Annotated in this window: 65 protein-coding genes and 1 pseudogene; 27 read left to right on the plus strand and 39 right to left on the minus strand. The window is 70.8% G+C overall.

Going from position 1 to position 85,032, the window contains the following annotated elements; genetic code table 11:
- Nucleotides 1-2,187, minus strand: a 2,187-nt coding sequence (locus PPSIR1_RS43150) for a PAS domain S-box protein (protein ID WP_006972767.1), incomplete at its 3' end; no start/stop codon positions are given.
- Between the two features lie 89 nt (nt 2,188-2,276).
- On the opposite strand from PPSIR1_RS43150, the gene PPSIR1_RS43155 reads away from it, so the two are divergent.
- From PPSIR1_RS43155 to PPSIR1_RS48020, 3 genes are all read left to right on the plus strand, one after another.
- On the plus strand, nt 2,277-4,322 hold the full coding sequence (locus PPSIR1_RS43155) for a response regulator (RefSeq protein WP_006972768.1): 2,046 nt from the start codon (nt 2,277-2,279) through the stop codon (nt 4,320-4,322).
- Between the two features lie 170 nt (nt 4,323-4,492).
- Nucleotides 4,493-10,312, plus strand: coding sequence for an AAA family ATPase (locus PPSIR1_RS19125; RefSeq protein ID WP_006972769.1), 5,820 nt, complete (start codon nt 4,493-4,495; stop codon nt 10,310-10,312).
- Between the two features lie 178 nt (nt 10,313-10,490).
- The gene (locus PPSIR1_RS48020) at nt 10,491-11,474 is read left to right on the plus strand and encodes a fibrinogen-like YCDxxxxGGGW domain-containing protein (protein WP_006972770.1); all 984 of its coding nucleotides are present in this window, start codon (nt 10,491-10,493) and stop codon (nt 11,472-11,474) included.
- A gap of 409 nt (nt 11,475-11,883) precedes the next feature.
- Here the strand turns inward: PPSIR1_RS48020 and PPSIR1_RS46300 are convergent, their stop codons facing one another.
- The 4 genes from PPSIR1_RS46300 to PPSIR1_RS19145 all read right to left on the minus strand — a co-directional run bounded on the left by PPSIR1_RS46300 (nt 11,884) and on the right by PPSIR1_RS19145 (nt 19,043).
- On the minus strand, nt 11,884-12,021 hold the full coding sequence (locus PPSIR1_RS46300) for a helix-turn-helix domain-containing protein (protein WP_006972771.1): 138 nt from the start codon (nt 12,019-12,021) through the stop codon (nt 11,884-11,886).
- 371 nt (nt 12,022-12,392) lie between these two features.
- The gene (locus tag PPSIR1_RS19135) at nt 12,393-13,007 is read right to left on the minus strand and encodes an RNA polymerase sigma factor (protein ID WP_006972772.1); all 615 of its coding nucleotides are present in this window, start codon (nt 13,005-13,007) and stop codon (nt 12,393-12,395) included.
- 71 nt (nt 13,008-13,078) lie between these two features.
- The gene (locus tag PPSIR1_RS19140; protein WP_006972773.1) at nt 13,079-15,934 is read right to left on the minus strand and encodes a serine/threonine-protein kinase; all 2,856 of its coding nucleotides are present in this window, start codon (nt 15,932-15,934) and stop codon (nt 13,079-13,081) included.
- A gap of 103 nt (nt 15,935-16,037) precedes the next feature.
- Entirely contained in the window at nt 16,038-19,043 is a 3,006-nt protein-coding gene (locus PPSIR1_RS19145; RefSeq protein WP_006972774.1) for a patatin-like phospholipase family protein, read from the minus strand.
- A gap of 116 nt (nt 19,044-19,159) precedes the next feature.
- Between PPSIR1_RS19145 and PPSIR1_RS48025 the strand changes: the two genes are divergently transcribed.
- The gene (locus PPSIR1_RS48025; protein WP_157595713.1) at nt 19,160-19,420 is read left to right on the plus strand and encodes a tyrosine-type recombinase/integrase; all 261 of its coding nucleotides are present in this window, start codon (nt 19,160-19,162) and stop codon (nt 19,418-19,420) included.
- Nucleotides 19,421-19,440: 20 nt separating this feature from the next.
- Complete coding sequence (locus tag PPSIR1_RS51280) at nt 19,441-19,707, plus strand: tyrosine-type recombinase/integrase (protein WP_006972776.1); 267 nt, start codon at nt 19,441-19,443, stop codon at nt 19,705-19,707.
- Nucleotides 19,708-19,742: 35 nt separating this feature from the next.
- Here the strand turns inward: PPSIR1_RS51280 and PPSIR1_RS43165 are convergent, their stop codons facing one another.
- The 4 genes from PPSIR1_RS43165 to nrfD form a co-directional block, all read right to left on the minus strand.
- Entirely contained in the window at nt 19,743-21,023 is a 1,281-nt protein-coding gene (locus PPSIR1_RS43165; protein ID WP_006972777.1) for a pentapeptide repeat-containing protein, read from the minus strand.
- 109 nt (nt 21,024-21,132) lie between these two features.
- Nucleotides 21,133-22,179 carry a molecular chaperone TorD family protein gene (locus PPSIR1_RS19165; RefSeq protein WP_006972778.1) on the minus strand — a complete coding sequence of 349 codons (1,047 nt, stop codon included), beginning with the start codon at nt 22,177-22,179 and terminating at the stop codon, nt 21,133-21,135.
- Nucleotides 22,176-25,241 carry a molybdopterin-dependent oxidoreductase gene (locus tag PPSIR1_RS19170; RefSeq protein WP_006972779.1) on the minus strand — a complete coding sequence of 1,022 codons (3,066 nt, stop codon included), beginning with the start codon at nt 25,239-25,241 and terminating at the stop codon, nt 22,176-22,178. Before PPSIR1_RS19170 ends, PPSIR1_RS19165 begins: the two co-directional genes overlap by 4 nt.
- Nucleotides 25,238-26,965 carry an NrfD/PsrC family molybdoenzyme membrane anchor subunit gene (gene nrfD, locus PPSIR1_RS19175; RefSeq protein WP_198154550.1) on the minus strand — a complete coding sequence of 576 codons (1,728 nt, stop codon included), beginning with the start codon at nt 26,963-26,965 and terminating at the stop codon, nt 25,238-25,240. The genes PPSIR1_RS19170 and nrfD overlap by 4 nt, the downstream gene beginning before the upstream one ends.
- A 226-nt stretch (nt 26,966-27,191) precedes the next feature.
- Here nrfD and PPSIR1_RS19180 point away from each other — a divergent pair, with 226 nt between their 5' ends.
- Complete coding sequence (locus tag PPSIR1_RS19180; protein WP_086001493.1) at nt 27,192-28,997, plus strand: SulP family inorganic anion transporter; 1,806 nt, start codon at nt 27,192-27,194, stop codon at nt 28,995-28,997.
- 70 nt (nt 28,998-29,067) lie between these two features.
- Nucleotides 29,068-29,514, plus strand: a complete 447-nt coding sequence (locus PPSIR1_RS19185) for an SRPBCC family protein (RefSeq protein ID WP_006972782.1) — start codon at nt 29,068-29,070, stop codon at nt 29,512-29,514.
- Here the strand turns inward: PPSIR1_RS19185 and PPSIR1_RS19190 are convergent.
- Together PPSIR1_RS19190 and PPSIR1_RS19195 are read right to left on the minus strand one after the other, a co-directional pair.
- The gene (locus PPSIR1_RS19190; protein WP_006972783.1) at nt 29,508-30,785 is read right to left on the minus strand and encodes a M35 family metallo-endopeptidase; all 1,278 of its coding nucleotides are present in this window, start codon (nt 30,783-30,785) and stop codon (nt 29,508-29,510) included. The two genes, PPSIR1_RS19185 and PPSIR1_RS19190, sit on opposite strands and share 7 nt — an antisense overlap.
- Before the next feature lie 79 nt (nt 30,786-30,864).
- A complete protein-coding gene (locus tag PPSIR1_RS19195) occupies nt 30,865-31,821 on the minus strand; it encodes a 2-hydroxyacid dehydrogenase (protein ID WP_006972784.1) in 957 nt (318 codons plus the stop codon).
- A 138-nt stretch (nt 31,822-31,959) separates the two neighbouring features.
- Here PPSIR1_RS19195 and PPSIR1_RS19200 point away from each other — a divergent pair, with 138 nt between their 5' ends.
- A complete protein-coding gene (locus tag PPSIR1_RS19200) occupies nt 31,960-33,600 on the plus strand; it encodes an acid sphingomyelinase family protein (RefSeq protein ID WP_006972785.1) in 1,641 nt (546 codons plus the stop codon).
- Here the strand turns inward: PPSIR1_RS19200 and PPSIR1_RS43170 are convergent.
- The 4 genes from PPSIR1_RS43170 to PPSIR1_RS19220 all read right to left on the minus strand — a co-directional run bounded on the left by PPSIR1_RS43170 (nt 33,516) and on the right by PPSIR1_RS19220 (nt 37,516).
- On the minus strand, nt 33,516-34,244 hold the full coding sequence (locus tag PPSIR1_RS43170) for a histidine phosphatase family protein (protein ID WP_086001495.1): 729 nt from the start codon (nt 34,242-34,244) through the stop codon (nt 33,516-33,518). The genes PPSIR1_RS19200 and PPSIR1_RS43170 overlap by 85 nt on opposite strands.
- Nucleotides 34,210-35,142, minus strand: a complete 933-nt coding sequence (gene ttcA, locus PPSIR1_RS19210) for a tRNA 2-thiocytidine(32) synthetase TtcA (protein ID WP_006972787.1) — start codon at nt 35,140-35,142, stop codon at nt 34,210-34,212. The genes PPSIR1_RS43170 and ttcA overlap by 35 nt, the downstream gene beginning before the upstream one ends.
- Nucleotides 35,139-35,900: a hypothetical protein gene (locus tag PPSIR1_RS19215; RefSeq protein ID WP_006972788.1), complete on the minus strand. Its 762-nt coding sequence runs from the start codon at nt 35,898-35,900 to the stop codon at nt 35,139-35,141. The genes ttcA and PPSIR1_RS19215 overlap by 4 nt, the downstream gene beginning before the upstream one ends.
- A gap of 146 nt (nt 35,901-36,046) precedes the next feature.
- Nucleotides 36,047-37,516, minus strand: a complete 1,470-nt coding sequence (locus tag PPSIR1_RS19220; protein WP_006972789.1) for a hypothetical protein — start codon at nt 37,514-37,516, stop codon at nt 36,047-36,049.
- Between the two features lie 189 nt (nt 37,517-37,705).
- On the opposite strand from PPSIR1_RS19220, the gene PPSIR1_RS19225 reads away from it, so the two are divergent.
- Nucleotides 37,706-39,409, plus strand: coding sequence for an ABC1 kinase family protein (locus tag PPSIR1_RS19225; protein ID WP_006972790.1), 1,704 nt, complete (start codon nt 37,706-37,708; stop codon nt 39,407-39,409).
- Nucleotides 39,410-39,428: 19 nt separating this feature from the next.
- On the opposite strand, the gene PPSIR1_RS19230 is transcribed toward PPSIR1_RS19225, so the two are convergent.
- The 3 genes from PPSIR1_RS19230 to PPSIR1_RS19240 form a co-directional block, all read right to left on the minus strand.
- Complete coding sequence (locus PPSIR1_RS19230; RefSeq protein ID WP_053335391.1) at nt 39,429-40,073, minus strand: HD domain-containing protein; 645 nt, start codon at nt 40,071-40,073, stop codon at nt 39,429-39,431.
- Entirely contained in the window at nt 40,064-40,936 is an 873-nt protein-coding gene (locus tag PPSIR1_RS19235; protein ID WP_232296509.1) for a nucleoside hydrolase, read from the minus strand. The genes PPSIR1_RS19230 and PPSIR1_RS19235 overlap by 10 nt, the downstream gene beginning before the upstream one ends.
- A gap of 131 nt (nt 40,937-41,067) precedes the next feature.
- Entirely contained in the window at nt 41,068-41,592 is a 525-nt protein-coding gene (locus PPSIR1_RS19240; protein WP_006972793.1) for a DUF309 domain-containing protein, read from the minus strand.
- 177 nt (nt 41,593-41,769) lie between these two features.
- Between PPSIR1_RS19240 and PPSIR1_RS19245 the strand changes: the two genes are divergently transcribed.
- Nucleotides 41,770-43,212 carry a monooxygenase gene (locus PPSIR1_RS19245; RefSeq protein WP_157595716.1) on the plus strand — a complete coding sequence of 481 codons (1,443 nt, stop codon included), beginning with the start codon at nt 41,770-41,772 and terminating at the stop codon, nt 43,210-43,212.
- A 24-nt stretch (nt 43,213-43,236) separates the two neighbouring features.
- Here PPSIR1_RS19245 and PPSIR1_RS19250 read toward each other — a convergent pair whose 3' ends face one another.
- The 3 genes from PPSIR1_RS19250 to PPSIR1_RS19265 are packed head-to-tail and all read right to left on the minus strand — an operon-like array spanning nt 43,237 to nt 46,495.
- On the minus strand, nt 43,237-43,473 hold the full coding sequence (locus PPSIR1_RS19250) for a hypothetical protein (RefSeq protein ID WP_006972795.1): 237 nt from the start codon (nt 43,471-43,473) through the stop codon (nt 43,237-43,239).
- Nucleotides 43,470-44,048: an RNA polymerase sigma factor gene (locus tag PPSIR1_RS43175; protein WP_006972796.1), complete on the minus strand. Its 579-nt coding sequence runs from the start codon at nt 44,046-44,048 to the stop codon at nt 43,470-43,472. The genes PPSIR1_RS19250 and PPSIR1_RS43175 overlap by 4 nt, the downstream gene beginning before the upstream one ends.
- Nucleotides 44,045-46,495, minus strand: coding sequence for a VIT and vWA domain-containing protein (locus PPSIR1_RS19265; protein WP_198154552.1), 2,451 nt, complete (start codon nt 46,493-46,495; stop codon nt 44,045-44,047). The genes PPSIR1_RS43175 and PPSIR1_RS19265 overlap by 4 nt, the downstream gene beginning before the upstream one ends.
- Before the next feature lie 280 nt (nt 46,496-46,775).
- On the opposite strand from PPSIR1_RS19265, the gene PPSIR1_RS43180 reads away from it, so the two are divergent.
- From PPSIR1_RS43180 to PPSIR1_RS19320, 11 genes are all read left to right on the plus strand, one after another.
- Nucleotides 46,776-47,294, plus strand: coding sequence for a hypothetical protein (locus PPSIR1_RS43180; protein WP_006972798.1), 519 nt, complete (start codon nt 46,776-46,778; stop codon nt 47,292-47,294).
- A gap of 33 nt (nt 47,295-47,327) precedes the next feature.
- Complete coding sequence (locus tag PPSIR1_RS19275) at nt 47,328-47,936, plus strand: hypothetical protein (protein ID WP_006972799.1); 609 nt, start codon at nt 47,328-47,330, stop codon at nt 47,934-47,936.
- Between the two features lie 17 nt (nt 47,937-47,953).
- Nucleotides 47,954-49,150 carry a cytochrome-c peroxidase gene (locus tag PPSIR1_RS19280; RefSeq protein ID WP_157595717.1) on the plus strand — a complete coding sequence of 399 codons (1,197 nt, stop codon included), beginning with the start codon at nt 47,954-47,956 and terminating at the stop codon, nt 49,148-49,150.
- A gap of 114 nt (nt 49,151-49,264) precedes the next feature.
- Nucleotides 49,265-49,771, plus strand: a complete 507-nt coding sequence (locus tag PPSIR1_RS19285; RefSeq protein WP_420813366.1) for an AAA family ATPase — start codon at nt 49,265-49,267, stop codon at nt 49,769-49,771.
- Nucleotides 49,768-50,592 (plus strand): tRNA(His) guanylyltransferase Thg1 family protein, encoded by an 825-nt coding sequence (locus PPSIR1_RS19290; RefSeq protein ID WP_006972802.1) that lies wholly within the window; start codon nt 49,768-49,770, stop codon nt 50,590-50,592. The genes PPSIR1_RS19285 and PPSIR1_RS19290 overlap by 4 nt, the downstream gene beginning before the upstream one ends.
- Before the next feature lie 199 nt (nt 50,593-50,791).
- Complete coding sequence (locus PPSIR1_RS19295) at nt 50,792-52,195, plus strand: SidA/IucD/PvdA family monooxygenase (protein WP_006972804.1); 1,404 nt, start codon at nt 50,792-50,794, stop codon at nt 52,193-52,195.
- On the plus strand, nt 52,176-53,555 hold the full coding sequence (gene allB, locus PPSIR1_RS19300) for an allantoinase AllB (protein WP_045116325.1): 1,380 nt from the start codon (nt 52,176-52,178) through the stop codon (nt 53,553-53,555). The genes PPSIR1_RS19295 and allB overlap by 20 nt, the downstream gene beginning before the upstream one ends.
- A gap of 59 nt (nt 53,556-53,614) precedes the next feature.
- Nucleotides 53,615-54,631, plus strand: coding sequence for an allantoicase (gene alc / locus PPSIR1_RS19305; protein ID WP_006972806.1), 1,017 nt, complete (start codon nt 53,615-53,617; stop codon nt 54,629-54,631).
- Complete coding sequence (gene uraD, locus PPSIR1_RS19310) at nt 54,628-55,152, plus strand: 2-oxo-4-hydroxy-4-carboxy-5-ureidoimidazoline decarboxylase (protein ID WP_006972807.1); 525 nt, start codon at nt 54,628-54,630, stop codon at nt 55,150-55,152. The genes alc and uraD overlap by 4 nt, the downstream gene beginning before the upstream one ends.
- Complete coding sequence (gene uraH, locus PPSIR1_RS19315; RefSeq protein ID WP_006972808.1) at nt 55,149-55,493, plus strand: hydroxyisourate hydrolase; 345 nt, start codon at nt 55,149-55,151, stop codon at nt 55,491-55,493. The genes uraD and uraH overlap by 4 nt, the downstream gene beginning before the upstream one ends.
- 3 nt (nt 55,494-55,496) lie before the next feature.
- On the plus strand, nt 55,497-56,813 hold the full coding sequence (locus PPSIR1_RS19320; RefSeq protein WP_006972809.1) for a DUF6986 family protein: 1,317 nt from the start codon (nt 55,497-55,499) through the stop codon (nt 56,811-56,813).
- Nucleotides 56,814-56,820: 7 nt separating this feature from the next.
- On the opposite strand, the gene PPSIR1_RS49420 is transcribed toward PPSIR1_RS19320, so the two are convergent.
- Nucleotides 56,821-57,522, minus strand: coding sequence for a hypothetical protein (locus PPSIR1_RS49420; protein ID WP_198154553.1), 702 nt, complete (start codon nt 57,520-57,522; stop codon nt 56,821-56,823).
- Nucleotides 57,523-57,601: 79 nt separating this feature from the next.
- Between PPSIR1_RS49420 and PPSIR1_RS19330 the strand changes: the two genes are divergently transcribed.
- The gene (locus PPSIR1_RS19330; RefSeq protein WP_157595719.1) at nt 57,602-58,549 is read left to right on the plus strand and encodes a hypothetical protein; all 948 of its coding nucleotides are present in this window, start codon (nt 57,602-57,604) and stop codon (nt 58,547-58,549) included.
- Between the two features lie 13 nt (nt 58,550-58,562).
- Here the strand turns inward: PPSIR1_RS19330 and PPSIR1_RS19335 are convergent, their stop codons facing one another.
- Entirely contained in the window at nt 58,563-59,231 is a 669-nt protein-coding gene (locus PPSIR1_RS19335) for a TetR/AcrR family transcriptional regulator (RefSeq protein ID WP_198154554.1), read from the minus strand.
- Nucleotides 59,232-59,331: 100 nt separating this feature from the next.
- On the opposite strand from PPSIR1_RS19335, the gene PPSIR1_RS19340 reads away from it, so the two are divergent.
- Nucleotides 59,332-60,240 (plus strand): metal-dependent hydrolase, encoded by a 909-nt coding sequence (locus tag PPSIR1_RS19340; RefSeq protein WP_006972813.1) that lies wholly within the window; start codon nt 59,332-59,334, stop codon nt 60,238-60,240.
- A gap of 7 nt (nt 60,241-60,247) precedes the next feature.
- Here PPSIR1_RS19340 and PPSIR1_RS19345 read toward each other — a convergent pair whose 3' ends face one another.
- From PPSIR1_RS19345 to PPSIR1_RS43190, 6 genes are all read right to left on the minus strand, one after another.
- Nucleotides 60,248-61,105 (minus strand): hypothetical protein, encoded by an 858-nt coding sequence (locus PPSIR1_RS19345; RefSeq protein ID WP_006972814.1) that lies wholly within the window; start codon nt 61,103-61,105, stop codon nt 60,248-60,250.
- A gap of 157 nt (nt 61,106-61,262) precedes the next feature.
- Nucleotides 61,263-61,634 (minus strand): hypothetical protein, encoded by a 372-nt coding sequence (locus PPSIR1_RS19350; RefSeq protein WP_006972815.1) that lies wholly within the window; start codon nt 61,632-61,634, stop codon nt 61,263-61,265.
- A 10-nt stretch (nt 61,635-61,644) separates the two neighbouring features.
- Entirely contained in the window at nt 61,645-62,607 is a 963-nt protein-coding gene (locus tag PPSIR1_RS19355) for a hypothetical protein (RefSeq protein WP_157595720.1), read from the minus strand.
- A gap of 24 nt (nt 62,608-62,631) precedes the next feature.
- The gene (locus PPSIR1_RS43185) at nt 62,632-64,368 is read right to left on the minus strand and encodes an eCIS core domain-containing protein (RefSeq protein ID WP_006972817.1); all 1,737 of its coding nucleotides are present in this window, start codon (nt 64,366-64,368) and stop codon (nt 62,632-62,634) included.
- Nucleotides 64,369-64,825: 457 nt separating this feature from the next.
- Nucleotides 64,826-66,658, minus strand: coding sequence for a penicillin-insensitive murein endopeptidase (locus PPSIR1_RS19365; RefSeq protein WP_006972818.1), 1,833 nt, complete (start codon nt 66,656-66,658; stop codon nt 64,826-64,828).
- 39 nt (nt 66,659-66,697) lie between these two features.
- Nucleotides 66,698-68,731, minus strand: coding sequence for a serine/threonine protein kinase (locus PPSIR1_RS43190; RefSeq protein ID WP_157595721.1), 2,034 nt, complete (start codon nt 68,729-68,731; stop codon nt 66,698-66,700).
- 187 nt (nt 68,732-68,918) lie between these two features.
- Here PPSIR1_RS43190 and PPSIR1_RS48035 point away from each other — a divergent pair, with 187 nt between their 5' ends.
- Nucleotides 68,919-69,470, plus strand: a complete 552-nt coding sequence (locus PPSIR1_RS48035) for an SRPBCC domain-containing protein (RefSeq protein WP_157595722.1) — start codon at nt 68,919-68,921, stop codon at nt 69,468-69,470.
- Here PPSIR1_RS48035 and tssC read toward each other — a convergent pair.
- The 8 genes from tssC to PPSIR1_RS50225 all read right to left on the minus strand — a co-directional run bounded on the left by tssC (nt 69,467) and on the right by PPSIR1_RS50225 (nt 80,748).
- On the minus strand, nt 69,467-70,921 hold the full coding sequence (gene tssC / locus PPSIR1_RS19380; protein ID WP_420813367.1) for a type VI secretion system contractile sheath large subunit: 1,455 nt from the start codon (nt 70,919-70,921) through the stop codon (nt 69,467-69,469). The genes PPSIR1_RS48035 and tssC overlap by 4 nt on opposite strands.
- A gap of 218 nt (nt 70,922-71,139) precedes the next feature.
- Complete coding sequence (tssB, locus tag PPSIR1_RS19385; protein ID WP_006972822.1) at nt 71,140-71,646, minus strand: type VI secretion system contractile sheath small subunit; 507 nt, start codon at nt 71,644-71,646, stop codon at nt 71,140-71,142.
- A gap of 47 nt (nt 71,647-71,693) precedes the next feature.
- The gene (gene tagF / locus PPSIR1_RS19390) at nt 71,694-72,638 is read right to left on the minus strand and encodes a type VI secretion system-associated protein TagF (RefSeq protein WP_006972823.1); all 945 of its coding nucleotides are present in this window, start codon (nt 72,636-72,638) and stop codon (nt 71,694-71,696) included.
- Nucleotides 72,635-76,273, minus strand: a complete 3,639-nt coding sequence (gene tssM / locus PPSIR1_RS19395; RefSeq protein ID WP_006972824.1) for a type VI secretion system membrane subunit TssM — start codon at nt 76,271-76,273, stop codon at nt 72,635-72,637. The genes tagF and tssM overlap by 4 nt, the downstream gene beginning before the upstream one ends.
- Before the next feature lie 27 nt (nt 76,274-76,300).
- The gene (locus PPSIR1_RS43200) at nt 76,301-77,086 is read right to left on the minus strand and encodes a DotU family type IV/VI secretion system protein (protein WP_006972825.1); all 786 of its coding nucleotides are present in this window, start codon (nt 77,084-77,086) and stop codon (nt 76,301-76,303) included.
- A gap of 32 nt (nt 77,087-77,118) precedes the next feature.
- The gene (gene tssK / locus PPSIR1_RS19405; protein ID WP_006972826.1) at nt 77,119-78,480 is read right to left on the minus strand and encodes a type VI secretion system baseplate subunit TssK; all 1,362 of its coding nucleotides are present in this window, start codon (nt 78,478-78,480) and stop codon (nt 77,119-77,121) included.
- A gap of 61 nt (nt 78,481-78,541) precedes the next feature.
- Nucleotides 78,542-79,225, minus strand: a complete 684-nt coding sequence (gene tssJ / locus PPSIR1_RS19410) for a type VI secretion system lipoprotein TssJ (RefSeq protein WP_006972827.1) — start codon at nt 79,223-79,225, stop codon at nt 78,542-78,544.
- A 68-nt stretch (nt 79,226-79,293) separates the two neighbouring features.
- Nucleotides 79,294-80,748: a Flp pilus assembly complex ATPase component TadA gene (locus PPSIR1_RS50225; protein WP_006972828.1), complete on the minus strand. Its 1,455-nt coding sequence runs from the start codon at nt 80,746-80,748 to the stop codon at nt 79,294-79,296.
- Here PPSIR1_RS50225 and PPSIR1_RS50230 point away from each other — a divergent pair.
- Nucleotides 80,687-81,424, plus strand: a complete 738-nt coding sequence (locus PPSIR1_RS50230; RefSeq protein ID WP_006972829.1) for a hypothetical protein — start codon at nt 80,687-80,689, stop codon at nt 81,422-81,424. The genes PPSIR1_RS50225 and PPSIR1_RS50230 overlap by 62 nt on opposite strands.
- Nucleotides 81,425-82,269: 845 nt before the next feature.
- Here PPSIR1_RS50230 and PPSIR1_RS51285 read toward each other — a convergent pair.
- Nucleotides 82,270-82,461, minus strand: a pseudogene (locus PPSIR1_RS51285) (FHA domain-containing protein); the annotation flags it as partial.
- 346 nt (nt 82,462-82,807) lie between these two features.
- Between PPSIR1_RS51285 and PPSIR1_RS19430 the strand changes: the two are divergent.
- Nucleotides 82,808-83,422, plus strand: coding sequence for a hypothetical protein (locus tag PPSIR1_RS19430; protein ID WP_157595724.1), 615 nt, complete (start codon nt 82,808-82,810; stop codon nt 83,420-83,422).
- Nucleotides 83,422-84,453, plus strand: coding sequence for a hypothetical protein (locus PPSIR1_RS19435; RefSeq protein WP_006972832.1), 1,032 nt, complete (start codon nt 83,422-83,424; stop codon nt 84,451-84,453). Before PPSIR1_RS19430 ends, PPSIR1_RS19435 begins: the two co-directional genes overlap by 1 nt.
- 89 nt (nt 84,454-84,542) lie before the next feature.
- On the opposite strand, the gene PPSIR1_RS19440 is transcribed toward PPSIR1_RS19435, so the two are convergent.
- A partial coding sequence (locus PPSIR1_RS19440; protein WP_006972833.1) for a type VI secretion system-associated FHA domain protein occupies nt 84,543-85,032 on the minus strand: 490 nt, incomplete at its 5' end.

Raw genomic sequence — 85,032 nt, forward strand, 5'->3', positions numbered from 1 at the left:
CCATCCGTTATCCACGCGCAGCTTGACGTAAAAGCGCGTGTACTCGCCGACGACGCTCTCGACCTCGAGCTCGCCGCGGTGCTCGGTGATGATGCCGTGGCTGACCGACAGGCCCAGGCCCGTGCCCTCGTCGCGCCCCTTGGTCGTGAAGAAGGGATCGAAGATGCGCTCGAGCACCGGCGCCGGGATGCCGCTGCCGTGGTCCTCGACCTCGGTGATCACCCAGGGCTCGCCCTCGATCTCGGCCACGCGCGCGCGCACCTGAATGACCTTGTTCTCGTCGTACTGGGGGTAGCGCTCGTTGAGCGCGTGCAGGGCGTTGCCGAACAGGTTCATGAACACCTGCTGGACCTGCTGGCTGCGGCACTTGATCTTGGGCAGGTCCGCGGGCACGTCGACCTCGAGGCTGACCTGCTGCCGACGCATCACGGCGCTCATCAGGGTCAGCGTGGACTCGACGATGTCGATCATCCGCGCGGGGCTGTGGTGCTCTTTCTCCTGGCGCGCGAAGGCCAGCAGGTTGCGGACGATGTTGGCCACCCGCTCGGTCTCGGCCACGATCTCCCCGGCGAAGTCGGCGATGTCGCTGTCGGGGTCCGAGCGGATCTGCATCAGATCCGCGTAGTTCATGATGCTCTGGATCGGGTTGTTGATCTCGTGCGCGACCCCGCTGGCCAGGGTCCCGATCGACTCGAGCTTTTGCTGCTGGCGCAGCTGGGCCTCGAGGTTCGAGCGCTCGTGCTCGGCCGCCTTGCGATCGGTGATGTCGGTGCCGATCAGCAGGTAGCCGAGCTCCTCGCCCTCGCCAAAGGACACGACCCGGTTCGACCACCAGGTCTGGAAGGGTCGACGACCGGCGAGCTCCTCCTCTGGCGGGCCGCCCACGGCCTGCTCGAAGCTCGAGGACTCGCCCGAGGACTTCGACTTGGTCATGGCCATGGCCAGCTCGCGGGCGCCGGCCTCCCCGAGCACCTCGAACATCGAGCGCCCGACCAGGGCCTCGACGGACTCGCCCTCGATGCCGCGGTTGGTGACCACGATGTTGGCCTCGCGGTCGAGCTCGGTGATCAGGTCGGGGACGTTCTCCCACAAAAAGCGCCACCGCGACTCGGAGTGGCGCAGGGCCTGCTCGGCGTCGCGGCGCTCGGTCACGTCGGTGAGGATCATGGTGATCGCGGCGACCTCTCGGCCGCGGATCACCGGCGCGGCCTGGACCTCGTACCAGCGCTCGCGGTTGTCCTCCCCGGCCGCGCGGACGGCCTCGACCTCGGCGTGGGTGTCGGGGTCGAGCTCGTCGGCGAGATCTTCGTCGAGGTCGTCCTCGAACCAGGCCCCCACGCTGGGGTCGGGGGTCTCCCCGCGGATGGTGAATTCGCGCGCCTCCTGGGTCGCCACGATCCCGGCGATCGCCTCGCGGATCGCCTCGCGCCCGGCCGCGTCGGTGAGCTCGAAGACGGCGCTGCCGATGAGCTCCCAGGGCTCGCGCAGATCGCCGGGCATGCGCCGGTTGACGAACAGGATCGTGCCCTCGAGATCCATCGTCACGATCACGTTGGGCGCGTGCTCGACCAGAGACAAAAAGCGCGCCTCGACGTGGCCGAGGGCGTCCTCGGTCCGCTTGCGCTCCGTGACCAGCTCGCCGCTCGCGTAGACCCGCCGACCGACGCCCTCGCCGACGCCCTCGAGGCGCTGGCGCACCCACATGATCGATCCGTCCCGGGAGTGAATGCGAAACTCGTGGACGGCCTGATCTCGGCCGCCCAGGCCCCGTCCGCGCAACACCGCGTCGATGGTCTGGTTGACCGGCTGGAGGTCTTCGGTGTGGATGATGCTGGCCGCGGCGAGGCGGCGGATGTGCTCGGCGTCGTAGCCCGTGGTGCGGGTGAAGCTGCGGGTCGTCCACGCGCGCTGCTCGACCACGGGGCGCGGCGCTTGGGCCTCCCCCTCGGCCTCGGTCTCCTCTGGGGGCGGGATGCTCACGACCTCCGCGAACCACCAGTACCCGGAGGTCAGCTGCGAGAACACGTCGAGGTCTTCGCGGGCACGCTCGAGCTCGGCGCGTGAGCGCGCGAGCTCCGTCTTCAGCGCAGCGATGCGCTCGCGGGCGGCATCGCCCCCGCGTCGTCCCCCGGCCCCATCGCCAGTCTCGGCACCCGTGGGCCGAGGGTCGTCATCACGATTCTCCATCGTGTCGGCGTTGCCCAGGCATGATATACCGGCTCTAGCCAGGCAAGAAAGCTGGCGACGCTGCACCCCGCGGCGGTCAATGCGAAATCATGGCACGGATCCTCGTCGTAGACGACGAACGCAGCTTGCGTCGCACCTTTGCCCTGTTCCTGCGCGACGATGGGCACCAGGTCGACACGGCCGAAGACGTCGATCAAGCCCTCGCTACCCTCGAAACGGACACCTTCGACGTCGTCGTCTCGGACATCATCCTGCCCCGGCGCAGCGGCGTGTCCCTGCTCGAGGCCGTGTCCGAGCGCTGGCCCGAGATCAAGGTGATCCTCGTGACCGGCGAGCCCACCGTCGAGACCGCAGCGAGCGCGGTGCGGTCTGGCGCCTACGACTACATCTCCAAGCCGGTCTCGAGCACCAAGCTGCGCAAGGTCGTCGCCTCGGCCGCGCGCGTCAAATCGCTCCTCGATGACAACCGGCGGCTGCAGGCCGAAAACGAGCGCCAGCGCGAGGAGCTCGCGCGCCTCGTCGAGGTGCGCACGGCGGAGGTCCGCGACACCAAAAAGGACCTCGCGGAGAGCGAAGCCCGCATCAGCCGGATCGCCTCGAACATCCCGGGCGTGATGATCCAGTTCGAGCGCGCCCCGGGCAGCGACTTCCAGTTCACCTTCATGGCCGAGAGCGCCCGCGAGACCTTCGGCCTCGAGCCCGACGAGGTCATCGCGGACATCCGCAGCTTCATCGATCGCGTCCACCACGAGCACCGCGACGACCTGCGCCGCTCCCTCGAGCAGTCCGCCGAGACCCTGAGCCTGTGGAGCTGGGAGGGCCGCTTCGTGCTCCCCGACGGCGACGTGCGCTGGTTCCAGGCCCAGTCCCGACCGATCAAGTCGGACAGCGGCACCATCGTGTGGGACGGCGTGATGCTCGACATGAGCGAGCGCAAGGACCTCCAGGCCCGGCTGATGCTCTCGGACCGCATGGCCTCGATCGGCACCCTGGCCGCGGGCGTGGCCCACGAGATCAACAACCCGCTGACCTACATCCTCGCCAACTTGCACATGCTGACCAAGCGGGCCGAGAAGGCCAGCGGCCCCGACGCGACGGACAAGGCCAAGGTCAAGCTGTGCGGCGAGGAGACCATCGAGCTGCTCAACGAGACCGCCGACGGGGCCCGGCGCGTGCGAGACATCGCCCGCGACCTCAAGACCTTCTCGCGCAGCTCCGACGAGACCCAGCCCGTCGACGTCCGCCAGGTCCTCGACTCCTCGGTGCGCATGGCGATCAACGAGATCCGCCACCGGGCCAAGCTCGAGCGCAGCTACATGGACGTCCCGCTGACCATGGCGAACTCCTCGCGCCTGGGCCAGGTCTTCCTCAACCTCATCGTCAACGCCGCCCAGGCCATCCCCGAGGGCAACGCCGACGAGAACCTCATCCACCTCGTGACCACCACCGGCGACGACGGCTGGGCCGAGGTCGTCGTCACCGACACGGGCACGGGCATCCCCCAGGAGCTGATCAAGCGGATCTTCGAGCCCTTCGTGACCATGAAGCCCGTCGGCATCGGCACGGGCCTGGGCCTCTACATCTGCCGCGACATCATCTACGGCATCGGCGGCGTCATCGAGGTCGACTCGGTGGTCAACCAGGGCACCAGCTTCAAGATCCGCCTGCCGCCCGCCCCCGAGGGCTCGGTCCTGCCGGGGCGCAAGCGCAGCAAGCAAGAGAAGAAGGAAAAGCCCATCGACCCGGCGCAGGTGCTCGTCATCGACGACGAGGTCAACATCGGCAAGGCGCTCGAGCGGGCCTTCCCCGAGCACAAGCTGACCGTGGTCACCAGCGGCCGAGACGGCATCAACCGCCTCGACGAGGGCAACCAATACGAGCTGATCTTCTGCGACATCATGATGCCCGAGCTGACCGGGCGCGACGTCTACGAGCACCTCGCCGAGCACCACCCCAAGATGATCGAGCGGATCATCTTCATGACCGGCGGGGCCTTCACCGAGCGGGCCAGCGACTTCATCGAGACCGTGACCGCGCGGATGATCTTCAAGCCCTTCGACCTCGCCGTGGTCCGCACGGTGATGCGCGAGGAGCTGGAGAAGCACCGCGCGAGGGACAAAGCGGGTCAGAGCTGAGCCCGCCGCGCCGCGGCGGCTGCCCTCAGTGACCCGACTCCCACATCGGAAGGGCTGAACACGCGCGAGAGAGCCCCCAGAGGCCTCTCGCGCGTCGTTTTAAGGGTGCGATATCGAGCCACGGAGTCCCTTCAACTCGTGGTCGCTCCGCTCTTACAATCGCAGGACTCGTGCTCACCCTTCCTGGCTACGAGGCCGGCTCCGTCATCCACGCGGGGCCGCGCTCGTCGATCCTTCACGCTCGGCGCTCGTCGGACGGAGCCCTCGTCGTACTCAAGACGGTCGCGGCGAACCGGGCGGGGCCCGAGGCCATCGCACGCTTGCGGCGCGAGTGGGAGCTCGGTCGGGAAATCGTGCACCCCAACGTGATCCGCACCCTCGGCTTCGAGACCCACGAGGGCGTCGCGGCGATCGTGATGGAGCACTTCCCTGGCAGCCCCCTGGCCACCCTGGTCACCCCCGGGGGCATGGAGCTCGAGGCCTTCCTCGACGTCGCCGTTCCCCTCGCCGAGGGCCTGGCGGCGATCCATGACGCGGGGGTCGTGCACAAGAACGTCGAGCCGCGCAACGTGCTGGTCAGCCCCGACGGGCGCCTGGGCTACATCGACTTCGACGTCGCGGTTCGGGCCAAACGAGACGAGGCGCTGACCGTCGCGTCCGACCGCCTCGAGGGCTCGCTGGCCTACGTCTCGCCCGAGCAGACCGGGCGCATGAGCCGGACCCTCGACCACCGCGCGGACCTCTACTCCCTCGGCGCGACGCTCTACGAGCTGCTTTGCGGCCGCCTGCCGTTCACGGCCACGGACCCCCTCGAGCTCGTCCACTGCCACCTCGCCAAGCTGCCCGAGCCGCCCCGCGCCCGCCGGCCGCGGCTGCCCGCGGTGATCTCGGACATCATCATGCGCCTGCTCGCCAAGGCGCCCGAGGAGCGCTACCAGAGCGCGGCCAGCCTCGCCCACGACCTGCGCGCGTGCCGAGAGGTCCTCGCCAGCCGCGGCGCCCTCGGCGATGACTTTCACCTCGACAGCTGGCACCGGGCTCCGGCCTTCCGCGTGCCCGCGCAGCTGTTCGGCCGCGCCCGCGCCCTCGAGACCCTCGAGCGCGCCTGGGAGCAGGCGACCCGCGGCGAGCCCTCGCTGGTCCTGGTCACCGGCAGCTCCGGGGTCGGCAAGTCGGCCGTGGTCGCCGAGCTCGAGCGGCGCCTGAGCGACCAGCCCGGGCTGTTCATCCGCGGCAAGTTCGTGCAGTCCGGCACCCGCGGGGCCTACCAGGGCTTCACCGACGCCTTCCGCAGCCTGGCCGGCACGGTGCTCGGCGCGAACCTCGAGGTGTTCGCCGAGTGGCGCGAGCACCTGGGCGCTGCGCTGGCGCTCAACGGGCGCATCCTCGTCGACCTCATCCCCGAGATGGAGCCGATCGTCGGCAAGCTCGAGGCCGTGCCCGCGCTCGGGCCCGAGGAGTCCCAGCACCGCTTCGACCGGGTGTTCAGCCGCTTCGTCCGGGCCTGCGCCCGGGCCGGCCACCCCCTCGCGCTCTTCCTCGACGATCTGCAGTGGGCCGACCCCGGCAGCCTGGCCCTGCTCGAGCGCCTCGCCGCCGACGCCGACCAGAGCCACCTGCTGCTCATCGCCTCGGTCCGCGACGACGAGGTCCCCGACGACCACCCGACCCGCGCGACCTTGCAGGCGGTCCGCGAGCACGCCCTGCGCCTGGTCGAGCTGCCCCTGCGCGAGCTCGACATCGACGAGGTCGAGGCGCTGATCCGGGCCTGCGTCCGCCTGCCCCTCGCCCGCAGCCGGCCCCTCGCCGAGCTCGTGCTCGAGCGGACCAACGGCAACCCGCTGTTCGTCAGAACCTTCCTGCAGTCAGCCTGGGACGAGGAGCTGCTGGCCCCGGACACGGCGGTCACGGCCGCCGAGGGTGAAGCGCCCCAAGGCGAGGCGCCCGGGCGGCCGGCGTGGCGCTGGGACGAGACCGCCCTGCGCCAGATGCAGGCCAGCGACTCCGTCGTCGAGCTGCTCGCCCGGCGCATCGAGCAGCTGCCCCAATCCACCCAGACCAGCCTGCGCACCGCCGCTTGCCTGGGCAGCTCCTTCGACCACGAGACCGTCGCGGCCATCGCCGAGCTGCCCGCCGACGACATCCACGCCGACCTCCACGAGGCCGCGAGCGCCGGCATGCTCATGCTCCGCGCGGACGGGCGCTGGGACTTCGTCCACGACCGCGTGCGCGAGGCGGCCCAGCGCCGCCTGCCCGCGGCCGAGCGGGCCGCCCTGCGCCTGCGCATCGGTCGAATGCTGCTCGCCAGCACCCCCGCCGATCGCCTCAGCGAGCGCATCTTCACCATCGTCGATCACCTCACCACGGGGCAGACCGGCATCGACGATCCCGCCGAGCTCACCGAGCTCGCGCGCCTGGCCAGCATCGCCGGGGAGCGGGCCCTGAGCGCGATGGTCTACGCGAGCGCGGCTCGATACCTGCGCGCGGGCCTCGACAGCCTGGCCCGCCTGGACGCCCCTTCCGCGCCGTCCGAGCCCGAGCTGCAGGCGGCGTGGCGCGACCACTACGCGCTGACCATGGACCTGCACCGGCGCCTCGCTCGGGCCGAGCTCCTGGCCGGCGAGCACGCCCGCTCGCGCCAGCGCCTCAACGCGGCCCTGGCCCACGCCCGCGGCCCGGTCGACCGCGCCGAGCTCCTCGACGCCCGGGTCTACGCCCTGACCATGACGGCCCGCTACGGCGAGGCCCTGGCCACCGGGCGCGAGGCCCTCGCGCTCCTCGACATCGCCCTGCCCGACGACGACTCGACCATCGACCAGGCCCTCGGGGCCGCGCTGACCGAGTACCGGCGCAAGCTCGGCAAGCGCGACATCGCCTCGCTCATCGAGCTGCCCGAGATGGACCGCCGGGACACCCGCGCCGCGGCCCGGCTGCTCTCGTCGATGATGAGCGCGGCCTCCTCGGCCCACTACACCCTGTTCCCGCTGCTGACCATCAAGCTGATCAACCTGACCCTGACCCACGGCACCGTGGCCGAGTCGGGCTACGGCTACGCCCACTACGGGGCCTTCGTCGGGGCCGTGCTCGGCAACCACGACCGCGCCCACGCCTGGGGCGAGCTCGCCCTCGCCCTCGCCCGCCGCTACAAGGACCTGGCCCAGGAGTGCCACGCCTGTGCCGTCGTCGCCGGGCGCCTGCTGCCCTGGCGCGCGCCCCTGGCCGCGGGCGAGGCCCTCAACGACCGCGGCCTGCGGGTCGGCCTCGAGTCGGGGCAGCTGCAGCTGGTCGGCACCATCCACTACCAGCGCCTGCTCTTGCGCCTGTTCGGGGGCGAGCCGCTGCACCACCTCGAGGCCCAGCTCGAGCGCCTGCGCGCCGAGCTCTCACAGCAGCTGCCCGGGCGCACCCACGGCTACGCGACCAACGTGGTCCGCGGCGTCCGCCTGGCCCTGCGCGGGCTGACCGGCGAGAGCCTGCACGACGGCGAGGCCGCGGCCCAGAGCGCCGCCTTCGCGGCCAGCTGCGCGGCGGATCAGAGCTACCTCGCGCTGAGCATGCACCACATCTACCGGGCGATCGTCGCCAACACCCTCGGCGATCACCAGGCCGCCGTCGAGGCCGTCAGCGCGAGCAAGCGCGAGCTGCCCTACGCCCTCGGCCACGTCGCGACCGCCGACCGCAACTTCCACCACTCCCTGGCCCTCGCCGCCGGCCTGGCCGAGCTGCCCGAGGACCGCCAGCACGTCACCCTCGCGACCATCGAGCACAACCAGCGCCAGATGGAGCAGTGGGCCAACAGCTGCCCGGAGAACTTCGCCCACAAGCACTGCCTGGTCTCGGCCGAGCTCGCGCGCTGCGACGGCGACGTGATCGCGGCCCTCGACCTCTACGAGCAGGCCATCACCGCCGCCGAGGAGCAGGGCTTCATCCACGACCAGGCCCTCGCCCACGAGCTCGCCGGGCGGATGTGGATGCGCCGCCACAACCCGCGCCTGGCCGAGCCCTACCTGCGCGCCGCCTTCTCCCTCTACGCGCGCTGGGGCGCCCGCCGCAAGGTCGCGCTGCTGTCCGCGGAGTTCCCCGCCTTCGACCCCGCCGAGGCCAGCGCGAGCGCGGCCAGCCGCAGCTGGGGGCCGCCCAGCGGCGGGAGCTCGCAGGCCCTCGATCTCGCCACGGTCACCCAGGCCTCCCAGGCCATCTCGAGCGAGATCAACCGCGACGAGCTGCTCGCCCGGCTGATGCGGATCATCCTGCTCAACGCCGGCGCCAACCGGGCCGTGCTCCTGCTCCACGACGGCGAGCCCGACGCGCTGCGCCCCGACGCGGTCCGGGTCGCAGCCGAGGCGTCCACCGACCACGAGACCCCGCACCTGCGCCCGCCCGGCCCCCCCGACCCGAGCAAGCTCGCCCTCCAGGTCGTCCGCCACGTGCTCGACACCGGCGCCAACGTGGTGCTCGAGGACGCCGCGCGCGAGGGCCCCTTCGTCGACGACCCCCACGTCCGCGCCCGCGCGCTCAAGTCGCTGCTGTGCATCCCGGTGCGTCGCCAAGATCGGCTGCTCGGCGCGCTCTACCTCGAGAACGAGCACGCCGCCGGGGCCTTCACCGAGGCGCGCATCGTGGTCCTCCAGACCCTGCTCTCGCAGGCCGCCATCTCCCTCGAGAACGCCCGCTACTACGACGAGATGCGCGTCCACGCCGAGGAGCTCGCCGCGTCCAAGGCCCAGCTCGAGCGCGAGATCCTCGAGCGCGAGCGGGCCGAGACCCAGCGCCGCGAGCTCGAGGCCCAGCTGCGCCAGTCCCAGAAGATGGAGGCCATCGGGCAGCTCGCCGGCGGGGTCGCCCACGACTTCAACAACCTGCTGACCTCGATCATCGGCTCGGCCGATCTGCTGTCGAGCCGCTGGCGTCGCCGCGCCAGGGAGCTGTCCAGCCGCGAGCCCGAGACCCGCGAACACCTCGAGCGCAGCCGCGAAGAGCTCGACGTGATCCGCGACGCCGCGGAGCGGGGCTCCGCCCTGACCCGGCAGCTGCTGGCCTTCTCCCGCCGCCAGGTGCTCCAGCCCGAGCGCAGCGACCTCAACCGCCTCGTCGACGGCAGCAGCAAGCTGCTCGAGCGCCTGCTCGGCCCGGACCACCCCCTGCAGGTCGCCCTCGCCCCCGAGCTCGACGCCATCCTCGTCGACCCCCAGCAGATCGAGCAGGTCATCCTCAACCTGGTCATCAACGCCCGCGACGCCAGCCCCGCCGGCGAACCCATCGCCGTGCGCACGCGGACCGAGGCCCTGACCGAGGCCCTCGCGTGCCAGCCCAAGCCCATCCCGCCGGGGGGCTACGTGGTCCTCGAGATCACCGACACCGGCGAGGGCATGGACGCCGACACCCTCGCCCACATCTTCGAGCCCTTCTTCACGACCAAGGGCGTCGGCGAGGGCACGGGCCTGGGCCTGTCCACGGTGCTCGGCATCGTCGAGCAGTCCAAGGCCTACCTCCAGGTCGAGAGCGCCGTCGGCATGGGCACGATGTTCGAGGTGTGGTTCCCCAGCGCGGGCCCCCTCGAGCGCCCCGCGAGCGAGGAGCAGGCCGCCGAGGCCGAGCTCGGCGAGGTCACGCCCGCCGCCGAGACCACCGAGACCATCCTCGTGGTCGAGGACGAGGCCCCCGTGCGTCGCACGGTGCAACAAATCCTGCAGCTCTACGGCTTCGAGGTCCTGTGCACCGAGGACGGCCTGGCCTGCCTCGAGCTGTGCGCCGAGTATGACGGGACCATCGACCTGGTGCTGACGGACTTCGTCATGCCCCGGCTCGGCGGCCTCGACCTCGCCAAGCAGCTGCGCGAGATCAGGCCCGACGCCAAGGTCCTGTTCATGAGCGGCTATACCGACGGTGAGCTCGATGAGAGCAAGATTCGCGAGCTGGGTGGGATCGAGCTGATCCAAAAGCCCTTCCGCGCGAAGAAGCTGATCGAGCGCGTCCGCGCCATGCTGTGACGCCCCACCTCCGCGGGCAGAGCCCTGGCGCGGTTGACACACGCACAGTCAGCCTTCACCATTGAGGAGCGTCAACGCTGGTGCTTCCCTCCTTGGGTCGGGGAAGAACCGACGAACCGCCGTGCCTTGCATTCGAGGCGCGGCGCCGCGGCGCAATTGAACACACCGGTAATTGGCCATGAAACGCAAATTTGAGCATCTAATCGCAATTTCTGTCCTCCTGGCTGCCACGGCATGTGGCGACTCGGGAGACGGTGAGACGGACGAAGCCGCGGATACGGAGACCGAAGAGTCGACCGAGGAATCGACGGACACCACGACCGAAACGACGACCGAGGAGTCGACGGAAGAGACCACCGAGACCACCGAAGAATCGACGGAGGAGACCGACACCACCGAGGAGACCACCGAGGAGGAGACCGACACCACCGAAGAGGAGACCACCGAGGAGGAGACCGACACCACCGAAGAGGAGACCACCGAGGAGGGCCCGGAGTGCATGGGCAACGACGGCCTGACCATGGAGACGGCCGGCGCCTCCTGCCTCGAGATCCTCGAGAACGGCTGCTCCACCGGCGACGGCACCTACTGGGTCAACCCCAACGACGTGCCCTTCGAGACCAACTGCGACATGACCACCGACGGCGGCGGGTGGACGCAGATCCAGCTCGGCAGCACCTGCAACGGCGACCTCGACTCGACCCTGACCGCGGTCGAGCCCGCCGTCGAGGAGGGCGTCGACGCCAGCTGCCGCCCCTTCACCTCCGACGGCGACGGCGACCACACCTACTACTGGGACATCACCTTCCTGCCGACCTTCGAGGCCTTCTACCTGTCCGACTACAGCATGCGGGCCAACGGCAACGACGCCAGCGGCATCGTCGGGGCGGTGTTCACCCAGACCAGCTGGGACGACGCCAACGGCAACTCGGTCCAGGGCGACGTGTCCTTCGGCTCGGGCGACGAGCCCGGCCCGACGACGAGCTTCGCCGTCGAGAACCCCAACGTGAACTGCACCAGCTGCGTCACGGACTTCGCCGCCAACGATACGCCCTTCACCCTCGCCGGGCCGACCTCGCTGTTCCGCATCGGCTGGGGCGAGGCCGGCAGCGAGGACGAGGGCTGGTTCCCGTGGTGGTCCGGCTCGGTCTACCTGCGCTGAACCATCCCACACACCAAAGCACCAAAGCCGCGAGCGGGGGCGAGTCCATCGTCCCCGCTCTTTGCTTGCTAACGAGCTGCTGAAATTCGCCGCGCGTCGTCAGGTGCGCCGCTGCGCGTCGAGGCCAAGGAACGAAACCGACGCTGTATCCGGCATACTGCAAGGTTTCGAGGTGGGCTGCGGAGAACCCGAACGATGTCGGGGTCTTGGCCCGCAACCCGCCGAGAAGACTGGCCTTTTCCCCGACCCCGAGACACAGACTCGCAGCACGACGACAGCACATGTGCTGCGGCACGAAGAAGCCGGCCTCGCTGATTCAGCGAGGCCGGCTTCTTGCAGCTCGTGAGGGTGCTCGAGCCTCAGCCCGTATCGGCGAGCCACTCGAGCACGGCGTCACGCCGGAAGCGGATCAGTCGCCCGACACGCAGCGCGCCCGGATCTCACCCCGCGCGACCGCTTCGTAGATCGTCTTGCGGCTGACTCGCAGCAGCGAGGCGAGCTCCTCGGCCTCGAGGTACTCGGGCAAGCTCGCGGATCGGGGGTTCATGGCTCGGAGCGATCTTGATGGATCTCGAAGATCTCCGAGAGTCGGCATGGGCCGACGGACCTACGCGGTCGCGGCGGTCTACAAGGGCGTGTGGCCCTACGGGGATCGGCCTGTGCTCGTGGCGACCCGTCGAGCCCTCGTCGGGGTCCAGCCGACCGTGCGGAGTAGCCGCCTTCGGCGACCCTGGACAAGCCCGCCTTGATGGCCGCCTCTGCCTTCTCGACCGCGTCGGCCTCGCTCCCTCCGGCGTGCATGTCTCGAGCTCAGGTCCTCATCGAGCCCCGCGCCCCTTTGCCCGAATTTCAGCTCGCTGGGGTGGTCGGACCTGCCTTCGCCCTGGGCCCTTGCAAGGTCCCGGCGTGCCCGGCGACTCAGGCCGCGCCGCGCGACCGGCCCAGGGCCTCGACGGAGGCCTCCAGATCCTGGGGACCAAAGCCCAGCTCCGGAGCGTGCTCGCTCAAGATCTCGAGCAAGGCCGCGCGCGCGCGATGCAGTCGGGTGCGCACGGTCGTCGGAGAGATGCCCAGGACCTCGGCCAGCTCGGGGCCGCGCATCTGCTCCCAATAAAAGAGCTCGAGGGTGACCTGATAATCGACGGGGATGCGCCGCATGGCCTCGGCGACCAGCACCTCTCGCTCGTGGACCGCGACGACCATGCTGGGCGTCAGCCCGAGGTCGAGGATCGAGCTGACGCCCAGATCGGGGGCCTCGCGCTCGAACCTGCGGACCTTGCGTTGAATGAAGTCGTAGAGCTCGCGCCGGGCGATGACAAACAGGAAGGTTCGAAAGCTCGCGTCCCCGCGGAACTTGGGCACGGACTCGACGCAGGCGAGCATCGTGCGCTGCATGAGGTCCTCGACCTCGCTGATCTGGACCTTGGTCCCAAAAAAGCAGCGCAGGGAGTCGAAGTGGCGATCAAAGAGCTCGCTCCCGGCGGCCTGATCTCCGCCTCGCCAGCGAGTGAGCAGCTCGTGGTCCTGAAGCACGCAGGCTGAGGCTAGTCCCCCAGGTCCGGTGCGCGCAACGAGTGGATGCCGCAAACATCGAAGCGCGCAGCTCAGCGCGCCCGGGGGTTGTCTCGCAGCCAGTCCTCGAGGCGCTCGCTCCAGGCCTCGCCGTCGCTGCCTGCGGCGCTAAGCTCGTGCTGCGCCGTGCGTGTGAAGGCGCGTGCCCGAACCCAGTCCCCCTGGCCGGCCCGGGCGCGGGCGAGCTGAAAGCGGATGACACCCAGTTCGTAGGGCCCGGCCCCGACGTGGGTGGCGTCGGCGAGGGCCTGGCCCGCGAGGGCCTCGGCCTGCCCCCAGGCCGCGGTGACGTTGTAGATGTCCGCCAGCGTACGCAGGAGCTGGATGTGAGCCATGGACCCGGGCTCGAGGAAGCGCTCCATGATCGCCTGGGCCTGGGCTGCGTGCACGCGGGCGGCTGGGGCCTCGCCCACGCAGGCCTCGGCGGTCGCGAGGTTGAGGCGGACGATGCCGTCGTTGAGCGGGGCGTCGTCCGCCGGCGCCTCGCCCCCGGCGAGCTGCGCGAGCTGCTCGCGCGCGCCCTCGCAGTCCTCGGCCTCGAGCAACACGCTGCCGAGGTCGATCCGAGCGGCGCGGCGCATGTCCTCGACGTCCGCGACCCCCTCGAGGGCCTCGAGCACCGAGCGCAAGGCCGCGGTCGCGGCGGGGACCTCCGACCTGCGTCGGTGGGCCGTCGCGCGCACGAGGCCCAGCTTCGCGCGCGCCCGCGGCAGGGCGAGGCTCGGGGCGAGCTCGAAGTCGGCCTGGGCGGAGTCGGCGACCTCGAGGGCCCGCTCGAATTCACCTTGCCAAATCAGCGCCTCGGCGAAGATCGTCCGCGGCGCCGCGAGCTGGGGGTGGCGTGGCCCGAGGAGCTGCTCGTGGCGCTCGACGCAGCGCCGCGCCTGCACGGCCGCGAGGTCGGCCTCGTGGGTACGCATGTGTAAAAAGGCGAAGTCGCAAGTCACCCCCGCGAGGGCCTGGCGAGCGGACGGGGGCGCGGCCTCGAGGGCCTCGATGGCGGCCTCGTAGGCGGACACAGCGGCCTCGGGCATGTCACGATCCCGGGCGATCAGGGCCGCGATCGAGTGCAGCTCCCCGTCGAGCTGGGGAGCGTGGCCCAGGCGCTCGAGGGTGCTGCGCCCGCGCCCGACCGCGAACTCGGCCAGCTCGAGCTCTCCCTCCATGCGCGCGGCGTGGGCCAGGCGGATCCAGGCCCGGACTTGCAAGAGCAGCTCGCCGCTGCGCTCGGCCCCCTCGAGCATGGCCTCGGACCACCGCCTGGAGTCCGCGCCGATATGGTTGCGGTGCGCGACCACGGCGAGCATCCCGGCCGCCTGGGCTCGCTCTCGCCAGCGCCCGCGCCGCTCGGCCTGGCGCGCGACGGACTCGGCGAGGGCGGCCCCCTCCTCGTGACGGTAGAGATCGATCGCCACGCGAGCGCCATCGAGGTCCGCGTTCAGGCCCGCGGCCAGCTCCTCGGCGAGCCCGGCCCGGGCAGGCCTGGGCTCGCGCTCGCACTCGGCCATGGAGGGCAGGGCGACGGTCGCCTGGACCGCGTGGCTGAGCTCGCCGACCGTCATGGAGTCAAAGGCGCGCTCGAGCTCCAGCACGGCTCGCCGGCTCCGCTCCATGCACCGCCGCCGGGCCTGGGTCGCGGGTGAGCGTCCCCCTCGCTCGAACTCGCACAGCTCACGCTGGGCCGCGCGCTGGTCGGCGATGACCGCCTCGAGCTCTCGCTCCACCCGCCCAAACACCGACGCGGCGTGGGGAGCTTCGGTAGCCAAAAAGGCCGCCTCGAGCTCCGCGCGCTGGTGGGGGCTCCACAGCGAGTCGAGGCCGGGCTCGACGGCGACGCAGGTCGGCTCGGGCGCGGACCCGCCGACGCCTCCCAGGCCGACGCCGCCCGCGACTCCACTGGCGACCACGACGGCGAGCCCGAGGGTCACGGCCACGCGGCGCGGCCGTGACCGCCGACGCACGAGGGCGTCGCGGAGGGCCGCCATGCTCGGGTGGCGCTGGCCGGGATCGAAGCGCAGCCCGCGAGCGAGCACCCGGTGAAACCAACGCGGGACCCCCGAGCTCCGGGTCCAGGGCGCGGGCGGATCCCCGGGCGGGCGGTCTCGAAGCGCGGTGAGGCTCGTGCCCTCAAAGGGCAAGTGGCCAAAGGCGAGCTTGAAGAAGGTCGCGCAAAAACCGTACTGATCGCTCTTGGCCTGCGCGCCGCCTTCGAACTGCTCGGGAGCCATGTAGGCCGGCGTACCGACGACGTGGTCGGAGCGTGTGATCCGCTCGCTCGCAGCGCGGACGCTGTCCTCGCGCGCGGTGACCCACTGCGAAGCCCTCGCGCCGTTGAGCTGCGCCAGGCCAAAGTCCGCGAGCCGGACCCGGCCATCGTCGCCGAGCAAGAGGTTGCTGGGCTTGAGGTCGCGGTGGAGGATCCCGGCGGCGTGGGCTGCGACCAGGCCCTCCGCGGCCTCGATCGCCAGGTCCGCGAGCTCGGCAAAGCGCGCCCGGGAGCCCGGCGGGGTGCGCTCGGCCCAGGCCCCGAGGTCGCGGCCCTCGACGAGCTCCATGGCGATGAACACCTGCCCCTCGGCCTCGCCGATCTCGTGGATCGTGACGACGTTGGGATGGTTCAAGCGGGCGAGCGCCCGGGCCTCCCGGCGCACGCGCTCGGCCGACCCGAGCTCGGCGCTGCGCAGGAGCTTGAGGGCCACGTCGCGCTCGAGGTCGTGGTCCCGCGCGCGGTAGACCGTGCCCATGGCCCCTTCGCCGATGGGCTCGAGGAGCTCGTAGCGGAGCAGCCGCGGCCGCGGGGCTCGCTGGCCAAACAAGCGGGCCTTGAGCGAGGCCCGCAGGCGCGCGCCTTCGAGGTCAATCGAGCCCTCTTCGTTCACCGCCGTCACCGCTCCACCCTCGCCCAGGTCAATCGTGTCACCTTCGGAGTCGCGCCGCAGCCCCGCCCCCCGGGCAGACCCAGGGGCGGGGGCTTCGACACGGGCCCTCGCTCTACATTGCGATGGGGTCGCGCGCGGCGATCCGACCGAGCTCGAGGGCCTCCTCGACCCCGGCCGCGTCGTCGAAGGCTTGGGCGTCGAGCAGCGGCCGGTCGGGCAAGATCATGTCCACAGACACGCCCCCGCAGCTCAGGTCGCCGTAGGCCATGGCCCGGGTCCCGCCCAAGCCCGTGGTCCCGCCTAGCCAGTCGCGCCGGTTCTCGACGGTCGCGTCCATGGCCTCACGCACCTGCTGGGCGAAGTTGGCGTGGCGATCCGCGGGCAGCATCTCCCGGGCGATCTCCCCGACTCGGCGTGCGTCGAGGACCCCGAGGGGCGCGAGCACGTCGTTGCGAGCCGTGTTGTGCACGAAGCCCCCGAGCGTTGAGAACAGGTACTTCACCGCGGGCAAGGTGGCCGGGTCGATGCCCCCCATGATCCCCGCCCCACCGACGATGTTGTCGAGCCACGAGTACTGGGTGATCGGCGCCGAGGTCTCCACGGGCTGGCCGCCCACGCCAAACTCATCGACCCCGACCACGAGGATCTCCGTCGCCCCCAGGCGCATGGCCGTGCGCAGGGGGACCGCGTCGACGAGCCCGCCGTCGAACAGCACTCGGCGGCTCGAGTCCCGCCCCCGCTTGCCGTCCGCGGTCAGGCGCGCCGTCTGGCGGATCTTGGCCGCTCGTGCCTCCTTGTCAGCGGGCAGCCCGTGGCGCTCCGCGTAGTGATCGATGGTCCCGGCGAGGTGCTCGATGGGGTTGTGATTGGGCGACCAGTTGGGCTCACCGTTGGGCGACATCGCCTGGACGATGTTGCGGACCGCCTCGGGCACGTCCCCGTGGAGCAGGCCGACCCGCCCGTGCTCGGTGTCGACCAGGCGCGGCGAGCCGAGCTGCATCTCCATGGGCTCCATGAACAAGGGCATGATGCTCGAGGCGTAGACCGCGTCGCGCAGGCGCATGGCGAAGCGCTTGCAACCAAAGGCTGGTTGGCGCAGCCAGTCGGCGCTCAGGGCCATGTCGGGCTCGGGGTCGATGTAGCCGTAGTTGGCCAGGTCCCCGTCTGCGATGGGCTCGCCCACGGAGAAGAAGGTCCCCGACTTCGCGTCGCTGATCCCCAGGCGCAAGACCGTACCAGCGGCGCGGATGAGCGCGGGCCGGGTGTGCTCGGTGATCAGCCGGCGCAGGGGCTCCATGCAGTGCATGCCGTGGGTCATCGTCGCGAGGTTGAGGACCCGGCGCAGGTGGTCGTCGAGGCCGTTGGCCTCGGCGGTGAGCAAGGTCGTGGCGACGGCGGTCACGTCATCAGAGAACATCGAGACGGGGTTGAGCAGGCCCATGAACAGCTTGGCCACGCCCCCCCACAACGCCGCGTCCTCGGCCGAGTCAAGGGCGCGCTGGACCGCGGCTTCGAGGAGCCACAGGTGATAGTTGCGCCAAAAGATCGCGTTGCGATCGGCCGAGAAGGCCCGCCACATCGCGACCAGTTGCTCGGCCGAGTCGGGGGCGCCCTCGGCCAGCTTGATCGCGTTGACGGCCCCCACCGAGACCCCGCAGATGATGTCGGGGCGGTAGCCCGTCTTCCACAGCTCCGCGACCGCGCCGGCCTCGAAGGCCCCCTTGGCGCCGCCGCCGCTGAGCACCAGGGCCTTGAGGGCGCGGGGCTTGCCGCCGAAGGTGACCTTGGAGCCGAAGTTGATCTTGGAGTCGGCCACGGACAGCCTGTCGCTGGCGACGGAGAGCTGGGGCGAGCGCTCCGGGCCAAAGGAAGTCGTCGTCGCCTCGACGCCCTTGGGCGGATAGATGTAGCAGTCGTCGTAGACGTAGCGGTAGCCCCCGGCCGAGTACTCGCCGGCCTCCGTGGCTACGAGCAGGTTGTCCCCGCGGGCGCCGCTCCAGTACTGGCGCGCGACCACGGTCCCCGGTCGGGCCGAGGGCCAGACCCAGCCGACCACTCCGCGGAAGCTGTAGCCCGCCTCCAGGGCCTGCTCTTGCCCGATCGCCGTCGCCGTCGTCATGATGTCGCGCCGAGCCTTGGAGCAGAATTCCTTGAGCGGGATCGTGCCGACCTGCGCCGTCACGAACACCCGGCCCTCGGTCCGCACGCGGCGAAAGCCCTCCTCTCGCGGCGGATCGACCAAGGTCGCGTTGTCCAGGCGCGAGCCGGCCCAGTTCAGGTCCAGGTCGACGAGCGAGGCGTAGGTGAAGATCGAGCTCGGGTCGTCGTCGGCGACCTTCGCCGCGACCATCAGGCGATCGTTGCGCAAGACCAGGGCCCGGCGCTCGCTCGACTGGAGCAGCACGGTCTCGCGCAGGCGAAAGCGTTGACCGTCGCTGAGGTAGGTGTCGCTCTCGAGGGCCTGGACCCGGAAGATCCGCCCGCCCCACCACGCGTCCTGGAGCGGGCCACGGCGCAGGGAGCCGACCTCGACGGGGGCCTCGTCGGCGTCGTCGTTACCGCTGTGCAAGGGGTGGCCGCCGATCGACAGCCACACGAGCTGGCCGTCGTGGATGTCGCGCACGTCGGTGATCGCCGCGGGGTGAAAGTTGAGCACCTCGCCGCGGGTGGCCACGGCCCGGACGTCCGCGCCCGCGCGGACCAGGGCCCCGGAGCCGCCCAAGATCCGCGCCCCGCTCGAGCGATCGAGGGCGATGACCTCGACGGCCGCCGCCCCGTGCTCGTCTCCGTGGTCGGCCAGCCGCCAGCGCAACAGCCCCCCGTGGGTGCGCGCGTGCAAGGCCCGCAAGAGCGCGACGTGGGTCCCCGTGTGGTGGTCGCGCTGCTCGTGGGTCAGGACCAGGCAGCCCTTGCCCCTGTCCATGGCCACGAGGCGGTTGGTCGCCAGGTGGCGCAGGGTGAGTCGGTTTCCGGTGCGCAGGATCTTGCCCGGCCGGCCCAGGTTCTCGACCAGATAGACGGACTCCGGCCCGGGCAGGCTCGCGCTCGGACCAATGGTGTTGTCGGAGGCGGGGACGTAGTAACGCCCCTCGGGATCAGCGAGAGTGACGAGCTGCATGGCCCGGTAGTCTGGGCAGCTCGCCAAGACGTTCCCGACCTCGAAATTTCTCGAAATTCCTCGATTGGGATCGACTGGAGAGTCACCCGTCTGGGGATGGGGTGACGCCCGAGTCGATGGAGGGGGCCACAGCCCTCGACTTCGAGGAGGCGAAGCTCTTCCTCGAGGGCGCGCGGGTCTACGAGCGCGGTGACGGGATGTGGCACGTCTACATGCCCGTCGCCCTGCGCACGGGCCTGCGCGTCGGGGAGATGAAGGCGCTGCGCTGGCGGGACGACATCGACCTCCGGCGAGGACGCTTGCGGGTCCAGCGATCGCACCACAAAAGCACGGCTTCACCTTGCCCAAGAGCGGCAAGTCCCGTGAGCTCCCGCTGACCCGAGACGCCGTCGAGGCGTTGCGGGAGTACCGGCGGGGCTGCTCCGGCTCACGGGGGGAGCTGGTGTTCCCCCGGCCAGAGGGAGGCGTGATGAGCACGAGCCAACCCAACTACGCGGCCCGCCGGATCGCGGCGTCCGTCGGACTTCGCCACGTCCACAACCACATGTTGCGGCACAGCTTCGCGTCGCACGCCGTGATGTTGGGGATCCCGCTCCGGCAGGGGAGGTTCTGCGTCACTGCGAGGTCTTGTGACACAGGGATCAGCGTGCAGAGGCGTACCTGACGACGCGCGGTGAATTTCAGCAGCTTGCTACGACCTCACTCGATCTGGCTGTCCCACCAGTCGCCCTCGACCTTGGCGACGCGCAGCTGGGCGCCAGAGATCGTCGAGCCGCGCAGATCCGCGTCGCGCAGGTCCGTTCCGTGCAGCCGCGCGCCCGCGAACTCGACCCCGCCCAGGTAGGCCCCGCGCAGGTCCGCCCCGTCCAGGCGCGCCTCGCTGAGGTCGGCCTCGCGCAGCCGAACGCCGCGCAGGTCCGCCCCGACCAGCTTGGTGTCGCCCAGCAGCACCCGCGACATCCGAGCCCCGCGCAGGTCCGCGCCGCTCAGGTCCACGCCGTCGAGCCAGGCCCCGCCGAGCTTCGCCCGCCGCAGCCGCGCCCGCCGGCCGACCACGCCGCGCAGATCGAAGTGCGCGAGGTGGACCAGCTCGAGGGGGCGCCCGCCCAGGTCGAGGTTGCGGCGCACCGGGAAGGCCCGGGCCTCGGTCAGCAGCAGGCCCAGGGGGCCCAGGCGGCGCAACAACTCCGCGAACGCGGCGGGCGAGTAGGCGCCCTGCCCCTGCCCCGCGCCGACGATGAGGCGCACGATGAAGGGCCCAAACCACTCCGCGGACATGACCCAGGGGCTGGCCCCGAGGCCGTACTTGCGCACGCGCGAGGCCTCGGGCAAGGCGGCGCGCAGGTCGAGCTTGGCGGCGACGAACTCGTCGACCAGATCGTCGGAGCGCAGCCCGGCGGGGGCCGAGCAGCCCCGCAGCCAGATCGCCAGGGAGCGGTGCAAGGCGGCGCGCCCCGGCAGCGGGTTGTCGCCCCGGCCAAGCCACGCGAGCAGCTCGGCCCAGGCCGCGCCGTGGTCCTGCCACAGGTTGCGATCGAGGTGCCGACGCAGCCGCGTCACCGAAGGGCTGCCGCGCAGGTGCTGAAAGCGGGGCTCGAGCGCTCGCCGTCGACTCTCGGCCAGGCGCGCGCGGCCGTTGAAGCACAGCACCCCCGCCCGCCGCTCCGTGCTCATGCCCAGCTCGTAGCGCCCGCTCCAGCCCGGGCCCTCGAGGTGCAGGTCGAGCTGCGTGGGCATGGTCGCCGTCTGCGAGCCGTGCTCGCTCTGGACCTCGCCGCGGCCAGGCTCGGCCTCCGGCTCGGCGAGGGCCAGGCCCGCGTCGCTGGACTCGAGCGGGCGCATGAGGATGTCGTGCCAGGACTGGTTCGCGCGCCCCGTGGGCGGGCGGTGGTCGACCACCTCGACGCTCATGCGAAAGCCGTCGGCCACCAAGGTGCCGACGAGCCCGCGCAGGTCGCTGGGTCCAGGCGCTTCGCCCATGGCTCCAGAGCTTAGCAAGGCTTCGTCCCAAACTCGTCACCGCTCGGGCGGCGCCCGCCGACCCTCCCCGCTTTGGCGGTTCGATGGTCCCGCCGGGTCGAAGCAAAATTTACCGCGGCGCCTGCTCGTCGAGCGCGAGCGCGTGTTCGGCCCAGCTCGCGCCCTCGCCCATGGCGCTCGCCGTGACCGCCAGGGTGTCGAGGGCGACGAGCCACGGCGCGATCGCCCGGCCCAGCTCCAGGCGCTCCGCCCACCCGACCATGGTCAGGCGCCGACGCGCGGCGAGCTCACCGAGGCTGTCGAGCACCGGCGCGAGGGCGCCGAACTCGGCCGCCGCGCGCAGCAGGTTGAGCAGGGTCGTCGCCCGGGCGCCGAAGCCCCGGGGCAGATCGTGGCGGCGACCCAGGCCCGCGATGTCCGTGCGCGTGAGCAGCAAGCCGGCGCGCGCCGGGCACAGCAGGTAGTCGACGATGGCGCGCAGGTCCGTGTCGGGCGCGTCGAGGGCCGGAGGCTTCGCGCCGGCGAGGCTCGCCGGGCCGCGCGCGGGCGGGAGCTCGAGGCGAAGACGCAGACCGTGCCGATGCTCCGCCGCGAGCTCCAGGGCGGCCTCGAGGGCGCGCACCCACAGCGCCACGCCGGCGGCCCCGTCCCGAGCGCGCAGCTCCTCCCCAGCCGCCACCAGGGCCGGGAGGTGGGCGAGCACCCCCTCGTCGAGGAGCGCGGCGAGCTGCCGGCCCAGCTGCGCGGCGACGGCCGGGCGCCCGTCCTCCAGGGCCTCGCCCAAGGCCGCGCTCAGGAAGCTCGCGCAGGCCAGCGCGACCCCGAGGTGATCCGCGCCCACGTCGTCGAGGCGGGGGCGAAAACCCGCGCGGCCAAAGTGGGCGAGGAGCTCGGCGTCCCGGGCCCCCGCGCGGGCCTCGAGGCTCGTGAACACGCCGGCGTAGGGGTGGAGCTCGAGCTGGAACACGCGGTGGTGCGCCGCGGCGAGCTCGTCGAGGTCGGGCGCGCTGTCCGGGGCCTCGAGCAACCAACCGTCGAGGGCGCGCAGCTGCCCGAGGGTGTCCGCGTCGAGGCCGCGCAGGAGCAGGCGCGCGAGCACGCCGTAGAGCCGCCCCCGGGCCAGCGCAGCCTCGGCGGAAGACGGGAGCTCGCTCACCGCCCCCAGGGCTCCTCGGGCAGGGCGAAGGCCGCCTTCACGGGCTTGAGCGGGCGCTTGAGCCAGTAGGGCCGGCGGGTCCCGTCGGGGCTGTGGTCGACGGCCGAGCGCGTCAGCTCGCGCCACTGCCGGTAGACCGCCATGGACCGCCGGGTGTCGACCCACACGTCGCCGTGGGCGTCCTTGGGCCCCGCACGGGTCACGCTCACGGCCTTTTGCAGCCAGCAGTGCGCGCCCGAGACCGGGTCCGGGTGCACGCCGTGGGTCAGGTTTTGGTGCACGCCCACGTCCTTCCACCAGATCCGGCTGGTGTCGGGGTCGAAGCTCGACCACGCCCGCCCGTGCTCGAGGATGTTGAGGCGGTGGCCGCCCTCGCCGTCCTCGCTGAGCGAGGCCTTGGCCGTCATCCCCGGGTTGCCGCCCATGTCATCGGCCAGGCGCCAACGCCCGAGGTGGTGGCTCATGGCGATGATCCCCGGCTTGATCCCCTCGGTCACGTAGACCTTGTCGACGAAGTACCCGATCTCGGTCTCGACCTTGACCAGCTCGCCCCGGCTGACCCCGATGCGCGCAGCGTCGCTGGGGTGCATCCACACCGGGTTGGCGTGGCTGATCTCGTACAGCCACTTGGCGTTGGCCGAGCGGGTGTGGATCAGCGTGGGCAAGCGAAAGTTGGGCAGCAGCAGCATCTCGCCTCGTTGGCGGTCGATGTTCGCCGGCGACACGTGGCTCTCGAGGGTCCACGGCAGCACGTACTCGCGCTCGCGCCAGCCCCAGTCGCGCATGGTCGGGCTGAAGAACTCGAGCTTGCGGCTGGGGGTCTCGAAGCCCACCCGCGGGACGCCGTCGATGAGCACGCCGACGGGGCTGCCCTCGCCGCCGCGGCGGACCAGGCCGGCCTCGTCGGGGACCAGGGGCTTTCCCTCCTCCCCCTTCAGCTCGGCCACCACCTCAGCCTCATAGGGCACGTAGTTCTCGCGCACGACCTCGAAGCAGCCGTACTTGCGCATGTAGGCCAGGGCGCTGAGGCCCTCGGCCGCGGCCGCCTCGGGCAGCCCGGGGACGCTGTGCTCGAACACCCAGGCCCAGTACTCGTCCTGGGTGATCGGCCGGGGCGCCTCCCCTTCGGCGACGTGGGGGCTCTCGAACCACCGCCGGATCCCCAGGTCGCCCTCGGGGTCCATGCGCCACGACAGCTCGACCCAAAACTCCGCCTCCTCCCAGACCTCGCCGGGGTTGGCCTCGTGGGTGAATTTCACGGCCTTGCCGGCGCGCTCCATGGCCACGCGGCGCACGGGCTGGCGAAAGCCGATCCACTGGCCCGCGTGGGTCTCTTGGCTCATCAGGTCGTGGCGCTCCCCGGCGTGGCCCATGGGCAGCACGTAGTCGGCGAACCACGCCGACTCGTTCCAGGTCGGCGTGAGCGCGACGTGGCACTTCATTTTTTCCTCGTCGCGCAGGGCCTCGAGCCACATGAAGCCGTCGGGGTTGATCCACATCGGGTTGTAGACCCGGGTGAAGTAGACGTCGACGTCGCCGCGTCCTTCGGCCAGAAAGTGCGGGAGCAGGAAGCTCATCTCGAAGAAGGCCAGCGGCCACTCGTGGGGCAGGTGCAGCTCGTTCCACGCGTCGAGGGCCGGGGGCTGCGCGAAGGGCTTGGGCACGAACTTGTTCCACGAGTTCATGGAGGTCCCGCCGCGGGTGCCCACGGAGCCGGTCAGCACGTTCAGGAACAGCAAGCAGCGCGAGACCTGCCAGCCGCCGAGGTTGCCGATCGAGGCCGAGCGCCAGGTGTGCGTGGCCAGGCGGCTCCCGGCCCGCTCGACGTGCTCGGCCGCCTCGATGATTCGCTCGATGGGCACCTGCGACTCCACAGCCGCGCGCTCGAAGGTGAACTCGGCGTAGAGGCTGGCCAGGCAGGCCTCGAAGTCCTCGAAGCTCCCCGTACCCGTCGGCAGCTCCGGCATGTTGGGCAGCCCCGGCGCCTCGGCCAGGAAGGCCGCCCAGTTGACCCAGCGGCGCAGGAACTCGCGGTCGTAGGTCTTGCGCTGGATGAGGTGGTTGGCGATGGCCAGCAGCACCGTGGCCTCCGAGCCCGGCCAGGTCGGCAGCCACACGTCGCTGCGCGAGGCCGTGTTCGACAGCCGCGGGTCGAAGGTGATGATCTTCGCGCCCTTTTTCTTGCCCTCGATGATCCGCTGGGCGTGGGGGTTGAAGTAGTGCCCGGTCTCGAGGTGGCTCGAGATCAGCAGGATGGTCCGGGCCTCGGCGTGGTCGGGGCTGGGCCGGTCCGAGCCGGTCCAAAACGAGTAGCCCGCCCGCGCCCCCGCCGAGCAGATGTTGGTGTGGCTGTTGTGCCCGTCGACGCCCCAGGCGGTGATGCAGCGGTTGGTGTAGTGGTCCTCCCCGGGGCGGCCGACGTGGTACATGATGCCGTCGCGCCGCCGCTGACGGCTGGCGCGCATCTTGGCCGCGATGTCCTCGAGGGCCTCCTCCCACGACACCCGCTTCCACTTGCCCTCGCCCCGGGCGCCCACGCGCTCGAGCGGGTAGAGGATCCGCTCGGGGTCGTAGATCTGGTTGTGGGTCGCCGGCCCCTTGGCGCAGTTGCGGCCCCGCGAGCCCGGGTGGCTGGGGTTGCCCTCGAACTTGCGGATCTCGTAGGTGGTCTTGTCGACGTAGGCGAGCAGGCCGCAGCCGCTCTCGCAGTTGAAGCAGATCGTCGGGACCAGGGTGTAGCGCCGGGGGACCTTGCGCGGCCACGCCTTGGAGTCCCACTCGACCCAGTCCTCCCAGCGCTCGGGCGGGGGGTAGCGGGTCATGCGGCCGTCGGGGTGGCGGACCTCGGTCATGTCGACGGGGGCGTCGACGCCGTCGCCCCCGACCCCATAGGTCGGCAAGGCCTGGCCGCCGGCGTTGGTCTCGTCCGTGGCGATCACGGGCTCGTCGGCCTTGCGATCGAGGCGCAGCGCCGCCGCGAGCAGCTTGCCGATCTTGCGCGCGACCGTGGGGTAGATGCCCTCGGTCTTCGCGTCGTACTTGGGAGAGTTGGAGGCGCTCATGAGTTCGGGACCTCCTGCGGGGCCATGACGAAGCTGTGTTCGTAGGCGTAGAGCCCGACGATGGCGCACACGGCCGCGAGCGCGCCGAGGGCTGCCGCGGCCGCGCCTGTCAGGGCCGAACCGAGCAAGACGGCGAGCAGCAGGGCGACCGGCAGGGCGTGGCCCAGGCCCATCGCCCCCCACCAAAACGAGCGCGCGTACTTGCCGTGGCGAATCTCGTGGGCCGCCCGCGCGGCGACCTCGCTGGCGTGGGGGATGCCGTGCTCGCCCCACGAGATGACGAAGGCGTCGACCACCAGCGCGGCGACCAGGCCCACCTCCATGGCCGTCACGAAGTCCGCGTGCAGGCCCGGGGCTTCGTTGCCGACCAGGACCCCGAGCGCGCCCCCGATGAACAAGAGCGCGCCGAAGCCCGCGACGATCGACTGGATCAGAAAGTGCGCCGGCAGCAGCGGGCTCTGCCACAGGTCCCGGCCCTCGGCCTGGGCGAACAAGAAGGCCGTGTAGATCGCCGTGCCCAGGGCCAAGGGCGCGGTCACCCAGCCCAGGATCGTCCGCCCGCCCTCGGAGATCGTCAGCACCTCCTTCCACTCGAGCAGGCTCAGCCCCACCCAGGTCGTCGAGACCAGGGAGAAGGCGATGAGCAGGAAGGCCCCGCGGGTCAGCCAGCTCTTCCACTGCGGGCGCAGCAGGATCGACAAAAAGCGCTCGGGTCGCTCGAGGTCGAGGATCAGCAGGCCCGTGGTCGCCAGGGTCATCAACACCGAGAGGATGCCGCCGAACACCATGGCGTGGGGGTCGTAGTCGAACAGCCCGAGGTTCCAGCCCAGGCCCATGACCAAAAAGATGCCCGCGGCGATGGCCTTGGTGACCAGGTAGGCCGGGACCGGCCAGTGCCACGGGATCTCGTGCTGGGCGTTGTAGGCGACCTGGACCATCTGCTCGGCGAGGGTGCCCGGGCCGCGGCCCGCACCAGCGGCGCCGTGCTTGTGGGTCGCGTGGGCCGGCGCCATGCCCTGCTCGCCCGGGACGCGGATGCTCGCCCCCGAGGGCGCCCGAGCGGCGCCCGGCGACCGGTCGCCGCCGTGGGCCCCAGACATGCCCTGCGCGGTCACGGTGTCGGCCCACATCATCTGCTCGGGGCGCTGGGACAGCACCGTCGGGTGCAGGGCCACGCCGTCGCCGTCGATGTAGAGCACCTTCGGCGCCGTGCCCTGCTCGGGCTTGCGGACCGTGACGCGGTTGCGCGCGACGATCTTGGCGATCTTGCTCATCGGGTCGTCGAGGTCGCCCGCGACGATCGCCTCGGTCGGGCAGACCACCGCGCAGGCCGGCTCGAGGCCGGCGTCGACCCGGTGCGCGCAGTAGTGGCACTTCGCCGCCGTGCCCGTGTCCGGGTCGATGTGGATGGCGTCGTAGGGGCAGGCCTGCATGCACGCCTTGCAGCCAATGCACGCGTCCTTGTCGAACTCGACGATGCCGTCGTCGCGCTGGTACATCGCGGTGACCGGGCAGATGCGGACGCACGGCGGGTTCGCGCAGTGGTTGCAGCGCGTCACCTGGAAGGTCCGGACCACGTCCGGGTAGGCTCCGTGCTCGACGGTCTTCACCCAGGTCCGGTTGACCCCGAGCGGGACCTCGTTCTCGCTCTTGCACGCGGTACTGCACGCATGGCAGCCGATGCATCGGGTGTTGTCGATGACGAAGCCGTAGTTCACTGACACGGGCAGGCAGCAATCGGTGTGCCAGGCCCGCGCCTGCACGCGATCGCCCGTCCGCTCCGCAGCTGCGCCCCGTTCTTGCAACCCAGACCCCTCCAAGCCCCCAGCCGGGTCCACTCCCCGCTCCCAGGCTCTCGATCTCCCGAGCCTCGCCCCACAGGCGTCCCAACGCCGTTGAAACATACTGAAACGCGCGACTTCTGTTATTGGACCGCCCGCCCCCCTCGTGATGGACGACGCCCAGCCCAGCCCAGGCCCAGGCCCAGCCCCAGGCCCAGCCTCAGGCATCGCTGAGCGCGCTCGGTCTGCGACCCCGGACATCGTCGCGGCCCTGGTCGTGTTCCTCCTGGGCATCCCCCAGTGCCTGGCCTACGCGACCATCGCGGGCCTGCCCCCGGCCATGGGCCTGTACGCGGCGACGGTCCCGGCCATCGTCGGCTCCCTGGTTCGCAGCTCGAACCACGTCGTGGTCGGGCCGACCAACGCGCTGAGCTTGCTGGTCGGCGGCGCCGTCGTGGCCGTGACCGCGGCCGGCGACCCCGGGGTCGACCCCTTCGCCGTCGCCATCGCCCTGGCCCTCGGCGTCGGCCTGTTCCAGCTCGCGGCCACGGCCCTGCGCCTGAGCTCGGTGGTCGACTACATCTCCTCGCCCACGGTGCTCGGCTACATCACCGGCGCCGGCGTGCTCATCGGCGTCGGCCAGCTCCACAACCTGACCGCGACCACCGGCGAGGGCGGGCGCATGTGGGTGACCGTGGCCAGCTGGGTCGCCGCGCTGCCCGAGGCCCACAGCCTCTCGCTGATCTTCTCGGCCGCCACGGTGCTCGCCGTGATCGCCATCCGCCTGCTCGGCAAGGCCCTCGATCGCAAGCTGCCCGCGGCGCTGATCGTGATGATCCTGGGCATCGTCGCCAACGTGGTCCTGGGCCTCGAGGAGCGGGGCCTGCGGGTCATCGCCGACATCGAGCCCATCCCCCGCGGGCTCCCCCCGCTGACCCTCCCCGACCTGAACCTCGCCCTCGAGCTCGCGCCCTTCGCCGTCGCCTGCGGCGTGCTCTCCCTGGTCGAGGCCAACGCCGTCGCCCGGTCCATCGCCGGGCGCACCGGCCAGCGCCTCGACCCCCGCCGCGAGTTCCTCGGCCAGGGCCTCGCCAACCTCTCGGCGGCCCTGTTCGGCGGCTACCCGGTCAGCGGCAGCCTGTCGCGCTCGGCCCTCAACGAGCAAGCCGGCGCCAAGACCCGCGCCTCCGGGGTGCTCACCGGCGTGCTCATGCTGCTGGTCCTGGTCACCGCCGCCTCGGTCCTCGACCACACCCCCATCCCCAGCCTCGCGGGCCTGCTGCTGGTCATCGCCTGGGACCTCGTCGACGTCCCGCGCATCCGCAAGACCCTGCGCACCTCCCGGGGCGACGGCCTGACCTTCCTGGTCACCATGCTCGCGACCTGGTCCATGGACCTCGACGCCGCGATCTACCTGGGCGTGGGCCTGTCGGTGGTCCTGTTCCTGCGCCAGGCCCGGCTGCTGACCATCAGCGAGCTCGTGGTCAACCCCCACGGCTACCTCCACGAGCACCCCCTCGGCGCCCCCTTGGGCGAGCACCGGCGCTGCTCCGCCATCCGCTTGATCCACGTCGAGGGCGCGCTCTTTTTTGGCTCCGCAGCCGAGCTCAGCCGCGCCCTCGAGGCCGTCGCCCGCGACCTGGAGGTCAAGGTCATCATCGTCCGGCTCAAGCACGCCTCGGGCCTCGACCTGACCGCCGCCGAGGCCCTCGCCACCGTCGCCGAGGCCATGCGCGAGCGGGACCAGCACCTGCTCTTGGTCGGCATGACCCCCGACGTCATGCCCGTGCTCGAGCGCTCTGGGGTGGCCGAGAGCGTGGGTGAAGAGCAGCTGTTCCCGGCTCGGGCGCGGTGGTTCGCCGCCCTCGAGGCCGCCAAGGAGCGGGCCTTCGAGCTCGTCGGCACGCACACCGAAGGCTGCGGCCTCGACAACGCTCGGCCCTTCGTGCTCACCGACGACGGCGTGGCCGATTAGGGCGGCTCAGGCCATGGCGCGCGCGGGTAGTCGAGCTCGCAGTCGCCCTTGGCGCGGCCCGTGGTGCATCATGGGTCCGAGCAGCTTCGTCATGGGCTTCGACTTTCGCCACAGCATCGAGATCCAGCGGCCGGCCGCCGAGGTGTTCGACTACGTCGCCAACCCCGAGAACAACCCCGCCTGGCAGTCCGGCATGCGGCTGTGCCGGTGGACCTCCGAGCCCCTGCGGGTCGGGGCGACCTACGAGCAGCAGGCCGCGTTCATGGGCAAGACCATCGAGACCCGCTTTCGGGTCACGCGCTACGAGCCCGGGGTGCGCATCGACATCGAGAGCACCCAGAGCACCTTCCCCATCCAGGTCACGCGCAGCGTCGAGGCCCTGGGAGAGGGGCGCTGCCGGGTCACCGCCCACGTCCGCGGCCAACCCACGGGGGTGCTGGCGCTGATGTCAGGCGTGGTCCGCCGGTCGATCCGCAAGGACTACGCCCGGCTAGCGACCACCCTCCAAGGTCAGTAGGCCGAGCACATCATGCGCACGCCGTTGAGCGCCGAGTTGTCGCCAAAGGGCGGCTCCTGGAAGTCCTCGACCCGCGTCACCAGGCCGGTCACCGCCTGGCCCGAGGGGCACTGCACCTTGTCGGACCAATCCCCCCACTCGGTGTTGACCGTGGCAGACAGCATGGTGTCGTTCTTACAGTAGAGGTCGACGTCGTTGGCCGCCGAGTCGTCGAAGATGCCCTGGGCCGGCTCGATCCGGATGTCGAAGGCGACGACCGGGTTGTTGCCGCCGGTGCAGTAGACCGGGTCGCTGAAGGTCCCCCAGGTCATGTACGCGCTCCAGATGCGCTTGTAGGTGGTGGAGTTCGGGGCCGCGCAGTACAGCTCGATGTCGTTGAGCGCGGTGTCGTCACCGTCCAGGCCCTGGTAGGACTCGCTGCGCAGGCGGTAGCCGTAGACGAACTGGCCCGAGGGGCAGTTCGCCTGCTGACCCCACTCGCCCCAAAAGCCGTCGGTCTCGCTGGAGAAGGACTCGTTCTCGCTCATGCCCAGCGCCTCCACGTTTTGGGCGAAGTGCTCGTAGCCGTTGGCGTTGCGCACGGCCGCCTCGGGGTCCTCGGACGCGAGCTCCTGGGCCTCGTCGGAGTCGAGGGTCTGGTCGTCCATGCCGGTCACGGCCTCGTACTGCAGCAGGCCATCGATGAGCAGCCCGGCTTGCGTGAAGCCGCCGGTGTCCTCTCGGAGCTCGGAGAACATCGGGCAGATGTCGAAGGTGAAGGACTCGCCGAACACGGCGCTGCTCCGGGTGGCGAGCAGATCGCAAGAACAGTCGAAGGTGATCGGGTCCTCGGTGAGCGCGCCGTCGAGGACCCGGTAGTTGTCCATGACCTCGGCGTAGCGCTCGGCCGTGTAGCTGCCAAAGAAGGCCGTGTAGCGCGGCGAGGTCGCGCGCTCGTCCACGCTCGTCCGCTCGAGGTCGCCGAGCGCCGCGTCGACGTAGGAGCGGGCGAGGGCCACCGCTCGGCGAGCGTCGGCCTGCTCTTTTGCGCTGCACGCCACGAAGCTCAGCCGGTCCTCGGAGACCACTTCCACGGGGCCCTTGTCGTCCGCGACGAGCTCCTTCTCGTCCAAGGACGTGCCTGCTTCGACGGCCGCGCTCTCGTCGGCAGCCGCGCTCTCGTCGGACCAGGAGTCGTCGTCGAGGCCGTCGTCACAGCCCGCGGCCAGGACCAGGACCAGGCCGGTCACGAACAGGGAGGAGCTCTTGTGGGTGCGAGTCGTCTCAGTCATCTCGACTCGTTCGTCCGGCTCGCGTCCGAAGAGATTGCCTGGCGCGCACATTTAATTCATGCGCTAGCTCACCAGCTGGCTAGTAGCCGACGCTGCGGTCGACGAGGCCCGGGAGCGAGGCGAGCGAGCGACCTGCCTCGAGGGCTTCGAGGCCGGCCGCGACTTGTTCGATCGCCGGCCCGATCAAGGTCTGCGCCGCGACGTGAGGCGTGACGCGGATCCGCGGGTGCGCCCAAAAGGGGTGACCCTCCGGCAGGGGCTCGACGGCGCTCACGTCCAGGAAGGCGCCGCGCAGCCGCCCGCCATCGATGGCCGCGAGCAGGGCCGCCTCGTCGATCAGCGAGCCCCGCCCCGCGTTGACGATCGCCGCCCCCTCGGGCAGCCGCGCCAGACGAGCCGCGTCGAGGAGCCCCGCGGTCTCGGGGGTGTGCGGGAGCAGGGCCATCAACAGGTCCGTGCGCGCGAGCAGCTCGTCGAGGCCCTCGAGGCCGGCGTAGCGCTCGACGCCATCGTCCACTCCGCCTCGCCCTCGCCGCGTCCACCCGGCGACGGGAAAGCCGAGCCCCGCCAGCGCCCGCGCCACGGCCAGACCCATCGCGCCCAGGCCCAGCACGCCCACGCGCAAGCGCCCGCCCCGGACGTCGCGCGGCCGCCAGCGCTCCGCCCCCTGGTCGCGGGCGTAGTCGTCGAAGTCGCGCTGAAAATGCAGCGCCGCGTAGACGTGATAGTCGACCATCTGCGCGGCCATGCCGGCGTCGTGCAGACGAATCAGCGGGACGCTCGCGGGCAGCGACGCCGCGCCCCCGAGCCCGCTCAGGATCCCGTCGACCCCCGCCCCGAGGGCGAAGGCCAGCTCGAGCTTGGGCAGGCGCGCCCACAGACCCGGCGGGGGGCGCCAGACCAGGGCGTGGCGGACCTCGCTCAGCTGCGCGGGCGTGGCCGCGTCGAGCTCGACCAGCGCGCGCTCGGGCAGACGCTCGGACCAGGCCGCGCGCCAGGCCGCGCGGCGAGTGGGGACGGACAGCAGCGCGGTCATGGACTCGTCGCGCCCATGGTAGCGCCTCCGAGGGTCGGCCAGAACGAGTCCTGTCCGCCCCTCTGTCTATTTTAGCCGTCGTGGACGACGCCACGCCCTCCCTGCCCCACGTCCACGACTCCGTGGTAGACCGGCGCCATGCTCCGCCCGCGCCAGCCCCTCACGGCCCTGCTCGTGCTCCTCGCCGCGACCGCGAGCGCGACCCTGACGGCCTCGGGCTGCAAGGCCTCCCGCCCCGACGACGCGCCGCGCAAGGCCGACCGCGGCGATGTCGGAGGCAGCAAGAAGGGCGCCCGCGTCGACGCCCCCCGGCGCACCCGCGAGCCCGGGCACCCCGTCCACTTCCTCAGCCTCTCGGACATCCACGTCGACCCCTTCGTCAGCATCGACGCCGACCCCAGCCTGCTCGCCAAGCTCATGGACACCCCCGGGGCGCAGTGGCGCGCGGTGTTCGAGTCCATCCCCGCCGAGGACCGCGCCCTCGGGCCCGAAAGCCGCGGCCACGACACCAGCTTCGCGGTGTTCGACTCGGCCATGAAGTCCGTCGCCGAGCGGGTCGCCGCGGCGGACTCCAAGCCCGCCTTCGTGGTCATCTCGGGCGACTTCCTCGGCCACCACTACCGCGCACAATTCATGGCCGCCCTCGACGAGGCCAAGATCGAGATGGCCAAGGGCGACGCCGACGCGGCGTTTCAAAAATTCGTCGACGAGTCCCTCGCCTTCGTCACCCACGAGCTCGGCGCGGCCGTGGGCGACGTCCCCGTGTTCCCGGCGATCGGCAACAACGATACCTACTGCGGCGACTATGCCCTGACCCCCCGGGGGCCCTTCCTGGCCCACACCGCCGAGCTGTGGGCGCCCCTGGTCGAGCGCGCGGGCGAGACCGACTTTCGCAAGACCTTCCCCGTCGGCGGCTACTACTCGGCCCCGCTCCCGGGCGTCGACCGGGCCCGGGTGATCGTCGTCGACACCGTGTTCTTCTCGTCCAAGTACGAGAACCGCTGCGCGGCCCCGGGCGGCGCGGGCGAGGAGCCCCGGGAGGAGCAGTTCGAGTGGCTGTCGACGACCCTCGCCGAGGCCAAGGCCGCCGACGAGCGGGTCTGGCTCGTCTACCACATCCCCCCGGGCATCAACGTCTACCCCTCGGCGCACCCCAAAGAGGGCACGAGCTGCGCCGACAACACCGAGCTGTTTTGGGGCGCAGGCACGACGAGCGCCTTTTTGGGCATCACCGACCGCTTCCCCGAGACCATCGAGGCGACCCTCGCCGGGCACATCCACACCGACGACTTCCGCCTGCGCATGGTCGGCGCGGCGGCGGTGGAGTACATCCACTTTACCCCGGCGATCAGCCCGCTGTTCGGCAACAACCCCGGCTACCAGCTGTTCACCGCCGACTCGGGCACGGCCGAGCTCCTCGACTACACCACCTACTTCCTCGACCTGGGCGCGAGCGAGCCGGCCCCAAGCTGGGCGAAGGAGTACACCTTCACCGAGAGCTACAAGCAGGCGTCCTACGGGCTCAGCGGCCTCGTCCCGGTGCGCGAGGCCATCCACGACGACCCCGACACGCGGGCGCTCTACGAGCAGTACTACGCCGTCGGCAACCCCGAGGCCGAGCAGCTGACCAAGGACAACTGGATGGCCTACTGGTGCGCCACGGCGAAGATGTCCCCCAAGCGCTACGACGCCTGCTACTGCGACGCGGCGGCTTCTGCTTCTGCTTCTGCTCCGGCCCCCGCCCCCGCCCCCGCCCCCGCCCCCGCCGGCGGCGAGTAGCGATCGATGGCGTCGCCGAAGCGGCGGCGCTCGACGGTCGCGCTGCCGTCGGGCTTGGCGTGGACCACCCACATGTCGCCGTACTGCGCCTCGCCGATGCGGATGCGCTGCTCGACGCCCAGGGCCTCGAGCAGGGGCGGGATGGTGTTGGAGTGCCCGACCAGCAGGATCTCCCAGCCCGGACGCGCGCGCAGGCGCTTGGCGATGCCGGCGTAGTCCTTGGGCGGGTAGTGGGTGGCCTCGAGGCCCGTGAGCGCGAGGACGGCCGCCGCGGTCTGCTCCGAGCGGCGGCTGCGGGTGACGTAGACCGCGTCGAGCTCGCGGATGGGCAGGTCCTCGGCGAGGGCCATGGCGCGGCGCTGGCCCGCGGCCGACAGCGGCGGGTCCTTGCGCATGCGCGCCCCCTCCACGTCGTCCATGATCCCGGGTCCAGGCTCGGGCGGCGGATGAGACGGGACCTCCTTCTCGGCGTGGCGGACGATGTAGACCGTGACCCCCTCGGGCTCGGGCACGGCCTCGCAGCTGCACGAGGGCCCGCAGCCCGCCGCCGCCGAGAGACCCAGGCCCACGCCCAGGCCCAGCAGCCGCAGGGCGCTCCGCCGGCTGCGCTCAGCTGGGCAAGACTTCGAGGCGGATCCGCCCATCGTGCTTCGCTCCTTCGTCGTCGTCGCTGCCGCAGCCCCCGGCGTCCTCGCCGTCCAAGAACGCGTCCCGACCGCGCGCCTCGCCGTCCTCGGTCAGCGCCGCGAGCAGCTCGCCGTCCCACAGGTGCGAGGCCTTCACGTTGCCGACCGCCGCCAGCATGTTCTTGCGCAGCAGCGGGTTGTCGCCCTCGAGCTGGGTCAGCAGCGCCTTCATCTGCTGGCGCTTGAGGTTGGGCTGGGAGCCGCACAGGTCGCAGGGCACGATCGGAAAATTCGCGAGCGCGGCGTAGCGGGCGATGTCCGCCTCGGCGCAGGTCCCCAGCGGCCGGATGATCACGTTGCGCCCGTCGTCCGAGCGCAGCTTGGGCGGCATGGCCTTGAGCTGCCCGGCGTAAAACAAATTGAGCATCAGGGTCTCGACCACGTCGTCGCGGTGGTGGCCCAGGGCGATCTTGGTCGCCCCGAGCTCGACCGCCACGTCGTAGAGGATGCCCCGGCGCAGGCGCGAGCACAGCGAGCAGTAGGCCTTGCCCGCCTTGGTGTTCGCCTTGACCACGCTGTGGGTGTCGCGGTGGACCAGGCGGTAGGCGAAGCCCTCGGCCTCGAGGTGGGCGCGCAGGACCTCCACGGGGAAGCCGGGGTGGCCCTGGTCGAGGTTGACCGCGACGAGCTCGTAGTCGAAGGGCACCACGCGCTTGTAGGCGCGCAGCAGGTGGAGCAGGGCCCAGGAGTCCTTGCCCCCGGAGATCGCGACCATGATCGTGTCGTCGGGCGCGATCAGATCGAAGCGGCGGTTGAGCCGAGACATCTGCCGCAGCAGGCGGCGCTCGAGCTGCCCGCGCTCGCGCGCCCGCGCCTTCGAGTCCACCTTCGAGTTTGGCTCTGCCTCCGCGCTCATCCCATCGACCCCTGGACGAGCTTCAGCAGGCGCGGCGCCTGGGCGATGAGCTCGTCGACCTTGACGCGCTTTTTGGACCGGTAGACCAGGCCGAGCAGCTTGTCGTCACGGCGCCACAGGATCAAGTAGGAGGACTCCGTGGTCCGCCCGGCCGTGTCGGTCTGGACCAGCTCCTTGAAGCCGACCTGGACCCCGTCGATGGTCTCCACCCGCGGCATGTCGGCGATCTTGGCGTCGAGCTCGGCTCGGGCCGCCTCGTCGGCGAGGTCCTGGACGACGGGCTCGATCAACAGCTCGCTGTCGACGGCCGACATCAGGGTCTTGGCGATGTCTGCGGCCACGGGCGCGAGCTGGGTGCCCTTGGTGACCGCCGCCTCGGCGCCGGCGTTGCTGACCTGGGCGCCGTCGTGGAGCAGACCCTTGGCCTGCTCGCTGAGCTCGCCGCGCTCGGGCACCTCGCCCCACAATTTTTGCAGCCGCGCCCGCGCCTCCTGGCCGGCCTCGCCCGCGAACGCCTTGCCCTTCTCCCCGGCCTCGCCGGCGAGCTCCTTGCCGCGCTCGCCGGCCTGGGCCATCAGGTCCTTGCCCTTCTCCCCGGCCTTGGCCGCGATCTCCTTGGACTGATCGCCGTAGTTGTCCTGGAGCTCCTTACCCAGGGCGCGGCTCTTGCCCTCGACGCCGTCGACGACCTCGCGGGTCTTGTCCTGGACGGCGTCGCCCTCCTCCTCGGTGCAGGCAGCGAGCGAGCTTCCCCCCATGGCGAGCAGGGATGCGATCAGGAGGGGGTGAAGCGGGCGGAGAGGGCGACTCACGACAAGGTCGAAAGGTACGGCAGGCCGAGGCCGAGGGCCAGCTGTAGACTCAACGGTGACCATCCGCGCTCCCCGCTCACGCTCCCCGCCCTTCACTCGTGACTGAGCAGGACCGCCCCCTCGACCACCGCTCCGCCGCCCTCCGGGTCGAGGTCCAGGGGCTTCGGCGCGCGCAGCAACGTGTAGAGGTGCCCGTCCGCGCCGAACTCCGAGCCCTCCACCGAGTCCGCCGAGCTCGAACCGAGCACGTGACCCCACAACAGCTCCCCGTCCCCGTCGTAGCGGGCGATGAAGGCGTCGTAGTTGCCGTGGTCCGCGGGCACCACCCCTGCCCCGAGGTCGATCCCGACCTTCCCCCAACCGGAGACGCCGAGGTCGCCGTTGGGCGCGAGCGCCAGGTGCTCGATGGACTCGACGTTGGGTCCGGTCACCATCAGCTCCAAGCTGGCGTCGCCGCTCGGCGTGACGCGCAGCACGTAGCCGTCGAAGCTGCCCGTCCCCGCAGACAGGACCTCTGCGCCGAACTCGAACGCGCCCAAGAAGCCCCCCACGAGCAGCAAGTCCCCCTCGGGGGAGAGCTCACCGTCGCTCACGAAGGCGCCCCCGAGCGACCGCACCCACTCCAGCTCCCCCTCGGCGTCGAAGCGGGCGAGGAAGTTGCCCCAATCCTCGGCCGACAAGCCCTCCCCGCCCAGGTCGATGCTGCCCTCGTAGACCCCCGTCAGGTACAGCCCCGCGCCCCCGGGGTCCTCGGCGAAGATCGTGAAGCTGGCGATGCCCAGCTCGACCGCCTCGCCGTAGCTGAGCACCTCGCTCACCGACGCCTGCGGCGGCTCGGAGCCGTCGAGCTCGGTGCGGATGTTGATGCCCACGCCGTGCGCTGGCGGCGGGAGCTCGAAGCCCTCGAACGCCAGACCGCTCTCGAGCCGCCCGGCGTAGCTGACCCGACCGTCCCCCGCCATGGCGAGGTGGCGGAAGGCGAACAGCCCGTCAAAGCCGAGGGACCAGTCGTGGACCAGGGCCTCCCCCGGCGCTGGCGCTCGCAGACCGACCAGGGCCAGGTTGCGCCCGAACAGATCCGTCGCGGGGGGCAACACCTCCCCGCCGTAGTTCGTGGTGCCGTAGGCGTAGCTCGCCGCCGCGACCACGCGCTCCCCCGCGACGGTCAGGCCGTCGAAGCGGTCGGCCGCCTCGCCGCCGTAGCCCTGGCCCCACACGACCTCACCGCCGTAGTCCACCTGGAGCAGCATCCCGTCCTCGGTCACGGCCTCGAAGGTGCCGTTGGGGACGATGAGGGTCTGGGCAAAGCTCCCGCCCACGAGCAGGCCGCCGTCCCAGGCAGCCAGGCAGCGGGCCGTCCCGGGCAGCGCGAGGTGCCACCGGAGCTCGCCCGGCACGGGGAGCTCCGGCCCGGTGTCGGTGTCGCCCTCGGTCTCGCTCTCCGTGCCGGTCTCGGTCTCGGTCTCGGTCTCACTTTCGTCAGGGCTCGCCGTGTCCGAGGACCCGTCCCCGACTTCGTCGTTCCCTGGCGCGACGAGGTCATCGCCGCAACCCACGGCCATCCACGCCCAGATCGCGGCCCAACACGCGGCGCCAAGCTGGCGCCGGGGGGCACGCCGGTTTCGACCTTCCGTGCGAGAGGCCACACATCAGCATGACCCATCCCCCCCACCGAGACACCACCGCTCGGCGAAAACCCGCGAATCGGCTATATTCCGGCGTCCAGCGGCCTACGCCGCCCGCCAGCCTCCGTGTCGGTCCTCCGCACCATCGTCCATTCGTCCCGCGCCCTCGTCACCACGGCCAAGGACGCCGCGCGTTTTCGCGAGATCATGAGCGTGTTCATGACCCACGGCTTCGGCTGGGTCGTGGCCCAGCTGCGCCTGCGTCGCGAGCTCCAGATCGAGCACGAGGGCGAGGACCTGGGCATGGCCGCGCTGACCAGCCCGGACACGGGCAAGCGCCTGGTCAAGGCCCTGACCCAGCTCGGCCCGACCTGGGTGAAGTTCGGCCAGATCCTCTCGACGCGCTCGGACATCCTGCCCGAGCCGATCATCGTCGAGCTCGCCAGCTTGCAAGACGACGTCGAGCACGTCCCCACCGAGGACATCCACGCCCAGCTCGAGCACAACCTGGGCAAGGACTGGCGCAAGCACTTCGAGTCCTTCGAGGACGAGCCCCTGGCCTCGGCGAGCATCGGCCAGGTCCACCGCGCCGTGCTCGTGACCGGCGAGCCCGTGGTGCTCAAGATCCAGCGCCCGGACATCCGGGCCAAGATCGAGAGCGACGTCAACATCCTGCACACCACCGCCGGCTACCTCGAGGAGGCCTTCGAGGAGGCCCACATCATGGACCTGACCGGCATGGCCACGGACTTCGCCAAGTCCCTGGCGCAGGAGCTCGACTACACCGTCGAGGCCAACAACATGGAGCGCTTTCGGCGGAACTTCGAGGGCCACGAGGAGATCAAGATCCCCGTGGTCCACGGCCACCTGAGCAACGGCCAGGTGCTGACCATGGAGTTCATCGCCGGCAAGAAGTTCGAGAAGGTCATCGCCGAGGGCACGCCCCCCGAGGACCTGGCCAAGGCCTACTTCGACGTCGCCTACAAGATGCTGTTCATCGACGGCTTCTTCCACGGCGACCTGCACCCCGGCAACGTGCTGCTGACCGAGGACAAGCGCCTGGCGCTGCTCGACTGCGGCATGGTCGGGCGCCTGGCCCCGAGCCGCAAGGACAAGGTCGTCGACATCATCCACGCCGTGCTCAACGAGGACCTCGAGCTGCTCGCGCGGACCTTCTACTCCCTGGCCATCCCCCAGGGCCCCGTGGACTACGCCGCCTTCGAGCAGGACTGCATCGCCGTCGCCGAGCAGTACCTCATCGGCGTGCCGCTGTCGCAGATCCAGATCGGCGAGCTCTTCTCCCGCCTGGTCGAGGGCGCCGCCCGGCACAGCGTCCGCATGCCCACGGACTTCACCATGATGTTCAAGGCCATCCTCACCACCGAGGGCCTGGCCAAGGCGATCGCGCCCAACGTCGACCCCGTCGAGCTGGCCAAGCCCTTCATCGAGCAGATGGTCATGGAGCGCTACAGCCCCGAGCGCCTCAAGCAGGTCGCGATGCGCGACTTCCTGGCCTTCTCGGAGATGGCCCGCAGCGTGCCGACCACCGTGCCCATGCTGCTCGAGCACCTCGACAGCGGCAAGCTGCGCTTCGGCGTCAACGACGAAACCCTCGAGCTCCAGCACAAGGCCGCGGACCTGCGCGTGGGTCGAATGATCCGCGCGGCCCTGTCGATCTCGCTGATCGTGTGCGGGACCGGGGTGATCGGCGTCGACGCCCTGCCCGTCGCGCTGTGGGGCATCCCGTGGCTGAGCCTGGTGTTCTGGGGGCTGGCGCTGCTGCTCAACGCGACGCTGCTGCGCAAGCAGGGCATCCTTCAGCCGGAGTGAGGCCGAGGCTCACAGGTCGCTAGGCCTGGCCGAGGCTGGCCAGCTCGCGGCGGAGGTTGGCCCGCGCGGCGTGCTCGTGACGATCGCCAAACGAAGCGCTGTGGTAGAGCCGCTCGCGCTCGAGCTGGGCGCTGAGAAAGCGCCGCCGCCCGGCGACGTAGAGGGACTCGGGAACCGCCGCGAATTCCTGGCGGACGCCCTCGGCGTAGCGGTCGTAGACCGACGGCGGCGCGCCGAGGATGGCCGTGTCGGCGTCGAGGAAGTGGGCAAGGTCGGGGTCGCCCTCGGTGTCCGCCAAGCCGTGCGCCGCCGTGGCCTCGATCATCGCAGCGACCCGCTCGACGTCGACCCCCGACCAGCCGCTCAACCGCGCGCGAGCCAGCTGCGCGCTGCGGGCCTCGTTGTCGGCGCGCAGCGGCTCGTAGATGGCGTCGTGAAACAAGATCGCCAGCTGCACCTCGCGCGGCTCTAGCCAACCGGGTCCTGCCTCCGCCACCCACGCGAAGGCGCGGGCGAGGGCGCCGATGTGGCCGACGCCGTGGTAGCGACGGTGCGCCTCGGCGTAGCGCCCCGCGAGCTCGTCGAGGATGGCCCGCTCCCCCGGCGCCCCCGTCGTCAAGGGGCGCCAGGCCTCGATGGCATCTCCAGCGGCGCTCACGGACACGCCACCAGCGTATCCAAAAAGCGCTCGTGGTCGTAGTCGACGATGATCCGCGTGCCGCTTCCGGGCTCGAGGCGCGAGCCCCACTTGCCGCCCTTGCGGTAGAGCTCGACCTCGGCCCAGGTCCCGATGCTCGGGTCGATGGCGCAGCAGGCCGCGAGCGGATCGTGGAACTTCTTGCCGCTGGGCTTGCGGCGCAGGTAGGCGTCCATGCCCTTCCAGATCAGCGCCAGCGAGGGGCTGCGATCCTTGACCGCCGTGACCCGCTCGTGGACCGCCGCGTCGTAGACCACGCCGTGGCACACGTTCTTGGACACGAAGTGGCGCGCATCGATGCCGGAGCAAGCCAGGGCCGCGAGCGCGGCCTTGGGGTCGCCGTTGAGGTTGTAGGTCGGGACCTCGCGCATGCCCGCGAACTTGGCCAGCTGCCGCTCGCGCGGGACCACGCCCTCGCCCGCGAAGCCGCCCTGGGCGAACAGCCGGCCCAGGCGCAACGGTTGGCCCCGAGCCTCACCCAAGGCGATGGCTCGGCCCAGGTTCTTGAGCGGCGCCCCGGTGACCAAGGTCGTCCCCTCGTCGCACAGCGCCAGCAGCAGCTCGCCCCCAGGCTCGGCCTCGCGCGAGGGCGGGATCTGGCCGTAGACCCGGGTGTGCCAGCCCGAGACGCACTGCTTGCCGTGGTCGAGGTTGTAGGCGCCCACGGGGATGTCGAGGCCCAACCACTCGAGGGCCCGGCGCACCAGGCCGACCTGCTCGGGTGTCCCCGGGGTGATGGTCACGGCCCGCAGCTCCACCCGCGGGTGGCCGCCGAGCATCAGCAAGGTCAGGAAGTCATCGGGGTCGCCGGTCTCCATGTCCCAGACCACCGGCAACCTCGACGGCCCAGCCCCCAATTCAGAGCCAGTCGCTACCGTCGATGTCATCGCTCGCCAAGCTAGCAGAGACTCCCCGCCGCGCCAGCTGGCTCTGTCCGCTCCACGCTTGGCGCGAACACGGACTACGCGTGCCCCTCGGCGCTCGGGTGCTCCCGAAGGCTGCCCGAGAACACCTTGACGACCGGCAGCTCGAGGTCACCGGCGGGGCGTCGCACGACGTGCGCCTGCCTGGCCACGGCCCGGAGGTGGTCAAAGCGAAGACCAGCCACCCGCGCCACGCCAAACTCGGCCTGCGCACGATCAAAGCGCGACACCGCGAGCTCGGCCAAGCGGCTCGCGGGCGCTCGCTTGTCCTGGCGGATCTTGATCCCCGCCGCCGCGACCTTGATCAATCCGTTGAGCAAGTCGGCGAGCGCCCCCTTTCGACCGGCGGCCACCCACAGCCCTTCCCAGGCCTCGTGGGCCTCCCAGTAGTAGCCGCGGTCGAACAGGGCGATGCCCTCGAGCCAGTTGGGGTGGGCCTCGCACTCGGCGACATCGAGCCCTCGGACGACGTCGCTCGGGCGACCGTAGCTGTGTCCGTCGGGATGCCGGGTCGGGTGCGGCCATCCACGGCCGGGCACGAAGGTGTAGGGGGGAAAGTCCAAGAGCGGATCGCCGTGAGCTTCGCGCCGCTCCCCGCCGGGGACGCGGCTCGGTCAGGATAGCGCCGACTCGCTCCTCTCGATCTCCGGGCGGAGCGCTCGTGAAAGCGGATTACAGCCCGATCATTTGACTCCAGACGACTTCATTGTCAGCTTTTCTGGATGGTCGCTCCGAGATGCTTGCCCGCCGCACTCTTCGTCCCTGGCGTGGCGCTGCTCGGGCTCGCGTGCGGCCCCGGTCCCATCGCTGGCGAGCCGGTCGGCGACGTCACGACCGATCCGGGCGCCGGGGCGACCAGCGAGATGGCTGGCGACGAGAACGACGAGGGCAGTGAGGGCAGTGAGGGCAGTGAGGACAGTGAGGACAGTGAGGACAGTGAGGACAGCGAAGACGGCGCCCCGCTGCTCCCGACCTACTGGCAAGACGTCGCGCCGATCACCTACGAGCACTGCGTGGTCTGCCACCGAGACGGCGGCATCGGGCCCTTCTCCCTCGACGGCTACGACCCGACCGTCGCCCTCGCCCCCCTCGCCGTCGAGTCCGTCGTCGCCCGCCGCATGCCCCCGTGGGGGGTGACCGACGACGGCAGCTGCAACAGTTGGCGCGACTCGACCGCGCTGAGCGACGCCGAGATCGCGACCATCACCGCGTGGTTCGACGCCGGCATGCCCGAGGGCGAGCCCGTCGACGACCTCGGCGTGCCCGAGCTCCCCAGCCTCGAGGGCGCGCTCTCGGGCAGCACGCCCGTGTTCGTGCCCGAGGCCATCGGCGGCGACCTGATGGAGAACGACGAATACCGCTGCTTCTTGGTCGACCCGGGCATCGAGTCCGACGGCTACCTGACCGGGAGCGCGGTGACCCCGGGCAACCCTGGGCTCGTCCACCACGTGTTCGGGGTGTTGATCGAGCCGACGCAGGACAACCTCGAGTCGATCGCGAGCATGGACGGGGAGAGCCCCGATCGTCCAGGCTGGCCGTGCGATAGCCCCTTCGCCGGCGTCCTCCCCAAGGCCAGCCCGATCATCTGGGCGCCCGGCCAGGGCGTGTCCAAGCTCCCCGAGGGAACGGGGATGCCCGTCGCGGCGGGCGACCTGCTCGTCGCGCAGATCCACTACAACCTCATCGACCCCGCGCTCGTGGGCCAGAGCGACAGCACGACCTTGCACCTGGAGGTCGAGGACCAGGTCGAGCGCGAGGGGACCTACGAGTTCTATCCGGGCCTGCTCACCACTTTGTTCTCGAGCCAGCCTCACCTGATCCCCCCGGGCGAAGAGGCCCACAGCTTCACCTACACGGTCGGCATGAGCGGGCTCGTCAGCCAATTTGGCGTCGGCGCAGAGCTGTGGGGCGTGTTCCCCCACGCCCACGAGCTCGGCGCCTCGATCTCGATCCGGCTGATCGACGGCCAGGGCAACGAGACCTGCGTGGCCGAGATCCCGCGCTGGGACTTCAACTGGCAGCACTACTACTACATGGAAGAGCCGCTCCTGCTCGACTTTGACGACGAGCTCGAGGTGACCTGCGTCTACGACAGCACCGGAGTGGACGAGCCGACGAGCCCTGGCTGGGGCACACAAAACGAGATGTGTTTCCTGGGCTTGTTCGTCTCTGCGGGGCCCTGAGCGAGCCCGCTCGAGCATCCTGCCTCAACCTTCCCGGCGACCCTGGATGCGCGCGAGCACGGCCCTCGCGGTGCTCGACAAGCCCCGCGGATCGAGGGCCGCCTCGAGGGCCCGCTGGCGCACGCTCAGTTCGTAGGCCTCCGCCCGGCCGCTCGCGTCGAGGTCGTGCCAGGCCGGGTGCGAGCGGGGACCGCCCTCGCCACCGGTGGGCCGCCAGGCCGAGACGACCTCTTCAACCAGAGCGTCTCGCTCGGCGCTCATCGGGCGACCTCCGCCAGGCGAACGCCCGCCCGGGCCAGGCAGGTCTCGACGGCCTTTCGGGCCCGGCGGACGTTCTGCAAGAAGGTGTTGAGGCTCATGCCGACGCGCTCGGCGAGCTCACGATCGGGGCGCAGGGGCAGCTCACCCAGGCGCTGGGCCAGGGCGCGCTTGGGGGGCCCCTTCAGCTGCTCCACGCACTGGTTCAAGGCCGCCCGCAGAGCCGGGTCGGGCTCCACGGGCTCCACCGCCAAGCAGGCCGAGTCCTCGGCCGCCCGGGCCAGGGCCTCCGTCGTCGCCACGGGGACGCGGCGGCGACGGAGCTCGCTGATCGCCTGATTGCGAGCGATGCGGACGCCCAGACGCAGCAGGCCGTTGGCCCGCCCGTCGGGTTCGAAGCGCGGCGCGACCTGCCACACCCGCAGCAGGGTCTCCTGGACCACGGCCTCCACGTCGACGTGCGCGGCGAAGCGGCTGAGGCTCAGGCGAATGCGCGGCTCGGCGCCGGCGAGCCAGGCCGCGAAGGCCTCGGCGTCGCCAGCTGCGATCGCCGGCAGGTGCTGGTCGAGGTCGCTCACAGCTGGATGATCCACTCCTCGGCGCCGACGCGAAAGCGCAGCTGGAGGATCCCGCCTGGGAATGCACCGCGCAAGACCAGCCGTAGAACCTGCCCAGCCTCGAGGTCGCCCGAGGCTGTCGAGCTGCGCGCCTCGACCTTGGCTCGGAGCTCGAAGCCGTTGTCGAGCATGACCTCGACCTGGCCGGGGCGTTTCCAAGTCAGCGCGCTCGAGAGCACGACCTCGAGCACCGCCAGGCCAGCAGTCGCCCGCACGAGCCTGCCCTGCAGCTTCCGCGCCCGCGCAGGCGCGGCCCCCCCCCAACCCTCGCCGAGTTCGCCGCTCTCGCCCTTGGGCGACGCCGGCAAAGGCGGTGGCATGGGAGAAGGTCGGGCACCCCCGCGACCCCGAGACCGAGTCTTCCCCCCACTGTCACGGAGCTTGCGCGCAGACGCCCGCTTGCGTAGGCGACCTGGCGCAGGGGGAGCGGCGGGACTAGGCGCCTGAGCGGGCCCAGGAATGGCGCCGAAGCTCCTTTGCGCTCGATGGCCACTCGAGCCGACGATCACCCCCTCCTCGTTGCGCACGACCCCACCGCTCACCTCGCGCAGGCCCAGGCCCGCCACGCTCATCCCCGCCGGCAGCTGGTGCGGCATGGTCTCGCGCCGCGTCGGTCGGCTCGGATCAACCGTCGCCTCCTCCGACACCGCCAGCCACGAGGTCCGGCGCGTCGAGATCTGAAAGCCCACACCGATGCGCTCGATGTCCGCGTCGCGCTCGGCCCCGCACGCGGCCTCGACCTCGAGGGCCTCGACCTTGGCCCGGGCGAAGCCCTTGACCAGCGCCGCCGAGCCCTCGCCCGCGGCCACGGCGGGCACCTCGATCTCGCGCTCCCAGCTGCCCACGGGCAAGCGCCCGCGCACGGTCAGCGTGCCCCCTTCGGGCCGGAGCGCCACGGGGATCTGCGCGGGCGCGCCCAGGAACAGGTCGGGCACGGTGACGCTCGCAACCTCGCGCAGCGCCGAGCCCGAGAGGCTCAGGTCGACGAGCATGGGCGTGTCCATGTGCGCGACCAGGCGCGCCGCGGCCTCCTCGGCGTCTTCACCGGGGGCGACGATCACCTCGAGCCCGCCGCCCGCGAGCGCCACCGGCCGGGTCAGCGAGCGGTTGACGGAGCTCCCGATCCCGAGGGTGTGCACGCGACAGCCCGGCGGCCGATGCTGGCGCGCGGCCTGGACGATCTCGGACTCGAAGGCGATGAGCCCGTCGGTGATCAGCAGGATCTGCCGCTGCGCCTCGGGGCGGAGGGAGGCGAGGGCCGCGAGAATGCCGTCGCGCATGTGCGTGCCGCCGGAGGCCCGCAGCGCCCCGACCCAGCGCAGCGCCTCCTCGCGCTTGGCCGCGCTCATCGACGCGGGCGCCTGCGACCACCGCCGCACCCGCGACGAGAACTCCACGAGCTCGAGGCGATCGCGGTCACGCAGCGAGCGGATCAACGCCTCGGTCACGGCCTGCGCGTGCGCCAGGGGCTCGCCCCGCATCGATCCGCTGGTGTCGAGCAGGACGATGAGGTCTCGGGGCACCGCCGACACCTCGCGTCCCGGCTCGATCGGCGGCGGCGTGAGCACGAGGCGGCCGTAGCTGTTCGCGGCTCCCAGGTGCGCCGCATCGGGGCGGGCGAGCTCGAGGCTCACGCCCGCGTCCTCGCCCGCGACGACCGGCGCCCCCGGCCAGCGCACGACCACGTCTCGATCCAGGGCCGCGCCCGCGTCCCCGCCGAGCTCGACCTTCGCCCGCCCCTCGACGCGCGCGACGTTGAGCTTGTGCGAGGGCGAGGTCGGCCACGCGCCCTCGGGCAGGGCGTCGGCGATGCTCAAGCTCACCCGCACCCGGGGCCCGAGGGGCTCGACGCTCAGATCGACGACGACCTTCTCGGCATCCGCGACGCGCCCCGGCGCGCCGGAAAAGCGCGGCGCGACCGTGGTCGGGAAGCGCCACTCCCAGCCCGCGAAGCCCCGCGCCCCAGCGGCCGCCAGCCACTTCAGCGGCTGATCCAAGATCAGCTCGCAGGTCACCTCGACACGAGGCGGGACGTTGCCCAGCTCCTGCGTGAACAGGCTCGAGCGCTCCTCCTCGAGCAGCGCCGCGCTCTTGCCCTCGAGCAGCGCGTCTTCAAAGCGCTCGCGGGCCTGCTGCTTGGGGGCGACCTCACCGACGACGCGCTGATCGGCGAAGCAAAAGGCGTAGCCGCTCACCGCCGCGTCCGCGGGCAGGGGCACCTGGTAGGTCAGGCGCAACGGCTCGTCGTGGGGGTTGAAGAAGGTCTGGCGCAGGACGACGCGCCCCAGGCCGGCGGCCGCCTCGACGGTCAGCTCGGCGGCGCGCAGCGGGAGCGTTCGGCCCTCGCTCGAGACCAGCCGAGCGCCAGCGCTGGGCGTCGAAGAAGAGGCGAGGGAGGGGGTCGGCACGGCTGAGTTCATTGTCACTCCTTTGGTGGTTGAGGCGGTGGAGCGAGGCGCCGCGGGGGGCCTCGGCTCCGATTCGGGCGACCAACGCGAGGCGCTCAAAACCAGTGACAAAGAAAATTCGGACTTTCTGAGCTCCCCCTCCCGGGCCCATCGAAATGACACCAAGAGACCCCAGGCTCCGTGAGCTGCGCCTCGCTCGCATCGGTCGGATATTCGTTGACCAGCGTTTTTGATTCATATAACGGTGTCTTAAATGCGAACAACTGTTCAAATCTTTGTCATGGGGCTCCTGTGCCTCGCCCCTGCCTGCACCGACGATGGGGGCTCCGACGAGCTCGGCCAGGGCTCGGAGACGAGCACGGACCCCGATACCGGCGAGACCACCGACACGGACGAGACCACCGACTCCGGCGAGACCACCGACACGGGCGAGACCACCGACTCCGGCGAGACCACCGACTCCGGCGAGACCACCGACTCCGGCGAGACCACCGACTCCGGCGAGACCACCGACACGGGCGAGACCGCCGACTCCGGCGAGACCGGCAGCGTCTGTGAGCCCCCCGGAGACGACTGCGGCGACTGCATGGCCGCGAACTGCTGCGAGGAGATCGAGGAGTGCCTGCTCGACGAGGACTGCAGCTGCTTCCAAGAGTGCGCCGCCGCCAACCCCGACGATCCCCTGAGCTGCGCCGAGCCGGACGCTTGCGACATCCCCCTGCTCTCGCTGCTCGATCCCAACACCGTCGTCGGCCGCATGGGGATCTGCACCCAGACCAACTGCGCCCAGTGCCTCTGAGCTCCCCCTCCCACTCGACCCCCAGAGCCCCCCATGTCCACCTTCCTCCGTTCCCTCCCCCTGGCCGCCCTGGCCCTCACGACCCTCGCCTGCGCCTCGAGCCCCGACGACACCGACGCGGTCGAGGACGCCCACGCCCTGACCCTCGAGGTCCGCCTCGCCCCCGCCGGCGAGGTCCTGCAGTTCATCAGCCCCGCCGGCTCGGTGATCGAGACCCCCGTGGCGGACATCGTCGGCAAGCCCTACTACTCGGCGACCTTCGAGGCCGGCTTCTCCTCCGGCAACGACCTGCCTCTCCACGAAGAGTGGGGGATCGTGCCCGAGGGCCTCGACGTGGACATCGTCAACCCGGCGATCTACGAGGACGACGCGGCCTACGACGTGGTGTTCGTGGTTTACGTGAACACCGAGGCCGGGCCCGGAGGCGAGCCGCCCGCGGCCAAGGCCGGCGACCTCGCGACCTTCACCATCGATCAGTCCGTGATCCGCGAGGGCGACCCGCAGATCGTGCCCGGGGTCGTGCGCGTGGTGATCGAGGGCGAAGACGCGGTCAAGCGCGTGGAGAACCGAGTGCCCAGCGACCTCGAGGACTCCGCCGAGCTGACCGCGGCGATGACCGACACGGTGATGATCGTCCCTTGAGCGAGGCGGAGCCCAGCATGACCACGCGACGACCCGCCATCGCCCCGCTGCTCCTGCCCCTCGCCGTGGCCCTCGGCCTGGGCACCGTGTCGGCCTGGAGCGGCTGCGCCGAGCCGGACCCGCCCGAGGCCGAGAGCCTGCTCGAGCTCCCCCTCGACCCCGAGACGGGCCTGCGCATCCCCGAGCTCCCGCCCCTGCCCCCGACCCCCCAGTGGCCGGACAACCCCTACAGCGAGGCCAAGGCCGAGCTCGGCCAGACCCTGTTCTTTGACCCGCGGCTGTCGGGCTCGGGCCAGGCGACCTGCGGCAACTGCCACCTGGCCTCGGGGGGGTTCCAGTCGAGCACGCCCACGGACGTGCCCGATCGCTCCTACCCCATGCTCGCGCCGGCCCTGCACCGCAACGCGCCCTCGCTGCTCAACATCGTCTACGCCCCGATGATGCGCTGGGACGGCTCCCACTTCACCGACCTCTACGACATGATGGTCCTGCCCTACGCGGAGTCCAACATGAACCTGTCCCAGCTCGGACCCGACGCGGGCGAGTTCGTCGACGTCCCCGGGGCGAAGACGGCCCTGCACCACAAGCTCACCGCCGAGTTCCCCGGCTACGTCGAGCGCTTCGAGCTCGCCTTCGACACCGACATCAGCGAGCTCGACGAGGACCAGGTCTGGCGCCTCGCGGGCATGGCCCTGGCCAGCTACATCTCTCGGGCGACGACCCACGGCTCGCGCTTTGACGCGTGGAACCGCGGCGAGGACGTGGACATCAGCGAGGCCGCCGTGCGCGGGGCCCTGCTGTTCAGCGGCGAGGCCAACTGCACCGCTTGCCACAGCGGGCCGCTGCTCTCGGACTTCGAGTTCCACAACGTCTCGACCTCGCCCCCGGGCCCCGACGGCACCCGCCCCGACGAGGGCCGCTACCTGGTGACCGGGGACGAGGCCGACCGGGGCGCCTTCCTCACGCCCATGCTCCGGGGCTCGAGCAAGACCTCGCCCTACCTCCACGAAGGGATCATCACGAGCGTGCGCGGGGTCATCGAACAAAAGAGCGGGGCCGCGGCCACCGTGGACCCCAACTACGATCCCATCGTGACCCTGGTCCCCGAGCTCGACGCGGATCAGGTCTCCGACATCGTCGAGTTCCTCAAGAGCCTCGAGGGCGCGCCCATCGACGCGAAATACCTCGACGTGGTCGACGACTTCCCCGAGTGAGGTCGAGTCGAGGGCCGACGGTCGAGGCCTCCTGGCCGCGCGCCGGGTCGTGTGAGCGACCCGTGATTGCGCGGCCGCGCAGGGTGATCCATACCCTGGACCATGGACAACACGGTGGATGGTAGCGACGGGCCAGCTCCGGGGTCGGTTCCCGATCCCGCATCCAATTCGGTCCCCGTCGCCGTCGTATTCGTGGGTGTGCAAGCCGCAGGCAAGTCGACCTACTTCGCCCAGCGCTTCGCCGACACCCACGTGCGCTTGAACCTCGACATGCTGCGGACACGCCACCGCGAGCGCGTGCTGATGCATGCGCTGCTGGCCATCGGCCAGCGCTTCGTCGTCGACAACACCAACCTGACCGCCCGGGCTCGGGCGCGCTACGTCCAGGCCGCGAAGGCGGCCGGCTACCGCGTCGAGGCCGTGGTCTTCGAGCTGCCCCTCGAGCTGGCGCTGGCCCGCAACGCCGCCCGCACGGGCCGCGCCCGCGTGCCCGACCGGGCCGTGCGGGGCAGCTACGCCAAGCTCGAGGCCGTGACCGAGGCCGAGGGCTTCGACGCGGTGACCCTCGTCGACTCGACCCAGCCCAATTCCCCTTCACCCACTTCGGAGACCCTCCCATGACCGACAAGACCGCACTGGGCGACCGCATGAAGCTCTACGAGCGAGCCGAGGCCGGTCGCCGCTTCATGCCCCTGCTCCCGATCTGCGCGCGCATCGACGGCAAGCGCTTTAGCCGGTGGACCAAGGGCCTGGCCCGGCCCTACGACGAGCGCCTGTCCGCGACCATGGTCGCGGTGACCCAGGCCCTGGTCGAGGACACCCACGCGCGCGTGGGCTACACGCAAAGCGACGAGATCAGCCTCGTGTTCTACAGCGAGTCCGCCGACAGCCAGGTCTTCCTCGACGGCCGCGTGCAGAAGCTGACCTCGATCCTCGCGTCCATGGCCACCGCGCGCTTCAACACCGAAGCCCGCGCCCGCGTCCCCGAGCGCGCCGACGCCCCGGCGCTGTTCGACTGCCGGTGCTGGACCGTGCCCAACCTCGACGAGGCGGCCAACGCCCTTTTGTGGCGCGAGCGCGACGCGACCAAGAACTCGCTGTCCATGGCCGCGCGCAGCCACTACTCGCACGCCCAGCTCGACGGCAAGCGCGGCCCGGACATGCACGAGATGCTCCACGCCGCCGGCGTCAACTGGAACGACTACCCGAGCTTCTTCAAGCGCGGGACCTTCGTCCGACGCGAGCGGGTCAGCCGGCCGTTCTCGACCGAGGAGCTCGAGCGCCTGCCGCCGCGCCACGCCGCGCGCGCCAACCCCGACCTGGTCATCGAGCGCACCGTCGTTCGGGCCGTGGACATGCCGCCCTTGAACCGCATCCGCAACCGCGTCGCGGCGCTGTTCGAGGGGGCCGAGCCCGAGCTCTTCGAGGCGGACCCAGCCTGAGCGCGCGCCAGCGACGAGGGGCGACCTTCGGCACCCGCCGAGGTCGCCCCTCGCTTTGTCGAGCCGCGACGCTCAGGCGGGCGCGAGCGCCATGGGCCCGAGGAAGTCGCCCTCGCCCAACGCCACGCCGCGCTCGCGCCCTGCGCTTGATCTGGCCCGCTCCGGTCTGCGAGCATCGAGGGGCGCGAAGAGCGACGACATGCAAGGACTCGAAGACCTCGAGCGCCGGGTCGAGCGAGACCTGACGCTGACCAGCTACCCATCCCGAGATTGGCTGCTACCCCGAACGACGCGCGAGGGCCAGCCCGTCCTCGACGTGCTGATCGTCGGCGGGGGCCAAAGCGGCCTGGCGACGGCCTTTGGGCTGATGCGCGAGCGCGTCACCCGAATCCTCGTCCTCGACCAGAACGCCGCAGACCGGGCCGGGCCGTGGCTCAACTTCGCCCGGATGAAGACCCTGCGCACGCCCAAGCACGTGACCGGGCCAGACCTCGGGCTGCCCAGCCTGACCATCCAGGCCTGGTGGGAGGCGCAGCACGGCGAGGGCTCGTGGGCCGAGGTCGGGCTGATCCCCAAGGAGTCGTGGGCGGCCTACCTGGCCTGGTACCGCCGGGTGCTCGACATCCCCGTGCGCGCCCAGACCACCGCCGGGGCCATCGAGTGGCTCGAAGACGAGGGCTGCTTCGCCGTCCCGGCGGACACCCCTGGCCAGCCCACCGAGCGCCTGTTCGCCCGCCGGGTCGTGCTCGCCACGGGCATCGAGGGCTCCGGCGACTGGTACGTGCCGGCCTTCGTGGCGAAGGCCCTGCCCCGCGAGCGCTACGCCCACACCCGCTGGGACATCGACTTCGGCGCCCTCCGGGGCAAGCGCGTCGGGGTCCTCGGCGCGGGCGCGTCGGCCTTCGACAACGCCTCGGTGGCCCTCGAGACCGGGGCCGCCAGCGTCGATCTGTTCTTTCGTCGGCCCAAGCTCGTCGACGTCAACGCCTACCGCTGGGCCGAGTTCGTCGGCTTCCTGCGCCACGTCGGCGACCTGCCCGACGCCGATCGCTGGCGCTTCATCCGGCAGATCGTCCGCATGGGTCAGCTGCCGCCGACGGACACCCACGCCCGCGCGACCCAGCACCCCAACTTCGCCCTGCACCCGGGCTCGCCGTGGACCGACCTGGCCCTCGACGGCGACGAGATCGTGGTGACCACGCCCGGCGGGCAGCACCGCCTCGACTTCGTCATCGTCGGCACGGGCTTTCGCACGGACCTGGGCAAGCGACCGGAGCTCGCCAACATCGTCGAGCACATCAGCACCTGGTCCGACCACTACACGCCCCCCGCCGAGGACAGCCACGAGGACCTGCTGCGCCACCCCTACCTCGGCCCGAGCTTCGAGTTCGTCGCCCGGGACGAGGCCGCCGCGCCCTGGCTCGGCCGGGTCCACAACTACACCTTCGGCTGCCTGCTGTCCCTGGGCTTCGGCGGCGCGAGCATCTCGGGCATGAAGTACTCCATCCCGCGGCTGGTCGGGGGGCTCACCCGCTCGCTCTTCGCCGAGGACAAGGACGCCTACTTCGATTCGCTCGCCGCCTATGACACCGCCGAATTTTGAGAACTCTGAGACCCCTGGCCGCTTCGCCCTGGCCAGCGCCCGCGTGGTCGCGCCCGAGGGCATCGGCCCGGCGGCGGTCATCGTCGCGGGCGAGACCATCGAAGCGGTGGTCCCCCGAGACGCAGCCATCCTCGACGGCCTGCCCGTGGAGGACCTCGGCGAGCGGGTCATCATGCCGGGCCTCGTCGACACCCACGTGCACATCAACGAGCCCGGGCGCACGGACTGGGAGGGCTACGCGACCGCCACCCGGGCCGCGGCCGCCGGGGGCGTGACCACGGTCGTCGACATGCCCCTCAACTGCATCCCGGTCACGACCAGCGTCGCGGCCCTCGCGGCCAAGCGCCAGGCCTGCGCCGGCAAGCTGTCCGTCGACACGGGCTACTGGGGCGGCGTGATCGGCCAAGACGACGCCGAGCTGGCGGCGCTGACCAAAGCCGGCGTGCTCGGGGCCAAGGCCTTCCTGTGCCCCTCGGGCATCGACGAGTTCCCCTCGGTCGACGAGGCCCAGCTGCGCCGGGGGATGGCGGTGCTCGCCGCCGCCGGCCTCCCGCTCCTCGCCCACGCCGAGATCGAGAGCCCCGTCGAGGACGACTCGATGGACCCCCGGACCTACGCCAGCTACCTCGCCTCCCGGCCCGAGCGCTGGGAGCTCGACGCCATCGAGCTGCTGATCCGCCTGAGCCGCGAGACCGGCTGCGCCGTGCACATCGTCCACCTCTCGGCGGCCTCGGCCATCCCGGTCATCGCCCAGGCCCGGGCCGAGGGCCTGGGCGTGAGCGTCGAGACCTGCCCGCACTACCTGAGCCTGGCCGCCGAGTCGATCGCGGCCGGGGCCACGCACTTCAAGTGCGCCCCGCCGATCCGCGAGCAGGCCAACCAGGATCTGCTGTGGCGCGGCCTCGAAGACGGGCACATCGACATGGTGGTCAGCGACCACTCGCCCTGCACCCCCGCCCTCAAGCAGCTCGAGCGCGGGGACTTTGGCCAGGCCTGGGGCGGCATCGCCTCGCTGCAGCTGACCCTGCCCCTGGCGTGGACGGCCGCGAGCGCCCGCGGAGTCGGGCTCGCCCAGCTCTACCAGTGGCTGTCCGTCGCCCCGGCCAAGCTCGCGGGCCTCGAGGCCAGCAAGGGCCGCCTCGCCCCGGGCTGCGACGCGGACCTGTGCGTGTGGGACCCCGACGCCTCGCTGACCGTCGACGGCGCGACGATGTACATGCGCCACGATCTGACCCCCTACCAGGGCCAGACCCTGCTCGGGGCCGTCGAGCGGACCTACCTGCGCGGCCAGCTGATCTGCGAGGCCGGCGTGCCCCTCGGGCCGCCGCGCGGGCGCGAGCTCCTGCGCGGACGCCCGTGAACCAGCCCCGAGCCACAGACGAATCCGATTCGATTAGACCAGGCCAGACCAGACCCGACATGCAAGGCGACGAACTCCGACCTCCCTCCGTGTTCACCGGCCTCGTGGACCTCGCCGCCGCCTCCCTCGGCGGCCGGGCCCTCGGGACCTCCGACGACTTCTTCGCCAGCGTCGACAACCTGGTCCAGCCCGGGCGCGGCGAGTGGCGCGAGGGCGCCTACACCGATCGCGGCAAGTGGATGGACGGCTGGGAGTCCCGGCGTCGGCGCGGCGGGGGGCCCTTCGACTGGGCCGTCGTCGAGCTCGGCGCCCCCGGGCTCGTGCGCGCCTTCGACATCGACACCAACCACTTCACGGGCAACCACGCGGCCTTCGCAGCCGTCGACCTCGCGGCGATCGAACCGGGGGCGCCCGGCGAGCTCGACCTCGAAGCCCTGTCCTGGACCGAGGCCCTGCCGCCCACGCCCCTGGCCGGCGGCGCGCAGAACCTGCTCCTGGCCGCGACCCCGACCCTCGCCACCCACGCCCGCCTGCGCATCTACCCCGACGGCGGCGTCGCCCGCTTTCGGGTCTATGGCGACGTCCAGCCGCGCTGGCCCGCCCTCGACCAACGCGTCGACCTGGCCGCGCTGCGCAACGGCGGCCGGGCCCTGGCGTGCAGCGACATGTTCTTCTCGCCCATGGCCAACGCCATCGCGCCTGGCGACCCGGCGGACATGGGCGGCGGCTGGGAGACCCGCCGGCGCCGACACGGCCGCCCCCACGACTGGCTGATCCTCGAGCTCGGCGCCCGCGGGACCGTCGAGCGCGTCGAGCTCGACACCCTGTTCTTCAAGGGCAACTACCCCGACCGCGCCTCGGTCCTGGCCGTCGACGCCCCCGGCGCGAGCACGCCCGAGCTCATGCTCCCCGACACTCCGTGGCGCCCGCTGGTCGTCGACGAGGCCCTCGGCCCCAACGCCCGCCACGCCTTCGACCTGTCCGAGCCCACGCCCCCCTTCACCCACGTGCGCCTCGACATCGTCCCCGACGGCGGCATCAGCCGGCTGCGCGTGCTCGGGAAGCGGACGCCATGAGCGACGCCCTGTCGACCGCCGCCGCCCACCTCGACGGCCTGCCCGAGGCCGAGGTGGAGGCCGCCCTGACCCGCTGCTGCGGCGCGAGCCGCTGGGTCGCGGCGATGCTCGCCCGGCGCCCCTTCGGCGACGGCCCGCGCTTGCTCGACGCCGCCGAGCAGGCCTGGGCCGCGCTCGAGCGCGCCGACATCCTCGAGGCCTTCGACCACCACCCGCGCATCGGCGCGAACCTGGACGCCCTGCGCGACAAGTTCCGCGCGACCGCCAACTGGTCGGCCTCGGAACAAAGCACCGTCGCCGCGGCCGACGAGGCCACCCTGGTCCGGCTGCGCGACGGCAACCTCGCCTACGAGGCCCGCTTTGGCTACATCTTCATCGTCTGCGCGACCGGCAAGAGCGCCGCGCAGATGCTCACCCTGCTCGAGCAGCGCCTGACCCACGATCCTGCGCAGGAGCTGGCCATCGCCGCCGCCGAGCAGGCCAAGATCACCCGTTTGCGCCTGGAGAAGCTCGCACCATGAGCCGCAGCCCGATCACCACCCACATCCTCGACACCGCCCTGGGCCGCCCGGCCGCGGGCGTGACCCTGACCCTCGATCGCCGCGACGGCGCGGCCTGGACCCGCCTCGGCGAAGGCGTGACCAACGACGACGGGCGGGTCACCGACCTGCTCGCCCCCGGCAGCCTCGAGGCCGGGGTCTACCGCATCGAGTTCGAGGTCGCCGCCTACTTCGCCCGGACCGCGCGCGAGTCCTTCTACCCGAGCGTCAGCGTCGAGTTCGAGGTCCGCGCGACCGACGAGCACTACCACGTGCCCTTGCTGCTGAACCCCTTTGGCTACTCGACCTACCGAGGGAGCTGAGCCATGTCGAACACCGAGACCCCCACACCCAGCCTGGGCGAAGCCGCCGCCCGCGTGCTCGAGCGCCTCGAGCCCGCCAACCGCGAATTCACGGCGCGCTTTGGCGGCGACCGCCCCGACCGTCAGCCCGTGCACACCGTCTACGGCGGCGCCCAGCTCTACAAGGCCGAGACCACGACCAAGCTCGGGGAGCTGGCCCTGCGCGCCCTCGACCAGCACGCCCCCGACGCCCAGACCTTCGCCGAGGCCGTGGGCATGGCCGGCGACGCGGCCCTCGCCGCCAAGGTCTACGGGCGCGTCCGGGCCAAGCTCGAGCGCGAGCCCGTCGAGGACTTCCGCATCGACTTCGAGGATGGCTACGGGACGCGCACCGACGCCGAGGAGGACCGCGAGGCCGCGCGCACGGCCGGCGAGGTCGTCGAGGCCATGGGCCGAGGGCAGCTCCCGCCCTTCATCGGCATCCGCATCAAGTCGCTGACCGAGGAGAACAAGGCCCGCGCCGCCCGGACCCTCGACATCTTCGTCTCGACCCTCGTCGCCAAGCTCGGCGCGCCCCGGCTGCCCGACAACTTCGTCGTCACCGTGCCCAAGGTCAGCATCCCCGAGCAGGTCAGCGCCGTGGTCGAGCTGTGCGAGCTGCTCGAGGACCACACCGGCCTGGCCCGGGGCGCCCTGGCCCTCGAGCTCATGGTCGAGACCACCCAGTCGATGGTCGACGCCCACGGCCGCGCGACCCTGCCCCGGCTCCTCGACGCCGCCCGCGGGCGCTGCACCGGCGCGCACTTTGGGACCTACGACTACACCGCCAGCGCGAGCGTGACCGCGGCCTACCAGGTCATGGACCACCCGGCCTGCGACATGGCCCGCAACATGATGATGTGGGCCTACGCGGGCACCGGCGTGTTCTTGTCCGACGGGGCCACCAACGTCATGCCCGTGGGCGACACCGAGACCGTCCACGCCGCCTGGCGCCTGGCCTACGGGCACACCCGGCACTCGCTCGAGACCGGCTTTTACCAGGGCTGGGACCTGCACCCCGCCCAGCTGCCCGTGCGCTACGCGGCCTGCTACGCCTTCTTCCTCGAGGGCTTCGAGCAGGCCGCCGAGCGCCTGTCGAACTTCATCGCCAAGGCCGCCCAGGCCACCTTGGTCGGCGAGGTCTTCGACGACGCCGCCACCGGCCAGGGCCTGCTCAACTACTTCCTGCGCGCGCGCAACTGCGGGGCGATCACCGACGCCGAGCTGGCCCAGACGGGGCTGAGCGTCGAGGAGATCCAGCTGCGCTCGTTTGCGAAGATCCTCGCCGGGCGCCGCGGCTAAACCAGGCCTAGCAGTGATCCTTGCCCGGGGTCATCCCGGGCGGCAGCGGCTCCCAGACCACGACCACGCTCGAGGCCGTGTCCCGGCACATCACCGTCAGGTCGTAGAACCAGCCCTCGCCGTAGTGCTTGCAGCTCGTGTACGAGCCGACCTCGTCCATGAACGTGACCCGCCGCGCGACCTCGTCGCAGCTCTGGCCGATGAGCGAGACCGCCGGGTCGCCGGGGTAGAGCTCGCGCAGCTTCTCGTCGAAGTCGCTGAAGGTGAACTGCACGCCGCCGCTGGCCCGCAGGGTGATCCCGGGACCCTGCTCGTAGCTCAAGGTCACCTCCTTGGCGTCGGGCTTGCCCTCGACGGGAAACATCGGGTCCGCCGCGCGGCGCTCGTTTGGCTGGCCGAGGGCCGCGACGACCTGCGCTTCGGTCAGCCCCTGCCCCCGCGGCAGGTTGAGCACGGTCTCGAGCTCCTCCCAGCCGATGCTGTCCTTGGCTTGCTTGGGGAAGTCTGCGGGGGGCGGCTGGAGGCCCGGGGCAGGCTTGGCGGGCTCGGGCTCGGGCTCGGGCTCGGCAACCTCGGCCGGCGCCTCCACCTTCGCGTCGTCCGACTTGGCCTTCGCGCCTGCGGGCTGCGGGTCCGCGTCGCAGGCGAGGGGGACCAGGCTCAGGCTGGCTACGGCTAGGAGCCTTCGGGCTCTGCTCGAGTCGTACATGCGCTCAGCCTCGACCATCCCCGAGGACCCAACAAGTCGTGAAAGCACCATGGCCTCCGCGCCTCTATACTCCCCACTCATGGGCGTACTCGGAGCACTGGGAACGATCAACCGAAACACGAGCTTGGCCGGGAAGGTCGCCACCTTCGTCTTCTTGCTCGGCATCGGCGGAGCCGGTGAGGTCATGCTGGTCTACCGCGATAGAGGCCCCTGGTACGCCGAGAACGGAGTGGACCTCGCCATCCTCGGGTGGATGGTCGGAGCCTCCCTCGCCGTCGCGGTGCTCATCGGCGCGCTGCTCGCTCGAGTTCATCCCAGGAGACGCCTGCGCCTGGGCGCGTCCGCTGGGGTCGGGCTCGCGCTGTGCCTCGTGATGACGGGGATCCGCTGGTTCTTCCCGGCCCCGACGGTCGCCGGCGCCAACGCGGCCTTCGAGGTGGGAGATGTCGGCGCCGCCGAGTCCGAGCTCGTCGCCGCCGAGGCCCGCGGGGCGGACCCCTTGGAGACGGCCGCCCTCCGAGCACGCATACGCGCGAAGTACGAGGCCAGGGCGGCCCAGAGCCCCAAGCGACAGACCGATGACGAGCGCATGCTGGCCTCGCTCGGCGAATTCTCCCTCAAGACCGACACCAACACGGTCCTCGAGCGGCGCTGGGAGAACCCCGACAACCAGGCCCTCGCGCAAGCCCGCGTGCTCCGGCGCGCGCAGGCCCAGCTCGACGCCGCGTGGCTCGAGCGCGACGCCTTCGCCCTGCGCCGCATCGCCGCGCAGACCCAAGGCCTCGACCCCGCCTTCACCCGCGCCTGCGAGCTGCGCGGGATGTTCGCGGAGGCCGAGTCCTGCCTCCAACGCGAGAACCTCCCCTGCGTCGCGGAGGGCCTGAAGCTCATCACGGCCAAGCAGGCCGAGGGCGCGGAGGGAGAGGCGGACCCGCCGGCGCTCCCCCTCGAGCTCGCCGCGCTGTTCGACGACTTCGAGACGGCGGCGAGCACCCTGCCCAGCGCCGACGCCGAGACGGACAGCTGAACCCGAGCGCGACCTAAGCCTCTGGCGCGCAGTCCTCGAGGCGAACGCCCGCCGCCACGAGGGCGTGCTCGAGGCTCTGAATCAGCAGCTCGATGAGCGCGGCCTGGGGCACCGCTTTGCGCTCGAGCCACTCGAGGCTGGCGAACTCGACCATGCCCAGCCACCCCCGGGCGGCCACGCGCACGAGCTCGCGGGCGGCCTCCGTCTCCGGCGCCCGGGCCCCGATCGCCTCGAGCATCTCCGTGACGATCGCCGCCCGGGTCTGCTCGAGGATCTCGCACACCTCCGGGTCGAAGCCGATGCCGCTGCGCATCAGGGTCACGTAGGCCCCGCCAAAGCCCGCCACGAAGTCGAGGTAGGCCTGAAGGCCCAGCTCCACCCGCCGGTGCCCCGGATCCTCCGCGCCCTCCCCCGCTCGCGCCTCGAGGTCGCGCGTGGCCACGATGCGCTCGCGGAGCATGCTCGCGCCAAAGCGAACGCTCTCGACGTAGAAGCCCCGCTTGTTGCGAAAGTAGTGGTAGAGCAGGCCGCGGGAGATGCCGGCAGCCTTGGCGATGTCGTCGATCGAGATCGACTCGTAGCTGCGCTGGCCAAAGAGCTCGAGGCCCAGGCCCAGCAGCTGATCTCGGCGCGCGCCGACGTCCAGACGAGACGTCCGCGCGCTCTTGGCGCGACGCGGCATGAGCCCTTGGATCATAGTCTAGGCGCGGGTTTGAACAAACCATGGGAACTGAATTGAATTCAGTTCAATAACGCGTCATGCTCGACCGCGGAGACACCGCATGAAGCTGCCCGTCGATCCCCGAGCGCTCTTCGACTCACTGCGCGACCTTCGAAGCCGCACCCGCACGCCGCCGGCCACCGTCGACAGCGGCCGCGACCCCATCGTCCGGCGCATGGACTTTGGCTTCACCAACCCCGAGCTCGACTTCCCCAAACACTGGATGGGGGGCAGCGTCCTCGGCACCGCCATCACCAACGGCATGAACCTGCTCTTCCCCGAGGGCGAGCGCTTCTTCGTCCGCAGCGTCCGCTACTACATGGACGAGCTCGAGGACCCGCAGCTGCGCGCGCAGGTCCAGCGCTTCTTCGGCCAAGAGGGCCAGCACGCCCGCTCGCACCAGCAGTACATGGAGGTCCTGACCCGCCAGGGCTACGACCTCGACGCCTTCCTGAAGCCTTACAAGCGCGTCGCCTTTGGGATCATCGAGCCGGCCGCGCCCAAGGTGCTGTGCCTGTCCATCACCGCCGCCCTCGAGCACTTCACCGCGACCTTCGCCGAGGCGGCCCTGAGCGAGCGCTTCTTCGACGAGCTCGCGCCCCCGGCCATGGCCGAGCTGTTGCTGTGGCACGCCGCCGAGGAGATCGAGCACAAGGACGTCGCCTTCGAGGTCCTGCGCCAGATCGACGATCGCTACAGCGTCCGCATCGCGGGCTTGGTCGCCGCCTGCATCTTGCTGTGGGCGTTTTGGACCGCGGCCACCCTGAGCTTGCTGGCTCAAGAAAAAGAGCTCGACCCCAAGCGCCTGGTACAGGAGTGGCTCAGCGCCGTCCGATCGGGGCGCACCGGCGGCACGAAGATGCGCCGAGCCTTCCTGTCCTACCTCGAGCCGGGCTTTCACCCGGCGAACACCGGCAACGACGAGCTCGCCCTGGCCTACCTCGAAGAGATCGGCCGACGGGCGGGCTGAGCGTTCGCTAGCTTGCCAGGGAGCGCTCGAACAGCTCCCCAGCCTGCGTGGCCGTACGCGCGCGCTCGGCCCAGCGCTCGAGCGTCTCGACTCGCGTCTCCTCGTCGACGCGAGCGCGCTCGACCTCGGACAACGCGATGCCCCGAACCTCGAGGAGCGCGAGCACCATCGTCTTCAGTACGCGGCGGCGGCCCTCCTCGACGCCCTCTTCGTGGCCGAGGTGATAGGTCCCGCTCCGGCGCTCGATCTCCATGAGGCGGTCGTCGTCGGGAGCGAAGGGGAATTCTTGGATCAGCGTGAGGCGCATACTCTCGTCTACCGCGGCCAGAATCGTGGTCGCGTCACGCATGCGCCGCTTGGCGGGGAGCCGCGAGACGACCTCGAGGCCCCAACGCGCGGCGTCGATGTCCCCCTGGCAGGCATGCAAGGTTGCCCCCAGCACGGCTGCGCTCGGCCTCGCTAGCGCTTGGGCCATGTCGTAGCCGACCGGCACCCGACCCGCGTCGAGCACGATCACCTCGAAGCGCGGCGGCCCGGTCTCTTTCCAAGCGGCCAGCTGTCGGGACACCGCCTTGTTGAACGACACCACCACGACCCAGGTCTCGCGCTCGTGCTCCTCGGCCAGCGCGGCCTGATAGTGGGGAATTCGCCAGCGTTTTTGCCCGTTCGTGCGGCTTTGGACCTCGACGGTGAGGACCAGGCCTCCGCCACGCTGCTCGCCCTGCGGCCCATCGGCGACCAGCACGAGATCGGGGAAGAGCTGCCGCCGCGCCAGGTCGATGTCGAACACGTCGATCGCCCCCTGTCGGTCGAGGGGCGCCTCGAGGCCGGGAGGACGCTCGATTCGAGCGAGCAGAAACGCCATCCACGGGTCGTCCCGAAAGAGGGCGAGGACTCCTTGATGAAGTGCACCAGGCATCGCTTCCTGTTCGGCCCGGGCGCGCGTGCCTTGCAGCGAAGTGAACTCGGGCAAGGCAGAGGCGGCCAGCAGCCTGGCCAGCCATGCCTCTCCAGCGCCGCGATTAGCCTTCTGTCGCGGGCTCGCGCAGCTCGGGCGGCGGAGGCTCGAGGGGCAGCTCGGGCACGTCCCCCCGCTCGCGGCGGAGCTCGAGGGTGACCCACAGCAAGATCACCACCGGGATCAGACACACCACGATCCCCGCGATGGCCAGGCCCTTGTCCCGACCCGCCTCGGCCCGTGCGATCGCCATTCCCGAGACCACCAGACCGGCCGCCCCGAGCAGCGCCCCGAGGCCCAGGCCGAGGAAGATCAGCCCGATCCCCATGAGCCCGAGCTCGGCGCCCCACAGCAGGCCAAGGGCGAACACCACCAGCGCGGCGACGCCCAGGCCGAGGCCAGCGCGCGCGAGCCGTCGCGGGCGAGAGTCGGTCATCTAGAGCAGTCTAGCCTGGACCCACGAGGTAGAGGCGGTTGAGCTGATAGTCGGCCCAGGCCGCCTCCATGGCCTCGGGGTTGGGGGCCGCCGAGGCGGCGAAGGGCGGAGCCTGGGAGCCCATGGGCCAGGCCTGCCAGGTGAAGCCGCCGTCGGCCATGTAGACGTGCCCCTCGGCGTAGCCCAGCCACAGGAGGAACCAGGTCGCCTCTTGACCGAGCAGCTCGCGGTCGCCCATGGACGCGTACCAGCGCGGGTAGAGCTGGGTCTGGTTCGGGCCCCCGTTGGCGCTCTCGTCGACCATCGGGACCGAGGTGTCGTAGACGGCGGTCCCGTCGTCGAAGTACTCGTAGAGCACCGCGTCGGGGAAGCTCGCAAAGGTCACCCCCGTGCTCGACGCGCCCAGCTCCGGGGGGATGAAGTAGGCCGCCTGCACGTCCTCGCCCGCGAGCACGCCGAACACCTCGTCGATGGGCGCTGGCACCTGCCACGCGCCGCCGTCGCGCCGGTAGACCGTGCCGTCCCCGCCGATCACCAAGAGCGTGTCCCACACGTCGATGTAGGTCGCGGCCAGGGGCTCGACCTCACAAGGCGGCGCGTTCTCGCCGGACCACACGGCGTCGAGGGGGGCCTCGTCCCAGCTCTCGTCGTCGAACTCGTAGGTCCACAGCACCCGAGCGCAGGCGGGCTCCCCCGTCGTCGACTCCTCCGTGCCGGTGTCCGTGCTCATCCCCTCGTCCGTCGTGCCGGCGTCCGTCGAGGTCCCCTCGTCGGTCGTCGTGCCGCTGTCCGTCTCCGTCGAGACCTCGTCGGCGCCCTCCGAGGTGGAGCCCTCCGTGTCCGCGCCGTCGGTGTCTTCGTCGTCGACCGAGACCGACGAAAAGGTGTCTCCGCTGTCCTGTCCCCCCGCGCAGCCGAGGCCGAGCACGGACAGCGCTCCGATCAGTCCAATTCCCGACCACTGGTCGTTCATGGCCGGAGTCTACCAGGGCCCCGCTCAGCTCGGATCTACGGCCCGGCGCTGGTTCTTGCTCAGGTGCGGGCGGATGTTCTGGATCCACATGTTGGGCATGATGCTGCTGCGGATCTCCGTCAGCTGGGCGTTGGTCAACTTGCGGACGACGTGGCGCATGGTCGGCTTGTTGTTGTTCCGCGCCGACATGTTCTGCCACGAGGAGTTGGTCAGGATCTGGTTGTCGTTGCAGTACCGCCAGACCTGCCTGCCCGTCATCATCTGCAGCACGCTCTGGCGCAGGTCGTTGTTGGAGATGGCGTTGATGAAGCCGTAGAGCTTGGTCCGCGCCGCGCCACCGAGCGCCATGATGTAGCGCATGGTCGGCGCCGTGATCCCGTCCGCCTGGAAGTCGAAGGTCGCGTCGACCCGAGCGGCCCAGGCGGTCAAGGCCCGGCTCAGATCGGTCGCCAGGCCCCCAAGGGCCTGGGCGTAGATCGCCGTGGCGTCTTCCATGTAGATGTTCACGCGGCCCGTGGAGGGCGTGCCGTAGACTTTTTGCCCCGCCCGCGCCTGCTTGATGCGGAACTTGTACATGTTGGTCCCGACGTAGAGCTGCCACATCTGGGGCACCTGGGTCTGGATGGTCTGCAGGACCTGCGGCGGGAAGGTCTGGGCGTGGGCGGCCGCACCCGTAGCCTCCATGGACTCCATGACCACGACGTCCGTGAGCCGAAAGCGCTGCCCGTAGGCGTTCTTGAACAGCGCCGTGTCCAGGGTCATCACGGTGTTGTCCCACCAGCCGTCGGCGATCATCGCCTGGCTCGTGTCGAGGTCCCCGGGCACCCGCCCGCGGGGGATCCGCTCGGGGTAGGTCATCACGAAGCCGTGGTCCTTGCCGGCGAACTGGACGGTGTGCACCCACTGCCCCGTCGTGCTCTCGACCAGGCGCGAGCCCACCGACATGGCCCAGTCCTCGCAGTTTCCGCCCTGGGCCGCCGCGGCGATGTAGCGCGTCAGGTGCCACTCGTTGGCCGAGAACCAGTCCTCGTACTCCCGCGTCGTGCTGACGTTGGCGACGTGAGTGGTGACCGAGGTCTCCAGCGCCCGCTGGAAGGGCCGGACATGGTTGACCGGCGCGCCGAGGTCGACCAGATCGCGGAGGAAGTCCGAGGCCGCGGCGGTCTCGTAGCCATGGTTGGTGAGGTCGGCGACGACGTTGCCGCGGTGCATGCCGCTGGCCAGGTTCTCGCGGATCGCCTGGCCCTCGCCGATCATCTGGACGCTCGGGCTCCCGCCGCCCCCTCCCCCAGACTCCCCAGCGCTGGCGTTCAGGTAGGGCGCGAGCAAGGGCTGGGCCGACTCCCCGCGCACGACCGCGTCGGCCACGGCGTCGGCGTTTCGCTCGTAGCGATCGCCCGCCGAGCCGACCCCGCCCGGGAGCTGCACCCCCGCCCGCTGTTGCACGAGGTGGGCCGCCTCGTGGGCCGCCGTGTGCAAGCTGGGCGAACTCGACTGGAAGGCCACGCTCGAGCCGAAGGCGTAGGCCTTGGCCCCGATGCTGCGCGCGGCAAACCCCGCCTGGGCGTCCATGTGCGCCGTGTTCCCGGCGAGGCTCAGCCCAAAAGAAGACTCGATCGCCGACCGGTGCGGGAAGGCCTGGCCGCTGCCTCGGACGCCCTCCGCGGCCCGCTCGACGACGCCTGCACCACCGGCGACGCGGCCCCCCAAGGCCTGCAGCGTGGCCCCAGCGGGGGTCGCCCCCAAGCCCTCCTTTGCCACCGCGCCGAGGCTCGGACAGGGCGCTGCACGGCCGGGGTTGGGGCCCCCCCCCCCTGGCACTTCTTAAATTTGGGCATCCCGCGGGCCTCGCTGAGCCCCCGCTGACGCGGGCGCAGACCCACCCCGAGGACGCTCTCGACTAGACTCCGACCGGGAACGCCGCATCGCTCAAAACGCTAGCACCGGACCCCGAACCACACTCGCGCGCGCACGAGTAAGCGCTTGCGGCTGCGCAACGACTTTCAGGTCAGGGATGGCCTGCCCCACGTCAACGACTCAACGACTCAACGACCCAACGACTCAACGACTCAACGACTCAACGACTCAGCGCCCCCGCGAGCGGGGGCGACCACATGCCCCCTCCAAGGCACGAACTCCATTGCCCACCAAGCCAAAGCGGAGGAGTGGAGCGACGAAGCGCCCCCGGTTCGAGATGCCCGTGGGGGCAAAGCAGCGCTCAGTCGCCGGGGCCGTGGGCGAGGCGGTTGGAGCAGCCCGCCTCTTTGTCCGCCCGGCTGCACTTGAAGCGCACGTGCACGTGGTGGGTGTGCCCGGGCGAGTGCTGCAGCAAGCTCTTGCGGTGATGCTCCCCCCGCGGGTAGGCGATCATCGCGTCGAGCTCTTCGTCGGTCGCGCCCATGATCTTCGCGGCCTGGTAGACGCGGTCGTGGAGCTCGTAGGCCAGGAACACGGCGTGGACCTCTCCGGTCTCGTGCAGGGCCTGGAGGAAGCCGTAGAGCGCGAACCAGTCGGCCTCCTCGGACTGCGGCCGGTAGTCGCGATCGTTGAGCTGGTTCTTTTTGTAGACGCCCTTGAGGGTCGGCAGCCAGATGTCGACGTCGCGCCCGGACTGGTGCGACTTGTGGGGCGGGAAGTGGCCGCCCTTCTTCTTGCTCATGTCCGCGACGACGATCTCGCCCTCGAACTCGTAGTTGTAGCGGAACGAGGCGATGGCCCACTGCAGGTGCTTGGCCATGTGCCCGCCGCACCACATGATGTTGGGGTAGCGGCGCTTGTAGAGGTCGTCGTTGCGCGGGAACTGGATGGCGTTCTCGATCGAGCCGTTGTTGGGCGAGCCGACCGAGACGGCGTCCTCGCGGACCTCGAAGGTCGGGATCTGGGCGTTGGCCTTGCGCTGCAGCGGCTTGGGGTCGATCCAGATCGACAGCTCGGCCTTGCGCGGGAGCTCGTCGCCGACCTCGGGGTTGTAGGCGCGCAGCTTGGCCACGGGCACGTCGAAGCGCTTGGACAGGCTCGACCACGACTCCTTCTTCTCCGTGCGGTAGGCGAAGTTCTGCGAGGGCAGCGGCCGGGTCAGCGGGTCGACCTCGACGCGGAGCTTGCGGCCGACCTCGAGCGCCTCGGTCTCGCCGACGCCGTTCCAGCGCGCGAGGGTCGGGAGCGGGATGTCGTAGCGCAGCGCGATCTCTTCGAGGCTCTGGGCCGGGATGACCACGTGCTCGATCCACACCTTCTTGGTCGTGTCGTCCTGCCCGCCCTCGTCGCCGCCCGCGACCAGCTCGACCACGGAGTCGTCGTCGCCCCCGTCGGTCGACGTGTCGCCGCCCGACTCGGCCTCGGCGAGCTCGTCCTCCTCACCGCCGATGCGGCTGACGCCGAAGGCGAGCAGCCCGATCACCGCCAGCGCGCCGCCGCCGATGCCGGCGTAGCGCAAGATCTTGCCGCGCTCTCGGGCCTCGATGCTCGCGCGCACGAAGCTCTCCTCGAGCTCGCCGAGCTGCAGCTCAGGGTCGTCGGTGCCCAAGCTGGCCTCGAGGAAGTCCTGGGCCTGGCGCAGGTTCCGGCGACGCAGCAGCAAGCGGCCGGGCCGGTCCTGCTCGTCCCACTCCTTGGCGTAGCGGCTGATGCGGTCGTTGAGCCGTCGAGCCGCGCGCTCGCTCTCGGACTTGCGCAGCAGGGGCCCGCGCACGCCCATGCCCATGGCCCCCGCGCCCCGGGACCGGATCGGCCGGCCGACGAGCGCCCCCGTCCCGCCGATCTCGACGCTGACGAGGTAGCTGCCGACGGTGACGGACACCCCGGGCTCGAGGGGGGTCGGGCCGTGGATGCGCTGCTCGCCGATCCACGTCCCGTTGGTCGAGTTGCGATCGGCGATCGAGAAGGTGCCCATCGGGTCGCGGACGATCACGCAGTGGTCCGAGGACACGCCCCCTTGCTCGAGCACGACGTCGTTGGTCGCCGCCCGCCCCAGGCTCAGCTGAGCCTTGGTGAAGGGGAAGCTGCGGGTCTGCCCCTCGGGGTCGGTGATCTTGATCCGTGCTCCCTGCACTCTCTCGCTCGCCTCCCCCGGCCCTCGCTCGAGCCCTGCTCAGAGTGTGAAGGTGTGGTCGGTGATCTTGGTCTGCTTGGCCTTGGGGAAGCGCGCCTTCTTGACGGCCCCGGCCACGCACTTGCCCACGGGCGTGTTCGAGTGGGGCGGCCGCGGCGAGGCGGACTTCACCTTGCCGTCGACGATCATCATGTTGACCTTGACCTTCATGCCTGGCAGGCCGCCCTTGCTCTTGCAGCTGCTGACCTTGGACTTGACGCGCTTGAGGCCGCGGGTGACGTCCGCCGCGCTCAGGCTGGCCTTGACCTTGGTGGCCGTCGGGGGCTTCTTGACGGGGTCGGGGTTCTCCGCCGGCTCGTCCTCGAGGACCAGGCCGTCGTCTCCCTCCGCGCCCGCGTCATCCGCGGCCCCCTCGTCTGCCGCCGCGCCTGCGTCGGCCGCTGCGACCTCGGGGCCCGCGTCTGCGGCCCCTGCATCGGCCGCGCCCGCGTCCGCTGCCGCGCCGCCCTCTGCAGCGCCTGCGTCGGCCGCTGCCGCGCCTGCGTCTGCTGCTGCCGCGCCCGCGTCCGCTGCCGCGCCCTCGTCGGCCGCCGGCTCTGCGCCCGCGTCTGCCGCTGCGCCGTCTGCCTTGGCGTCCCCGCCGTCGGCCTCGGCGGAGGCGTCGGCGACCTCCTCGGAATCCTTCTTGCCCCCAAAGGCGACGACGGCGATGACGATCAGCAAGATGAGCCCGAGGACTCCGCCGCCGATCATCATGTAGAGCTTCTTGTTGTCCTCTTGCTTCGGCGCGGGGCTCGGGGCGGGGCCCGCCAGGCCGGGCGGCATGGTGCCAGGCACGGGCCCGGGAACGGCCGCGCCGGAGCCCGAGCCGCTCATGTCGAGCATCATCGTCGCGCCGTCGGCCGGCTCCGCGTCGGCGCCCAGGGTCGCGCCGCCCATGTCGAGCATCATCGTCGCGCCGTCGCCCTCGGCCTCGTCGCCGAGGGACACGCCGCCCATGCCGTCGAGCATCATCGTCGCGTCCGAGCCGCCGCCTTGGTAGCCAGGCGGCGGCTGGCCGGGGGTCATGCCCGCGAAGGGGTTCGGCCCGTCCTCGTCGAGGACCATGGTCCCCTTCTCGGTCACCCGCGGCTTGTTCTGCGGGGGCATGGTAGCGACCTCGCCGTTGGCCTGGGCGATGGCCTGCTCGAGCGCCGCCATGTCGCGGAAGCGGTCCTCCTGGTTCTTCTCGAGCGCGGTCATGATGATCCGCTCGACCTCGTCGGAGATGTCCGCGTTCGGGGCGACGTCCCGAGGCAGCGGCGCGGGCTCGTTCATGTGCTGGGTCAGCACGCGCATGAAGTTGGTGCCCGGGAAGGGCAGCCGCCCCGTGAGCATCTCGAACATCATGCAGCCCACGGCGTAGACGTCCGTGCGCGAGTCGACCGGGTCGCCGCAGGCCTGCTCCGGCGCCATGTAGCCGGCGGTCCCGAACACCGCGCCCGTGCGGGTCAGGCCCGAGGTCGAGTCGTCGACCTTGGCGATGCCGAAGTCGAGGACCTTGACGTAGTCCGTCGCGCTCGATCGCTTGATCAAGTAGACATTGGCCGGCTTCATGTCGCGGTGGATGATCCCCGACTCGTGCGCGGCCTTGAGGGCGCGGACGACCTGCAGCAAGATGTTGCGCGTCCGCATCCACGGGAGGGCGCCGCCCTCCTTGAGCAGGTCGGACAGGTCGCTGCCCTCGAGCAGCTCCATCACGAAGAACACGGACCCGCCCGGCACCTGGCCGAAGTCCATGATGTCCACGATGTTCTCGTGGCGGATCATCGATGCCGCCCGCGCCTCTTGGAGGAAGCGCTCGACGTTGGTGCGGTCGTGGCAGAACTCCTGCTTGAGCACCTTGATGGCCACGCGCTTGCGCAAGGTGACGTGCTCGCCCAGGTAGACCCGGCCCATGCCGCCGTCACCAAGGACCGAAAGAACCTTGTACCGATCGGCCAATACCGTGCCGACGAGGTCCGGCGGGGGCTTCCAGCCAGGAACCGAGGATTGGGGCGGGCCGCCTTGGTTGAACTCAGTCGAATCCGACACGGGGTCTCCTCGGCCAGGGGATGGCACCTGGCCGACATACCAGGCGACTCTACCCGATCGCGTCAGGCGCAGCAGCAGGATCGAGATGTCGTGGGTGCCGCGGGGTGAGACCCAGGCCTACATGACCGCATTTCAACCAAGCGCCCGGCTCGCGGGCCAACGGAGCAGCGCACGTATGCTCCCCCAGGTGCCACACACCACCCACGCCCACCTGCTCATGGGTCTGGTCCTCGCAGCGGTCTGTGCCTGCACCGCCTACGACCCCGCCCGCGACCGCAAGATCCCAAGGCCCCCGAAGGTGGTCGAGTGGAGCCACGAAGCCTCCATCCCGGCGCCCCCAGAGGCCGTGTGGGCCGTGCTCGTCGACTTTGACCACTACGCCGACTGGAACCCGTGGATCGTGTCCGCCAGCGGACCTGCCGAGCTCGGCGCGCGCGTGGACATCGAGGTCGTGCTCGACGGCGAATCCCGCTCGATGTGGCATCGCATCACCGCCGTGGACGCCCCCGGGCGCCTTTGCTGGCGCGACGGCGGGCCGACCACGGCCTTCGCCACGGGTCTGCGCTGCCGCGAGCTCGTCGACGACGGCGCCGGCGGGACGCGCTTTCGGGTCGTGCTGACCGTCGGCGGGAGCGCCCGGCGCACGGTCGAGACCCGCTACGGCGGGCAGCTCCAGGCCTCCATGGAGGCCGAGACCGAGGCCCTCGCCGCCGAGGTCCTCCGCCGCGCGACCGACTAACCCTCGCGCTCGAGCTTGCCGACGAGCGAGAGGGTGAAGGACGCGCCCATGTACTTGAGGTGCGGACGCAGCTTGAGGTGCGCCCGGTACCAGCCCGCCTGGCCGGGGACCTCCTCGACGGTGATCTCTGCCTGGCGCAGGGGTCGGCGCCCGCGGACGGCCGGCGCCGGGTTGTCCATGTCCGAGATGTACTGGCGCAGCCAGGCGTTGAGCTCGCGCTGGAGGTCGCCGCGCTCGAGGTGGCGGCCGATCTCCTCGCGCTGCAGCACCTTCAAGTAGTGGGCGAGGCGGCAGACGATGTAGATGTAGGGCAGCTGCGCGCCGAGCCGGGCGCCCAGGCTCGCCGCCTTGCCCTCCTCGGTGTTCGCGTAGGTCTTGGGCCGCTGGCAGGAGTTGGCCGAGAAGAAGCACGCCCTCCCCTCGCCCTTGAGGAAGACCATCCCGATGAAGCCCTCCTCCGACAGCTCGAATTCGTGGCGCTCGGTCAGCTGCAGCTCCGTGGGCATGCGCGACTCGATGCCCGCCATCGACGGGAAGTCGATCATCGCCAGGCCATCGACGGCGCCGCCGGCCGTGGGCCCGATGATGTTCGGGCTCCAGCGGTAGCGGGCGAAGCTCTCGGCCACCCGCGTCGCAAAGCAGTAGGCCGCGTGCCCCCACAGGTAGTTCGCCTTGTCGGGGGTCTGCTCGATGTAGGTGAAGGCCTCGACGTCCTGGCGGCCGTAGGGCTCGCGGAGCAGGAAGCGGGGCAGGCACAGGGCCACGTAGCGCGAGTCCTCGCTGTCCCGGAAGCTGTGCCAGCGCGTGTACTGAGGCGTCTGGAACAGGGCCCGCACGTCGGCGTAGGTGGCCAGCTGCTCGAAGCTCTCCTCGTTGAAAAAGCGCGGCGAGGCGTTGGCCAGGAAGGGCACGTGGGCCATGGCCGCGACCGCGGCGCAGTTGGCCAGCAGGTTCATGTCCATGGGCCCCGGGTCGAACTCGTAGTCGCACACGATCGTCCCGTAGGGCTCGCCGCCGAAGGTGCCGTACTCGATGGCGTAGACCAGGCGGTAGAGCCCGGACTTGGCGATCTCGGGGGCGTCCTCGAAGTCGTCGACGAGGTCCTGCTTGGAGCAGTTGAGCAGGTGGACCTGGATGTTCTCGCGGAAGTTGACCTGCTCGATGAGGTAGCGAAGCGAGCGCCACGCGGCCTCGAGGCTCTGGAAGCGCTCGTCGTGGAGGATGGCGTCGACCTGGAGCGCGAGCAGGCGATCGAGGGCGACGATGCTCGCGTCCACGCTGGGCGCGTCGACGAGGATCTGGTGGGGCTCGACGGTGATGCCCTTGCGGATCCGCGTGTCCGGGACGACCTCGGCGTTCTCGAGCATGTCCTCGAGCAGCGCGGCGTTGTCGGCTGGCTCGGACAGCGCCGGCTCGGACAGCGCAGGCGCCTCAGCGCCCTCTCCCGTCAGCGACTCCGGCGCGTCGAGGTCGGCGGGCTGCGCTGCTGCCTTGGCGGCCGCCTCTTCCTTCGCCTTGGCCTCGGCCTCGAGCTCGGCCGGGTCGGGGTCGTCGAAGTCGTTGAGGCGCGTGCGCAGGTAGGCCGACACGGCCCGGTGCAGGTCGCGGTAGTCGGGGTGCGCCGCGTCGACCTCGGCGCCCTCAAGGATCCAGTCGAGCAGCTGCGCGCTCATCCCTGGGCCCCCTTGCCGGCCTTGCGCTTGGGGTAGGGCACGTTCAGCTCGCGCCGCAGCTGCGCCCGGGTCTCCGGGGACGACAGCGCCTTTTGCATGCGGAACACCAGCGAGCCCTCGCGCAGCCAGTGCTTGAGCTCGGTCAGCCCCTGCCGGGCCTCGATCATCGCGCGCAGCTCGGGGACCTGCTCGGCGACCCACGCCGGGGTGAAGTCGGCGAGCGAACGAAACTTCAGGTGGATGGCCAAGGTGTCCTCGGGGTCGTCGCTCATCGCGTTGGCGACGTTGACCCGGAGCTCGAGGCCCATGTCCGACATGACCGCGCCGAAGTTGCCGCGATCGACCTTGATCGGCACGCGCTCGTCGAGGGGCCGGTCGTCCTCGGCGCCCGTGTAGTCCCCGATCACCAGGATCTTGAAGGGCAGCTCCTTCTCAGCCTTGGTCTCGTTGTCGCGGTAGACCAGGTTGACGCGGTCTCGGTTGGGCGAGTTTTGCTGGGCCATGGCGAAGGGGCGCGGTCGTGGACGTCAGCGGCGGTGCGGGGGAGACTTCAGTGCGAGGGCGCGATGCCGTCGAGCAGCGCGGCGCCGCTTTGGCCCGGGCGATCGATGACCTGGCGCTGCTGGGGCAGCAGCAAGTTCGCGCCGCGGGCGACCTGCTCCTCGTCGTCGGGGACCACCGGCCAGATCGACTGGTCGAAGGTCCCCGGGGTCCCGAGCACGCCGAGCAGCTTGGACCCGGGGCTGCCGAGGGTCAGGAGCATCCGGTACTGGCGCTGGGACCACATGAAGCTCGGCGGCGCGGTCCAGCCGAGCACCCGGCGGCACAGGTCGAGCCAGAACACCAGCTCGCTGTCGGCGGTCACCGGGCAGTCGAGGGTCACGCCGACGCTGCGCGGCGCCTGGCCGGCGACGCGGTAGCAGGCCGTGAGCACCATGCCCAGGCCGTAGATGTGGTCGTCGGTCCAGCGGTCGCCCTCGGGGTTGCCCGTGGGTCGGCAAAACAGGCGGTCGAGGAGCTCGTCGGCCGAGATCGCCAGCAGCTGCTGCCAGCCCTGCTCGAGGGCCGCGGACACCTGCGCCGGGGTCGGCTGGGGCAGCTGCTCGAGCATCCACGGCAGGTGGCTCGGGTCCGCCGTGTCGACCCGCGTGAGCAGGTCCGAGGCGGCCTGGATGAAGCCCCCGTAGGCCCGGGGGATGCCGGCGAAGTTGCGGGCGTGGGCGGCCCCGTCGATGTGGTGGAACACCGCGAGGGGGAACTCCCGGCCGACGCCGTCTTGGCTGCCGACCATCACGCCCACGAGCACGCCGACGTTGTTGGGGCCGCGGAAGACGAAGGGCACGGGCTCCGGGGGCAGGTGCGCCCGCAGGGCCGGCAGGGACATCACGCTCTCGCGCAGCCACTCGTCGAGGGCGCGGACGACCTGGGAGCCGATGTTGACCCGGACGAAGTCGCGCTGCGAGGGCGTCTTGCCGAACAGGCCGACGCTGCTCACCCCGACTCCTCCACCTTGCAGCTGTAGCCGCTGATCACCGAGCGCGGCACCCTCATGGAGGTGAACAGGCCCAGGTACTTGTTGGTCCCGCGCGAGGGCACGCCGAACAGCGGCGTCTCGGCCCGCTTGGGCCGCAGCCGGATGGTGATCACGCCGACTTGCTGGTCCGACAGGTCCCACTTGATCGAGTAGACCTGCTGACCCGCCGAGCCCGACACGTTGGCCTCGGCGAGCAGGCGCCAAAAGCCCCACTCGCCCTGGCGGCTGACCTCGCCGTTGCGGCCCAGGCCCTTGGCGCGGATCGTCGCCCCGGGGTCGCCCTCGGTGCCCGGCCAGGTCATGGGCTTCCAGGTCTGCGGGCCGTTGCGGTACGAGACCTTGGTCCCGTCGACGCTCAGGGTGATCTCCGAGACCCCCGGCGTGCCGTCGATCTGGACCTCGAAGTCGAACTTGGGCGCCGTCGCCCCCGGCGGGAACATGACCGAGCCAGCGTCGGCCATGTCGGTCAGGAAGTCGGGCATGCGCGGGTTGACCGAGAGGGTCGAGGCCTTGCCGCCGGACTTGATCTTGAACGAGTTGCCGTTGCGCTCGACCCGGTTGGTCAGCACGGTGTCGTAGTACTCCCACACCGGGCTGGTCTCGCCGAACCAGGCCCCGAACTCGGACAGGGGCAGGTCGTAGCCCTTCTTGTCGAAGGGGTACTTGGTCGCGACCTGCTCTTGCCAGGGCTGGTAGACCGAGCTGCACCACGAGGCGCCCAGCTGGTTGCGCTCGCCGCCCTCGACCACGCCGCGCACGGCGTCGAAGGGCGGGCGCAGGATGTTGTCGAAGCGGCTGCGCCAGGGCTCTTGCTGCTCGGCGATCTGGCCCTTGACCACGTTGGTCGTGGTCTTGAGCTTCTTGCCCAGCCCGCCCATCTCGGCCTCGTCGTCGATGGCCGCCTGCAGGGAGTCGCGCACGGCCGTGAGCTGCTCGGCGTAGACGTCGATCTGCAGGGCGCCGGCCGCCGGCGGCGGGCCGTCGGGGTCGGCCTCGGCCTCCACGTCGACGCCGAAGCCGACGAAGGGCACGAAGTGGTTCTTGACGTCGCGGCGCTCGTAGAGGGCCCGGGCGCCGTGCTCCATGGCCTCGGCCTCGAGCTTGTCGCGCAGCTCCGGGGTCAGGCTCTTCTCCCACCACGGCGAGTCGGCGCCCTCTTCCTGGGGCGCCTCCTTGAGCTCCACGTGCCAGCCGACCTGGGTCAGGATCACGCGCAGCGGCGTGCCGGCCCGGGCCAGGTCCTGGAACATCTTGAGCGAGCCCGCCATGTCCTCCGCCGGCTCGACGTAGATCTTGGCGATGAACTGGTCCCACTCCTTGATGTACTGGTCGAAGTAGCGCGAGCGCAGGCGCAGGCGATCCTCGAGGCGGCGCTCGCGGGCCTGCTTGTCGGTCAGGCCCAGGACCCACTCGCCGCCGACGAACTCGCCCTGGGGCTTGGCCAGCTCGCCGCGGGCGTACTTCTCCCAGCCCTGGCGGGTGAAGGCCCCGCGCACCCGGATGCCGCCGTTTTTGTAGACCGAGGTCCCGAGCTTCATGCCGGTCAAGGTCACGTCCTTGACCCCGGCGGTCTCGCCCGCGGCCTTGATCAGCTCGGCGAGCATGGCCTCGGTCCGGTCGCTGCGGCGCAGCACCTTCTGGACGTTGGCGACGAGCTCCTTGTCGGGCTTGATCTCGAGGCTGCGCTGCTCCCGGAGCACGCGCACGTACTCCTTGGTCATCGTCAGCATCTTGGCGTAGCTGGGGCTCTCGCTGTCGATCAGCAGGGCGTCGCCCCACCACCGCGCGAGGCGCTCGGCGAGCCACTCGTCCTCCTTGGCCGCCTCGGCGACGACCACCTCGAGCTCGGCTTGCTTGTAGTCCGAGAGCGGGCCGGCGAGGAGCAGGTAGGCGCGCAGGGACTCGAAGGCCGCGCCCGACTCGTCGACGGGGGGCTCGTCCTCGTCGGTGGGGTAGCGGTTGGCGAAGTTGGTCAGCTCGAGGCGGCGCTCTTCGAGCAAGGGCACGATCAGCTCGGCGCGCATGGTCCGGCCGAACAGCGAGCGCGCCGGGTCGAGGACCTGGTCGCCCTGGTACATGCCCCAGCGCAGCTTGACCGGGGTCGAGTCGTTCTCGAACTCGTAGACCTTGTCCTGGGCCTCGTAGAGCGGGTAGATGCGCTCGACCGGGGCGATGGCCGCGCCCTCGTTGGGCTCGGCGACCTTCTCCGTCGCCTCGTCGACCTCGCCGAGGACCTCCTGGTTGGCCTTCATCGAGCGGATCGGCAGCACCGTCGCGCCGATCGCCGTCAGCAAGATGCCGCCGGCCGCCGCCCACTTGACGACCTGCGAGCGCAGCATGTGCTTGGCGCTGCGCCGGGCCAGCTCGCGGTCGGCGAAGATCACCTTGTTGAACAGGTTGCCCAGGAAGTAGCTGCGCGCCTCGGTCTGCTGGGCGCCGAGCAGGGAGTTGGCCTGCATGCCGAAGGCCTGGGCCATCGAGCCCATCAGCCGATCGATGGGCCGGCCCTCCTGGGTGCCGCTGGTGAAGTAGCAGCCGCGCAGCATCGGCGTCTCGGCGTAGACGTTGCCGGTGAACACCATGCCGATGAAGCTGGCGAGGTTCTCGCGCAGCATCTCGAAGTGCTGGGGGAAGGCGTAGATCTTGCCGCGGCTCTCGATGCGCCGCTCGTCGCCCATGCGCTTGAAGGCGCGCTGCTCGGTGCGGTCGGCGAGGCGGTCGAACTGGTCGCAGAAGGTGCCCACGGGGTCGACGCCCGCGTGCGCGCCGGTGACCGGGAGGGTGAAGCCCCAGATCTGCCGGCGGTCGTTCTTGCCCATCTCCGAGTACATCTCGACGAAGCCGGGCAGCAGGTCACACTTGGTGAACAGCACGTAGACCGGGACGCTCATCTCGAGGTGCTTGGTGACCTCGTCGATGCGCGCGCGGATCTTCATGCACATCGTGTTGAGCTCGTCCTCGCTGGCCACGGCCAGGTCGGACACGGCGACGGCGAGGAGGATGCCGTTGATCGGCCGCTTGGGCCGGGTGTCCTTGAGCAGGTCGAGGAAGGCCAGCCACTCGTCGCGGTCGGTGTCCTCGGTGGTGTAGCGGCCGGCGGTGTCGACGATGACCGCCTGGTTGGTCATCCACCAGTCGCAGTTGCGCGTGCCGCCGATGCCCTTGACCGAGCCGCCGCCGCGCTCCGAGAGGTAGGGGAACTGCAGCCCCGAGTTGCGCAGCGCGGTGCTCTTGCCGACGCCGGGCGGGCCGATGATCACGTACCAGGGCAGGGCGTAGAGCGCCTCCTTGCCCAGCTTCGAGCCCTTGAGGGCGCCGACGGCCTTGTTGAACTCGGTCGACATCGCGTTGATGTCGGCCTGCATGTCCGGGCGCGCGCCGGCAGCCTGGGCCGCGCCCTGCTTGGCCAGCGCGGCCTCGATCTTGGCCGCCGCTCGGCGTGCCTTGACGATGCCCCAGATCACCACGACCGCGAGGATCACGATGATCAGCACCGTGGCGAGCACGGCGATCCAGGTCGGCAGGCCCAGGAACCACCACAGGCCCCAGACGACCAGGATCAGCAGGACCGCGAAGACGTACTTCAAGATGCTCATGGTTTTCGACCTCCGTCTCCTCGGCCCTCAGCCCTCGCCGCCAGCCTTGGCGTCGTCGCCCGTCGCCTGCACGCTCGCGCTCGCGCTCCCGCCTGCGGCCTTGCCCGGCTCGTCGCCGGGGCCTCCGCCCGCGCCCACGCCCGAGTCGGGGATCGGCGACACCGGCCCCATGCGATCGACCAGGTCCTCGCGCTGGTTGTTGAGGCCGATGCGCAGCACGATCAGCAGGCCCAGGGAGAACAGCAAGAAGAACAGCGCGATCCAGATCGCCGGGATGCCGTCGGCCCGCCCGGTGTCCTCCTTGGGGCGCAGGGGCTGGACCGAGAGCGGCTGATCCTTGAGCTGGTTGCGCAGCGCCTCCTTGACCCGGCGGACGATCGCGTCGAGCTCGAGCTCGCCGCCGCGGATGGCGTACTGGCCCTGAAAGCCCATCAGCAAGCAGGTGTAGAACACGCGCAGGATGTCGACCCGGCCCGGGTCGCTCATCACCGCGTTGAGCCGGTGGAAGAAGCCCTCGCCGGCCAGGTTCTCGTTGAAGTAGTGCAGCTGGAGCGGGCGCTGCATCCAAAAGTCGCGGATCGCCCCGCCCTTGTGCAGCGCGACCTCGTCGGCGAGGGCGACCACGGCGTAGGCCATGTCGACGACGTCGACCTCCTCGTAGCCGAGCTCCCGGGCGTGGGCCAACATCTGGTCGATGAAGCCGCACAGGCGCTGGTAGGGCATCTGCGGGGAGGCCATCGCCGAGGCGTCCGCGGCCCGGAACTGGATCAGGGCGTTGAAGCAGTCCTTGGTGACTTCGTTGATGCGTTCCATGCTCCGCTCCTAGATCTGCGTCGCGGTGAGGCTCAGCCGTCCGTGCGCGGGATGCCCATGAGGAAGAGCTTGGCCCGCTTGGCGTCGTAGGGCGGCGGCACGTAGATGGCGATGGTCCGCTCGGCGAGCACGTCTCGCCAGTAGCGGTCGTCCTTTTTGATCATGAAGTAGACCTGCCCCGGCTTGATCGCGACCTCCGTGGGCGGGCGGTGCGTGGGCAGCAGGGGCACGCCCGGGGTCGCCGACTTGACGATCGCGCTGATCTGCTTCCACGAAGACATCTTCGACAGCTGCGGCAGCTTGTTGGCGACCTGCTGCTCCGGGGCGTCGGCCTCGACGGCCAGCACCCAGTCCTTGCAGTCGATCATCCGCTGCTCGCCGAGGCGGCCGATCCACATGCCGTCCTCGCGGGCCTCGAGCGGGATCTTGATGCTCATGTCCTTGACCGCCGCGCCCAGCATCGTCTTGATGTGGTCGAACATCACGCTGAAGCAGGCGCGCAGGTCGAGGTACTGGAAGCGCGGGAAGGTCGAAGGATCGATCTCGCCGGTGAAGCTCGACAGCCCGCCCGCGTACTGCAAGAGCATCAGGTAGGCCGCCAGCGGCGAGGTCTTGGGCTCCTCGCTGACGTGCTTGAGCAGCGGGATGCCCGAGTTGATCGCGTTGAGGAACAGGTAGCGGGTCACGTCGGCCGAGGCGAACTCGATGGACGAGGCGTCGCGCTGGCGCCGACCGGCCGTCAGCGCGCGCTGCTTGACCACCGACAGGCTCATGATCTCGCGCATCCCGGCCATGATCACCGGCGAGGCCCCGATGTTGAGCACCGGGGGGATGTAGTCCGGCGAGAGCATGAACGAGCCGTCCTCGTCGCGGACGATCTCGGCGATCTTGACCTTGATGTGGTCCTCGTCCTTCTCGCTGCCGAACAGCAGCACCGGCGCGGCCTGGCCGAAGTCGAGGTTGCGGACGTTCTTGCTCATCGACAGGTCGCCGACGGACTTGGTCACCGTCAGGTAGCGGCCCCGCCACTCGCTGTCGACCTCGTGGAAGTTCGACACGCCCTCGCGCAGCCGCGGCACCCCGAGGTTGACGTGCAGGGACTTGGAGGTCGCCGGGAAGTGGTCGCTGATCGTCCGCGAGGGCACCTCGAGCTCGCCGCGCAGGTCGAGCCCGTCGGGCATCGAGCCGGTGACTTTGGTCAGCTGCAGGCGCCCGCTCTTGAGGGCCCCCGCGTCGAACTCGACCTCCTGCACGCCCCAGCTCAGGGGCGTGCACGCGGCCAGGCGCTCGTGGAGCACCTGGTCTTCGTAGAGCTCTTGTTGCTGGAGGTGTTGCGGGGTGATCAACATCCCCTCGCGCCAGATCACACGGTCGTGGTGCTGCTTGCGTGCCATGGACGGTTCGTCGTGGTCGTGGTCGGTTGAAGTCGAGTCGGAGACGGGAGGAAGGGAGGCGCTACTCGCTGGCGGTGGTCGTCTTGGGCGTATAGACCGGGGTGCAGGTCGTCTCGAGCTTGGCCTTGTCGAAGCCCGGCGGCACCGACTTGCCGCCGTCGACGGTGTTGCGCTCGAACATCAGGTACACGCAGGGCGTGCCCAGCTCGTCGGGGTTGCCGCCCTCGCGCTTTTTGTCGCAGGCCTGGCGCCCGTAGGTGTCGGGGACCTCGTAGACCCGAAACCAGGTGTTGCCCACGGGCTGCTGGAAGCCCGCCGCGACCAGGATGAAGCGCGCGTCGGCCTCGAGGGTCAGGGGAATCTCCTCGACGCCCTCGGGGAACAGCTGGATCTCCTTGTCGGCCAGGTACTCGTCGCCGAGCGCGGCCTCGTGGTCCTCCCACAGCTCGCCGGCGTCGAGGTTGCGCGTGGCCAGGTCGCCGCTGAGCTGGTAGAGGCGGACGACCGTGGGCAGCGGGTTGCCCTCGGAGTCGAGGTTGAGCGCCGCGTCGGCCTGCATCCCGACCACGACCTCTTCGAACGCGTAGTCGTCGGGGGAGCAGCTCTCGCGCTCTTGCTTCTTCTTGCACGCGCTCAGGCCGAACGAGGCGGACAGGCCCAAGGTCAGTCCCAGGGCCAGGCTGAGCCCGCGGGCGCGGGGCGAGGTCACGAGGAGGGGGGAATCGGCGAGGACGGGGCGGGGCATCGCGGTGGAATCTCGGGGCGCGTTTGGTGAGGGGGTGGACGGGGGTGGAAAGCGAGTGTAGGCGGGGTCTACTGGCCGAGGGCTGCCAGGCGCGCCGGATCGAAGGGTACACCCCGACGCGCCAGCGCGGCCACGCAGCTGGGGTCGCCGTGGTGGTGCCACACGCCCTCTGGCGAGGACCGGCTCAGCAGCTGCCGGGTCTGGCCGCGGCGATCGAACTCGGACACGGTCACGACGGCCTCCCCACCGTCCGAGCGGGGGGCGAGGGTCAGGGCCAGATCGAAGGTGTCACCGACCCGGCTCGCCAGGGTGTTGCGCTCGCGACCAAAGCCGCCGAGGACCAGGCCCTCGACGCAGGTCGACAGGGCCTCCTCGGGGGTCGGCGAGCGCAGGCTGAGCACGACCTGGGCCAGGCCGCGCTCGAGCCCGGACCAGATGCTCGCCAGGCCCGACCCGCCGCCGCGGTGGACCATGAGGCGGGTCGCCCCGGCGTCGACGGCCAGGGAGATGGAGGCCCCGGTCAGGCCCGGCTCGGCGTCGAACACCAGGGCGCCGTTGGGCGGCGCGACCCGGCCGCCGGTACGGACCAGGGCGAGGCGTTCGGCGGCGATGTTGCCCAGCTCGTGACCGAGGGCGGAGAGCAAGGGCGCGCCGTCCGTGCCCTCGCCCAGGCACAGCAGCAGGCTCCCGCGGCCGCGGAACAGCGCGACCAGGAGCTCGGCCAGGGCCGGGGGCAGCACGCCCTCGGCGACGAGCTCGACGAGCCCCTCCCCGCGGGTTGGGGCCGGGCGCTCGATGACCACCACCGGCCCGCCCGGGGCCACGCTCGCGTGGGCGCCCCGGATGTGGGAGCCGTCGGCGAGGTAGAGGTCGAGCCAGGGGTGGGTCTCGTCCCAGCGCACCCGGGCGTCGGCGAGGCGGCGGACCAGCAGGCCCACGGCGTCGGGGCCGGAGAAGCCCGCCGGCAGGCGCTCGCGCCCGTCCTCGCGCACGACCCAGACCTGGTGCGGACCGCGGACGACCACCTCGCGCACGGAGGGGTCGGACATCGCGTCGGTCAAGGGCCCGTACTCGAACAGCTCGCGCAGCAGGGCCTGGGCCTCGGACTCGGTGTCGTCGAGGTCGAGCTCGGGGTGCTCCTTGTCGAGCACCGCGATGCGCCGCTTGGCGCCCACCCGCGCGGCCTTGCGCTGCTTCTCGCCGTCATCGGGGAGGTCCCCGCCGCTGACCCCGAGGTCCGAGAGCATGTCCCGAAGGACCCGCGCGCGGGCCACGTAGTCCGGCGGGCTGCGGCGCAGGATCTTGTCGAAGGCCGGCTTTTGCTCGGGCTCCTTGCGCCGGCGCTTTTGGGCGACGAAGGTCCGCGTCGCGGCGTGGGGGTTGGGCGGCGGCTGGGCCGGGCTCTTTTTCTTGGCAGCGGGCTCGGGCTCGAGCTCTTCGATCTCCGGCTGCGGCGCGGGGGTGGCCTGGGGCGCCCGATCGACGATCGTCGACGCGGAGTGCGAGTCGGAAGCCGGGTTCATCGAGGGCGGCGCGCCCATCGACGGCGGCGCGCCCATCGACGGCGGCGCGGCGTCCATCGACGGCGGGCCGGCGTCCATCGACGGAGGTCCATCCATCGAGGGTGGGCCTCCCAGCGAGGGCGGCGAGTCCATCGCCGGTGGGCCTCCCAGCGAGGGCGGCGAGTCCATCGCCGGCGGCGCGGCGTCCATCGACGGCGGTCCTCCCCCCATCGACGGCGGTCCCTCCATCGAAGGCGGGCCTCCTCCCATCGACGGCGGCCCATCCATCGACGGCGGGCCTCCTCCAATCGACGGCGGCCCATCCATCGACGGCGGGCCTCCTCCCATCGACGGCGGCCCATCCATCGACGGCGGGCCTCCTCCCATCGACGGCGGGCCTCCTCCCATCGACGGCGGGCCTCCTCCCATCGACGGCGGTCCCTCCATCGACGGCGGTCCCTCCATCGACGGCGGTCCCTCCATCGACGGCGGTCCTCCCATCGACGGCGGTCCTCCCATCGACGGCGGTCCCTCCATCGACGGCGGTCCCTCCATCGACGGCTCGTCCGGCTCGATCTCCTCGAGCTCTTCGATCTCCTCGAGCTCTTCAATCTCCTCGATCTCGACGGGCGCAGACGAGAAGCTGGGCGGCTCGGCCGATCCTGGGCGTGGCGGACGGTTGCCGCCGCTGCCGTAGTCTCCACCGCCCCCGTACTGACCGTCGCCGTAGTAGCCCTGCTGGCCCTGCTGACCTTGCTGCTGCTGGCTCCACTGGTCTTGCTGCTGACCCTGCTGACCCCACTGGTCCTGCTGGCCCTGCTGACTCCACTGGTCCTGCTGGCCCTGCTGCTCGTGGCCCTGCTGGCCCTGCTGACTCCACTGGCTCTGCTGACCCTGGTCATGGCCGCCGGACTGCTGGCCCCACTGGCTCTGCTGACCTTGCTGACCTTGCTGACCCTGCTGGTCATAGCCGCCGGACTGCTGCCCCCACTGGCCCTGCTGGTCGTAGCCCTGCTGCTGCTGGTCGTAGCCCTGCTGCTGCTGGTCGTAGCCCTGCTGCTGCTGGCCCCACTGCCCCTGCTCGTAACCCTGCTGCTGCTGCTGGCCCTGCTGAGCCCACTGACCCTGCTGGTCGTAGCCCTGCTGGCCCTGCTGCTGCTGGCCCCACTGACCTTGCTGGCCTTGCTGGTCGTAGCCCTGCTGCTGCTGACCCCACTGGCCTTGCTGGCCTTGCTGGTCGTAGCCCTGCTGGCCCCACTGTCCCTGCTGGTCCTGCTGCCACTGGCCTTGCTGGTCGTAGCCCTGCTGCCCGCCGCCACCGATCTCGCCGGCGACGGAGCCCGAGGCTCGCGCCTGGCGGAGCGCGTCGACCTGATCGGGCGAGGCCATCTGCGTCGAGCCCGTCTGCACGGGCACCTGGGGAGCCGGCGGCGGCAGCTGCTGGCCGGGGAGCGCGACCTCGATCTTCACGTGGCAGACGTAGACCTCGTCTTGCAAGGTGATGGGCGCGCTGCCCTGGATGCGCTGACCGTTGATGAAGGTCCCGTTGGTCGACTGCAGGTCGGTGATGTAGAGGTAGCCGTCCTGACCGATCTGGAGGACCGCATGACGGCTCGAGATGCCGCGCTCGGCGAGCACGAGGTCGTTGGCCGAGACGCGGCCAATGGTCACCTCGGCCTTGTCGATGGTTTCGATGCGCGGAGGCTCGCCCTGGGTCGAGATCCTGATTTGCATGAGCGGTCCTGGGGACCCGAGGATGACCCGGCTCGCGCCGTGGTCCAACAGCTTTCTCACTCCAGTGCGGATCCCCAGCTCGAGCCCTGCGTGGGCTTGATCCAAAGCGCGAAAAATCCTCGCAGCGCCGCCTTCGGCTCTCCGTGACCCCCGCCGACGCCCCGATGAGCCCGACCACGGCCGGCCCCGGGGGCCCGCCTCCAAGCGGGTAGCCCCTCGCCCCTGATTGGGACAGAAATCGCCGTTGCGCGCCCTGTAACGGGCCCTTGACGTTGACTTCGGCGGTGGCCTGCTGTACGCATGAATGCCGAAAATGCGCGCGCCCGCCTTCCATCACCAGCGAATCGTGCGGACGCTGAGCGTCCTTGCCCTGTCCCTCGGCCTGAGCACCACCACCGGCTGTGCCAAGCGCCTCCGGCTGACGCCGGCCGAGTTCGAGCGCATCGACAAGCAAGAGCAGGCTGTCGATGACCTCCGCGTGTTCGTGAGCAAGAAGCTCATCGTCATCTACGAGGAGGCCGGCGACGACGAGGACTACGACGTCAACAAGACGATCACGGAGTCCAACGAGGACAACCTCCTCAAGGTGATCATCGCCAAGAACACCCGCGGCGTGATCGTCGACACCGACCAAAAGAACGGCGCCCCGCTGATGTGGGTGACCTTCACCTCGAGCTGCAAGGACAAGGACTGCGCCTACGGCTTCGTGCAGGCCGAGGACGGCGTGTTCCGCCTCGCCGTGATGCCCGAGCGCGAGGGCTACAAGCCCCCCCGGGCCTACTACATCAACCACCCCAAGCGGCAGATGGAGCCCGGCAAGCTCAAGTCGCTGGCCGAGAAGAACGACGTCTACTTGTGGAAGAACAAGCGCGGCAAGGTCTTCTCCATCGACCTGATCGTCAAAAAGCGCAAGGTCAACAAGACCGACACCAAGGTCATCCGCGACGAGGGCATCAAGTGATGCGGCGCGACGCCTTCACCTCCCTCGGCCTGGCCCTGCTGCTGGGCGCGGCCGCGGCCGCCACGGCCGTCGCCTGCAAGAAGGGCCCGACCGGCCCCATGCCCCTGTGCACCGCCGAGGTCGCCAGCGGCACCGCCGTCGAGTCCGAGGTCCAAGAGCTCCCCGCGGACATCTGGTTCTCGATCCTCCTGTCCAACTTCGACCGGGACAAGATGCTCCCGGCCGACGCGCCCCAGGACTGCACGGGCTCCGACTCCCTCACCCCCACCTTGCCCCCGCGCATCGAGGGCGAGGAGGAGGCCGAGCCGAACACCGTCTCGGGCTGCCCCGTGGGCAAGGACATCGAGACCGGCCGGCTCCCCGCCCGCCCGCTGACCGACGCCGACATCGTCATCAACGAGGGCCCCGAGGGCTCGAGCCTCGTGTGGGTCAAGGCCACCCACTACGACTCTGGCGAGGCCGTCGGGCCCGTCGCCCGGGTCGAGTGGACCGACAAGGGCGTCGCCGTGCGCAACCTCGGCACCCTGCGCGCCTACGCCGAGAAGGCCCGCATGCGCATCGAGGTCACCGGCGCCGGCGCCAAGCTGCTCGTGGTCGAGAGCGACAACTGCAGCTTCGACGACAAGATCTGCCAGCGGATCATGAAGCTGCTGCCCGTCGTCAACGATCGCTTCGTCACCGTCCCCCTCAAGCAATCCGCCGACGAGGGCGGCGCCTGCCTCGGCGAGGCCGAGTTCGCGATGTTCGAGCAGTACACCTCCGACCTACCCGACGGTTGGGTGCGCAAGTTCGAGATCGTCCGCAGCGTGAGCTTCGACGGCGAGGCCCCCCTGGTCGCCGAGCAGATCGTCATCCGCGACAAGGACCCCGAGCAGCCCGAGGCCCCGCCCCAGGACTTCCGCTCGGCCGCCAACGACCGCAGCCTGCTCTACCAGGACCGCTACTTCGAGACCCGCAAGAGCGTCTGGGACGAGATGATCGAGAACTACGGCTCGGTCGCCCACGACGCGACGGTCGAGGACGAAGAGTAGACCCTCGTCGCCCACGGCAAGAAGAGCGCGGGTGTCCTCGGACACCGCGCTCTTCTCGTATCTGCCTGGTATCTGCGAAGCCGAGCCTGCTAGCTGCTGCCCACTTCGGAGTAAGCCCGGGCGAACTCGGGACCAAAGACCAGCGCGGCCACGCCCCGCTCCTCGATGTTCTCCGCGTAGCGCTCCGTGTACTTCTTCCACGCCGACGCCGACTTGTTGAGCCCGCCCACGCCGCGCTCGATCTCTGCTGGGCGGAACTGGTCGAGCATCGCCTGCGTGCCCTCGACGACGCCGTTGATCAGCGCGACCTGGTGGAGCATGAAGTCGCTGTAGACCGCCGAGAGCTGGGCGTTGCGCTCGGGGCCGCCGCGGCGCCAATCGAGCAGGTAGTCGAGCACGTTGCGGGCATCGGCGGCGGCGTGCAGGGGCGTGTACTCGCGGATGGTCCGCACGCCCATCTCCTCGCCGAAGCGGGCCTGGACGTTGCGGATCTCGACGAAGGCCTGGGCCGTGGTCTGGAGGATCTCGGCCATGCGCGCGAGGAAGGCCGCGGCCTCGTCGTCGTTGCCCGGGGGCTCG

Origin of the sequence: Plesiocystis pacifica SIR-1, from assembly GCF_000170895.1 — a bacterium.
In the GTDB taxonomy this organism is placed as follows: Bacteria; Myxococcota_A; Polyangia; order Nannocystales; family Nannocystaceae; genus Plesiocystis; species Plesiocystis pacifica.

Bases quoted from the DNA above. Each gene is read 5' to 3' on its own strand.
- PPSIR1_RS19250 (WP_006972795.1), bottom strand. From the start codon at position 43,473: ATGAGCGCCGAGCGAGACGCTCTGGTTGAAGAGGTCGTCTCGGCCTGG.
- PPSIR1_RS19295 (WP_006972804.1), top strand. From the start codon at position 50,792: ATGCAAGGACTCGAAGACCTCGAGCGCCGGGTCGAGCGAGACCTGACG.
- PPSIR1_RS19185 (WP_006972782.1), top strand. From the start codon at position 29,068: ATGGGTCCGAGCAGCTTCGTCATGGGCTTCGACTTTCGCCACAGCATC.
- PPSIR1_RS19200 (WP_006972785.1), top strand. From the start codon at position 31,960: ATGCTCCGCCCGCGCCAGCCCCTCACGGCCCTGCTCGTGCTCCTCGCC.
- PPSIR1_RS46300 (WP_006972771.1), bottom strand. From the start codon at position 12,021: ATGAACCCCCGATCCGCGAGCTTGCCCGAGTACCTCGAGGCCGAGGAG.
- PPSIR1_RS19340 (WP_006972813.1), top strand. From the start codon at position 59,332: ATGAAGCTGCCCGTCGATCCCCGAGCGCTCTTCGACTCACTGCGCGAC.
- ttcA (WP_006972787.1), bottom strand. From the start codon at position 35,142: ATGAGCGCGGAGGCAGAGCCAAACTCGAAGGTGGACTCGAAGGCGCGG.
- PPSIR1_RS43200 (WP_006972825.1), bottom strand. From the start codon at position 77,086: ATGGAACGCATCAACGAAGTCACCAAGGACTGCTTCAACGCCCTGATC.
- PPSIR1_RS48025 (WP_157595713.1), top strand. From the start codon at position 19,160: ATGGAGGGGGCCACAGCCCTCGACTTCGAGGAGGCGAAGCTCTTCCTC.
- PPSIR1_RS19290 (WP_006972802.1), top strand. From the start codon at position 49,768: ATGACCGACAAGACCGCACTGGGCGACCGCATGAAGCTCTACGAGCGA.
- PPSIR1_RS43165 (WP_006972777.1), bottom strand. From the start codon at position 21,023: ATGGGCGAAGCGCCTGGACCCAGCGACCTGCGCGGGCTCGTCGGCACC.
- PPSIR1_RS19350 (WP_006972815.1), bottom strand. From the start codon at position 61,634: ATGACCGACTCTCGCCCGCGACGGCTCGCGCGCGCTGGCCTCGGCCTG.
- allB (WP_045116325.1), top strand. From the start codon at position 52,176: ATGACACCGCCGAATTTTGAGAACTCTGAGACCCCTGGCCGCTTCGCC.
- PPSIR1_RS43170 (WP_086001495.1), bottom strand. From the start codon at position 34,244: ATGGGCGGATCCGCCTCGAAGTCTTGCCCAGCTGAGCGCAGCCGGCGG.
- PPSIR1_RS19330 (WP_157595719.1), top strand. From the start codon at position 57,602: ATGGGCGTACTCGGAGCACTGGGAACGATCAACCGAAACACGAGCTTG.
- PPSIR1_RS49420 (WP_198154553.1), bottom strand. From the start codon at position 57,522: ATGTACGACTCGAGCAGAGCCCGAAGGCTCCTAGCCGTAGCCAGCCTG.
- PPSIR1_RS19320 (WP_006972809.1), top strand. From the start codon at position 55,497: ATGTCGAACACCGAGACCCCCACACCCAGCCTGGGCGAAGCCGCCGCC.
- PPSIR1_RS19275 (WP_006972799.1), top strand. From the start codon at position 47,328: ATGTCCACCTTCCTCCGTTCCCTCCCCCTGGCCGCCCTGGCCCTCACG.
- PPSIR1_RS43180 (WP_006972798.1), top strand. From the start codon at position 46,776: ATGGGGCTCCTGTGCCTCGCCCCTGCCTGCACCGACGATGGGGGCTCC.
- tssK (WP_006972826.1), bottom strand. From the start codon at position 78,480: ATGGCACGCAAGCAGCACCACGACCGTGTGATCTGGCGCGAGGGGATG.
- PPSIR1_RS19220 (WP_006972789.1), bottom strand. From the start codon at position 37,516: ATGGCCGTGGGTTGCGGCGATGACCTCGTCGCGCCAGGGAACGACGAA.
- PPSIR1_RS19180 (WP_086001493.1), top strand. From the start codon at position 27,192: ATGGACGACGCCCAGCCCAGCCCAGGCCCAGGCCCAGCCCCAGGCCCA.
- PPSIR1_RS19215 (WP_006972788.1), bottom strand. From the start codon at position 35,900: ATGGGGGGAAGCTCGCTCGCTGCCTGCACCGAGGAGGAGGGCGACGCC.
- uraH (WP_006972808.1), top strand. From the start codon at position 55,149: ATGAGCCGCAGCCCGATCACCACCCACATCCTCGACACCGCCCTGGGC.
- PPSIR1_RS19170 (WP_006972779.1), bottom strand. From the start codon at position 25,241: ATGAGCGCCTCCAACTCTCCCAAGTACGACGCGAAGACCGAGGGCATC.
- PPSIR1_RS19190 (WP_006972783.1), bottom strand. From the start codon at position 30,785: ATGACTGAGACGACTCGCACCCACAAGAGCTCCTCCCTGTTCGTGACC.
- alc (WP_006972806.1), top strand. From the start codon at position 53,615: ATGCAAGGCGACGAACTCCGACCTCCCTCCGTGTTCACCGGCCTCGTG.
- tssM (WP_006972824.1), bottom strand. From the start codon at position 76,273: ATGAGCATCTTGAAGTACGTCTTCGCGGTCCTGCTGATCCTGGTCGTC.
- PPSIR1_RS19335 (WP_198154554.1), bottom strand. From the start codon at position 59,231: ATGCCGCGTCGCGCCAAGAGCGCGCGGACGTCTCGTCTGGACGTCGGC.
- PPSIR1_RS19345 (WP_006972814.1), bottom strand. From the start codon at position 61,105: ATGGCGTTTCTGCTCGCTCGAATCGAGCGTCCTCCCGGCCTCGAGGCG.
- PPSIR1_RS19280 (WP_157595717.1), top strand. From the start codon at position 47,954: ATGACCACGCGACGACCCGCCATCGCCCCGCTGCTCCTGCCCCTCGCC.
- PPSIR1_RS43155 (WP_006972768.1), top strand. From the start codon at position 2,277: ATGGCACGGATCCTCGTCGTAGACGACGAACGCAGCTTGCGTCGCACC.
- PPSIR1_RS19145 (WP_006972774.1), bottom strand. From the start codon at position 19,043: ATGCAGCTCGTCACTCTCGCTGATCCCGAGGGGCGTTACTACGTCCCC.
- PPSIR1_RS19195 (WP_006972784.1), bottom strand. From the start codon at position 31,821: ATGACCGCGCTGCTGTCCGTCCCCACTCGCCGCGCGGCCTGGCGCGCG.
- uraD (WP_006972807.1), top strand. From the start codon at position 54,628: ATGAGCGACGCCCTGTCGACCGCCGCCGCCCACCTCGACGGCCTGCCC.
- PPSIR1_RS19355 (WP_157595720.1), bottom strand. From the start codon at position 62,607: ATGAACGACCAGTGGTCGGGAATTGGACTGATCGGAGCGCTGTCCGTG.
- PPSIR1_RS19435 (WP_006972832.1), top strand. From the start codon at position 83,422: ATGCGGCGCGACGCCTTCACCTCCCTCGGCCTGGCCCTGCTGCTGGGC.
- PPSIR1_RS50225 (WP_006972828.1), bottom strand. From the start codon at position 80,748: ATGAACCCGGCTTCCGACTCGCACTCCGCGTCGACGATCGTCGATCGG.
- PPSIR1_RS48020 (WP_006972770.1), top strand. From the start codon at position 10,491: ATGAAACGCAAATTTGAGCATCTAATCGCAATTTCTGTCCTCCTGGCT.
- tssB (WP_006972822.1), bottom strand. From the start codon at position 71,646: ATGGCCCAGCAAAACTCGCCCAACCGAGACCGCGTCAACCTGGTCTAC.
- tssJ (WP_006972827.1), bottom strand. From the start codon at position 79,225: ATGCCCCGCCCCGTCCTCGCCGATTCCCCCCTCCTCGTGACCTCGCCC.